The following is a 99135-nucleotide window of genomic DNA, read 5'->3' as shown; positions in this document are numbered from 1 at the left end:
CGGCTATGCTTCAGCCTAAGATGATCACGCTCTAACGCGTGGGGGTCGCCGTGGCTCTCGGCGGCGGGATCACGCGTGGCAGCGGCGTGATGCGCGGCACCGGGCTCGCCCGCGGCGCGACGGGAGAGCCCAGCCCCTGCCCCGGTCGCAGGCCCGGGTCCTCGCGGCTGCGCCCCGTGGCGCGATCGAGGAAGTCCTCGTTGGCGGCGGCCGGCGGCGGGGGGCCGTTGCCCTGCGGGCCATAGTCCGGCGGGACGGGGCCGCCCGGCCCGATCCCGCCATCCTCCGCGCCCGGCTCGCCGTCCTGCGGCCCTTCCGGGCGCACCAGATTGCCGTTCTCGTCGACGTAGAAGTAGTCCTCGGGATTGCCCTGGAGCTGTTCGTCGTCGGGCTCGAGCTGCCATTCCGGCAGCTTGAGCTCGGTATCGAACATCTCGACCGGGCGCTTGGCGACGGCATAGCGCATGTACGAGGCGAAGGCGCGCGCCGGGGCGTGGCCGCCCGACAGGCCGCCCACCGGCCGCGCATCGTCGCGTCCCATCCACACGCCGGTGGTGATCCCGCTGGAGAAGCCGAGGAACCAGCCGTCCTTGTTCGAGCTGGTCGTGCCGGTCTTGCCCGCGACCGGCCGCCCGATCTGCGCCGCGCGCCCGGTGCCCGTGGCGACGGCGGTCTGCAGCAGGTCGGTGATGCCGGCGGCGACGTGGTGCGGCACCAGCACCTGTCCGCGCACCGACTTGTGCTCGTAGAGCAACTCGCCCGAGGTCGTGGTGACCTTGACGATGCCATAGGGCTCGATCGAGGTGCCGCCGGCCGAAACCGCAGCGAAGGCACGAGTCATGTCGATCACGCGCACCTCGGACGTGCCCAGCACCATCGCCGGCTTGGTGTTGATGGGCGTGGTGATGCCGAAGCGGCGCGCCATGCTGGCGACGGTGCCGAAGCCCACCTCGTTGCCGAGCTGCGCGGCGATGGTGTTCTTGGAATAGGCGAAGGCGGTGCGCACGTCGATCTCGCCCGCGAAGTTGCGGCCGTCGTTCTTGGGGCTCCAACCGTCGATCGTCACCGGCTCGTCGACGACGCGGTCCTCGGGCGTGTAGCCCGCCTCCAGTGCAGCAAGGTAGACGAACAGCTTCCACGCCGAGCCGGGCTGGCGCAGCGCGCTGGTGGCGCGGTTGTAGTTCGAGTTCACGTAGTCGGTGCCGCCGACCATCGCCAGCACGGCGCCGTCGCGGTCGAGGCTGACGAGGGCGCCCTGTGCGCCCTTGGGCACGCTGGCGTCGATCGCCTTGGTGGCGGCGTCCTGCATGCCGGTGTCGAGCGTGGTCCAGACCTCGATCGGCTCGTTGTTCTCGGGCAGCAGCATGTCGAGCTGCGGCAGGGCCCAGTCGGTGAAGTAGCGGACCGAGTTCTGCCCCTTCTCCTTGGCGATCTTGATCGACGCGAAGTCCACCGAATCCGCCTCGGACGCAGAGATCACGCCTTCGCGCGCCATCAGGCCGAGCACGACCCGGCCGCGCCCCTTGGCCGCCTCGACGTCGGCGGTGGGCGAGTAGTTCGAGGGTGCCTTGACGAGGCCGGCGATGATCGCCGCCTCCGCCGTCGAGAGATCCGTGCCTGGATGGCCGAAGAACTTGCGGCTGGCGGCATCGATGCCGTAGGCGCCGCCGCCGAAGTAGACCTTGTTGAGGTAAAGTTCGAGGATCTGGTCCTTCGAGAACTTGGCTTCGAGCGCCAGGGCCAGCACCCCTTCGCGCATCTTGCGCGTGAACGAGCGCGAGTTGTTGAGGAAGATGTTGCGCGCGAGCTGCTGCGTGATCGTCGAGGTCGCCCGGGCTCGCCCGCCCGTGGTGAACGAGACGTAGACCGCGCGGGCGAGGCCGATCGGGTCCACGCCCGGGTGCTCGCGGAAACGCCGGTCCTCGACCGAGACGAGCGCGTCGCGCATGATCTGCGGGATCTGCGCGTAGGGCAGCCACTTGCCGTAGCTGGGCCCGAGCGAGACCAGCTCGCGGCCGTCGCGGGCGCGAACGACGATCATCTGCCCGTTCTGGCTGCTCTTGAGCGCGTCGTAGTCGGGCAGCTCGCGCATGGTGAAGAACACCGCGGTGCCCAGGAACACCGCGCCCAGCAGCGTCAGGGCAAAGCCCCAGACCAGGACGCCGCGCACGAGGCGGCGCCAGAGCGGCTTGGGTTCGATCTGCGCAGATGCGCCGCGGGGCGCGCGGCTGCGGCCGGAATTCTTGGCCATGGGTGGAATGCATACCCCGATGTAGGACGGACGTGTCCGGTCGCTCCTACACCTTGCACGGGCTTTTGTAACCCGAGGTGAACACGGCCCCGCGCGTGGGCGGGGCCGGGCCCGTCATTCCTTGGGCTGGAAGTCCAGCGAGGCGCTGTTGATGCAGTAGCGCAGGCCCGTCGGCCCCGGACCGTCGGGGAACACATGGCCCAGGTGCCCGGCGCAAGTGGCGCAGGTCACCTCGGTGCGGACCATGCCGTGCGACACGTCCCGGTGCTCGTCCACCGCCGCGCCGTCGACCGGAGCGGTGTAGCTCGGCCAGCCGGAGCCGGAATTGTACTTGGTGTCCGAGGCGAAGAGCGGCGTCCCGCAGCCCGCGCAGGTGTACAGGCCTTCCTGCTTGTTCTTCTCGTACTTGCCGGTGAAGGCCCGCTCGGTGCCCGCCTCGCGCAGGACGTGGTACTGCTCGGGCGTCAGGCGGTCCCGCCACTCGGCATCGGTGAGATGGATCTTGTCGGTCATCGCAAAAGGCTCCTTCGGCCGCGGATATGGGTTCGCCCGGAGGCGGATTCCAGAGCGGCGTCAGCGCATCCGCTCGGCCGGATAGCGGGTACCGTCCTTGTGGTAGTAGCCATCGCCGTCGAACCGCATGTCGATGTCGGAATAGGCGCCGCTGCCCTCGCGGTTGCCGGCGCTGACGGCGATGAAGCTGCAGTCCCGGTCGCTCTCGTTGACGAGGTGGTGGCCGTTGGCGACCCCTTTCGCCCAGGCGCAGACGTCCCCCGGGCGCAGCAGCGTGCGCGATCCGTCCTCCACCAGCACCGCTTCCCCGGTGAGCATCACCAGCAGCTCGTCCTCGTCGTCATGCCAGTGGCGCTGGCTGGACCACGCGCCCGGCTTCAGCACGACGTGGCTGGCGCCCATTTCGGTCAGCCCACCCGCGGGCGCGAGGCGGCGCCACCAGCGCCCCTGCACCGCCGCATCGAACGGCGGCGGGTACCCCGTCCGGTTGGATGGTTCGATCGCTTCGATGTCGAGCCTGGGCATGCCCTGCCGTCCTCCCTATGGCCTTCGCCGCCCGCTTGTGCGATGGCGCGCGCGATATGTCTCAGAGCCCCCCTTCTCCTGCAAGTGTCGTCGAGCTCGCCGAGGCGCTGATCGCCTGCCCGAGCGTGACGCCGGCCACCGGCGCGGTGTTCGATTGCCTGGAGAGCCAGCTCGCGCCGCTCGGCTTCGCGGTGACGCGCTTCCTGGCAGGAGACGCGCCGGACGGGCCGGTCGAGAACCTCCTGGCGGTGCGCCGCGGGCCCGAAGGAACGCGCCACTTCGCGTTCGCCGGCCATCTCGACGTGGTCCCGCCGGGCGAGGGATGGACCAGCGCGCCGTTCCAGCCGGAGCGCCGCGGTGAGCTCCTCTACGGGCGCGGCGCCGTCGACATGAAGGGTGCGATCGCCGCGATGGTGGCGGCCTGCGGGCAGATCCCTGCCGAGGCGGGCACCCTCAGCTTCGTCATCACCGGGGACGAGGAAGGCCCTGCGCGCCACGGCACGCTCGCCCTCATCGACCTCATGCGCGCACGCGGCGTCGCACCGGACCTGTGCCTCGTGGGCGAACCGACCTCGGTGAGCCGGCTGGGCGACATGATGAAGGTCGGCCGCCGCGGCTCGGTCAACATCTGGCTTGAGGTGGAAGGGGTCCAGGGCCACGTCGCCTACCCGCACCTCGCCGACAACCCGATCACCCGGCTGGTGGCCATGCTCGCCGAACTGGATGCGCTGGTCCTCGACGAAGGCACCGACTGGTTCCAGGCCAGCAACCTCGAAGTCACCGACCTCGCCTGCGGCAACCCGGCCACCAACGTCATCCCGGCCAGGGCGAGCGCACGCATCTCCATCCGCTTCAACGACCTGCACACCGGGCAGGAGCTGGCGCGGCGCGTCGCCGCGATCGCCGAGGCGCACGGCGGCACGGCGCAGGCGGTCATCTCCGGAGAGGCGTTCCTGACCCAGCCCGGGGCCTTCTCCGGCATCCTCGCAGACGTGATCCGCGCCGAGACGGGCATCGAGGCGGAGCTTTCGACCAGCGGCGGCACCTCCGACGCTCGCTTCCTCAAGGACCTGTGCCCGGTCATCGAGTTCGGCCTGTGCAACGCCACCATGCACAAGCGCGACGAGGCCGTGGCCGTGGCAGACCTCGAGGCACTGGCCCGCATCTACCGCCGCGTGGCGCTCGCCGCGCTGGACACTGGACATTAAGCGCCACGCTTGCGACGCTGCGGACCCGCGTCGCACCCAAGGAACCCTTCACGCATGAACCAGACGGCGGAACCCGCCCGCGATGACCGCCATGGCCACGAGGCGGCCGGGCACAAGCGCCTGCAATGGCGCATCCTGCTCGGCTTCGTGCTGGGCCTCGCCGCCGGCCTGCTGACCTATACCTTCGCGCGCGACGCAAGCTGGCTCTCTCCGCTCATCACCTACGTGACGATGCCGGTGGGGCAGATCTTCCTGCGCCTGCTCTTCATGCTGGTGCTGCCGCTGCTGTTCTCGGCGCTGGTGATCGGCATCGCCGAGATGGGCGAGATCCGGGCGCTGCGCAAGGTCGGCCTGGCAACGCTGATCTACACCCTGATCGTCTCGGGCATCGCCGTCGCCATCAGCCTGGCAGTAGTCAACACATTGCGCCCCGGCGACGGGGTCGAGCGGCAGGCGGCGCGCGAACTGCTCGCCCGGGGGGCCGACAGCGCCGGCAGCATCCTGCAGACGTCCACCAAGTCCCCGTCGGGCGTCGATGCCGTGCTGAACCTCGTTCCCTCGAACGTGGTCACAGCGATGAGCAACAACGACATCCTGGCGGTGATGTTCTTCGCGCTCTTCTTCGGGATCGGCCTGCTGCTGGTGAACACGCCGCGCACCCAGACCCTGAAGGGCGCGATCGAGGGCGTGTTCGAAGTGGCGATGAAGCTGATCGGCCTCGTCATCCAGCTCGCGCCCTTCGCCATCTTCTGCTTCATGTTCAACCTTTCGGCGCAGTTCGGATGGGACCTGCTGGGCAAGCTGGCGGCCTTCGTCGGCGTGGTGCTGCTGGCGCTGGGCCTGCAGATGTTCGGCGTCTATCCGGCCTTGCTCGCCTTCGTGGCGCGCAAGAGCCCGCTGGCCTTCTTCCGCCAGACGCGGGAGGTCAGCGTGCTGGCCTTCTCCACCGCCAGCTCCAACGCCACCCTGCCCACCTCGCTGCGTGTGGCGGACGAGGAGCTCGCGCTGCCGAACCGGATCGCCCGCTTCGTGCTGACCATCGGCGCCACCGCCAACCAGAACGGCACCGCCATGTTCGAAGGTGTGACGGTGATCTTCCTCGCCCAGTTCTTCGGGGTGGAACTCGATCTGGGCCAGCAGCTCTACGTGATGGTGATCTGCATCCTGGCGGGGATCGGCACCGCGGGCGTGCCGGCGGGCTCGCTGCCCGTGGTGGCGCTCATCCTCGGCAGCGTGGGCGTCCCGCCCGAGGGGATCGGCCTCATCATCGGGGTCGATCGCTTCCTCGACATGTGCCGCACCACGCTCAACGTGATCGGCGACCTCGTCTGCGCGACGGTGATCTCCGCCGTCAGCACGGCGGAGATCGAGCCGGCACCGCTTACTTCGCCAGCTTGACCGGCACGAACGGACCCATCCCGCAGCCGGCCATGCGCTGCCACGAACCGCCGAACTGCTGCAGTGGATAGACGATGTCCTGCCGGCACAGCTGCGAGAGCGACGTCTCGTAGGTGAAGGTGTTGGCGGACTTGAGCCCGCTGCAGCGATTGGGCAGCATCACGCGCCAGACCCTGTTGCCGGCACCGCCGATGAAGTCGATCGTGCGGTCGTCCCGGATGCGCGTGGTGCTGAACTGCGTGATGGGCAGGCAATCGACGGCGGGGCCGATCGCTTCGGCCGCGGGCGCAGGGGCCGGCATCGTACCGGGTCCTTCCTCGCTGCAGGCGCCCAGCAGCGACGGGGCAAGCAGGATGAAGGCGGCAGCAGGCTTTCTCATGGTCGTCTCCTCTCGCGCAGACCAACAGCCCGGGCGCGCGATTGGCTCCCGCAACCCTGGCCTTGTCAACAAGACGGAGACCTCGCGCTCTACCCTTGTCGCGCGCCCCTACCGCGAGGCCCTCGTCAGGCAGCCTTGCGCGCGCCCTTCTCCAGCACCTTGGGCTTGTAGGCGCACAGGTCGATCACCGGGCAGTGCCAGCACTCGGGCGTGCGCGCCTTGCAGATGTAACGGCCGTGCAGGATGAGCCAGTGGTGGGCGCCGACCCGGAACGGCTGCGGCACCTTCTTCTCGAGCTGCTTCTCGACCGCCAGCGGCGTCTTGCCTTTCGCAAGGCCGGTGCGGTTGCCGACGCGGAAGATATGGGTGTCGACCGCGAAGGTCTCCGCGCCGAACGCGCAGTTCATCACCACGTTGGCGGTCTTGCGGCCGACGCCGGGCAGCTCCACGAGGGCGTCCCGGTCGGCCGGAACCTCTCCGCCGTGTCGCTCGACCAGGATGCGCGAGAGCGCGATGACGTTCTTCGCCTTGGAATTGAACAGGCCGATGGTCTTGATGTGCGCCTTCAGGCCTTCCTCGCCCAGCTCCAGCATCTGCGCGGGCGTCTGCACCGCGCGGAACAGCGCCCGCGTGGCCTTGTTGACGCCCACGTCGGTCGACTGCGCCGAGAGCGTCACGGCCACGAGGAGCTGGTAGGTGTTGCCGAATTCCAGCTCGGTTTCCGGCGCCGGGTTGGCTTCGGCGAGACGGCGGAAGAATTCGAAGACCTGGTCCTTCTTCAAAGACCCAGCACCTCCGGCATCGTGTAGCGCCCTGCCTCCCGGCCCAGCAGCCACTGCGCCGCGCGCACCGCACCCTTGGCGAAGATGCCGCGGTTCTCGGCGAGGTGCGAGAGCGAGAGGCGCTCGTTGTCGGCCAGGAAGTGGACGGTGTGGTCGCCGGCCACGGTGCCTCCGCGCAGCGCGGCGAAGCCGATGGTGCCCGCCTCGCGCTGGCCCGTGATCCCGTCGCGCCCACGCACCGCGTGCTGCGCCAGCGTGATCTCCCGGCCCTGCGCCGCCGCCTCGCCCAGCAGCAGCGCCGTGCCCGAAGGCGCGTCGACCTTCATGCGGTGGTGCGTCTCGACGATCTCGATGTCCCAGTCCTCGCCCAGCCGGGCCGCCGCCTCGCGCACCAGGTGGGCAAGCAGCGTGACCCCCAGCGAAGTGTTGCCGGTCTGGAGCACCGGGATCGATTCGGCGGCGGCGTCCACCAGCCAGTGGTGCCGCTCCTCCAGCCCGGTGGTGCCGATCACGATCGGCCGCGCGGCGGCGATGGCCGCATCCAGATTGGCTTCCAGCGCCGCCGGGCTGGAGAAGTCGATCAGGACGTCAGCGGCGGCCGCCAGCGTGGCGACGTCTCCGCCCTTGTCCACGCCGCCCGCCAGGTCCTCGCCGGCATCGGCAATGGCAGCGGCGATGGCCTGCCCCATGCGGCCCTGGCTTCCGATGATCCCGATCCGTGCCACTTCGCTTCTCCGCAGCTTCACGCCGACCTTGTCGCAACGTGCTTGATGCCCCAATCTGAGCGCGCGAATGGCGCACAATCCGCCCTGAAACAAGATCGGGCCGATGAGAAAGGTTCACGCGTGGCATCGCTCCGCAACATCGTCATCCTCACCGGCGCCGGCGTTTCGGCCGAGAGCGGGATCGACACCTTCCGCTCCGAGGGCGGCCTCTGGGAACAGCACCGGGTCCAGGGGCGGTGGAGGGTAGTAGGCACAAGAAAATCGTCGTGAGACGGCTGCCATGCGGGTACTTGTTGCAAGAGCCGTCGTTCCGGACCTGACAACAAATCGGGCGCTACGATCCAGCCAGATAATCGCTGATTGCCATGACGGTTTGCGCAGCCCGTTCCTTGGCGTCAGGTGAGTGCTCAAGCCCCATGTGCTCTACTTCGATGCCAACAAGATACTCAACAACTCCGCTTTCCACCTCGCCCCTTTGCAGACGGCCTGCTGCGGCAAGAAGATAGTCGTCGTACTCGTCAGCGCAGTCCTCAGGCCAACTACCATCTGCGCCTGCGAGACCGATGGGATCCCAGAAGCGCCATCCAAGGTCGCGGAGGGTTGATACTCTGAGCGGCGCGGCGCGGGGGCTAGGCATGGCGGAGACTTATCATGTGAATGGCCGCTTTCCACCACCTCGCCTCAACAAGCCCTCTGACGCCAGTCGCCAACGTTGCGGACATGGCCTCGACCGGCCATCTTTTGAGGCATGGTGACCATCCGAAACATCGTGATTCTGACCGGGGCAGGCGTTTCCGCCGAAAGTGGGATCGACACTTTCCGTAGTGCAGGTGGTCTATGGGAAAACCATGCCGTCGAGGATGTCGCCACGCCCGAAGCCTTCGCCCGCGATCCCGATCTCGTCCTGCGCTTCTACGACATGCGCCGGGCGGCGATCCAGACAAAGCAGCCCAACGCCGCGCACCTGGCGCTGGCGCGGCTCGACCGCGCGTGGGACGGCGAGCTGCTGATCGTCACCCAGAACGTCGACGACCTGCACGAGCGTGCTGGCGCGAGCCGCGTGCTCCACATGCACGGCGAGCACCTCAACGCCTGGTGCACCGCCTGCGACGTGCGTTCGCCCTGGACCGGGCCGCTGATCGACCGTCCCCCCTGCCCCGCCTGCGGGGAGGCCTCGCTGCGTCCTGACGTGGTGTGGTTCGGGGAGATGCCCTATCGGATGGACGCGATCTTCGCGGCGCTGCGCGAGGCGGACCTGTTCGTCTCCATCGGCACCTCGGGCGCGGTCTATCCCGCCGCCGGCTTCGTGCGCAACGCGCGCGAGCTGGGCGCGGCGACGCTGGAGCTCAACCTGGAACCCAGCCAGGGCACGCGTTGGTTCGACGAGGCGCGCCATGGCCCGGCGACCGAGCTGGTGCCGGCCTGGGTGGACGAGATGCTGGCACGGCCGGCGTGATCGGCCGCGCTCAGGCCTCAGGGCCGCAGCCCTTGCAGGCGGGGTCCTTGGCGATCCTGAGCGGCCGCATCGAGGGTGCCAGCCCGTCGATAAGGTGGAGCGTGCCGAACTGCGGCTCTCCAAAGGCGGCGTGACCCGCCAGCAGCACGCGCATGGCATGCATCGCCGCAAAGGTGCCGACCATCCCCACCATCGCGCCCAGCACGCCGTCGGCGGCGCAGGTGTCGCAATCCACCGCGTCGAACGCATCGCCCACGAAGCAGCGGTAGCACGCCTGCCCAGGCAGGTGACCGGCGAAGTTCGCCACCTGGCCCTGGAACCGGCCGATCGCCGCAGTGGTGAGCGGCGTCTCCAGTTTTACGCAGGTATCCGACACCAGCAGCCGAGTCGCGAAGTTGTCACAGCCGTCCACTACGAGGTCCGCGCCGGAAAGGACGTCGCGCGCGTTGCCTTCCCCCAGCCGCGCCACGATGGGATCGACCTTCAGGCCAACATCAAACCGCCGCACCCATTCGGCTGCCGCTTCCGCCTTGGGCCTGCCGACATCCGACGGCGTGTAAATCGTCTGCCGCTGGAGGTTGCTGACGTCCACCCCGTCATCGTCGACCAGCGTCAGGCGGCCTATGCCGGCTGCGGCGAGGTACTGCAGGGACGGACTGCCGATCCCGCCGCAGCCGACAAGCACCACGTGCGCGTCCGACAGGGCCACCTGTCCGGTGCCCCCCACCTCGGGCAGCACGATGTGCCGCGCGAAGCGGCCCAGCCGGTCCGCGGACAGGCTCATGAACCGGCGCTGTCCTCGGGAAGGCGCTCCTTGACGAAGCCGTGCATGCCGAACCACCACTGCGTGGCGATGATACCGCCCTTGGCGGGCTGCAGCATCCCCAGCATCATCACCAGGGCCAGCGGCACCAGGATCGCCATCATCGCCAGCGGCCCCAGCGCATAGTCGAGCGAAAGCGCGATGATGAGCGGCGCCAGCAAGTGCCCGGTGACGAGCATCGCCACGTAGGCCGGGAAGTCGTCGGCGCGCTGCGGGGTAAGGTCGAGCGCGCAGGCGGGGCAGCGCTCGCGCGGCTTCAGCCACTTGCGGAACAGGCCGCCTTCCTCGCAGCGCGGGCATCGGCCACGCACGCCGCGGAGGAGAGCCTGTGAGAAGATCGCGGGAATCATGCCCTGGCGCCTACAGCATGCGGGGCGGGGGGTGAAGCGCGTTCCTCGGCTGCAGCACGGACGGCCACGGGCGCCCGTCCCGCAGCGGAGCTTGTGGATAAGCCTGTGCGAAACCCGGTACGAGGCCGGGACAGCGTCAGCTCTCGAGCTGGCGCAGCAGCGAGCGCACGTCGCCGTCCATGTCGGCGTCGCGCGTGCGCAGCTCCTCGATCAGCCGCACGGCGTGGATCACCGTCGAGTGGTCGCGGCCGCCGAACTTGCGCCCGATCTCCGGGTAGGAGCGCGGCGTCAGCACCTTGGCGAGGTACATCGCCACCTGACGCGGGCGCACCACGGCGCGGGCGCGACGCTTGGAGCTCATTTCGGTGCGGTCGATGCGGTAGAACTGGCAGACCGTGCGCTGGATCTCGTCGATGGTGATCCGGCGGCGATTCGCGGAGAGGATGTCGGTAAGCTGCTCTTCCGCCAGCTGGAGCGAGACGGCCTGGCCGGTCAGCTGCGCATAGGCGATCAGCTTGTTGAGGCCGCCGACGAGCTCGCGCACGTTGCGGTTGATCGTCCGCGCCAGGAATTCCACGACGTCGGCCGGGACGTCGATCGAGGCGAAGCGCTGCAGGCGATTCTCGAGGATCGAGCGGCGCAGTTCGATGTCGGCGGGCAGGATGTCGGCGACGAGGCCCATCGACAGCCGGCTGAGCAGGCGCGGCTCCACCCCGTCGAGCGCCTGCGGCGCGCGGTCGGCGGCGAAGACCAGGCGCTTGCCTTCCTGCAGCAGCGCGTCGATCGTGTAGAGCAGCTCCTCCTGCGCGGAGGCCTTGCCGATGATGAACTGGATGTCGTCGACCAGCAGCAGGTCGAACCCGCGTAGCCGCGACTTGAACTCGATCATCTGGTTCTGGCGCAGCGCCTGGACGAACTCGACCATGAAGCGCTCGGCCGAGCAGTAGAAGATCCGCGCATGCGGGTGCGCCGCCAGGTAGGCGTGGCCGATCGCGTGCAGCAGGTGCGTCTTGCCCTGGCCGGTCGCGGCCTTGAGGTAGAGCGGCGAGAACTGCGGCGTCTCGGTGGCGGCCATGCGCTGCGCGGCATTGCAGGCGAGCACGTTGGAGGCGCCGGTCACGAAGCTGGTGAAGGTCTGCGAGGCGTCGATGCCCGCCGGGCCCTGGCCGAGCGCCGCGAACGATTCGCCGGCGAGCGCGACCGACAGCGGATCGACGGCGCCGGCCGCCGAATCGTTGGCCGGCGCGCTAGCCGGGCGGCCGCCGTTGCCGAGGCGCAGCTCGGGCAGCTGGCGGCGGCCGGGATGGACCAGGATGCGCACGTGCCGCACGTCGGGCCGGGCGATCTTCCACGCCAGCGACAGGCGGTCGGCGAAGCGGTCGTTCACCCAGTTGGCCGAGAATTCCGTCGGCAGGTAGAGGTCCAGCGTGCCGGTCTCCTTGCACCAGTTGCCCGGCTGGATCGGCTTGATCCACTGGCTGTGCGCCTGGTGGCCCAGGTCCTTGCGGAGCCCTTGGCTGATGTCAGCCCAGTCCGCCGCCAAGTTCACGGCTTCCTGATCCTCTTCCATCGCTACTCGCACCGCCTTCGACTTCCTGTTCACACCGTTCGTACCTTGATCGACCGCGTGACTGACCGAGGGCTGACCTGCTGACGTATTCGACACCGCGGAAACTCCCCTCTGCTCGCGTGATCACCCACGGCTTTGCGGAACGCGAACGCCAGCATCAGCAGGGTAAAACCTTCCCAAGCCGCAAACGCATGTTCGCGGCCCTCGTTTCACTGCTTTCGCTGTTTTCCCCGGCACGTTCCGCAACGGCCGGGACCCTTTTAGGTAGCGCTTCGCACCGCAGGCAAGACGCGCCTCCCCAAATAAAAAAAATTATGAAGGTTGACTCAACGAGGAGTGCCGCATTTGCGTCGCCGAACTGTAATGTGCTTAAAAATCAAAATGTTCCGCGACGCAGCGCGCCGAATCGCAGCAATTCCCACGTTTTGCGTTCAGTCATGGTGCACTGCAGCAAAAACAAGAACGGAGCCGGGATCGTCGATCCCGGCTCCGTTCATGTTTCGTCCTTGAGACGGTTGCCGCGTGCAACCATCCCCGGTCCGCGACTCGGTTCGACTCAGAGCGCCGCGACGCGCTTGGTCAGACGCGAGAGCTTGCGAGCAGCGGTGTTCTTGTGGAGCACGCCGCGTGCCACGCCGCGGGCCAGCTCGGGCTGTGCTTCCTTGAGGGCAGCCGCCGCCGCGTCCTTGTCGCCACCGGCCAGGGCGCTCTCGACCTTCTTCACGAAGGTGCGGATGCGGCTGACGCGGTTGGTGTTGATCTCTGCACGGCGCTCGTTGCGACGGATGCGCTTGCGGGCTTGCGGCGTATTGGCCATCGAATTTCCTCTGTATGGCCGCCGGGCGGCCCCTTGCCTAACGAATCTGCTGCTGGCGAGCGGACTCGCCGGAAAGCGCGCCCCTTAGCGTTCAAGGGCGATTGCGTCAACCCGCGCAGGGTGCCGCAAACCGCCTATTTCTGGCACTTGCGGCACCAGAACGTGCTGCGACCGCCTTGGACCCGGCGCAACACCGGGGCACCGCAGGAGCAGGCCTCGCCCTCGCGCCCATAGACCTGCCACGAGGCGGCGAAGTAGCCGAGTTCGCCGTTGGGCTGCGCGTAGTCGCGGATGGTCGATCCGCCGGCCGCGATCGATTCGCCGAGCACATCCTGGATCGCCGGCACCAGCCGGGCCAGCGCCGCGCGCGAGACCCGCCCGGCGGGCTTGTCGGGCCTGATGCCGGACCGGAACAGCGCCTCGCACACATAGATGTTGCCGAGCCCCGCCACGATCGTCTGGTCCAGCAGCAGTTGCTTGATCGGTGCGAGGCGCCCTGCGAAGGCGCGGTGCAGGTGTCCCGGCGTCAGCCCGTCGCCCAAAGGCTCGGGGCCGAGAGCGGCGAAGGCGTTCCAGGTATCGAGCGCCGCCGTGGGCACCAGATCGACCGAGCCGAAGCGCCGCGCGTCGTTGAGCGCAAGGACGTACCCGCTTCCCGTCTCCAGCACCAGGTGGTCGTGCCGGTCAGGCGCCTCGGGCTCGATCCGCCACCGCCCCGACATGCCGAGGTGGAACACCATGGTCTGCTCGCGATCGCTATGGATGAGCCCGTACTTGGCCCGCCGCCCCAGCCCGGTGACGCGCGCGCCTGTGAGGACCTGGACCAGGTCGGGGGGAAACGGGCGCCGCAGGTCGGCCCGGTTCAACGTCACGCGGGCGATTCGTTCGCCCTCCAGGTAGCGGGCAAGGCCGCGGACGGTGGTTTCGACTTCGGGAAGCTCGGGCATACGACCTCAGATAGGGTCCCTGAGCGCCCGCGCCAATCGGAGAGCCCGGCTGCGCAGCGTCACAGCAGATGTCCGGTCCGGTCCCGCTTGGTGTCGAGGTATCGCGCGTTGTGGGGGTTGGGCGGCAGCCGATGCGGCACGCGCTCGATCACCGGCACGCCCACGCCTTCCAGCGCCGCGACCTTGGCCGGGTTGTTGGTCATGAGCCGGATGGCATGGACTCCCAGCAGCGCCAGCATGCGCGCCGCGACCGGAAAGTCCCGCGCCTCGGTCGGCAGGCCGAGCCGGTTGTTGGCGTCGACCGTATCGTAGCCGAGGTCCTGCAGGCTGTAGGCGCGCAGCTTGTTGACCAGGCCGATGCCCCTGCCCTCCTGCCGCAAGTAGAGGAGCACGCCCCAGCCGCCCGCACGCGCTTCGGCGTCCATAGCGGCCAGCGCGGCGTGCAGCTGCGGCCCGCAGTCGCACTTGAGGCTGCCCAGGATGTCGCCCGTCAGGCACTCGGAATGAAGCCGCACGAGCGGCGGCCGCGCGCCGTCCTGCATCCCGATCACCAGCGCCACGTGCTCGCGCAGGTCGTCGCGGGCGCGGAACGCCACGATCTCGGCATTCTCGGCAGCCGCGACCGGGAGCCGGGCGCGCGAGGCGATCCGCAGGTGCCCGGTGTCCTTCCACGCCGCGAGGTCGGAGGTGGTGACGTCCTGCACCTCGTCCCCGATGGCGGGCGCGACGAGGAAGGCGGGAAGGATGCCGGCCAGCCTCGCAAGCTCCATCGCGGTGCGCGCCGCCTGCGTGTCGTCGATCGGCTCGGCCGCGAAGGGCCCTTTCATGGGATGCGCGAGGTCCAGCGCCGGGTCGGCCACGGCGCGCGCCGCCTCGAGGTCGAACGGCTCGGCCGCGCGGATCAGCACCGGCGCTTCGGGCACCGCCGCCTCGCGCTGGTTGGCGAGCTTGAGCGTGGCCGCCCGTGCCGCCGAGATCAGCATGCGCTGCGCGCTCACGCCCTCGGCAAAGCCGGTCTCGGCCGGCAGCAGGACATCGCCGCCGTCGACCCGCACCGCCCAGCCATGGCGCAGCGCATCGAGCGCGAGCGCGACGCGGCGCGCGCGGGGCGAAGGCGTGGCGCCGCTCAGAGCGCGAATTCCGTAATCAGCGGCACATGGTCGCTCGGCTGCTCCCAGCGCCGGGTCTCCTCCACAAAGTGGTGCGCGCGCGCCTGGGGCGCCAGCTCGGGCGAGGCCCACATGTGGTCGAGCCGGCGGCCCTGGTCCTTCTGCCGCCAGTAGCTGCGATAGGACCACCAGGAGTAGTTGCGCTCGGGCGCCGGGATGAAGGTGCGGCCCATGTCCACCCACCCATGCGCGTCCTGGAAGCGCTGGAGCGTCTCGACCTCGACCGGGGTGTGGCTGACCACCTTCAGCAGCGCCTTGTGATCGTAGACGTCGCATTCGAGCGGGGCGATGTTGAAATCGCCCACGATCAGCGTGGGCCGGTCGATCCGGTCGGCCCAGCGCGTCATGCGTTCCAGGAAGTCGAGCTTCTGGCCGAACTTGGGATTGACCTCCCGGTCCGGCACGTCGCCGCCGGCGGGAATGTAGACGTTCTCGAGGATCAGCCCCTGCCCGGCCCCGAGCAGCTCCACGCCCACATGGCGCGCCTCGCCGTTGTCCTGCCAGTCATGCCGCGAGAAGTCCCGGAAAGGCACCTTGGAGACGGTGGCGACGCCGTGATAGCCCTTCTGCCCGTGGATGGCGCGGTGGGTGTAGCCCAGCCGTTCGAACATCTCGTGGGGGAACAGGTGCTCGGCCACCTTGATCTCCTGCAGGCATAGCACGTCGGGCGCCTGCTCGGTGAGCAGCCGCTCCACCTGGTCGATGCGCAGGCGGACGGAGTTGATGTTCCAGGTGGCGATCTTCATGGCGCGGGCTTTAGGCACGGGTCGCGGGAAACGCCAGAGGGTGGCCCCAATCGCCGCATGCAGAGGGGGATGCGCAAACACGAGCGCGCATACAAAAACCCTCGAGCCGGGGGCAGAGGCTCGAGGGTTCCTGTAAGCGTTCGTCACGCTAGTATCAGAACGACCACTCAGGAGGCGCGGGCAACAGGGGGGAAAACCCGCCTCAAGCCGTTCTGACAAACCCTATGTAGGACGCTTCGCCTTGCTGCCAAGTGAACGAGGTACAGAAAACTGTCGCTGTTTGTCGCTACCAGCGAACGACCTGCGACCAGCCGTTCGGCGTCATCGACGGTTGCGCGGGCGCGGGTCGGTCCAGCGAAAATCGTTGTCGGTGACCGGCACGCCGTAGCGCTGGTTGGACAGGCTGATGGTGGTGCGCTTGTTCTGCGAATCGAGCGCGACCCAGTAGCTGAGCTCGAGCCCGCCGGGCGCCGAGGGCTTGCGCGTGAAGATCAGCGTGATGACGCCGTATTCCGGGTGCGAGCGGTCACGCACCTCGATGCTGATGACGTTGGGATTGCCCGTCGCAAGGACCTTGCCGTACTTGGCGACGTCGCGCTTGGGATCGAGCAGCGCCCCGAGGGGGCTGTTGCTGATCGGCCAGCGCTGCACCTGGCGCACGTCGTAGTCGATGAGCGTCAGCGCCTTGCCGTCGCTCACGATCAGCATATTGGCGCTCTTCTCGTACTGGAAGCGGATCCGTCCCGGGCGCTTGAGCGTCAGCGTGCCGCGCACCGTCCCGCCCGAGCGGTCGGTCTGGACGAAGTCCGCCTTCATCGTGGAGATGGCGCGCAGCGCTTCCACGGCCTGGTCCAGCTGCCGCGCGTCGGCCGGCGAGGCGGCGGGCGCAGCGACCGGAAGCAGGAGGGCCGGAACGGAAAGCGCGGCCAAAGCGGCCGCGCTGACACAGGATCGAAAGGTCTTCTTGGTGCGGTTCATGGCTTTCCCGTTGGGTCCACGGGGTTGAACCGCCCGTGAACCTTACTTGATCTTGGCTTCCTTGAACTCGACGTGCTTGCGCGCGACGGGATCGTACTTGCGAAAGCTGAACTTCTCGGTCGTGTTCCGGGGATTCTTCTTGGTCACGTAGAAAAAGCCGGTGTCGGCGGTCGAGACCAGACGGATCTTGACGGTTGCGGGCTTCGCCATGGCGGGTTCCTGTACTCTCTAAGTTTCAGCCGCCCTGGCAGGCCGGCGTTTCGACAATACCACAAGGGGCGGCGCACGGGCACCGCCCTCTCAAGGCTGCGGCCCATGCGAGATCGCAGGCGCAAAGTCAAGCGCGGGCGCGCGCATCACGGCAGCGGGAGAGGCGGGATCGGCTGAACAACGCCGAATTTCTCGTGCCCGAGCGTCCCCTCCAGAGGCGGCAGATCGAGTTCGGGTGCCTCGCAGCGGGTGTCCGGCAGCCGGTCCAGCAGATCGCGAATCAGCGTCAGCCGGCCGCGGCGCTGGTCGTTGAAATCGACCAGCGTCCAGGGAGCATGGGCGGTATGGGTGGCCGCCAGCATGGCCTCGCGCGCCGCGGTATAGGCCTGGTACTTGTCGCGCGCGGCGACATCGACGGGGGAGAGCTTCCAGCGCTTGAGCGGGTCCTCGAGCCGCTCCGCCAGCCGCTCCTCCTGCTGCGCCTGGTCGGTGGCGAGCCAGTACTTGAAGAGCAGAATGCCGTCGTCCACCAGCAGCTTCTCGAACACCGGGGCCTGGCGCAGGAAGGCGTCGACCTCCGCCTCGCCCGCATAGCCCATGACCTTTTCGACACCCGCCCGGTTGTACCACGAGCGATCGAACAGCACGATCTCGCCCCGCGCGGGCAGGTGCGGCACGTAGCGCTGGAAGTACCACTGCCCCTGCTCGCGCTCGCTCGGTGCGGCGAGCGCGACGACGTGGCACTGGCGGGGATTGAGCTGGCCGGAGAGCGCCTTGATCGCGCCGCCCTTGCCGGCGGTGTCGCGCCCCTCGAACAGCACCAGGATCCGCGCGCCGGTCACCTGCGCCCAGCGCGCCATGCCGACGAGCTCCTGCTCCATCGGTTCCAGCAGCGTCTCGTAGGTCTTGCGGCCGAGCGTGTCGGGGTGGCCCTTCCCCATGGTTCAGGCCCTGGCGAGCAGGACCAGGGCGAGCGCCCCGGCAGCGATGCGATACCAGGCGAAGGGCGCGAAGCCCGAGCGGCTGACGAAGGCCATGAACGCCTTGATGACCACGAGCGCCACCACGAACGAGACGAAGAAGCCGACCGCGATCTCGCTCCAGCCGACCGGCCCGGCGCCCGCCATCAACTCGTCGCGGTGGTCCAGCAGTTCGAGCGTGGTGGCGCCGATCATCGTCGGCACGGCGAGGAAGAAGCTGAACTCGGCCGCGGTGCGCCGCTCGATTCCCATCGCTAGTGCGCCCATGATCGTTGCGCCCGAGCGGCTGACCCCCGGCACCATCGCCAGGCACTGCGCCAGGCCGACACCCAGGCACTGCCTGGCCGGCAGTTCCGCGACGCCGGTGAGTGGCCCGGGGCGGGCGACCTTCTCGACGCCCAGGATGGCGATGCCGCCGATAATCAGCGCCCAGGCGACGACCGCCGGCTCTCCCAGCAGCCCCTCGATCTGGTCCTTGAGCAGCAGGCCCAGCGCTGCAGAGGGGATGAAGGCCAGCAGCACGTTGCGCACGAAGCGGACCGAGGTGGGGTTGAGCCTGAGCAGGCCCATGCCCACCGCCCAGAAGGTGCGCCAGAACTGCACGATCACCGCCAGGATCGCACCGAGCTGGATGACGATGTTGAACGTCGCCCACTGGCTCGCATCGTAGCCGAACAGCCGCGTCGCCAGGATGAGGTGCCCGGTCGAGGAGACCGGCAGGAACTCGGTGAGGCCCTCGACAATGCCGAGGAGGATCGCGGTGAAGGTCAGGTCCATGGAGCCGAGGTCATGCCGGACCGGGCGGGCAAGTCAAGCGGTCGATGCTGCGCTGCGGAATTATGGCGCTGGCCGATGCTGGCCATGGATGCTGGCGCGGATGCCGGCTGCGCAAGGAGGTCGAAGGAACCCCCTCCCTCAGCGCCGCGCGCGGCCCCCTCCCCGAGCCTGTCCCAGGGAGGGGATCGCCCGCTTCGCGGGCGGTGGAGGGGCATCCGCAATCCCGGCCGAGGCCCGCAACGTCACCAGATCCGCACGCGGTCCTTGGGCGCGAGATAGAGCGCGTCGCCGGGCTTGACGCCGAACGCCTTGTACCACTCGTCGAAGTTCCGGACGATGCCGTTGACGCGGTACTGCGGCGGGGCATGCGGGTCGATCACCAGGAACTGGCGCGCCTGCTCCTCGCGGACCTTGGAGCGCCAGACCTGCGCCCAGCCCATGAAGAAGCGCTGGTCGCCGGTGAAGCCGTCGATCACCGGCGCTTCCTTGCCGTTCAGCGAGAGCTTGTAGGCGCGATAGGCCAGGCTGAGGCCGCCGAGGTCGCCGATGTTCTCGCCCATGGTGAGGCGGCCGTTCACGCAGGTCTTGCCGTCGTCGAACGGGCAGAAGGCGTCGTACTGCGCGGCCAGCTTGTCCTGCAGCTTCTCGAACGCGGCCTTGTCGGACGGGGTCCACCAGTCGCGCAGGTTGCCGGTACCGTCCGACTTGGCGCCCTGGTCGTCGAAGCCGTGGCCCATCTCGTGGCCGATCACCGCGCCGATGCCGCCATAGTTCACCGCCGGGTCCGCGGAGAGGTTGAAGAACGGCGGCTGCAGGATCGCGGCGGGAAACACGATCTCGTTCAGAGTCGGGTTGTAGTAGGCGTTCACCGTCTCCGGCAGCATGCCCCATTCGCTGCGGTCGACCTTCTGGCCGATGCGGTTCATCTGGAAGTCGGTCTCCCACCGCGTCGCCGCCGTCGCGTTGCCCAGCGGATCGGTGGCGGAGAAGGTGAGCCCCTCATACGTCTTGAAGGTCTCCGGAGCGCCGATCTTGGGCGTGAACGCGTCCAGCTTGGCTTTCGCCTCCACGCGGGTGGCGGGGCTCATCCAGGCGAGGTCCTCGAGGTTCGCCGCCATCGCCTTGCGCAAGTTGGCGACGAGGTCGGCCATCGCCGCCTTCCGCTCGGGCGGGAAGTACTGTTCGGCGTAGATCTTGCCGACGAGCTCACCGGCCATCCCCTCGACCGCCGCGATGGCGCGTTTCCAGCGGGCCCGCTGCTCCGGCTGACCCGAAAGCGTGCGGCCGTAGAACTCGAACGAGGCCTGGTCGATGTCGGAGGGGAGCACCGCCGCGTGATCGCTCAGGAAATGGGCGGCGAGGTAAGCCTGCCAGGTTGCGACGGGCACGGCGTCGATCAGCGTGACCAGCCCCGGCATGCCCGGGCCGAACAGCGCCTGCGCCTTCGCCGCGTCGATCCGCGCAGCCTTCAACTCGCCGGCCGTCGGCGGGATCTCGGCGACCAGCACGTAGCTCGCCTTGGCGGCGCCCGAGGCTTCCAGGAAGGTCCTCACCACGCCCGGTGCGCCCATCGCCTCGAACTCGGCGACCGAGAGCTTGTTGTAGGTGAGATCGCGGTTGCGGGCACCGGCGCGGTCCCAGTCCGCCTGCGCGATCCGGGTTTCGAGCGCTAGCACCGCCTCCGCTGCGGCCTGGGGATCGGCATAGCCGGCCTTGCCCAGCAGGAATGCCAGATAGGCCTTGTACTTGTCGCGCAGCTCGACCGACCGGGCGTCGGTCTTCAGGTAGTAGTCGCGGTCCGGAAGCCCCAGCCCGGCGATCTCGGCGTTCACGGCGTAGACGTCGCTCTGCCGTTCGTCCGCGTCGACTTCGAGGCCGATCGGCGAGGCGAAGCCCGGCGCCGCGAAAAGCCGCGCGAGGTCGGCCGGCGTCTTCGCCGCATTGATCCGGTCGAGGTAGGGCCGGGCCGGCGCGAGCCCGGCGGCGTTGATGGCATCGACGTCCATGAAGGCGGTGTAGGCGGCGGCGATCCGCCCGCCATCGCTGCCGGTCGCTGGCTTGGAGGCGACGAGCGCGTCCATGATCGCGTGGACGCGCTGCTCCGACATGTCGTCGAGCTCGATGAAGGAGCCCCAGCGGGTGCGGTCCGCCGGCAGCTCCACGGTCTTGTTCCAGACCCCGCTGACGAAGGCGTCGAAGTCGTCGCCCGGCTTCACCGAGCGGTCGATCCACTGCGTCTGCACGCCGAACGCGCCCCAGTCGGCCGAAGGCGAGAGCGAAGGCGCCGCCGCGGGTTGGCCGGTGGCGGAAGTGGTCGCGGGGGCGGCGTCCTGCGCCAGGGCGGGGACGGCCAGAGCGAGAACGGAAAGTGCGACGCTCGATGCGAGCGCCTTGCCATGGATTCGGGACATGTCCTGACCTTATGGTAAGAGGGACGGCAGGAGATCGGGTCGGGAAGGGACCTGCGATGGACGCAACTTAATTGCTCCTCCGCGCAACGCCAGTCGAAAATGCCACCGGTCCGGCGGCACTTCGCCCCGGCTCCCGCCCGCGCCCTGCCGAGGCTGCCGCGCTCTCCCGCGCCGTTACGGAAAGGGCTATCCTAGCCCAGCGGCAGGACCGGGGGATGGTCGAACTGCAGCGAGGCCAGGCGCGCGTAGAGGCCGCCGGCCCGGCTCAGGCTCTCATGCGTGCCTTGCTCGACGATCCGCCCCCCGTCCATGACGACGATACGATCGGCCTGCCGCACGGTGGCGAGGCGATGGGCGATGACGAGCGTGGTCCGGTCCGCCATCAGCCGTTCGAGCGCATCCTGCACCAGCCGCTCGCTTTCGGCGTCGAGCGCGCTGGTCGCCTCGTCCAGCAGCAGGATCGGCGCATCGCGCAGCAGCGCGCGGGCGATCGCGACGCGCTGGCGCTGCCCGCCCGAGAGCCGGCCGCCGTCTTCGCCCAGGAAGGTGTCGAGGCCTTGCGGCAACGCCTGGAGGAAGGCCTCGGCGTTGGCGGCGCGCGCGGCCTGCCAGATCGCCGCGTCGTCCGCCTGCCAGTTGCCGTAGCGCAAGTTGTCCCGCGCCGATGCGGCGAACAGCACGCCCTCCTGCGGCACCAGCGCGATGCGCGCGCGAATCTCGGCCGGGTCCGCCGAGACGAGCGGCACGCCGTCGATCTTGATGGCGCCGCTCTGGGGGTCGTAGAACCGCTCGGCCAGCTGGAACAGCGTCGACTTGCCCGCGCCCGAGGGGCCGACGATCGCCACCGTCTCGCCCGGCTCGACCGTGAGGCTGAAATCGTGCAGCGCCGGCAGCTCGGGCCGCGCTGGATAGCGGAAGGTGACCCGCTCGAACGCGAGCTTGCCGCGGGCGGGTTCGGGCATGCGCTGCGGCCGTGCGGGCACCGCGATGGCCGGGCGCTCCCCCAGCAGCTCCGCGAGGCGGCTGGCGGCGCCGGCGCCGCGGACGAGGTCGCCATAGACTTCGGTGAGCGAGCCGAAGGCGCCCGCCACGATCCCGGCGGTGACCACGAAGGCGGCGATCGTGCCGCCGGTGATGGTACCTTCCGCCACGCCGATCGCCCCGCGCCACATGATGACGGTGATCGCGCCGAAGATCAGGAACATGATCACCGCGGTCATGATCGCGCGGATCAGGATGCGTCGGCGCGCAGTGTCGAAGGTGCGCTCCACCGCAAGGGCGAAGCGCTCCTGCTCGCGCCGTTCCTGGTTGAAGGCCTGCACCACGCGCAGCGCCCCCAGCACTTCGGCGGTGAGCGCGCCGATGTCGGCGACGCGGTCCTGGCTGGAGCGCGAGACCGCGCGCAGCTTGCGCCCGAAGGCGGCGATCGGAAGGATCACCAGCGGAATGGCCACGATCAGCCCGGCGGTCAGGCCCGGCGCCAGCGCGAAGAGATAGATCACCCCGCCCACCGCCATGATCGCGTTGCGCAGCGCCACGGAGACGGTCGTGCCGACGATCTGCTCGATGATCGCGGTGTCCGCCGTCATCCTCGAGGAGATTTCCTTGGGGCTGTTCTCCTCGAAGAAGCTGGGCGCCAGGGTCAGCAGGTGGCCCTGCACGCGCCGGCGGATGTCGCCCACGACGCGCTCGCCGAGCCACGAGACCGAGTAGAAGCGGATCGCCGTCGCCACCGCGAGCACCGTGACGACGCCCAGCAGCATGAGGAACCACCAGCGGATCGCGTGCGGATCTGCGCCTTGCGCGAAGCCCTGGTCGATGATCTGGCGAAAGCCGTAAGGGATCGCGAGCGTGGAGGTCGCGGTGACGATCAGCGCGATTCCCGCGCTTGCCATGCGGCCCGGATAGGTGAGCATCTCGCGCCACACCATGCGCAGCGGGCCCAGGCTGCGCCGCCGCGCCTTGCCTTCTGTCGTGCTCTCCGCCTCCGGGGAATTGCCTTGCGTCCCATCCATGCGGCGGGCCTTACAAGGTCGCGCCGCTCAGGAAAAGGCCCCGCTCCGGTCCCGTCGCCAGATGACGGGCCGGATGACGGGCCAGATGACGGGGCGCGGCATCGTGCCGGCAAAGACCCGCGAAAACACGCATGCCGCATTGCAACATTGCCGTCCCCCTCCCTATTTAGGGCATAACATGTCGATGGAGGCCGGATTCGGCCAGGAGACTGATCTTGCTTTACAATGCCTACGAGTTGCAGCGCACCATCCTGAGCAGCGCGGCCGCCTGGGCCTCGGCCGGTGCCGAGATGCTGACCAATCCGTCGCTGCCCTTCGGCTATTCGGGGGTGGGCCCGGTCATGGCCTCGGCGCTGGAGGTCTTCGCCCACGCCGCCGCCCCGCGCGGCAAGCCCGACTTCGACATCCAGACGGTGACGGTGGACGGCCGGTCGCATCCGGTCACCGAATCGATCGTCCTGCATCGCCCCTTCGGCAACCTGCTGCGCTTCGACCACCCCGGGCTGGCGGAGGACGCGCCGCGCCTGCTGATCGTCGCCCCGATGAGCGGCCACTACGCCACCTTGCTGCGCGGCACGGTCGCCCGCATGGTGGAGCGCTGCGTGGTCTACATCACCGACTGGGCCGACGCGAAGATGGTGCCGCCCAGCGCCGGCCGCTTCGACCTCGACGACTACATCGACTACCTGATCGGCTTTCTGGAGCATATCGGCCCCGGCACGCACGTGCTCGCGGTGTGCCAGCCTTCGGTGCCCGCCTATGCGGCGACCGCGATCATGGGCGCCAAGGAGCACCCCTGCCGGCCGGCCACGCTCACCATGATGGGTGGGCCGATCGACACGCGCGAGGCCCCCACCAGCGTCAACGACGTGGCCATCCAGCAGCCGCTCTCGTGGTTCGAGCAGAACGTCGTCGCCACGGTGCCGATGACCTATCCGGGCGCCGGCCGCCGGGTCTACCCGGGCTTCCTGCAGCTCGCCGGGTTCATGGCGATGAACCTGAACGCGCACATGATGAGCCACTACGCAATGTTCAAGCACCTCGTCGAAGGCGACGGGGAAAGCGCGGATTCGACCAAGGCCTTCTACGACGAATACCGCTCGGTCTGCGACATGACCGCCGATTTCTACCTGCAGACGGTCGAGCACGTCTTCCAGCGCCATTCGCTGCCCAAGGGCGAGTTCGTCCACCGGGGCGAGCGCATCGACCTGTCGGGAATCCGCGACACCGCGCTCCTGGCGATCGAGGGCGAGAAGGACGACATCTCGGGCATCGGCCAGACCCGCGCGGCGCTGCACCTGGCCAGCCACCTGCCCGAAGCCCGCAAGAAGTACTACCTGGCGCAGGATGTCGGCCACTACGGCATCTTCAACGGCAGCAAGTGGCGCCAGCGCATCGCGCCGGTGCTGGAGGACTGGATCGCGCAGCACCAGCGCAAGCCGCTCGAGGCCGGTGCCTGAGCCGGTGGGCCGGTGAGGCGCCGGGGCCAAACTCCGGTTGCGTCGGATCGCTCCTGGGATGCGCCGGCCGAACGACGGGGCGGTGGAACCCTGCGGCCGGGCGTGTTATTCCTGCAACTATGAATCGGGCGCAGAGCAGGCGGAAGGTCCTCAAGGGTGGTTTGGTCGCGGGCGTGGGGCTTGCGCTGCCCTCGCGCGTCTTCGCGGCTGACAGCACGGGGCTGCTGGACCCGTCCGGCGCGGCCGCACCGGGCGAAGGCCCCGCGGCGACGCTTGCCAGCACGTTCCCCGCGGGAATGTCCGCGCCGGCGCTGGCCTCCGGCCTCTCTTCGTACGAGCGCCGCGTGCTGGAAACGGCGGCCCGGCAGGCGTCCCGCGTCCGGCCCAAGCTCTGGCGGGCAGACCTCGTCGGCATCGTCGATTTCGCCCAGCCCTCATGGAAGCCGCGCCTCCACTTCGCCAACCTGGAGAACGGCACGCTGCGCTCCTTCCTCGTCGCGCACGGCCGCGGCTCGGACCCGGCGCATAGCGGCTGGCTGCAGAGCTTCTCGAACGTGCCGGGTTCGGAGGCCAGCTCGCGCGGGGCCTATCTCACTTGCGAGTGGTACCAGGGCAAGTACGGCACCTCGATCCGCCTGATCGGGCTCGATGCCGACAACTCGATGGCGCTGCCTCGTGCCATCGTCATGCACCCGGCCTGGTACGTGGACGCGACCATGATCGACAAGTGGGGCAAGCTCGGCCGCAGCGAAGGCTGCTTCGCCATGAGTAACGGCGATTTCAACGAGGCGCTCTGGCACCTTTCAGGGGGCCGCCTGCTGTTCGCCGATCGCATCGGCGAAGGCTGACCGTCCGGCGGGGACCTGGCCGTAGGGCGGAGATGGCCCGGTTAGACAGACGGCCGTCGCGATGATACGGGACGGAACATGGACACCAGCCTGACCGGCCTCAAGCGCGACGCCCCTACCGATGCCCGCCAGGTGCGCTCGCGCAATGCGCTGACCACCGCCCTGCTCGCCCTGCTGGAAGAAAAGTCCTTCGACCAGCTCACCATCCGCGAGATCACGGCACGGGCAGGAACCGGCTACGCCACGTTCTTCCGTCACTATCCTACCAAGGAGGCGTTGCTGGCGGACATCGCCGCGCACGAAATCGCCGATCTGCTGGAACGCACGATCCCGATCCTGCACCAGGCGAACAGCTACGAGTCGACGGTGGCGCTGTGCCAGCACGTCGCCGAGAACGCAGTCCTGTGGTCGGCGCTGCTCAACGGCGGTGCCGCCGGGCTCGTGCGCGACGAGTTCATCCGGCAGGCCCGCGGCCTCGTCGACCAGACGGTGGCGCGTCCCGAATGGCCGGCGGACCTGGGCGTCATGCACGGCACCGGCTCCACCTTCGACATCCTTGCGTGGTGGCTGGCGCAGGACGGCGCACAGCGCCTGCCCGCGGGCGAGGTGGCAGACATCCTCCATCGCCTGGTGATCGCGCCGCTGGTCGGCGACCGGGTCGAGCGCAAGGCGGCGGTCTCGTGACCACGCTGGCGGCTGGCGAGGATCTGCCGCTCGGGGGCGAGATCGCGCATGCCGACTGGCCCGAGTTCGGCTGGATCGACGATGTGCGCCCCTCGCTCGCCGATGCGATGGCCGCGGGTCGGCCCGCCGCACTGGCGACGCTGTTCAAGGTGGAAGGGAGCGCTCCCCGCGGCCCGGGCGCGCAGATGCTGTTCACCGCCGGCGCGAACGGCACCGTCGCGGCCAGCGGCTACTTCTCGGGCGACTGCATCGAGGGTGACGTCGCCCATCACGCGGCGCAAGTGCTCGCCGTTGGGCAGCCGCGCCGGTTGCACTACGGCATGGGCAGTCCCTGGATCGACCTGCGCCTGCGCTGCGGCGGCGCCCTGCACGTGCTGCTCGAGCGGGTGCTGCCCGAAAGCCCGGCCGTCCAGGCCTTGCTGCGCCATGCCGCCGAGCGCCGTTCCTGCACCTGGATCAGCGATGGCGAAAGCCAGGAGACCAGCGAGTCTGCCGGCCCCCTGCTCGCGCTGACCGCCGAGCCGTTCCGGATCGCGCGCCGCTACGACCCGCCGCGGCGCCTGATCGTCTCCGGCGGCGATCCTGGCGCTCTCGCCGCCGCCCGGCTCGGGGCCATGGCGCAGTTCGAGACCATCCTCCTGCGGCCCGGCGGCCCCCACGCTCCGCCGCCCTTTCCGGTCGCGCAGTACGTGCGCGAGGAGCCGGCCGAGGCGCTCGCGCGGCTCAAGGTCGATCGCTGGACCGCATACCTGGGCGCGACGCACGAGGACCACCACGATCTCGGCGGCTGCCTCGCGGCCCTGCGGGGCGGTGCGGGATACGTCGGCATGATCGGCGCCCGCTCGCGCGCGCCCGCCCGCCGGGCGGCGCTGGAAGCGGCCGGAGCGAGCCCCGAGGAGCTTGCCCGCCTGCAACTCTCGCCCGGTGTCCCCGGCCTGGGCAAGTCGCCCTGGGAAGTCGCCACCGGGATCATCGCCGAGATCATGCAGGCCCTGAACCCGGCGCACGAGCGCGCCTGAGGGTGGAGCGCCCACGCACCGTCGCAATCGTGCTCGCCGCCGGCAAGGCCACCCGGTTCGGGAGCGACAAGCTCTCGGCCCTGCTCGATGGCGAGCCGCTGCTGTTCCATGCGATCCGCGCCGCGCGCGCTGCCCCGGTGGCACGGGTGGTCGTGGTGGCGCGGCCCGGGCTGGCAACGGGCGACTGGGCCGGCGCCCCACCGGTCGAGGTGGTGCGGCTCGCCAGCACGGCGCTTTCGGACACGTTGAAGGCGGCCATCGCTGCCGCCGCGGACGCGGACCGCGCCTTCGTCTTCCTCGGCGACATGCCGCGTATCCCGCAAGGTGTCGCGGCGCGCCTGGCCGCCATCATCGGCACCGGCTACGCCGCCATGCCGCGCCACCAGGGCAAGCCTGGGCATCCCGTCCTGCTCTCCTCCCGCGCCTTCCCCGACATCGCCACGCTCACCGGCGACGAGGGCGCCGGCCGGCTGCTGCGCCGCCGGGGCGATGTCGTATTTGACGACTGTCCAGATCCGGCCATACATTTCGATGTGGACCGGCCCGAGGACCTGGACAGGGCGTAGACGGGCGCGGCTTCGGGAGAGCCGACATGACCGATCTGAGCGCGCTGTTCACACCGTTCCGGCTCGGCCGGCACACCCTTCCCAACCGCATCGTCTTTCCGCCGATGGGCCTGCAGGTCTGCGAAGGCGGTGTCCCGGGCGAGGACGCGGCGCGCTACTACGCGCGGCGGGCGCAGGGCGGCGCCAGCCTGGTGGTGACCGAGGGCGTCTACATCGACCACCCCTCATCCGGCGACAACCCGCTGCTCGGGCGGTTCCACGGCGAGGATGCCTTCGCGGGCTGGCGCAACGTGGCGGCACAAGTGCGCGCGGCCGGTGCGCTCTGCGTGCCCGAGCTGTGGCACGTCGGCCTGATCTATCGCGGCCCGGACGTGCTGACGGGTGGGCCTCTCGCCTATCGGCCGGAACTGGGACAAGTCAGTCCCTCGGGCTGGATCGATCCGGCGAACCGGGTCTGCGACGGCATGACCCAGGCCGAGATCGACGACGTGATCTCCGCCTACGCGCGCGGTGCCCGCAAGGCGGTGGAGCTCGGCTTCGACGGCGTCGAGCTTCACGGGGCCCACGGCTACCTCATCGACCAGTTCCTGTGGAAGGCGCTCAACCGGCGGGAGGATCGCTACGGCGGCAGCGCGCGCGCCCGCGGCCGCTTCGCAGCCGAAGTGATCCGCGCCTGCCGTGAGGAGCTGGAGCCCGGCATGCCGCTGATCCTGCGCCTGTCGCAGTGGAAGATGGTGGACTACGCGGCGCGGCTCGCCGACACCCCGCAGGAACTGGAGGAACTGCTCGCCCCCGTGGTCGAGGCTGGCGTCGACCTCTTCGACTGCTCGCAGCGCCGCTTCTGGGAGCCGGCATTCGACGATGGCGGGGACCTGAACCTGGCCGGCTGGGTGAAGAAGGTCACTGGCGTGCCCACCTGCACGATCGGCTCGATCGGGCTCGACAGCGACTTCTTCGCCAATCTGGCCGACGGGCGGGATTCCGCGCTCGACCTGCACCGCCTGGACGACCTGATGCGACGGTTCGACCGCGGCGACTTCGACCTCGTGGCGGTCGGGCGCGCCATGATCGCGGAGCCGGACTGGCCCGCGCTGGTCCGGGCCGGTCGGCTCGACCGGCTCAAGCCGTTCAGCCCCAAGGCGCTGGACGAGGCCTTGATGGCGCATGTGACCACCGACCGCTGACAGGCGCGGAGCCGCTCAGCCACCTGACGCGGTCGATACAGGACCTCCGGCGCGCTCGCCTCACTCGCGCACCAGCCGCCCGGCCTGCTCGACCCGCTGCCGGGCGAGCTGCAGCCCCTCCTCCGCTTCGCGCAACAGGCGGCGCAATTCACCGGGGCCCTCGCGCGGCGCCCGGTCGAGCGCGCCGTGGAGAAAGAGGTGGACCGAATAGCGCACGTGGCGCTCGACGTGCGAGGGGTCCAGCCGCATGCCCCAGGCGGCGTTGCTGGCCGGCCCTCCGACCACCAGGCTGAGGAAGGCCTGAGCGGCGTCCTCCGCCTCGGGGAAATCGCCATTCGGTCCGCCCAGGTGCCGCCGGAACAGGTCCGCCAGATAGTGCAGCGTCGGCTCGGTGCCGAGGCGCACGTTCTCCAGCGCGATCTCGGGCATCGTCACCGATTCCGCATTGGTCAGGCGCAGCAGCCGCAGGCCGGCAGGCCCCAGCACGTTTTCCACCAGCAGCGTGCCGATGCGCAGCAGGGTCGCTTCGAAGTCTTCGCTCTCCTGCGCGCGCAGGGCCGCGGGCGGGACGATCCAGTCCGCGATGGCGCGGTCGAGCGCGGCCTTGAACAGCGCCTCCTTGTCGCCGTAGCGGGCATAGACCGTCCGCTTGGCCATGCCGGCCGCGGCGCAGATCGCGTCGATGCTGGTGCCGGCAAAGCCCTTCTCCACGAAGAGATCGAGCGCCTTGTCGAGCAGTTCCTCGTTGCTGAGCGAGGGTCGCCCCGGGCGGCGCCGGAGCGCTTCGGATGAATCGCCGTCAGGCACTGGGCACCATGGTTCGCCTCGATCTCTCGTCTCGCTTGCGACCCTAGCGGGGCAGTGGAGGCCACGCAACGACGATATAAAACGTCCAGCGGAACATATCCCACTATAACGCACGTGACGTCACCGCGAATCGGTGCTAATGAAACGATTAAGGTAACATACGTGAGGATCGACCTTTTGAGGCCGACCCGCGGAAGTGGAGAGGATGCCATGGCCTTGCCGTCGCGAGACCTGACGCCGTCGATCGGGTCCGAGATCCTGCTGGACAAGGCCGGCCTGCTGAGCGGGGACTATGCCGGCGAACTGCGCGAGCTGCTCGTCCGGCGCGGCGCGCTCGTCATCCGCGACCTCCACCTCAGCGACGAGGAGCTGCGCCAGGTCGCTCGCTCGCTGGGCGACCTGCGGATCGGTTCGGCCAAGCGCGCCGCCGACGGCAAGGTGCTGAACGAAGGCGACGAAGGGGTGCTCAAGGTCAGCCTCGACCCCAAGGTGAACCCCGATTACGCTCGTTTCCTGTTCGGCAACCTGCTGTGGCACATGGACGGTACGTACGAGCCGGTGCCGCCTTTCGCGACGCTGTTCGCTCCTTATCGCCTTTCTAATGAGGGTGGCGACACCATGTTCGCCACCACTTACGCCGCCTACGAGGACCTGCCCCGCGCCGAGCAGGAGCGGCTCTCCAGCCTGAAAGTGGTTCACACGATGCAGGCGGCCCTGTTTCCCGCCAAGCGCGACTGCACGCCCGAGGAGTTCGCCTTGTGGTCCTCCTATCCCCAGCGTTCGCACCCGCTCGTGTGGCAGCACAAGTCCGGCCGGCGCTCGCTCGTGCTCAGCACCTCGGCCGCCTGGATCGAAGGCATGCACCCGGCCGAGAGCCACGACCTGCTGCAGCGGCTGATGATCCACGCGACGCAAGAGAAGTACACCTACCGCCACCAGTGGCGGCTCGGCGACCTGGCGATCTGGGACAACACCGGCACCATGCACCGCGCCATGCCGTTCGAAGCGGGCAGCGCGCGGGAATTCCACCGCTGCACCCTCAACGGGGAGGAGCCGGTCACCGCACCTGGGCGGATCGCCGCGGCGGTCGCCTGACACGACACAAGGGAGAGGACACATGCAGGTCGGCGTACACCTGGGCTACCAGAACCTTCACGGGCTGCCCGACTACGAGTTCTTCCGCAAGGAGACCCAGCTCGCGGTCGAGGCCGAGGCGATGGGCTTCGACTTCGCGGCGATGGTCGAGCACCACTTCACCGACTACGCCGCCTGCCCCGACCCCTTGCAGGCGCTGAGCTGGGTGGCCGCGAAGACCAAGACGATCAAGCTGATGCCCGCGGCGGTCATCCTGCCCTGGAACGATCCGCTGCGGGTGGTGGAGAAGGTCGCGATGCTCGATGCGCTGTGCGAGGGGCGCCTCTACCTCGGCATGGGCCGGGGCGCGGCGCGGCGCGAGTTCGAGAAGTTCGGCCGCAGCCTGGCCGACAGCCGCGAGATGTTCGACGAGGCGGCGCTCATCATCATGGAGGGGTTGGAGACCGGCGTGGTCGAAGCCGACGGCAAGTGGTTCCAGCAGCCGCGCGCCGAGATCCGGCCGCGTCCGCAGGGCTGGACGCGCGACCGCTGCGTCATGGTCTCGATGTCGCCGGGGTCGTGCGAAGTCGCGGCGGAATACGGACTCAAGGCCTTGCGCTTCAGCCAGGGCGACTGGTCGAAGGCCATGCCCGAGATCGACAAGTACCGCACGACGTTCAAGGCCCTGCACGGAAAGGCCGCGCCGCCCTTCATCATCTCGGACTTCATGGTCTGCTTCGCCGACCGGGCCAAGGTGACGGACTATACCGACAAGTACTTCGCTGCCCAGTTCCTGCAGGTGGCGAACCACTACGAGTTCATGAGCCCGCACTTCAAGGACCTGCCGAGCTACGCGACCTACGCCTACATGGGCGATATGGCCGCCGCGCGGGGCGGACCGGACAAGGCCTACAAGGACTACGTCGGCGGGAATCTCATCGGCACGCCCGAGGAGCTCTACGACAAGCACCTGGAGCGCAAGTCGATGGTCGGCGACTACGAGATCATCGCCAATTTCAGCTTCGGCGGCATGCCCTACGAAGACGTGTACGAGCAGATGAAACTCTTTGCCGACAAGGTCATGCCGCTGCTGAAGGCGGAAGAGCCGGTCCTGGCGTAAGCTGGTCCCGGCACGGCTGACAAGGGAGAGGAACATGACCGAGATCGAGGGCCGCAGCGCCGTCGTCACCGGCGGAGGCAGCGGCATCGGCATGGGGCTGGCCCAGGAACTCGCCCGCCAGGGCGCGCGCGTCGCCGTGGCCGACATCATGCCCGGCAATGCCGAGGCGGTGGCCGAAGCCATCCGCGCCGAGGGGGGCGAGGCGATCGCGGTGGCGTGCGACGTGTGCGACCGCGCCTCGATCCGGGCGATGAAGCAGGCGGTGGACGCGGCGTTCGGCCCGGTCCAGCTGCTCTTCGCCAATGCCGGGGCGACCTCCTTCGATCCGCTGGTCGAGATGACGGACGACGACGTCGACTGGATTCTCCAGGTCAATCTCCACGGTGTGATGAACACGACGCGGGCCTTCCTGCCGGACATGATCGCGCAGCGCGAAGGCCACATCTGCGCCACGGCCTCGATGGCCGGGCTGCTGCCGGGATGGATTCCCGTCCACGCGCCCTACTCCGCCGCCAAGGCGGGCATCATCGGGCTGATGATGAACCTGGGCCTGGAGCTGGCCGAGCACAACGTCCACACCACCAGCTATTGTCCCGGCGGGGTCGCCACGGGGATGAAGGACAACAACGCCCGCTACCGTCCGGCACGCTTCGGCGGCCCGGCGAAGGGCCAGCTCGAAGTGACCGAAGCGTCCAGCGTTGCCCACAGCCACGACTTCTACACGCCCGACGCCATCGCTCCCATGGTCTTGGATGCGGTGCGGCACGATCGCGCCTTCGTTTTCGACCATCCGGACCAGCGGGCGCACTTCCGGCGTACCTATTCGGGGATTGTGGAGGCCTGCTACGATGCGGCAGATGCATGGCATGCGACCCACGGTACGCCGCAGGCGAACCCCGACGGGGCCCGGCTGGTCCAGCCCGCACAGGCTGGCTGACGACAAGAGGAGAGAAGCCTTGGCTGAGTTGAATGTCCGTCCGCTCGTCGAAGGCCGGGATTTCGGCATCCGCATCCTCGGCCTGACCGAACCGGACACGCACGATCCCCGGGTCCGGGACCAAGTGAACGCCCTCTTCACCCGCCACGGCATGATCGTGTTCGAAGACGTCGAGCCCTCGGGCGCCATGCACGTGGCGCTGTCCAACATCTTCGGCCCGATGAAGGACCACCCGAGCAAGGCCGTCCCGCGGGTCGATCAGGACACGATGCCCGGCGTCATCGACATGACCTGCAAGCCCTGGCCGGAAGGGCGCATCCACGTGGAAGGGCGTGAGGTCACGCAGTGGCTGCCCTGGCACTTCGACCATGCCTACAACAACGAGCTCAACCGCGCCGGCGTGCTGCGCGCGATCGACATCCCGCCGCAGGACGGCCTCACCGGCTTCGTCGACGGCATCGAGCTGTACGAGCGGCTCTCGCCCGACCTGCGCGCGAGGATCGAGGGCCGCAACGTGCTCTATCGCATGAACGTCATCATGCAGAACTTCCACTTCGGCGCCCCGGATGACTACCTCTGCCTGGCCGAGAACCCGCATGCCGACGCGGTGATGGAAGCGGCCAAGGACACGCCCCGCGCCGTCCACCCGGCCGTCTGGACGCGGGAGACGGGCGAAAAGGTGCTCCACGTCTCGCCCTGGATGGCCGAGGGGATCGAAGGCGACGAGACGCCGGAGGGAGACGCCCTGCTCGACGCCGTCAGCCGCGAGATCTTCACGCTCGCCAGGGACTTGTCCTATTGGCACCGCTGGAAGCCCACCGACATGCTGATCTGGGACAACTGGCGCGTCCTGCATGCCGTCAGCGGCCACGACCCCCAGTACGGCCGGCGCATGCAACGCACGACCATCAAGGGCGACTACGGGCTCGGCTACTTCGAAAACGGCGCCTCGAGCGACAACAAGATCCTGGAGCGGACGTACTGACCTTCGGCGCACGGCCTTCGACAGGCTCAGGCTGAACGGTCCCCGGCGGTCTGCGCTGGGGCGGATCTCCCCGCCCCCCCCTCACCGCCCGTGCCGAGCCTGTCGAAGCATGCGAGCCTCGCGCCATCCTCCGGTCCTTCGATAGGTGCCCGGCTAGGCGCGCCCCGTCTCGGTCGAGAGCACCGCCGGATCGATGCCTTCGGCCCGCCACGTGGCGGACCAGCGCGCTTCGGGAGGGGTTTCGAACAGGACCTCTCGGTGGCCCGCGGCGGCGTACCAGCCATGGTGGCGCATCTCGGCCTCCAGCTGGCCGGCGCCCCAGCCGGCATAGCCCAGCGCCATGATCCAGTGCTCCGGCCCGCGCCCCTCCGCGATCGCGCGCAGCACGTCCATCGAGGCGGAGAGCGCGCAGAGCGGCTGCACTGCGATGGTGTCGGCCCCGCCCCAGTCGGTCGAATGGAGGATGAACCCGCGGCCCGGCTCCACCGGCCCGCCGTTCATGATCTCGCGATTGGGCGAGACGCCGGGGTCGACGTCCAGTTCCTCCAGCACGTCGTGGAAGCGCACGCCGTCCCGCACCTGGCCGATCCCGATGCCGAGCGCGCCGTTCTCGTCATGCACGCACATCACGTTGACCGACCGCTCGAAGCGCGGGTCGAACATGCCGGGCATGGCGAGCAGGATCCGGCCCGAGAGGTACTGTTCAGCAGTCACGCCTGGCAATGTAGGCGCGCCGCCCGGCACCGCAAGCGGCAAGGCGGTGGGCCGCCGCCCTTTCCCTTCCTCGCAGGTGCCCTTAAGGAGGCGGAATGACGCTGCTGTTCGACCTGCCCGCCGCCTCCGCCGTCCCCGTGCTCGGTGCGGAGGCACGCTATCCGGTGCGCCGCGTGTTCTGCGTCGGCCGCAACTATGCCGCGCACGCTTTGGAACTGGGCAATGCCGTGGACCGGGAGGCTCCGATCTGGTTCACCAAGGCGCCGGCCGCGCTCTGCCTGTCGGGCGAAACGATCCCCTACCCGCCGGGAACCGCCAGCTGCCACTACGAGATGGAGCTGGTCGTCGCCATCGGCGCGCCGGCTTTCCGCATCGGGCCCGAGGCCGCGCTTGATGTCGTCTTCGGCTATGCCTGCGGGCTCGACATGACCCGGCGCGACCTGCAGAACGCGGCCAAGGCCAAGGGCTATCCCTGGGACACCGGCAAGGACTTCGAGAATGGCGCGGTGATCGCGCCCATCACGCCCGCAGCGCGCTTCGGCGAAGTGGCGGGGCAGCGCATCGCGCTGGCGCAGAACGGCGAGGCACGCCAGGACGGCACGCTCGCCGACATGATCTGGTCGATCCCCGAGCTGATCGCCGACCTTTCGCGCCTCTACCACCTTGCGCCGGGCGACCTTGTCTACACCGGCACGCCGGCAGGGGTCGGTCCCGTCGCGGCCGGCGACGTGCTGGAAGGCACGATCGAGGGCCTGGAGCCGGTCCGGCTGGAGATCGGCCCGGCGGAGTGACGCCGGTTCAGTAGTTGTAGGTCAGCTGCACCGCGACCGAGCGCGGTTGCGCGACGGTTCCGATGATGTCCGCCAGCGCAACGCAGCCCGCCGGCGTGCCGACCGCGGTGCAACTCGCGCCGCTGGTTCCCTTGGCGCCGCCGGTGCCGGTCCGGTCGATGCCGCTGATGAGGTTGCGCTCGTTGGTGAGATTGCGGCCGATCACCGCCAGCTCCCACTTGCGGTCGGCGGTGAACAGGCGCCAGCTGGCGTCCAGCTTCCAGAAGGCGTCCTGCTGCGCCAGCGGCTGGAGCTGGGTGCCGGCGTTGTATTTGCCCGAATAGTTGGCGTCGGCCGACACGCTCGTCGTCAGCGCGCCCAGCCCGGCCTCGAAGTAGCCGCCGAGGTTGGCGGTGAAGACCGGCGCCTTGCGCAGTCGCCGCCCGGACAGGTCCTGCGCGGTGTAGCGGCCCAGCACCGTATCGAACTGCTGGTTGCAGCCGAGCGCCGCGGTCTGGCCGGCGTAGCAGTCGGCCAGGTAGTCGCGGAACTTCGAATCGTTGTAGGCCACGGCGGCATGGAGCGAGAGCCCGGGCGCTGCGGAGGGGGAGAAGCTGGTCTCCGCCTCGATCCCCTTGATCCGCGCCTTGGCGGCGTTCTGCAGGCGGAAGGCGCGGCTGGTGGTGTCGAAGACCGAGACCTGCAGGCCCGAGTAGTCGTACCAGTAGGCGGTGAGGTTGAACGTGACCTGCCGGTCGGCGAAGCGTGACTTGAGGCCGGCCTCGAAGCCTTCGACCTCCTCGGGATCGAAGCTCTGGTCGCGCGACGGGTCGAGCGCGATGGCGCCGTTGGTGAACCCCGCATCGAAGCCGCCGGACTTGAACCCCTGCTTGTACGAGGCGAAGAGCATCACATCGTCCGCAGGCGTAAACTTGACCGTGACTTCGGGCGAGAAGTCGTCGAACTTCAGCCGGGTGCCGGGATAGCGCGGGCTCGTCGTCACGTCGAAGGGCGTGCCGCCGTAAGGGGTGACCGTGAAGTCGCGCAGATCCTTCACTTCGTGGGTGTAGCGGCCGCCGGCGGTGACCTGGATCTGCTCGGTCGGGTTGAACAGCAGCTGGCCGAAGGCCGAGGCCGAGGTCTGCTTCTGGTGCGTCGATTCGGTGGGCAGCGGCAGGTTGATGCCGGGCACCGCGATGAACGTCGAGGTGTAGAGCCGGCGGTCTTCGTAGAAACCGCCGATCACGACGTCGAACATGCCGTCGAAATCGGACGCGAGGCGCAGTTCCTGGGAATACTGGTCGTTGCTGAAGCCCACGACGAAGGCGTTGTTGCTGGTGGGGCCATAGCCGCCGTTCGAGGAGATATCCTCCCGCACGCCGTAGTAGCCCGAGACCGAGGTCAGCGTCAGCGCCTCCGACAGGTCCCAGTCGACCTGCCCGGTGAGGAGGTACTGGCGGTTGAGACGGCCGCCGTAAGGACCGGCGAAGGACGGGCTAAGGGCCAGATAGGACGGCGGAAGCGCCGCGGTATAGACGACGCCGTCGTTCTCGCAGTTGCTGGCATCCTCGAACGGGCGCTGGCCTACGCCATAGGGGCAGGCGACGATGTCCGAGTAGAAGGACGGCCCGCCGACCACCTCGGTTTCCGTGTACGTGCCCTTGAGCCGGACCTTGATCCGGTCGCTCGGCTGCCAGGCCAGCGTGGCGCGCAAGAACATCTCGTCCTGCTTGGGGAAGCGGTGGAGATCGGTGGGGATGACCCCCGGAGGAGGGGTGCTTGTGCCGGGGGCATCGGGGGTGACCAGGCGGATGTAGCCCTCCATCCGTGAGCCGTGCGCGGCGAGGCGCAGGCCCAGTGTGTCGGTGAGCGGGGCCGAGCCGGTGACGTCCACGTACTTCTCGCGTGCCTTGAACTCGTAGCCGGCGCGGACCATCAGCTCGGGCGCGTCGCCGGGATCGGCGGTGAGAATGGAGATGATGCCGCCGGGGCTGTTCTTGCCGAAGAACAGCGACTGCGGACCGCGCAGGATCTCGATCTGCTGGAGGTCCATCTGCGCCGCGCGCAGGATCTGGGCGCTGGAGATCGGCACGCCGTCGACATTGGTGGAGACCGCCTGGTCCACGAAGGCCATCGATTCGCCCGAGCCGATCCCGCGCAGCGAGATCGACCCGCCCATCGCGCCGGAAGCCTCTCCGGTGAACAGGCCCGGGGTGAACTGCGCGATCGAATCGATGCCGGTGACACCATAGCGGTCGAGCAGCGCGTCGGAGAGCACGGTCATCGGCACCGGCGTCTCCTGCGCCGTCTCGGCGCGGCGGCGGGCGGTGACGATGATGTCGGCGCCGGTGACGTCCTCGCGGGCGGAGGGAGACCCGTCGGCGGCCCTGGGTCCGGACGGGGCGGGCGCTTCGTCCTGCGCCGCAGCGGGGGTGCCCGTAAACGCCAGCGCACCGGATACGCAGGCGAGCAGCCATGCCTGGGTTGCCATCGTGTCATCCTCCTCAAAGCTCCCGCCCACCGGGGACGGGCACGACGCGCGGGCCCTTCCTGGACCCGTCTTCGCCGCTTCGGGGACCCTTGTACCATCGACAGGCGTCCTTGGCAGACTGCACAGTTGTCCAAACAGGCAAACTCCGCGCCTGCGATCCGTCCACCGCGCCGCGCCTTGCCACCCCGGCTGCTTGCCGTAGAAGGCGCGGCATGACCTCGACGCGATGCCGCGCGGCACGAACCCTGTCGCTCCTGACCCTTCCCCTGCTGCTGGCGCCTCTTTCCGCCCGGGCCGGGGAGTCCACTGCGGAGAGCGAGGACGGCGAGGCCCTGCCCCGGGCCCCGATCGTCGTCACCGGCCGCGGACTGCGCGAAGGCCCCGCCACCCCCGCCTACGACGTGCGCAGGCTGGAGCGCGACACGCTGACCTCCAGCGCTTCGGGCCGGATCGAGGACGTGCTCGCCTCGGTGGCCGGGTTCCAGCAGTTCCGCCGCTCGGACAGCCGCGCCTCCAATCCCTCGAACCAGGGCGTGACGCTGCGCGCGCTGGGCGGCAACGCCTCCAGCCGGGCGCAGGTGCTGCTGGACGGGGTGCCGGTGGGCAACCCGTTCTTCGGCTATATCCCGCTGAGCGCGCTGGCGCCCGAACGCCTGGGCGCGGTGCGGGTCACGCGCGGCGGCGGCATGGGCGCGTTCGGCGCCGGCGCCGTGTCCGGCACGATCGAGCTGGAGAGCGCCGGGCCCGACGAGCTCGGCCCGCTTTCCGCACAGGCGCTCGTCAACGACCGCGGCGAGACCCAGAGCGCGCTCACGCTGGCGCCGCGCCTGGGCGAAGGCTTCGTCGTGGCCGGCGTGCAGTGGGACCGCGGCCAGGGCTTCCAGACCACCCCGCGCGACCAGCGCGTCGCCGCCACCGCCCGCGCCGGCTACGAGAGCTGGTCGGGATCGCTGCGCGGCGTCGCACCGCTCACCGACGCGGTCGAGGTGCAGGCCTCCGGCCTCGTCTACGACGACGCCCGGACCCTGCGCTTCGATGGCGCGGATTCGACGTCGTCGGGGCAGCAGGGCGCGCTGCGCCTGGTCGGCCGGGGAGCATGGCAGTTCGACGTGCTCGGCTACGTCCAGGCGCAGGATTTCTCGAACGTCGTCATCAGCTCCACCAGCTTCCGCAAGACGCTGGACCAGAAGAAGACCCCGACGCTGGCGGTCGGCGGCAAGGCCGAGCTGCGGCCGCCGGTCGGCGCCGACCACGTGCTGCGGCTGGGTGCCGACATCCGGCTTTCGCGCGGCCACCTGGTGGAAGTGCCCTTAAACGCGACCACCGGCCTGGCCACGGCGTTCCGCCGTGCCGGGGGCAAGCAGTCCGACCTCGGGCTCTACGTCGAGGACGACTGGACGCTGGGCAGCCTGGTGGTGACGGCCGGTGCCCGCGCCGATCGCTGGACGATCCGCGATGGCTTCTACCGCGAGCTGAACGCGGCCGGGGCGGTGAGCCGCGACACCCGCTTCGCAAACCGTGACGGGTGGAGCGGCAACGCCCGCGGCGGCCTGGTCTGGAACGCGGGCCGCGCGGTCTCGCTGCGCGCCGCCGCCTATACCGGCCTGCGCCTGCCGACGCTGAACGAGCTCTACCGCCCCTTCGTGGTCTTCCCCGTGACCACGCAGGCCAACGCCGCGCTCAAGCCGGAACGGCTGCGCGGGTACGAGGCGGGCGTGGACCTCCATCCCTCGCCGGCGCTGTCGATCGCGCTGACCGCCTTCGACAACCGCCTGAAGGACGCGGTCGCCAACGTGACGCTCGATGCCACCACGCGCCAGCGACAGAACGTCAATGCGATCCGCGCCCGCGGGCTGGAGGCGAGCGCGGAGCTTGCGCTCGGGCGCGTCGATCTGTCCGGGTCGCTGGCCTGGACCGACGCCGAAGTGGAGGCGAGCGGGAGCCAGCAGGCGCTCGACGGGCTGCGCCCGGCGCAGGTGCCCCGCCTCTTCGCCAGCGGCACCCTGGCCTGGACCCCGCGCGAGGGCTGGCGCCTCGCGGCCACGGTGCGCCACACCGGCGCCCAGTTCGAGGACGACCTGGAGACCGACGTCCTGCCCGCCGCGACCACGCTCGACCTCTTCGCGCAAGTCCCGCTCGGCCGCTTCGCCACGCTGGTCCTGCGCGGCGAGAACCTTACCGACGAGACGATCGTGACGCGCAATCAAGGCGGCTCGATCGACCTGGGCCAGCCGCGCACGCTGTGGGCGGGGATCAAGCTGGGCTTGCGCTAGGGCCGCGTCTCGGGCACCGCCGCGGCATATGAGCTGGCTGGACATGCCGTGACCCGTCTCACCGTCAACGAACGGCCCGTCGAGTTCGCGATGGACCCGCGCACGCCGCTGCTCTGGGCGCTGCGCGACGCCGCCAACCTGACCGGCACCAAGTACGGCTGCGGCGTGGGCGACTGCCACGCCTGCACGGTCCACGTGGACGGCGCGGCGCTGCGCGCGTGCCTCATCTCGCTGGCCGAGTGCGAGGGCCGCTTCGTGGTCACCGTCGAGGGCCTGGCGCGCGACCGGCCGCACCCGGTGCAGCAGGCCCTGGTCGCCGAGCAGGCGATCCAGTGCGGCTTCTGCACCCCCGGCATCGTCATGGCCGCGGCCGCGCTGCTGGCGCGCAACGCCCGCCCGAGCGAGGCCGAGATCAAGGCGGCGATCCCCAACTTGTGCCGCTGCGGCGTCCACCCGCGCCTGGTGCGCGCCGTCCAGCGCGCCGCCGCGCTCGCCCGCGGGGAAGAACAGACCATCGGCGAGGGGCCGGCACCCGCGCCGCCAACACGAGAAGGAGACCGGCAATGAAGGCCACCATCTGGCACAACCCCGCCTGCGGCACCTCGCGCAAGACGCTCGCGATCCTCGAGGAGACCCCCGGCATCGCGCTGGAGGTGGTCGAGTACCTCAAGACCCCGCCGTCCGCCGACAAGCTGGCGCAGCTCTACCGCGATGCCGGCATCACCCCGCAGCAGGGCCTGCGCACCCGCGGGACCGATGCCGTCGAGCGCGGCCTGCCCGATGCCGACGATGCCACCGTTCTGGCCGCGATGGCCGCCGAACCGATGCTGATCGAGCGTCCTCTGGTGGAAACCGAAAGGGGCGTCAGGCTTTGTCGCCCGCAGGAGACGGTTCGCGAGATACTCTAGGAGTCCATCCCCAAGGCCCGACCCCATCGCCTTGCAATGGCAGCGACAATCTGCCACCGCATGGCAGATTTCTGACACCGCACAACGCGAGAGCTTGCCCCAGCATGACCAGTACCGAGCTTGCCCGAGAGGCACTGCCCCAGCGGATCAAGCGGAAAATCAAGCAAGGCATGGGGCCATGGGGCGTGTTCCTGGAAGGGTTCCTGCGCCACCCCGTGATGGTGGGCTCGGTGGTGCCGTCCTCCCGCTTCGTCATCAACCGGATGCTCTCGCGGGTCGACTGGTCGCGCTGCAAGCTGTTCGTCGAGTATGGCCCCGGCGTCGGCACCTTCTGCCGCCCGGTGCTCGACCGCCTGCCGCGCGACGGCATGATGCTGGTGATCGACACCAACCCGCTTTTCATCGACTACCTGCGGCGCACGGTCAACGACAGCCGCTTCGTGGCAGTGCTGGGCTCGGCCGCCGACGTCGAGGAGATCGTGCGCGCCCACGGCCACGAAAAGGCGGACTACGTGCTTTCGGGCCTGCCCTTCTCCACCCTGCCGGACGGCGTCGCCCCGGCCATCGCCGCTGCCACCCATCGCGTCATCCGCAAGGGCGGGGCCTTCCTGGTGTACCAGTTCCGCCCCAAGGCGCGCAGCTACATGGCGCGCCACTTCAAGCACATCGACCAGGACTTCGAGGCGGTGAACGTGCCGCCCTGCTTCCTGTGGTGGGCCTGGAAGGAAGAGGACGAGGCCTGACGAGGGCCGGCGAAGGCTGACCCCGGGGGCGGCCGGAGGTCGAGGCGCGGCTTGCTCTAAGGCGCCGCTTACTCGAACGGGCTGGCGGCGAACTCGGGCGTGGGACCGGCAAGCTGGCGGTGCGTCTGCGCCACCACGGCCGCCAGCACCACGCTCGCCGCCGCGGAGATCGCGCCCGAGACCACGCCCATGATCATGAGGGCGAAGCCGCCCTGCCCCAGCAGCAGCATGACCGGCCCCGCCAGCACCAGCGTCAGCGTGATGGCGAGCACGAAGTAGCCCAGCGTCAGCAGCAGGTAGAAGCCGAATAGCCGGGCGCTGTTGCGCCGCGTCAGCCGCCAGGAGCGCGCCATGGCGCCGACGGGATTGCGCACCCCCTCGTTGACGATCACCGGCACCACCAGCGACAGCTTGATCGCGGCGTAGGCCAGCGCCATCATCAGCAGCACGACGGCCACCATCGAACCCGCGCGCGGTGCCCCGATCAGCGCGAACAGGCCGGCCACCAGCATCGTGATCGCCACCGTCGCCAGCATGACCCCGAGGAAGACGATCACCGCGACCGCGAAGAGCGAGGGCAGCGCGCGCAGTCCGGCGCGGATCGATTCGCCCACGGTCGGGCGCTGCCGGTCGCTGATGAGGGAAGTGACGGCCAGGTAGCCGATCATCTGCGCCACTCCGCCGCCGACGCCGAAGGCGAGCATCATGCCGAGGTTTTCCCGCATCACCTGCTTCAGGACCTCGGGCTGCGCCATGGTGGCCATGATCCGCGTCTGCACATCCGTGAGGAAGACGGTGGAGAGGAGCGTGGGGAGCAGGAAGAACACGCCGCCCAGTGCCAGCAGCACCTCGCGGTTGGCGCGCACGGCGGCCATCGCGTCAGTCCAGGCCCGGTTGCTGTCGAACTTCATCTCGTACTCCACGGTGGGCCGGATCCGCGCATTCGCCCCGGGGGCGGGCGGGCCTCGCCTGAAGGCTCTTGATAACCGCAGGAAATGGCGCCACGCAACGCGGCATGACGATTCCCGCCACTCTTCCGGGTGATATCGAGCTCCGGGTGTCCACCGATCCCGTCCCCTACCGCGCGGCGCTGGAGGAGATGACCGCCCGCAACGCGGCGATCGCGGCGGGCGAGGCGCGCGAACTGGTGTGGCTGCTCGAACATCCGCCGGTCTACACCGCCGGGACCAGCGCCGCCTCGGCCGAGCTGCTCGACCCGCGCTTCGAGGTGGTCGAGGCCGGGCGCGGCGGGCGCTACACCTACCACGGGCCCGGCCAGCGCGTGGGCTATGTCCTGCTGGACCTCAGGACGCACGCCCGCGACGCCCGCGGCTTCGTGCACGGCCTCGAAGGCTGGGTGATCGAGACCCTGCGCGATTTCGGGGTGGAGGGCTTTCGCTCCGAGGGCCGGATCGGCATCTGGACCCGCGACATCGACGGGCGCGAGGCCAAGGTCGGCGCCATCGGCGTGCGCATCCGCAAGTGGGTGACGATGCACGGCTTCGCGGTGAACATCCGCCCGGACCTGTCGCACTTCACCGGCATCGTGCCCTGCGGGATCGACGAATTCGGCGTCACCAGCCTGGAGCGGCTCGGCAAGCCGGTGGACTTCGCCGCCTGGGACGCAGCGCTCCTCGCCCGCGCGCCCGCCTTCCTCGCCGCGCTCGATCGCCCCTGCCCGCCGGAGACCGCCGCATGAAGTTCCGCCTGACCGGTGCCGTCGTCTGCGCCACGCTGGCGCTCGCCGCGTGCAAGAACTCCGACGACCAGCCCAAGGCGGCCGCCGGCGGCGAGCTGCTGCCCCGCTCGGTGGGCGACGACATGCTGCCTTACGACACGGTCCGCTCGCAAGCCTCGCTGTCGGACCCCGACGCGGGGCTCTACGAAGGGCCAACGACGCGCGGCCCCTCGGTGTCAGCGTCCGCAGCGCCCGAGGACGAGGGCGTCACCGACCCGCTCGAGGCCGGGCCGGTCGTGGACACGCCCCCGCCGGCAGCGGACCCGCAGCCCTGATCCGGCGCTGGCGGGACAGCATCGCCTAGCGGCGGGCACCGCTCCAACATGCGGGCGCCGCGCCTCGCCTCGGGGCCTTCGACAGGCTCAGGCTGAGCGGGCGGGAGGCCTGGCCGGGCGGAAACACGACTGCCGGCGAGCGCGGCCACCGCGCTCACCGGCGGCGGCGTCACAGCGCCTTGTCGTAGATCGCGTATTCGCGGTTGACCTTGCTGTCGATGGCCTGCGCGATGGCGACCATGCCCTGGTTGTCCTCGAGGATCCAGCCGATCTCGCCGCGCTTCGCCGCGAACTTCGAGGCCGCAGCGCGGCGGATGTACTCGATCATCATGAAGGCGAGCTGGCTGGCGAGGCGCGAGGACTGCAGCTTCTTGCGCACCCCCATCAGCGGCACGCGCATGTCCGCCGGGCGAGGCTTGCGCAGCCACAGCAGCAGCTTGAGCAGGCCGAAGATGGACGGCTTGCCGTTGCGCTTGTTCACCGTCCTCTGCACGCCGTTGAGGTCCGGCAGCGTCATCATGAAGGCGACCGCCTCGCCGTCGTACTCGGCGATGCGGATCAGCGAGGGCTGCACCAGCGGCTTGAGCGCCTTGCCGGTATAGGCGATCTCCTCGGGCGTGAAGGGCACGAAGCCCCAGTTGTCCGACCACGCGTCGTTGAGGATGTCGCAGATGATCGCGGCATCGCGGTCGAAGTGCTTGAGGTCGGCCTCGCGGATGACGATCCGCGCGTTCTTCTCGCCCGAGGCGACGATGCGCTGGATCAGCGGCGGGAACTGGTTGCGCACGTCGAGCTCGTAGGTGTGGAGCGTCTTCACCCGCACGTAGCCGGCACTTTCGACCCAGCCCTGGTAGGCGGGGTTGTGATGCGCCATCATCACCATCGGCGGATGATCGTGGCCGAGCACCTGCAGCCCGGGCTCCTCCCAGATCGAGAGGTTCATCGGCGCCAGCACGCGGGTCATGCCCTGGCCCCGCAGCCAGTCCTCGGCCGCGGCGATGAGCGCCTGCGCGGTCTCCGCGTCCTCGGCCTCGATCGCGCCCCAGTTGCCCGTGCCCGGCCCCATGCCCTGCTCGGGCGGCTGTTTCAGCGCCAGTTCATCGATGTGGGCGGAAATGCGCCCGACCACCCGGTCGCCGCGCCGGGCGAGGAACAGCTGGACGCGGGCGTGGGCGAAGAACGGGTTCTTGCCGCGCGTGAACTTGGAGACCTCCTCCGAGCGCAGGTTCGCGACCCAGTTTTGATCTGACGCATTGAGCCGATAAGCGACATCGACAAAAGCGGCGATGTCGGCCTTGCTGGAGACGGGTGTGATGACTAGTTCGGCCATGGCCACGATGCTGCCTTTGTTCTGGCGTAACAGGGAAGTGCGCGCGAGGTGCTGCCGCGGACGGCGTCTTGTCAAGCCCGGCTTCCCGCCGGGGCGCAAGGCGGCCGGCCGTGAACTCCGGTCCGGGTCGGCTGACACCCGGAAGCATTTTGGAAATCTCGAACGATGAATGCCCACAAAGCGATAGACCTGCCCTCTTCCCCGGTGCGCGACGCGGCGCAGGGCGCGACGTGGCATTCGCAGATCCCCGACGACAAGGCGATGCTGCGCGCCGCGGTGGAGCTGACGCGCGATATCTCGCAGGCGCGGCCCGGCATCTACTGGCCGGACCTGCTGGCCAGCGCGCTGGTCGGCTATGGCGCCCTGGCCGGCGCGATCCTGGTGGCCCAGCCGGTGCTGGCGGTGGTGCTCGCCGTGGTGTCCTCGCTGGCGCTCTACCGCGCGCTGCTGTTCATCCACGAGCTCAGCCACATCCACAAGGATGCGCTGCCGGGCTTCCGCTTCGGCTGGAACCTGCTGGTGGGCATCCCGCTGCTGATCCCCTCCTTCATGTACGAGGGGGTGCACACCCAGCACCATGCCCGCACCCGCTACGGCACCGTGGAGGACCCGGAGTACCTGCCGCTGGCGCTGATGAAGCCGTGGAGCCTGCCGGTCTTCGCGCTGACCGCGATCCTGCTGCCGCCGGCGCTGCTCATCCGGTCGGCCGTGCTGGTGCCGCTGGGCACGGTGATCCCGCCGCTGCGCACGCTGGTGTGGGAACGTGCCTCCGCGCTTGCCATCAATCCGCAGTACCGCCGCCGCAAGCCCGAGGGCGATTTCGCCCACATGGTGTTCTGGCAGGAACTGGGCTGCTCGGCCTGGGCGATCGCGGCGATCGGTGCAAGCCTCGCCTGGGGCTGGCGCCCGCTGCTGATCGGCTTGTGCGTGGTCTCGTTCACGGCGCTGCTCAACCAGGTCCGCACCCTCGTGGCGCACCTGTGGGAGAACGACGGCGAGGCGATGACCGTCACCGCGCAGTACCTCGATTCGGTGAACGTGCCGCCTCCGGCCCGGTTCTCGGGCCTGTGGGCGCCCGTGGGGCTGCGCTACCATGCGCTGCACCACCTGCTGCCCTCGATGCCCTATCACTCGCTGGCGGAGGCGCACCGCCGGCTGGGCGCGCATCTGGGTGCCGGTTCGACTTACGAGCGGGCGAGCTATCCCGGGCTGACGCCGCTGCTGGCGCGGCTGGCGCGCAGCACCATGCGGACGCGCTAAGGCCGCGCTAACGCCGTGCTAAGGCCGCGTTAGCGACAGCGCAGCGGGACCACCGGGCGGCGCGCCCCCGCTCACTCCTCGGTGCGGATGAGCACGGTCTCGCCGATGAGCGCGAACAGCAGGAACGGCGCCCAGGCCGCGACGAGCGGCGGGTAGCCGCCGAAGTTGCCCATGGCGAGCGCGGCATTGTCGAACACGAAGTAGGCGAAGCCCAGCGCCATGCCGATCACCGCGCGGATCAGCAGCGCGCCCGAACGCGCCAGGCCGAAGGCCGCGACCGCGCCCAGCAGCGGCATCAGCGCCGACGACAGCGGGCCCGAGAGCTTGTGCCACCAGGCGGCGTCGAGCTCGCTGGTGCGCCGTCCCGCCTCGCGCACCGCGGCGATCGAGCCGCCCAGCGCGGCGATGTCCTGCGCATCGGGGTCGACCTTGGAGATGAAGATCTTGGCCGGCGTAATGCCCGGCGCCACCCGGGCCGAGGCGAGCTGGCTGGTGGTGGTGCTGGCGACGTCGAACTTGACCGGCCGCTCCAGCGTCCAGCCGGGATTGGCGTACGTCGCCCGCGCCGCGCGCATCTGCTCGACGATCATGTCGTTGGCGTCGCGGCGATAGTAGGTGACCCCGTTCAGCGTCATCGCCCGGCCCTCTCCGGACAGCGACTGCGCCAGCAGCAGTTCCGGGCCATCGGCCAGGTAGAGGTTGGCCTTGGGACTCGCGTCCTCGGGGATGGCGCCGTAGTCCACCGCCTCCCAGGCGTCGAGCGTGGAGGTCGCGCGCGTCACCACGCGCTCGTTGAACGCGAAGCTGGCGACCGAGATCACCAGCGCCGACAGGATCAGCGGCGCCAGCACCTGGTGCGCCGAGAGGCCCGCGGCCTTCATCGAGATCACCTCGCTGTTCTGGTTGAGCGTGGCGAGCGTGATGATCGTCGCCAGCAGCACCGAATAGGGCAGGAAGCGGGCCACGAGCTGCGGGATACGCAGGCTGACGTAGTAGAGCAGCTGCATCTGCCCGTTGCCAGGATGCGCCAGGATGTCGCCGCTTTCGCCGAGCAGGTCCAGCACCTGCAGCACCAGCACCAGCATGAACAGCACGGCCAGGATGCGGGTGACGAAAAGCCGCGCCAGATACAGCGTCAGCGTGCGCGACGGGAAGAATTCGAGGTGCATGTCAGGTCTGGTCCGCTGGGGCCGGCAGGATCGGGCCGCGGCGCTGGCGGCGCAGCAGCGACTTCACGCGCTTGACCACCTTGTCGGAGGCGGTCTCGAGCCAGCCGATCGCCTGCCCGCCGGGCACGTAGGCGACGCGCCAGTACATCCACAGGATGAGCGCGGCGAAGACCAGGAACGGGCCCCAGAGGCCGAGGATGGGATTGATCCGCCCCAGCGAGGCGACGTCGTTCGCGTACTGGTTGACCTTGTGGTAGGCCACCACCATCACGATCGAGACGAACAGGCCGAGCGCGGAGGTCGAGCGCTTGGGCGGGATCGCGAGCGCCACGCCGAGCAGCGGCAGCAGCAGCATCATGATGACCTCGACCACGCGGTAGTTGAAGTTGGCCTGGCTGGAGACGCGGTTCTCCTTGGGCACTTCGTTGTTCCAGCCCATCTTCATGAGCTCGGGCAGCAGGTACTCGCGCTCCTGGCCGCCGCGTTCGCGGAACTTCTCGATGGCGGGAAGCTCGATCGGCAGGTCGTGGCGCGTGAAGGTGAGCACGCGCGAGGGCTGGCCCGGCTGGTCCTGGATGATCTGGCCCTGCTCGAGCCGGAAGATGATCGTGTCGGGGCTGTTCTTCAGCGCCAGGAACCGCCCCTCGCGCGCGGAGATGGAAAGCACCTGGCCCTTGTCGTTGGCGACGCGCGCGAAGATGCCCATCAGGCGGCGTCCGTCGTCGCGGCTCTCGTCGATGCGCAGCGCGATCCGGTCCTTGAGCGCGGTGAACTCGCCCACCTTGATCGAGGCGCCCAGCGCACCGGACTTGAGCTCGTAGTTGAGCTCCTCGTAGTAGTAGCGGGCGAGCGGCTGGAGATAGCCGACGATCGCGAAGTTGCAGCCCACCAGAACCAGCGTGATGATGTAGGGCACCCGGAGCATGCGCGTATAGCTGAGGCCGACCGCGCGCATCACGTCCAGTTCGCTGCTGGTGGCCAGCTTGCGGAAGGCGAGCAGAATGCCGATCATCAGCCCCAGCGGGATCGCGAGGCTGGCGTATTCGGGCAGCATGTTCGCCAGCATCTTGAAGACGACGCCGATCGGGCCGCCCTCGGTGGCGACAAAATCGAACAGGCGCAACATCTTGTCCAGGACGAGCAGCGATGCGGCGAGCAGGAATATGCCCAGCATCGGCATCAGCACGAGGCGGAAGATGTACCGGTCTATGGCGTTGAAGAACTTCACTTAGCCGTCGTCACTCAACCGTTCTCCCCGCCCTTAACGGCTCGCACCGGGAGGGCAAAGCGATTTGTCGCAGGTCCGGCGGGACGCCGCAGCCGCCACCAGGCGGGCGAGCCGTACAACCTTGCGCGGAGCGGGAAGTTCCGGCCGACGCAAAATCGCCGGGCGGGGACGAGGCTCAGGCCTTCTCCAGCGTGCACTGGAGCGGATGCTGGTTCTGCCGGGCGAAATCCATCACCTGGTTCACCTTGGTTTCCGCGATCTCGTAGGGGAAGATGCCGCAGACGCCGACGCCCTTCTGGTGGACGTGGAGCATCACCCGCGTCGCCTGCTCCAGGTCCATGTGGAAGAAGCGCTTGAGGACCATCACCACGAACTCCATCGGGGTGTAGTCGTCGTTCAGCATCAGCACCTTGAACTGGCTGGGCTTCTTGGGCTTGGCGCGCGCCTTGGTGGCGATGCCCACCTGGTGGTCGTCGCCCGTGCCGCGATCGGAATCACCGTCGTCCCCCGCCATCGTCCACAGGGACGCAGCGAGGGGGCGCAAAAGGTCGGAATCGGCGATCGGGGGAATCATGGTGCCCAGAATATCGTACCGGAGCCCCCGATAACAAGATGCCCGCGCGAACATTCTCGCGCAGGGGAGGCGTCCGGCCGGGCGCGTGGTGCGCGCCCGGCCGGCTGCGCCGGGCTCAGACCACCGCGGCCGAGCGGGCCTTCTCGATGGCGATGCTCATGCGGCCCGACAGCGGCGCGAAAGTGTCGCTGAACAGCTTGAGCATGGCTTCGCTGTTCTTCGAACCGTACGCGACTGCGGTGTCGAGGTTCTTGCGCACGAGATCGCTCTGGATCTTGAAGAAGTCGGTCGGCGACTTGGCGGCGGCGAGTTCCTTGATGTCACCCGAGAACGCCTCGAAGGCGGTGCGGCTCTCGGCCACGATCTCGGAGCCGAGGCCCTGCACGCCCTCGGCGAAGATCTTGCTCGATTCGACCATGGCCTCGACGTTGCCCTTGGCGAACTCGCTCGCCTCGCCCAACGCGCTGGTGCTCTTGTCGAAAGCGGCGCGGGCCTTGGCCTGCGCCTGGGTGATGGCGTCCTGGAAACCGGTGAAGTTCGCGCTCATGTCCATTGTTGTATCCTCGAGCATGAAGTTGCTGAATAGTCCTGCGAAGACGGGCTTTTCGTTGGATGCGGTCTTGGGCGCCGCAATGGGAGTGGCCGCCTTCGGAACAGGCGCGGCCGCAGCCGCGCTCCCCACGTCCTTGACGACCTTGGTGGCCGGAAGGGTCGGAGCGACCCTGGCCGGAACAACAGCCTCGACCGGCTTCGGTTTCACCGCAGCGGCCGGGTTCATCTTGATCTTGGGCTTGCGCCCGGGCTTGGCCACCGGCGCATCGGCGAGCGGCGCCTTCGCCACCCTCTTCGCCGGCCCCTTCAGCGGAGCTCCCGAATCCTTCAGCGGAGCGGCGACGGGCGTCTTGAGCGGCGCGGCGAGCGCCGCCGCCGAAGCGGCCGTCGACGCAGGCTTTGCAGCCTCGGGCTTGGGAGCCTGCGGCGCGGCAGCCAGCGGCGGCGTCGGCTTGGCCGGCATTTCTACCGCCGACGCCTGCGGCTCGGCAGCGGGAATGGTGATCTTCGGGTCTTCATTGTCGGCCATCGGTTCCATCCAGCCCCAGTGAAAACGTGTGCGCCGAAGTCCGCTCCGGCTCCCTTCGGCGCGCCGTCCGAGTCGCACCAAGTCCTTGCTGCGATGCAAAATAGGATTTTGCATGCGCGAAGTCAACCGCTGTTATGTTGCACTGCACAATGGGAATGCTGCAACGCACACCAGAGCCGCTTAGCGCGTCGAGACGTAGCGCCCCGGCGCATCCTCGATCACCGGGTCGCCGCGGCCTCCGGGGCGCCGCTTGCCGCGGGCCGGGACCTCGCGGGCGTCCAGCGCCTTCAGCCACTGCGCCCAGTGCGGCCACCAACTGCCCGGATGCTCCTGCGCGCCGGCGATGAACTGGTCCAGCGTCTCGGCACCGGTGTCGTTGGTCCAGTACTGGTACTTGCCCGAGGACGGCGGATTGACCACGCCGGCGATGTGCCCGGAGCCGGCGAGCAGGAAGGTCCAGGGCCCTGCCAGGTAGCGCGTCAGCTTCCAGACGCTGGCGGGCGGGGCGATGTGGTCCTCGCGCCCGGCCTGGATGTAAACCGGCGTCGCGATCCGGCGCAGATCGATCGGCATGCCGCAGGCCTGCAGCGAGTCGGGCACCACCATCCGGTTGTCGCGATAGAGATCGCGCAGGTAATCACGGTGCCAGCGCGCGGGCAGGTTGGTGACGTCGCCGTTCCAGTGGAGCAGGTCGAACGCCGGATAATCCTCGCCCTTGAGGTAATTGCGCTCGACGTAGTTCCAGATGAGGTCGTTGCCGCGCAGGATGTTGAACGTGGCCGCCAGGTAGCGGCCGTCGAGGTAGCCCTCGGGCGAGAGATGGCCGAGCGTCTCGATCTGCTGGTCGTCGACGAAGTGCTTGAGGTCGCCCGCCTCCGCGAAGTCGACCTGGGCGGTGAAGAAGGTGGCGCTGGCGACCTTCCCGGCCTCTCCCCGGCGCGCCAGCAGCGCCAGGGTGGCGGCCAGCGTGGTGCCCGCCACGCAGTAGCCGATGGCATGGACCGCGGGGACCCTCAGGCGCTCGCGCACGACGTCGATCGCCTCCATCTGCGCGCCGATGTAGTCGTCCCAGGCGATCCCCGCCATCGACGCGTCGGCCGACTTCCACGAGACCATGAAGACGGTGATCCCCTGCTCCACCGCCCAGCGCACGAAGCTCTTCTTGGCGTTGAGGTCGAGGATATAGAAGCGGTTGATCCACGGCGGGAAGATCACCAGCGGCGTGGCGAGCACCGTCTCGGTCGTGGGGGTGTACTGGATGAGCTGGAACAGCGGCGTCTCGTACACCACCTTGCCCGGGGTGACGGCGATGTTCTCGCCCAGCACGAAAGCGTCGGCGCGGGTGTGCGTCAACTGGCCCTTGCGCACGTCCTCGAGCAGGTTCTCGAACCCGCGCACCAGGCTCTCGCCCCGGGTTTCCGCGGCCCGTGCCAGCGCGACCGGGTTGGTCAGGGGAAAGTTCGCCGGGCTCAGCGCGTCCACCAGGGCGCGAGTGGCGAACAGAAGCTGCGCCTTGCGCGCCGGCTCCAGGCCCTCCATCGCCTCCGCCATGCCGACGACCTGCTCGCTCAGCAGCAGGTAGGTCTGGTGGAGCGCGGCGAAGAACGGCTGGCGCCGCCATTCGGGATCCGCGAAACGGCGGTCACTGCGCGGGAACTGCGGCTCGTCCGCAGCCTCGCCCGCCCTCGGGCCGAGGCCGAACTGGCCGAACACCGCGTTGACCAGGTTCAGCCCCTCGTTCCAGAGCCCCTGCTGGACCTCGGGATTCGCCAGAGGCAGCTGCCGCAGCACGCTCTCGGCGGTGGCGATCCACTTCGCCGGATCGACGAAGTGCGAGGGCGCCTCCGTCGCCACCTTGCTCAGCTGCTCGACCTGAAACTGGGTCCATGTCGCCTGCAGCCGACCGAAGATCTCGCCCCACTGCACGGCCGCTTCGGCCTGCGGCGATCCCTCTGCCGGAAGCAGCGGCGAAAACAGCGCGGCCAGGGCCTGCGTCTGGGCGCGCGTGGCGTCGCTGACAGGGTCGGCGGCGTCGGTGGCCATCGGCAATCACTCTCCAAGGAAACCCGGCAAGCTTCGATGTGGCGATCCCGCCGCGTCCTGTCGAGTCCGTTCCGCGCGCTTTGCGGGCAATGATCTTTGCGAAGATCAGCCATTTGCGCAACGAGCGTAATCCCCTACAGGGACGCTGCGGCGATCCTGCCGCGACGCTACTGGATACAAGAGGTCATGGAAGACGAGTTCTACCGCATCAAGCGACTGCCGCCCTATGTCATCGCCGAAGTGAACGCGATGCGGCATGCAGCACGCCAGGCGGGCAAGGACATCATCGACCTCGGCATGGGCAACCCCGACCTGCCGCCGCCCCAGCACGTGCTCGACAAGCTGTGCGAGGTGGCCCAGAAGCCCGACGCGCACGGCTATTCACAGTCCAAGGGCATCCCCGGATTGCGCCGCGCCCAAGCCAACTACTACGCCAACCGGTTCAACGTCGAGCTCGATCCCGAGACCGAGGTCGTGGTGACGATGGGCTCGAAGGAAGGCCTCGCCAGCCTGGCGACCGCGATCACCGCGCCCGGCGACGTGGTGCTGGCGCCCAATCCCAGCTATCCGATCCACACCTTCGGCTTCATCATCGCCGGCGCCACCATCCGCTCGGTGCCGACCACCCCGGACGAGGACTACTGGCGCTCGCTCGACCGCGCGATGGCCTTCACGGTGCCGCGCCCGTCGATCCTGATCGTCAACTATCCCTCCAATCCGACCGCCGAGACGGTGGATCTCGCCTTCTACGAGCGCCTCGTCGCCTGGGCGAAGGAGAACAAGGTCTGGATCCTCTCCGACCTCGCCTATTCCGAACTCTACTACGACGGCAATCCCACGCGCTCGATCCTGGAGGTGCCCGGCGCCAAGGACGTCGCAGTGGAATTCACCTCGATGAGCAAGACCTACTCGATGGCGGGCTGGCGTATCGGCTTCGCGGTGGGCAACCCGAAGCTGATCGCCGCCCTCACCCGCGTGAAGTCCTACCTCGACTACGGCGCCTTCACGCCGATCCAGGCCGCCGCCTGCGCCGCGCTCAATGGCCCGCAGGACATCGTCGAGCGCAACCGCCAGCTCTATCAGAAGCGCCGCGACGTCATGGTCGAGGCGTTCGGCCGTGCCGGTTGGGACATCCCGGCACCCAAGGCGTCGATGTTCGCCTGGGCCCCGCTGCCGCCCGCACTGAAGGAAATGGGCAGCCTGGAGTTCTCCAAGCAGCTTCTGACCCATGCCGAAGTCGCGGTGGCCCCGGGCGTGGGCTACGGCGAGGACGGCGAGGGCTACGTGCGAATCGCCATGGTCGAGAACGAGCAGCGCCTTCGCCAGGCGGCGCGCAACGTGAAGCGCTACCTGACATCGATGGGAGTCAACACGCCCGCGGCCTCGTAAACCACGATTTTTGCCAGGTGACAGGCGCTTACAGGCCGGAAATCCGCCAGCCTGTAAGAATATATGTGTTGTTCCCTAGACCTGCAGCGGCATGGTGCCCCTTCAACGGCAAGCCGGGCAGTGAGGGGCAAATGGCGACACCAGATGGCAGGGATCCGACGTTCCGTTTCCGATGGCTGGAGGGCTGCCCGATGGCCTTCCAGTTCGACCTGAGGCGCCGGGGCTGGACGCTGGAGGGGGCGGGGGCGCCCTCCAGCGGATGCATCGGCATCTACTGCACCGGCACGCTCGACGAGGCGGCCTGGGCCCGCGTCCTGGCCTTGCCGGAGAAGAGCCGCAGGTTCGTCCTGGTGCTCGCGCCGGCAACGGCCAGGGAGCGCACGATGCTGATCGAGGCGGGATTCGGCGACGCCCTGACCGACGCGGTCGAGCTGGAAGAACTCGCCGCTCGCGCCGGCCGGCTCGCGGAGGTTACGCAGTGGATTCCGCGCAGGCGCCACCTCGGCGACCTCGAACTCGACCTCCTCGCCCGTGAGGCTTACGGCCAGGGCAAGGCGCTCAATCTCAACCCGCGCGAGTTCGCGCTGATCTGGCGCCTCGCGGACGTGCCAGGCACGCCGGTCAGCAAGCCGGAACTGATCCACGATGTCTGGCGCATGGGCTTCGTGCCCGAGACCAACAGCATCGCCGTCCACATGTCGCGCCTGCGCCGCAAGCTGGGCTTCGTCGGCATGGCGGGGATCATCGTCACCACCAGCACCGGCTACGTGCTTACGGCAAGGCGCTCGGGGCCGGTCTCCGAGGCGCCCACCGCCGTTGCCCTGGCTTCCGCGCGGCGCCCGCTGGCCGGTCCGACATCGCTCGGCGTCGCCTGCTGAGGATCAGCCGCCGGGCCGCAGGCGCTGGCGCAGCGCGGCGAGATCGCCGGGCGTGTTGATGTTCGGAACAGGCGTCTCCAATGCCACCCGCCGGGCGCCAACGCTGTCGGCAAAGCGGTACATCGCGTGGGGCTCGGGGCCGTGCAGCAGGCTGTCGAGCAGCGGGCTTGCCGCGGCGGGCCAGAGGCCGATCACCGGTTGTGCCTCCAGGCAAGCGGGCGCCGCGCCGAGAAGAGCGAGCAGGTTGCGCGGCATCAGGCCCGCATCGACGCCGCAGCTGAGCACGGCATCGTAGCCCTCGTCGTAGGCGAGGTGCAGCGCCGCCGCCAGGCCGCCCAGCGGACCCATGCCCGCCCGCGGCCAGTCCGGGATGGTGGGCGCAGGCGCGGTTTCGCGGCCGGCCACGACGACATGCTCGCACCACCCCGCCAGCCCATCGACGGCGCGCGCGAGCAGCGTATGCCCGTCCAGCTCGGCGAGCGCCTTGTCGCTCCCGAACCGGCTCGACAGCCCTCCGGCCAACACAACTCCCAAGATCATAGGTGCAGCCTCCGCAGCGCTCCCCGACGGCTGCCGAACCCTCGATAGCGGCAACCCGGGTCGACAAGGAAGTCCCCGCAGCACGGCCCGGTTCCGCCGCCGGGCGCCCTCCCCCGCCCCCCGTGCGAAATGCCCCGCAGATCGCGCGAATCCCATTGCACTCGCCGCGATCGGTTGCTAGGCGCGCATTCCTCCACACGGCGGCCCGATGGCGGAGTGGTTACGCAGAGGACTGCAAATCCTTGCACGCCGGTTCGATTCCGGCTCGGGCCTCCAAAATCCTGTTTGGCGAGAGCCGCCGACAGCTGGAAAAAACCCTGATTTCTGACAAGTGGAACCCCGACGGCATCGAACGCGCGTGGGCGCACATGGTGGCGGGCAGCGTCCGGCGCATTTACAACCTGTCGGCCTATGGGGCGCGGCGGTCGGGTTCCACATGATGGCTTCTAAGGTTGGTGTCGCAAGCCTTCGGAAATCTATCGAAGCTCGGCCGTCCACCGGCACGTCAGCGTTCTGACACAGCCCCTGAGATTTGCGGTCTGCGCAGGTCGTTCTCCGGGTTCTCCCCGATAGTGCCCGCTGATCCTCGAACTAGCGTCATGGATGAATCCACCGAGTCCCGTCGTGGGGCTTGGCGGGCTCTTGTCGCGCGAAAATGGCGCGGCAGCGCATGTGAGTGATCGGAGAGCATGGATGACCCAGACGATCCTTCCCTATCCGCAAACGGACACGCATTTTTCCGGAAGGATCGGACGGACCTATACCGACTCCGAGGCCGTCGTCCCCGATGTCCCGCGTGCTCCGGACGGGGCGCCCAATGTCCTGCTGGTGCTGCTGGACGATGTGGGATTCGGTCATGCCTCCACCTTCGGCGGGCCGGTGAACACACCCACGCTGGAGAAGCTGGCAACGCAGGGTATCCGCTACAACCGCTTCCACACCACCGCGCTTTGCTCGCCCACGCGGGCTGCAATCCTGTCGGGGCGCAATCACCATTCGATGCACACCGGCATCATCATGGAACTGGCGACGGGCTTTCCAGGCTATGACGGTCGCTGGCCGGAGAATGCGGCTTGCGTGGCGCAGACGCTGCGGCTGAACAACTACAACACCGCGGCATTCGGCAAGTGGCACAACACCCCGGATTTCGAGACCAGTCCAGCCGGGCCGTTCGACCGCTGGCCGACGGGCCACGGGTTCGAATACTTCTACGGCTTCATGGGCGGCGAGACCAACAACTGGGATCCCCCGCTGATCGAGAACACGCTGCCCATCGAGAAGCCGGAAGGCGATGATAGCTATCACCTGAGCTCCGCCATGGCGGACAAGGCCATCGCATGGATCGGCAGCCAGAAGGCCAGCGCGCCTGACAAGCCGTTCTTCGCCTACTGGGCACCGGGAGCGGCGCACGCGCCGCATCACAGCCCCAAGGAATTCGCCGACAAGTACAAGGGCCAGTTCGATCAGGGCTGGGACAAGGTGCGCGAGGAAACGCTGGAGCGCCAGATCAAGCTGGGCGTCGTCCCGGCAGGAACGCAGCTCACCCCGCGCCCGGATTCGATGCCCGCATGGGACGATTGCAGCGCGGATGAAAAGCGCCTCTACGCTCGCATGCAGGAGGTCTTCGCGGGCTTTCTCGAACATGTCGATCACCAGCTTGGTCGCGTGATCGACGCGCTGGAAACGATGGGCCTGCGCGAGGATACCCTCATCATCTACGTCGTGGGTGACAACGGCCCCAGCGCCGAAGGGACGCTGACCGGCACCGTCAACAACATGAAGAGCCAGCACGGCTATGCCGACAGCGTCGAGGAGATGCTCAAGGTCATCGACGAGCTGGGCAGCACCAGCCACGAGAACCACTACCCGGTGCCGTGGTGCTGGGCGGGTTCCTCGCCCTTCCAGTGGTGCAAGCAGGTGGCCTCGCATTTTGGCGGCACCCGCAACGGCATGGTCATGAGCTGGCCGGGCCGGATCACCGATGCGGGCGGCCTTCGCAACCAGTTCCACCATGCGATCGACATCGTGCCCACCATCCTGGAGGCTGCCGGCGTCACCGAGCCGATAACGATCAACGGCGTGCCGCAAAAGCCGATCGAGGGTGTCAGCATGGCCTATACCTGGGCGGACGAGAGCGCGCCTTCGAGCCGCCGCACGCAGTATTTCGAGATGTTCGGCAACCGCGCGCTCTATCATGACGGATGGGTGGCAGGCGCCCGCCACGGCAAGCTGCCGTGGCAGACATCGGGTTCATCGCCCGATTTCGACAACGATACCTGGGAACTCTACAACATCGAGGAGGACTTCAGCCAGGCCAACGACCTTGCGGACAAGGAACCGGCGAAGCTGCGCGAGCTGCAGGACATGTTCTGGGCCGAGGCGGCCAAGTACAACGTCCTGCCGCTGGACGATCGCTTCGTCGAGCGGGCCGACGTGAACCTCAAGCCCAGCTACCTGCGGGGCAAGAAGCAGTTCGTGTACCTGCCCGGCACCACCCGCATCCCGGAACCGGCATCGCCGCCCACCAAGAACATCGACCACACCATCGCCGCCGAAGTCGAGATTCCAGAAGGCGGCGGCGATGGCGTGCTGGCCTGCTGCGGCGGCGAGGCAGGCGGCTATTCCTTCTTCCTGAAGGATGGCACGCTCTACTGGGAGCACAACTGGTTCAACACCGAGCGCTACCGCGTGCAGTCGAAGGAGCCGATCCCGGCGGGCCACCACGTGCTGTCGGTCCAGATCGTCTGCGACAACGAGGGCGAATTCGCCACCGGCGGCAAGGCGACACTGCGTCAGGGCGAAGCCGTGATCGGCGAAGGCACGTTCGACCAGCAGGTGGGCGCCCGCTTTACCGTGGGGGAAAGCTTCGACATCGGCTGCGATCTGATCACGCCCGTCTCCAAGCTCTACAAGAGCCCGGCGAACTTCAACGGCACGATCAAGCGCGTGCTGGTCGACATCAGCGACGTCGAGTTCGACGACCTGGCCCATCAGGTGAAGATCGCCATCGCCACTCAGTAATCGCGTTGCCGCAGAGCCTTGTGCCGCCCTGCACGGTCACCCAACGGACGAGGAAACACGCATGACGATGCCAAAGGCCCATCCTGAACTGAACCGTTACGTCCTGCCGATCCCGGAGCGTGTGCCTCCGCACGACACCCCGATGAACGCCAAGGAGGCCCAACGGCCTGAACCCAAGGCATTCCTCCGCCCGCCAGCAGGCGCGCCCAACGTGCTGATCGTGCTGATCGACGACATGGGCTTCGGCGCCAGCAGCGCGTTCGGCGGTCCGTGCCTGATGCCCAATGCCGAACGGGTGGCAAAGGAGGGCATCCGCTTCACGCGCTTCCACACCACGGCGCTGTGCTCGCCTTCGCGGCAGGCCATGCTGTGCGGGCGCAACCATCATACGGTGAACATGGGCGGCATTACCGAAGTCGCCACCGCGATGCCGGGCAACACCGGGCTGCGCCCCGATACCTGCGCCACCATCGCGCAGATCCTGAAGTACAATGGCTACAACACCGGCGCCTTCGGCAAGATGCACCAGACGCCGACATGGGAGACCAGCCCCTCCGGACCGTTCGACCACTGGCCGATCGGGGATGGGTTCGAGAAGTTCTACGGCTTCCTGGGCGGCGATACCAACCAGTACGCCCCGCCGCTGATCGACGGTGTCACCCCCATCGAGCAGCCCAAGTCGATCGAGGACGGCTATCACCTGTCCGAGGATCTGGTCGATCAGGTCATCAACTGGACCGGCTCGCTGCAGACCTTCACGCCCGACAAGCCGTGGTTCGCCTATCTCTCGTTCGGTGCCACGCACGCGCCGCATCATGTGCCCAAGGAATGGATCGACCAGTACAAGGGCAAGTTCGACCACGGCTACGTCCGGCAGCGCGAGATCACCTTCGAGAAGCAGAAGGAACTGGGCGTCGTCCCCCAGGACGCCGAATTGACCGCGCCCACCGAATGGCTGCCCGAGTGGGACGAACTGACCGACGACGATCGCAAGGTGTCGTGCCGCCTCGCCGAAACCTATGCCGCCTTCGCCACGCACACCGACCATCAGGTGGGCCGCCTGCTCGACACGCTCGAAAGGCGCGGGGTGCTTGACGATACGCTGGTGATCTACATCCTGGGCGACAACGGCTCGTCAGCGGAAGCGGGTCCTTACGGCACCTTCAACGAGATGGCGTTCCAGAACAGCATCGGCATGACGACCGCGGATATCCTGCCGCGCCTCGACGAGATCGGCGGTCCCAACGCGTTCAACCACATGCCCTCGGGATGGGCGCACGCGATGAACACGCCCTACCAGTGGAGCAAGATCGTGGCGTCGCACTGGGGCGGCACGCGCGTGGGCATGACGATGCGGTGGCCCGAACGGATCAAGGCGAAGGGCGAGATGCGCCACCAGTTCCACCACCTGATCGACATCGCGCCGACCATCCTGGAACTGGCCGGAGTGCCCGAACCCGACTTCGTCAACGGGATCCAGCAGAAGCCGCTGGAAGGCACGAGCATGGCCTATCTGTTCGACGAGCCTGAGGCCGCGGATCGGCGCACGACCCAGTATTTCGAGATCGGGTGCAACCGGGGCATCTATCACGAAGGCTGGACCGCGATGACCATGCATCGCCTGCCGTGGCCGGATGAGCGGGAAAAGGTCGGCGAGATCGAGGATGATACCTGGGAACTCTATGGTCCGGATGACTGGACGCAGGCGCACAACATCGCGGCGGAAAACCCGGAAATGCTGCGCAAGCTGCAGGACCGCTTCCTGATCGAGGCAAGCAAGTACAACGTCCTGCCGCTCGACCCGCGCCAACGCGAGCGCTTCGATGCGCGCGTCGCCGGCCGCCCGGACCTGCTCAACGGGCGCACTTCGATGACCTTCCTGCCGGGCATGACGCGTATGAACGAGAATACCGTCCCCAACATCAAGAACACCAACTTCACCGTCACCGCCGAGGTCGAGCTTGGCGCAGAGCCCGCCAACGGGGCGATCATCGCGCAGGGCGGAAAGTTCGGAGGATGGTGTCTTTACGTGAAGGACGGCGTGCTCGCCTACGCTCATAACTGGGTGGGCCTGGAGACCTTCACCGTGCGGGCGGACGAGGCCATCGGCGAAGGCAAGCACGAGATCCTGCTCGAATTCGTCTACGATGGCGGCGGCGCAGGTAAGGGGGGCGAGGTCACCTTGAAGGCCGACGGCAAGGCCATCGGCAAGGGGCGCGTCGAGAAGACGGTGCCCGCCGTGTTCTCCTTCGACGATTTCATGGACATCGGTCAGGACGCGGGCGAACCCGTCGTGGAGGACTACGGTCCGACCGGAGGCACCTTCTCCGGCACGATCGAGACGGTGACGATCGACATCACCGGCGAATCCCACCACGACCACGACCTGTTGCTGAAGGCAAAGCACGCCAAGCAGTAGCGGCAGGCCAATCGGCAAGGTCACGCAGCCCGCGACGGACTGCGCGACCTTCCGTCGCGGTGCCGCACAGCAAATCCCCGCTAGCATCAAGCTCACCTGCAACGCAGAAATGGCTGCCGCAGGTGAGCCCGCGGCAGCCCTTTCGGTTACAGCAATCGGCCTGCGTCAGTCGCGCGCGGCCTGCTCCTTGAACTTGTCGATCAGCTTCGAGAAGTCGGCGGACATGGCTTCCTGCCGGGGCGGGAATTCCTGGAAGGTCATCACGTGCTTGGTCATGAAGTCTACGATCGGCAGCAGGACCCAGCCCTTGTGCTCGGCCAGCTTGCGATTGACGTCGCCCCATTGGCGCTCGAATGGGTCCATGAGGATGTTCGTGATCATCGGCCGCCCCAGGTGAACCAGCGGATTGTCCCACTTGCCCTCCATCTTCGCGGCGATCGTCACCTTCCACGGGCCATAGCGCACGCCGGTCAGTTCGGTCTCGTCGTAATAGAAATAGTGCTTGCGGGTGGAGGGGCCGGTACCCGTGAACAGCGCGGTCTGGTCGTAGCCGTCGAGGTGGACCTTGTAGGTCTTGCCTTCGTGCTCGACACCCTTCTTCAGCTTCTCGCCGATGTCGGGCATGCCGACCAGCGACGCGAAGGTCATGAAGAAGTCCTCCATGGCGACGATGTCCGAGCTGACCTGGCCCGCTGGGATCTTGCCCGGATAGCGCACCACGCAGGGCACGCGCACGCCGCCCTCCCAGGTCGTGCCCTTGTCGCCGCGGAACGGCGAGGTGCCGCCCTCGGGCCACATGTACTGATAGGCCCCATTATCTGTCGTGTAGACGACGATGGTGTCTTCGGTGATGCCCAGTTCATCCAGCTTGGCCAGCAGTTGGCCGACGTGCCCGTCATGCTCGGCAAGGCCGTCGCCATAGATGTCCGCCTCGGACGCGCGCGATACGCCGCGCCGCTCGTCGAGCATATGGGTGAACACGTGCATGCGACTGGCGCAGTGCCAGACGAAGAACGGTTTGTCGGCCTTGACCTGCCGTTCCATGAAATCGGAGGTCTTGGCGACGATCTCGTCGTCGATGGTCTTCATCCGCTCGGTATCGAGTGCGCCTTCGTCCTTCGTCTCGCCGTCAGCGGTTCCCGAGACCAGACCGCGGACCTGCCAGCGATCCTGGAATTCCTTGTTCTGAGGACGGTCAGGGTCTTCGGGGTCCTCGTTCGCATTCAGGTGATAGAGGTTGCCGAAGTACTCGTCGAAACCATGGCGGTGGGGCAGGTGCTCCTCGCGGTCGCCCAGATGGTTCTTGCCGAACTGGGCGGTGGCATAGCCGGCCATCTTGAGGATCTGGGCGATCGTAGGATCCTTGTCCGACAGGCCCTGCGGCGCGCCGGCGGCGCCCACTGTAGTCAGGCCCGTGCGCGCCGGCATCTGCCCGGTGATGAACGCTGCGCGCCCCGCCGTGCAGGACGGCTGCGCGTAGAACGAGGTCAGCTTGATCCCTTCCTTGCCGATGCGGTCGATGTTGGGCGTTTCGACGCCCATCGTATCTCCGCCAAAGGAACTGATGTTCCAATAGCCAATGTCGTCGCCGAAGATGACGAGGATATTCGGTTGCGACTTGGGCATGACGTTCTCCAGCTTGGCTATGCCATAGGGCCATCCGGAGCAGCCTAGAAGGGTAGCTCATACGCGCGCATCGGGATTAACCCTTGCATCAATCCGGGAAGTCACGGGGCTGGCATTGGTCCCGTAGCATCGAAAGAGGGCATACCTCACGATGCCGGTCAGAAGGAGCCGGACCTGTTCCGCCGCCCTCCTTCGCATCGTTCGCCAGTTCGTCAGCCGGTCCAAAGTACTCGTGTCGGAAGCGCTGGAACGACAATGTGTGCATGGCCAATCCGCCGCCGAATGCCCTGAGCCTTGAGCTCGCACGGGGAGATTTCCGCTTGAAGCAGCAGGATGTTTCCCAGCCACGAGAGGGAGATCAGTCTTCGCCATCTTGGGTTTAGACGAGCCCAAGACGCCACTGGTCAGCGGTTCGATGTGTTCCGTCGCTCAGGCGAACTTGATGTTCAACCCGCGTTCGAGGCCAGACTCCGCCCTCCCCGGGCTCTCCCGCTTCGGCTGACCGCTTTACGGCGCCGGCCGCTGGCTGCTGACGTTCTGGACGAAGGGCGCTATGGCGCGAGTCATGTCCGTGTCTCCTTGTGATCCTCGCCCGCCGCTCTGCGTGGCGGCCCTGTACCGTTTCGCTCGCTTTGCCGATCCCGCCGCGATGCAGGGGCCTCTGCAGGACCTGTGCGGCGCTCTGGGCCTGCGCGGGACCCTGCTGCTGGCCGCCGAAGGGATCAACGGCACGATCGCCGGCACGCCCGAGGCGATCGGCGATATCCTGAACTATATCCGCGGCCTGCCCGACTGCGCCGATCTCGACGTGAAGCTCTCATCCGCTTCGACGATGCCGTTCCATCGCATGAAGGTGCGCGTGAAGCGCGAGATCGTGACGATGGGCGAGCCCGCCATCGATCCGCGGGCCAGCGTCGGCACTTATGTCGAGCCGGGCGATTGGAACGCGCTCATCTCCGACCCCGACACGATCGTGATCGACACGCGCAACAGCTACGAAGTGGCCGTGGGCACCTTCCAGGGTGCGATCGATCCGCAGACGAGCAGCTTCCGTGACTTTCCGGAGTGGTTCCGCAGCCAGCGCGCGGCGCTGCTGGGCGCCGGACGCCAGCCGAAGGTGGCGATGTTCTGCACCGGCGGCATTCGCTGCGAAAAGTCCACGGCGTTCCTCAAGCAGGAGGGGGTCGAGGATGTTTTCCATCTGAAGGGCGGCATCCTCAAGTACCTGGAGACGGTTCCGCAGGACGAGAGCCTGTGGCGCGGCGAGTGCTTCGTGTTCGACCAGCGGGTGACGATCGGCCACGGCCTGGCCCAGGGCAACTACGAGCTCTGTCACGCGTGCCGTCGTCCCCTCGCCGGGGCGGACCTGGCCTCGCCGCTGTACGAAGCCGGCGTGAGCTGCCCCGCCTGCCATGGCGAGCGCAGCGAGGCGCAGCGCGCGTCCTATCGCGAGCGGCACCGGCAGGAGACGCTTGCCGCCCGCCGCGGCCAGGCGCACGTCGGAGCGGTTCACGGAGAGCATGGGCACGGCCATGAGCAGGCCGACTGACCCCGTCCTCTACAGCTTCCGTCGCTGCCCCTATGCGATGCGGGCGCGGTTGGCACTGGCGGTGAGCAGCACACGCCACGTGCTGCGCGAGGTCAAGCTGAGCGCCAAGCCCCCCTCCCTGCTGGACGCTTCGCCCAAGGGAACGGTCCCCGTGCTGGTCCTACCCGACGGCGCGGTGATCGACCAGAGCCTGGACATCATGCGCTGGGCTCTGGCCAAGAGCGACCCGGAAGGATGGCTGCCTCGCGCCGACGGGGAGCTGATCGCGCGGGCGGACACCGGCTTCAAGCACGACCTGGACCGGTACAAGTATCCGCAGCGCCACGGCGCCGATCCCACGGTGCATCGCGCGCTGGGCGCGGAGTTCCTGCGCGTCCTGGAACGGCGGCTCGAGGGCGCGGAGCAACTCGACGGACCGGCGCGCGGGATGACCGATGCGGCGATCATGCCGTTCGTGCGGCAGTTCGCCGCCGTGGAGCCGGACTGGTTCGTGGCGCAGCCGCTGCCGCGGGTGCGAGCCTGGCTGCAGGGACACGTGGGTTCCGAGCTGTTCGCCGCGGTGATGGTGCGCCACGCGCCCTGGATGCCGGAGAGCGAGCCGGTCGTCGTCGGCGGCCGCTAGCGCGCCGGCGGCTCCATCTCCATGGCGATGAAAGCCGTGCCGATGCGTGCCTTGCTCCCGGCGCAGGCGAAAGCCTCGTTGATGCTCAGCCGCCTTCGTCAGCTCTGCTCTTTCCAGCTGAGTAGCAGGGAATTGTTCGAGGGAACCCAGGTCTCGAAGCGCCCGTCGACCTGCTTGAATGTGAGCGGCGTCCGGTTCGCCGTCCACATCCTGGGCGCCAGCCCGGCAGCCTTCCCGTCCAGCGGCAGAAGCGCGAAGCGGGAGGGGGTCGTCTCGTGGCCGTCGACCCGCAAGTTGAGCGTATGCTCGTCCAGCCGGTGGATCGCGCGCACAAAGCTGTCGCAGAACAGCAGGAACGGAGCGTTCTCGATCCGATGCAGCACCCGCGTCGCGTAGATCATCGCCGCTCCCGCGCCGTAGATCTCCTGGCCCACCTGCCCCGCCTGCTGCCCGTCAGGGTAGAGGTCCTCCAGCGGGAAGCTGAGATCGCGATCGATGTGCCCGTTGCGGTTCTCCGTCGCCAGGGCCTCTTCGGGCAGGGCGTCCGGGTAATAGTACCAGGCTCGGTCCAGGGCATGACGGCAGAATTCGTTGACCAGCAGCTTCACGCCCGGAATGATGTCCGCGCCTACGTAGTCGAGGTAGCGCTCGAAGGCGGCGTAGCTGTCGAAGCACTCGTAGGCCGCCATGTAGGGCGCGTCCTGCAGGCAGGTGACGCCCAGGAAGTTCGTCCAGTGGCGCGAGAGGCCGATGTCGCTCTTCCAGACCTGGGAGTTGTGGAAGAAGCTGGCGAGATAGACGTAGCTCTGCTTCAGGTGATCGGCGCGGTTGGTGATCCGCCACAGCCGGATGCAGGCGGCGGCGCCCCAGGCGGTGAGGTTGGCCTGGTAGTTCAGGTCGAAGCGCATGCCCTGCGCCGCTTCGATCGCCTTCTCCGCCTCTGTCAGGAACCGGGTGTCGCGGGTGAGCTCGAAGGCCTGGAGCATGACCCAGGCGTAGATCCCGCCTACGTCGGTCTGCCCGCGGTCGTCGGCTTCGGCGATCTCGGTGATGACGCGAAAGTCGTCGATCTTGTACATGATCGGCCACTTGTACTCGAAGTGGTGCGCGGCGCGGATGCCGTAGTCGATCGAGGCCAGGAACAGTTCGCGCGCCTTCTCGTCGCCGCTGAGCGCCAGGTTGGAGAGGTTGAGCAGCGGGTGGTAAAGATACCAGCTGTCCACGGCGTCCGGGTCCTTGTCGTCCCCGACGTTGGGCAGGTAGCGGCGCAGGGTCTTGAGGGCGGGATCGTAGAACTTGCCCAGCCCGGCCATGATCTCCTTCACCAGCGGATGCTCTTCGCCGCGCCACCGGCCGTGGTCCTTCAAGGCGGACGCGATCGCCAGTTGCACCATCGAATCCGGGTACTCGGCGGCGGTGTAAGGGTGGAAGTAGGTGTGGCCATAGTGGCGCACGCGGGTATCCGGGGCCTTCACGAGGTCCGCCACCGTGCGATCGGCCCGCGCCGACCAGTCGTGGAAGGCCGGTTCGGGCGGGGACAGCCAGTGGTACAGGGACCCGAGCATGTCGAGGAACTGCCAGGCGGAATCCGCTTCTCCGTTCTGGGGATAGCCGCGGATCGAGAGGATCGTGTCGTAGAGCGTCAGTTCCCGCCCCTTCGCGAGCACCGCCTTGCCGGTTTCCGGATGACACGGAGGGCGGTATCCGATGTCCGGCCAATGCCCGCCCACCGCGGCCTCCGGCTTGCTGCCGGTGGCGTTGAAGTAGTCGTTCAGCGCGGTGAAGTTCTGCAGGTAGAGCACCTTGCCGAAGGCGGGGCGATTCAGCGAGAAGTAGAGCAGGCCGGTGTTCATCTTGCGCTGCTGCGCCTCGATGGTGCCCGCCGTCGCCGCCACGTCTCCTTCCGCGTCGAATGGGACCAGGTCGCGCGGGACCCACTCCAGGGCCAGGTCGCGCGCCGGCTTGAAGTCCAGCTTGGCGCGCAGCTGTTCCAGCCCGAAGGGCTCTCCGAAGACGGTGAGGCGCGCGGTGCCGAGGCTGCCCTTGCATTCCACCGCCGCCAGCGAATCGGCGACCTTCACCACGCGGCACTCGGCATCGGGGCTGAACACCGGCATGCGCAGCGCCAGCCCGCCGTTCCTGCCGCGCCGCAGGATGAGCCAGAGCGTCTCGCGGTCCTGCCGCACTTCGAGGTCGAGCCCGCCCTGCCGCGCGCGGACGACCGGTTCCTCTTTGGCGGTCAGCACCGCGCATGCGAAGGCGGTTTCCGGTGTGATGGCGTCCAGCAAAGCGTCCTGCGACATGGCCTGCCCCTTCCCTTTGACGAGCCTGGGCTGAACGCAATCCGGTTCCCGAATGTTTCCGCGGGTGCGAGCGGCCGAGGGTGCCGCTGATCCAGGTTAGGCGACCCGCAGCGCGTTTCGCGCCGGCGCGCCTCGGGTGCGGCAGACTTGCGCCCGGCCGCGAAACTTACTGCGGCCTCGCACCGTTGGGCCGGCATGAGACAGGAAAAGACACCGCACGAAAATCTCGCCGGCAAGCGCATCCTCGTCACGGGCGGCACCACCGGGATCGGCCGGGCGACGGTGCGGGCGCTCGCTGCGCGCGATGCAAGGCTGCTCACCTTCGGCCGCGAGGAGGCCCCGCTCGGAGAGGTACTGCGCGAGGCGGGACTGCCGCCGGAATGCGGCCTCACCGCGGATGCGAGCACGGCAGCCGATATCCGGACCGTCTTCGCCACGGTGGACGAGCGGTTGGGCGGGATCGATGTGCTGATCTGCTGCGCCGCCCTCGGCGCCCAGCCGATCCACGAGATGCGCGAGGAGGACTGGCGCTATGCGGTCGAGACCAATCTGCTCGGCTACATGGGCTGCACCCGCGCCGCGCTCGAGCGCATGATCGCGCAAGGGTCCGGGATCGTCGTGCTGGTCAGCTCGATCAGCCCCGAGATCATGGCTCCGGGGGAAAGCGTCTACGCAGCGACCAAGGGCGGCGTGAACAGCTTCGCGCTCACGCTGCGCAAGGAGGTGGGCGACAAGGGCGTGCGGGTGACGGTGATCGAGCCGGGCTCGGTCGGTAGCGACATGCAGCCCTGTACGGCGGAGGAGCAGCGCGCGGCGATCGCGCAGGGGGAGATGCTCTTCGCCGAGGAGATCGCCGAAGCCATCCTGTTCGTTCTGACGCGCTCCTCGCGCTGCGATGTCGCCATGCTCCGGGTCGAGCCCATCCGGCAGAAGACCGCCTGAGCCATGCGCCCCGGCCGGAACCGCGCCCCCGGGGCTGGTCGTGGCCAGACCCCAGGAGGCACCGCATGAGCCTGGCTCCCCAGACCGAGATCAGCAGCGCGGAACGGGAAAGCGGCCTGCGGCTGCTGGTGCTGGAAGCAGCCTTCTCGAGCGGCACCGGCGCGCTGACGAGCGGCGTCATCCTGACTGCGTTCGCCCTGCATCTGGGCGCCAGCAATCTGTGGGTCGGCGTCCTCGCCAGCGCGCCGTTCATCACCCAGCTGCTCCAGCTCCCCGCCATCTCGGTGGTGGAGCGCCTGCGGGCGCGCAAGCGCATCGCCGTGGTTACCAGCGCGATCGGGCGGGCGATGCTGCTCGTCATGGCGGCGACCGCCTTCTTCACCGGCGCCTTGCCGCTGCTCGTCTTCCTCCTCGCACAATATGTCCTGTGCGGGCTCAGCGCGTTCGGATCGTGCGCCTGGAACGCCTGGATCCGCGACCTGGCGCCGGAGGACCGCCTCGGCAACGTCTTCGCGCGCCGCACCACCTGGACCGCGGGGATCACCCTCGTCGCCGGGCTCGCGGCCGCCTTCATCCTGGAGCGCACGACCGAAGGCTCGGCCGACCGCAGCCTGGCGTTCGCCGCCATGTTCGTGGTGGGCTGCGTCACCGGGCTGCTGAGCGCGACGGTGGTCAGCCGCATCCCGGAGCCGGCGATGCCCCCGCCCAGCGGGCACATCTCGCTCCTTGAACTGCTGCGGGCCCCGCTGTCGGACGTGAACTTCCGCCGCCTGCTGATCTTCGTGGTCAGCTGGCAGGTGGCGGTGAACCTCGCAACCCCCTTCTTCACGGTGTTCATCGTCAAGCAGCTGGGCTTCGACGTCAGCATGGTCATGGTGCTGAGCGCCCTCAGCCAGCTCGCCAACCTGTTCGCGCTGCGCTTCTGGGGCGCGCTCACCGACCGGTTCTCCAACAAGTCGGTCCTGCTCGTCTCCGCCCCGGCCTACATCCTCAGCATCGTGGCGATGATCGGCGCCTCGCAATCGAGCAACGACATCTTCGTGATCGGCTGGCTGGCGTTCCTGCATTTGCTGATGGGCGCCTCGGTCGCCGGCGTGACGCTCGCCTCCACCAACATCGCGCTCAAGCTCTCCCCCAAGGGCGCGGCCACCGCCTATGTCGCCACCAACGCGATGGCGATCGCGCTGGCCGCGGGGCTGGCGCCGATCGTCGGCGGCTTGCTGGCGGACTTCTTCGCGGCGCGCCAGCTCGAACTCCTGCTCAGCTGGAGCAGCCCGGCGGGCACGCTGTCGTTCCCGTTCCGGCTGAGCCACTGGGATTTCTACTTCCTGCTCGCCGGCGTCTTCGGCCTCTATGCCGTGCATCGCCTGTCGATGGTGGCGGAGGAAGGCGAGATCGAACGGCGCGAGATGGTGGAGCAGGTGGTCGGCCGCACCTTGCGCGCCATCCGCAACGGCTCCAGCGTGGCGGGCCTGCGCATGATAACCGAGCTGCCGCCCTCGCTCCTGCGCGACGCGAAGCTGCGCTTCCGGCTGGCCAGGATGCGCAAGCGGCGTTCGCAGCGCCGGGCCGCCCTGCCCTGACGCCCCGCGCGGACAGCAGTGAGCCGGGTCGGGCTGGCATGGTCACGCCTTGCCGGGTCGCCTTCAGCGCATCGACAGCTCGGCGGCTTCGGCGCGGCAGGCTTCGGCCGAGGGGGCCAGGTCGGCCGCGAAGCCGGCCATCTCGGCGCGCGCCTTGTCGAGGTCGGCCCGGAAGGTCGGCTCGGCGTGGAGGCGTGCCACGGTGGCCGAAGCGATGACGCGGCCTGCGTCCACGTCGCTGGCCCAGTGGACGTTGCACACCATCCGGCTCTCTCCGAAGTCGCGCCCGCGCTGCAGGACGGCGTCGGCACGCGCGGGCGCCAGTTCCGCCAGGATCAGCGCCCAGCCCCAGCCCACCGCACTATGGCCGGACGGATAGGAGCCGTCGCTGCGCAGCGCCGCCTCTTGCTGGGGAAGGCAGGTGGCGCTGGCATGGGCGACGAAGGGGCGCACCCGCTGGTAGTGGGTCTTCGCCTTGTAGGTCGACAGCCCGATGTCGACCATCGACTTGCCGAGCAGCCGGTACAGGGTGGGCGTCCGCTCGGGATCGGGCCGGACCCCCAGCGCGCAGGCGAAAGTCTGCAGCGAATGCGCAGGCTGGAGATCGGCATCGCTGGCGGCGCGCGTGAAGCGCGGGCTGTCCGCCAGGCGAGCCATGGCCGCGCGCGCCTCCTCGTCCCCGGCGAAAGCCGCCGATCCCGGCGCCGGGGGCGGGGGAAGCAGGGCAAGGCTGTCGGGGCGCTGCTCGGGGGCCAGGTAGCCCTGCGGTATCCCCGGAGGCAGCTTCATTTCCGGAGCCGCCGCGGCGGCGGTCGGCGGGGGTGCTGAGGCTCCCGCCGGCCCGAGAGCGATTGCACCGCTCGTCGCCGCCAGCCCGGCGACGGCGAGGATCGAAGCGCCGCGAAGGCCCATGGTCAGCCTGCCCCGGCGGTGCCGTTCGTGAGCCGTGCGACGGAAGGCCGGGCGGTGAGCGGTCGCGAGGATATCCGGCTGTCCGTCAGGCATGGCGCTGGTCTCCAGGGTTGCGTGCCAAGGCTCCTCGCGCGCGCCGGTCACGGCCATCGGGGTTTCCCGGTAAATGCGGGCCGGACGCTTCCGCGAAAGGTGCTTGCGCTTCGGACGACGACCGAGCGCCGGCGCCTTGCGGTTCGGCACAAGAGCCTCTCGCCTTGACGGCTTCGGGCGCGTCCTCGGCGCGCTTCTGCGGGAAGAAGGCGCCGACGCAGGTTCCCTTCGCGCGCCGCTCGACGCTGAAGATGCCGCCGAGACCCTTCACCCGCTCCTGCATCCCCGACAGGCCCACGCCCACCGCATCGCGCATGCGGCCGGCGACGATGTCGTCCGAGATACCGATCCCGTCGTCCTCGATCTCCAGGACGAGGTGGCGCGCCGCCGTATGAAGCCGCACCTCCACGGTGCTGGCAAAGGCGTGCTTGCCGACATTGACCAGCGCTTCCTGCGCCACCCGATAGAGTGCGATCTCCAGGTCGGCGGAGGGCTTGATCCGTCCCACCTGGTTGTCGAAACGTACGTTCAGTCCGGTCCTGCGGGCGAAGCCCTTGAGGAACGCGGCCAATGCCTCGATGATGCCGCCCGCGGCGAGCTCGGGCGGGTGCAGCACGTAGCTCAAGGTGCGCATCTGGTGCTGCGCGGCGCTGAGCGCGGTCTCGATGGTCACGCAGGCGTCCTCGATCGCCTCGTAGGTCCGCGCCTTGCGCACCATCTCCAGCATGACCTGGGCCAGCGCGACGTGCTGCGAGGTGCCATCGTGGAGGTCACGGGCGATGCGGCGGCGCTCCTCGTCCTGCGCCCGCAGGATCCGGGCATGCCGCGCCCGCCGTTCGAGGCGCTTGGGCATGGTCTGACGGTCTTCGTCGAAGACCACCAGCGTCAGCCCCGGCCGAGCCGCCACGCGCATGCACTGGACCGTCAGCACATCCGGATCGGCAAGGAGCATCGGATAGCTACGCCGGCTGGAGAGCACCTCGCCTGCGAGCACGGCACCGATCTGGTGTTGCATCTGCCTTCGCATGTCGGCCTCGACAGGGAGGCGCTCCAGAGCCGCCGTGAACGCATGGCCGACCAGGGCTTGGTCGGATCCGGACTCCATGGAGGCTCGCGCGGTATGGGTGAGGTTGGCGGCCAGGACGGTGCCATCGCGCCCCAGCGACAGCAGGTCCATCGGCAGTTCGAGAACCAGGTCCCGCATCAGCGCGAAGATCGCGTCGTCCTCGCCAAGGTGGGGCTCCAGAGCCGGATCGCCGACCGGTAGGGCGGCCACCGCGCTTGCTCTCTTCTTCGCCATTGGCCCCTGCCCGTCTGCCACGCCGGAACTGAGAATTCTTACTAGGACAACTACGGATTGATATCCAGAGATAATCTTAGCGATACTTGAGACCATCGTAATAGTGGCAACATGGTTGAGCCGGTGATGCTCAACGACCACCGCACTCAACCTTGTTGCACAACGCGTTTAACCACGAGAATATTTGCAGCAGCCTTGTTAGACTCGCCGTCCCGCCTGCGGCATGGGCTGCCTCGCAAAAATGGCGTGTCCCCGCGCGCCGGCTGAAAGTCGGCCGGCGCCACGACCGGACCGGAATGGAACCCGAAGCGGTGGGGCTACGCGAGGAAGACGAGCGGCGGGCGCCCGCTCAGGCGGCGAGCACGGCGAGCGGCACGGCGCCGAGGCTGTTCGGCCCCGCGCTGGTGATCTCCACGCGCACGATCTGGCCCACCTGTGCCTCTCCGGTGAAGTGGACCGACTGGAGCCAGGGCGACTTGCCGAGCCATTGGCCCGGGTGCTTGCCCTTGCGCTCCACCAGCACGTCGCAGGTCTTGCCCACCGAGGCGGCGTTGAAGGCGTACTGGTCGCGGTTCAGCGCCGCCTGCAGCCGCGCGAGGCGTTCGTCCATCACCGCCATCGGAACCTGCTGCGCCATCGTCGCAGCGGGCGTGCCGGGGCGCGGCGAGTACTTGAAGCTGAAGCACTGGGCATAGCCGACGGCGTCGACGAGCTGGAGCGTATCCTCGAACTCGGCGTCCGTCTCGCCCGGGAAGCCGACGATGAAGTCGCCCGAGAGCGCGATGTCGGGCCGCACCGCGCGCACCCGCTCCAGGGTCGCGAGGTAGCTCTCCACCGTATGACTGCGGTTCATCGCCCTCAGCACGCGGTCGTTGCCCGCCTGCACCGGCAGGTGGAGGAACGGCATGAGCTTGTCGATCTCGCCATGCGCGTCGATCAGGCCCTGCGTCATGTCGTTGGGATGGCTGGTGGTGTAGCGGATGCGGGCGAGATCCGGGATCGCCGCCAGTTCGCGCGCCAACCCGTCGAGCCCGATCGCCTGGCCGCGGGCGTTCTCGCCGGTCCAGGCATTGACGTTCTGGCCCAGCAGCGTGATCTCGCGCGCGCCGGCGTCGACCAGGCGCAGGGCCTCGTCGATCAGCGCCGCGTGCGGGCGCGAGACTTCGGCGCCGCGGGTATAGGGCACCACGCAATACGTGCAGAACTTGTCGCAGCCTTCCTGCACCGTCAGGAACGCGGTGGGGCCCGAGCGCTTGCGGCGCGGCAAGGCGTCGAACTTGGTCTCGGCCGGCATGTCGGTATCGGTCACGCGGCGGCCCTCGCCGGCGGCGCGGATCATCTCGGGCAGGCGGTGGTAGGCCTGTGGGCCGACGACCATCTTCACCGCCGGCGCACGCGCCATGATCTCCTCGCCCTCGGCCTGGGCGACGCAGCCGGCGACCGCGATGAGGGGCGAGGAGCCGTCCTCCCGGCGGAGACGGCCGATGTCGGAATAGACCTTCTCGGCCGCCTTCTCGCGGATGTGGCAGGTGTTGAGCACGACGAGGTCGGCGTCCTCGCCTTCGGGCGCGGGCGCGATGCCCTGCTCGGCCAGAAGCTCTGCCATGCGGTCGCCATCGTAGACGTTCATCTGGCAGCCGAAGCTCTTGACGCGGTAGGTCCTGGGAGTCGCGGGGGATTGCATCGCGCGCCGTTAGCGGAAATCGGCGGCATTTTGAAGCGCGGGTTGGTTTGCGCCGCGATCCGGGCTAATCGCGCGCGTCATGAGCAAGACCGAGACCCTCTACGCCGCCTTCGCAGGGCACCTTTCCGCCGCGCTCGATGCGCTGGAAGCCGCGGGCACGCTGCCGGCGGGCCTCAAGCGAGCGGCCATCACGGTCGAGCCGCCGCGCGATCCCGCGCACGGGGACCTCTCCACCAACGCCGCGATGGTGCTCGCCAAGCCGGCCGGCCTCAAGCCCCGCGACCTGGCCGACGCGCTGGTGGCGCAGCTCGCTAAGCTCGAGTCGGTGACCTCCGCCGAGATCGCCGGACCGGGGTTCATCAACCTGCGCCTGGCGCCCGCGGCCTGGCTGGCCGAGCTGCGCGCCATCGCCGAGCTCGGCGCCGACTACGGCCGCTCCGCCATGGGCGGGGGAGCGACGGTCAACGTCGAATACGTCTCCGCCAACCCCACCGGCCCGATGCACATGGGCCACTGCCGCGGCGCGGTGGTGGGCGACGCGCTGGCGACGCTGCTCGAGTTCGCGGGCCACAAGGTAGTCCGGGAATACTACGTCAACGATGCCGGCGCGCAGGTGCAGGTGCTCGCCCGCTCGGCCCACGTCCGCTACCGCGAGGCGCTGGGCGAGGACGTCGGCGCCATCCCCGAGGGGCTCTATCCGGGCGACTACCTGATCCCCGTGGGCCAGCAGCTCGCCGCCGAGTTCGGCGACCGCTACGCCCAGGCGCCCGAGGCGGAATGGCTCACGCTGTTCCGCGAAAAGGCGGTGGCGGCGATGCTGGTGATGATCCGGGAAGACCTCGCGCTCCTCGGCATCCACCACGACCTGTTCTCGTCCGAGGCCGAGCTGCAGGCCAGCGGCAAGCCCGACGAGGCGGAAGCCTGGCTGCGCTCCAAGGGGCTGGTCTACGACGGCGTGCTGGAAGCGCCCAAGGGCAAGACGCCCGAGGACTGGGAACCGGTCGAGCTGCCGCTGTTCAAGTCCACCGCCTTCGGCGACGACCAGGATCGCCCGATCAAGAAGTCCGACGGCACCTGGACCTACTTCGGCGCCGACCTCGCCTACCACTTCCAGAAGGCGCAGGGCGCGGACGCGCTGGTCGACATCTGGGGCGCCGACCACGCCGGCACGGTCAAGCGGATCAAGGCTGCGGTCGCCGCCATGACCGGCGCGGACGGTGAACCCACGCCCTTCGAGATCAAGCTGGTGCAGATGGTTCAGCTCCTGCGCGACGGCGAGCCGGTGAAGATGTCCAAGCGCTCGGGCAACTTCGTCACCCTGGCGGAAGTGGTGACCGAGGTGGGCAAGGACGTCGTGCGCTTCACCATGCTGACCCGCAAGCCCGAGGCGCAGATGGACTTCGACTTCGCCAAGGTGGTCGAAGCCTCGAAGGACAACCCGGTGTTCTACGTCCAGTACGCCCATGCCCGGGTCCACTCCACGCTGCGCAAGGGTCTGGCCGAGGGCGGCTTCTCCCCGTCGGGCGAGCACGTCGAGTTGCTGGGCGAGGAGGAGCTCGAGCTGGTCAAGCTGGCGGCGCAGTTCCCGCGCATCGTCGAGGCCGCCGCCGCCGCGCGCGAGCCGCATCGCATCGCCTTCTTCCTCGGCGACCTTGCCGCCGCCTTCCACGGCTACTGGAACCTCGGCAACGATCGGGTGGAAAAGCGCTTCATCGTGGCGCAGGATGGTGCGCTGACCGGCGCGCGCCTTTTCCTGGCGGCGCAGATGGGGCAACTTGTCCGCAACGGCCTGGCGCTGCTGGGCGTCGAGGCGGTGGAGGAAATGTAGGGCATGGCAGGCGCTGACGAAGGCTACATTCCCCGTCCGGAACGCAAGAACCCGGTGTTCGGCCAGGGCAAGGCCGGGGATCCCTATTTCGAGGACCGGGGCGACGCCGCCGTCGATACCGGCTTCGAGCAACCGCGCCAGCTCGACCTGGCCGAGGAGGACGTGCGCCTTCCCTGGCTGGAAGGGGACGACGAGGACTACGAGGCGGAGAACCGCGGCGTCGGCCAGGGCGTCCTGCTGGCGCTGCTCGGCCTCGTAGCGCTCGCGGTGATCGCGGGCGGCGTGTTCTGGATGCTCGCGGGCCGCTCCGACCAGCCGCTCGTCGCCGACGGCGGCGTCATCAAGGCGCCCGCAGCGCCCTACAAGGTCCGTCCTGACGATCCGGGCGGCGAAGTCGTCGCGGGCACCGGCGACACCAGCTTCGCGGTCGCCGAAGGCCAGGCGCGCGCGCCGCAGATCGACAAGAGCGACGAGACGCCGGCGCCGAGCTCCCCGGCCATGGCCCCTGCCGCCGCGCCGAAGCCGCAGGCTTCCGCCACGCCTTCTGCGGCGCCGGTCAGCGGCGTCGGCGTGCAGGTCGGCGCCTATGCCTCGCGCGAGGCGGCGGAGGCGGGCTGGACCACCCTCAAGAGCCAGCACGAGCCGCTGGCCGGCGTCAGCCACCGCATCCTCCAGGGCAAGGCCGACATCGGCACCGTCTATCGCCTCCAGGCCGTCCCCGGCGATGCCGCTGCAGCGCGGGCGCTGTGCTCGGGCATGAAAGCGGCGGGCCTGAGCTGCCAGGTCAAGAACTGAATCGGCCTACGCCCGTGCTCACAGCGAGCGCGGCAGGATGTTGAAGGTGCGCGTACCACCGGCACGGGCGATCGCCGCCTGGACATCGGCGCGGGCAATGACGCGCTTGCGAGCCTCGTCGGAAGGGTCGGGTGGCAGGTTCGCGGGCCACTCGTTGTAGGTCGCCAGACCGATAAGGGCATCGGTCTGTTGATCGGAATCCGAGAGGCGCGCGATCATCGTGGCCGCTGCGCCGTCGGCATCGCCCATGCATACCTGCAGATCTTCCAGCAGCGAAAGGCCGTCCTTGGCATGGGCTGTAAGATAGGCAAGATCAGCCTTGGCCTCCGCCGTCTTGCCGATCCGATGGGCCGCGCAGCCCCTCGTTCGATAGAATACCATCTTACCAAAGGAGCTTGCCTTCTTTTCGGCAGTGATGTCGATCCGGCCAAGGGTTTCAAGCGCGTCCTGGGGATGGCCCATGCGGTTCTGCAAGGATGCCAGATTGAGCAGTTGGCTGACGTTGACGCCGCCGTTCTCGCCCGCCTTGATCGCGGACTTCAAAGCCGCCACGGTGTCATCATAACGGCCTAGCTGGGTGTAGGTCGATGCCAGTTCGTCCCACCACCAGTTGAGCTTGTCGTCCTTGTCCAGGAAATGCGCCGCCAGGACCCCTTCGGGTCGCGCCGATTCCAGCAGCGCCAACGCCTTGTCCGCTTCACCGACGGCACGATGGGCTTCCGCCTGGGCAATGACCAGGCTCAATAGATCAGAACGTTCGGCGCTCAGCCGGGCAAGCGCGAAAATTTCACGCCGCGTCGCTGCGGCCATGTCATAGTTCTGAGGGATCGCGGCCCGCAGGAGCGGATCGACGCTGGCTTCCACCAGAACGACATGGCTGTCGATGCGAGCGACCTGCGCCGCAGCGCCTGCCATGTCGCCCGAAGCCGCCAGCAGTCGCGCATGATCGAGGCGGAGCAGGTCGAAGCTCGGAGCATAGCGCCCCGGACCGAAAGCCGGATCACTGGCCAAAGCGAGCAGACGCGCACGCGGGCTCGCGCCGTCCGGCGCTTTCTTCAATGTGCGGTTGAGGTATACGAAGAAGTCGGGCTTCACCTGCAACAAGGCGCTGGGAGCAATGCGCTGCATTTCCTCCAGTGTAGTGACTGCGCCGGTCAGGTCGTGTGCTTGTGTTTCGAGGGAGAGGCGCAGCGTCCAGGCAAAGTCAGGCGCGATAGCGAAGGTCGTGACCGTGCGAATATGGGCTAGGGCTGGCACCAACTGGCCTGCCCGCCCTTCGCATACCGCCGTCATCGTCAGTGCCATGCCCCGAACCCTCTCGGGCAATTCAGCAAAGTCATCGTCGCCGATAATCGGGGCCATGCCCTGGAGGACGCTGGAACAGTTATTGCTGTTCAGTGCCTCTCTGGCCAGTTTCAACGCCGTCGCGGTTCTGGCAGGGAGATCGGCGCGCTGCGCGGCAGGCGCGGAGACCGGAATGGCCAGTATCACGCTGCCAGCCAGCAGCCACAAGTTCTTGGCAGTACGCCTCATTCGCCTAGCCCCCGCTTTGCGTTCACGAGGAACGCTACGCGAGGGCCGGGCCAATGTCAGCCCGGGAACCTCTCGTTAAATTGCGAGAGCCGGCCCTCAGATGTCGAGGTTCGCCACATTGAGCGCGTTTTCCTGGATGAAGTCGCGGCGCGGCTCCACCACGTCGCCCATCAGGCGGGTGAAGATCTCGTCGGTGACGTCGGCGTCCTCCACCTTGACCTGCAGCAGCGCACGGTTGTCCGGGTCCAGCGTGGTCTCCCAGAGCTGCTCCGCGTTCATCTCTCCCAGCCCCTTGTAGCGCTGGATGGAGAGGCCCTTACGGCCCGCGGCGAGCACCAGTTCGAGCAGCTGCGTCGGGCGAGTGATGGCGTCGCCGCCCTGCGCCGGACGGGCGGCCACCGGCTCGTCTTCGCCGGGCACCTCGATGGTGGCGAGCGTCTCCGGCTCGGCCGCGCCGGCGATGGCGCGCACCAGGCGGGCAGTGCCTTCGTAGACGTCGGCGTTCTCCGCCGCGAGGCGGGCGAGCTTGCGCGCCTCGGCGCTCGCCAGGAAGCTGCCTTCGATCTTGTGGTGGTCGGTGACGCCGCGCCACACGCGCTCGACCTCGACGGTCCCGTCCTCGGACAGGCGGGCGCTCCACCGCGCCTCGGCATCGCCGCGGTCGAGCCACTGCGCCGCGCGGGCGAGCGCGGCGTTGCGCGCCTCGGTGCCGAGGTCGGGCTCCAGCGCCCCGGACAGCGCCAGCGCCTCGATGATGACGGGATCGTAGCGGCGGGGCACGAAGGCCATCAGGTTGCGCAGGCGCACCGCATGGTCGACCAGGCTTTCCAGGTCCGGGCCGGAGCGGGCGCCGCCCGAAGTCTCCAGCACCCGGCCGCTGAGCCCGGCCTCGACCAGGTAGCGGTCGAGCGCGGCATTGTCCTTGAGGTAGACCTCGGAGCGGCCCTTGGCGACCTTGTAGAGCGGCGGCTGGGCGATGAAGAGGTGCCCGGCGCGGATGATGTCGGGCATCTGGCGGTGGAAGAACGTCAGCAGCAGCGTGCGGATGTGGGCGCCGTCGACGTCGGCGTCGGTCATGATGACGATCTTGTGGTAGCGCAGCTTCTCGAGGTTGAAGTCGTCGCGGATACCCGTGCCCATGGCCTGGATCAGCGTGCCGACTTCCTTGGACGAGATGATGCGGTCGAAGCGGGCGCGCTCGACGTTGAGGATCTTGCCCTTGAGCGGCAGGATCGCCTGCGTCTTGCGGTCGCGGCCCTGCTTGGCGGATCCGCCTGCAGAGTCACCCTCGACCAGGAACAGCTCGCACAGCCGGGGATCGCGCTCCTGGCAGTCGGCCAGCTTGCCCGGCAACGAGGCGATGTCCATCGCGCCCTTGCGGCGGGTGAGTTCGCGGGCGCGCTTGGCGGCCTCGCGCGCGGCGGCGGCGTCGATGATCTTCTGGACGATGGCCTTGGCGTGGGCGGGGTTCTCCTCCAGCCACTCGGTCATGCGGTCCGCCATCAGGCTTTCCAGCGGCTGGCGGACTTCGGAGGAGACCAGCTTGTCCTTGGTCTGCGACGAGAACTTGGGATCGGGCAGCTTGACCGAGACGATCGCGGTCAGCCCTTCGCGCATGTCGTCGCCGGTGAGGGCCACCTTCTCCTTCTTGAGGAGGCCCGACTTGTCGGCGTAGCCGTTGAGCGTGCGCGTCAGTGCGGCGCGGAACGCCGCGAGGTGGGTGCCGCCGTCACGCTGCGGGATGTTGTTGGTGAAGCACAGGACGTTCTCGTAGTACGAATCGTTCCACTCCAGCGCGACGTCGATGCCGATGCCATCGCGCTCCGAGGAGATCGCGATCGGTTCGGCCAGCAGCGCGTTCTTGTTGCGATCGAGGTACTGCACGAAGGCGGCGATCCCGCCCTCGTAGAACAGGTCGTGTTCCTTGACCTCCTCGTGCCGCTTGTCGCGCAGCACGATGCGCACGCCCGAATTGAGGAAGGCGAGCTCGCGGTAGCGGTGCTCCAGCTTGTCGAAGTCGAACTCGGTCACGTTCTTGAACGTGTCGGTCGAGGCCAGGAAGGTGACGCGGGTGCCCTTCTTGAAGCCCTGGTCGTCGGGGTTGCGGTCCGACTTGGGCGCCGGGCCCTTGACCTCGAGCGGCGCGACGGCATCGCCGTGCGCGAACTTCATCCAGTGCTCCTTGCCCTCGCGCCAGATGGTCAGCTCGAGCCATTCCGACAGGGCGTTGACCACCGAGACGCCGACGCCGTGGAGGCCGCCGGAGACCTTGTAGGCGTTGTCGTCCGAGGTGTTCTCGAACTTCCCGCCGGCGTGGAGCTGCGTCATGATGACTTCGGCGGCCGAGACGCCTTCCTCGGCGTGGATGCCGGTGGGGATGCCGCGGCCGTTGTCCTCGACCGAGACCGAGCCGTCGGGGTTGAGTTCGATGAGCACCAGGTCGCAGTGCCCGGCCAGCGCTTCGTCGATGGCGTTGTCCGAAACCTCGAACACCATGTGGTGGAGGCCCGAGCCGTCGTCGGTGTCGCCGATGTACATGCCGGGCCGCTTGCGCACCGCGTCGAGGCCCTTGAGGACCTTGATCGAATCCGCGCCGTAGGAATTCTGGTTCTTGCCGTTTTCGGGAGTGCTAGCCATGACCAGCATATAGGGTTTGCGTGGTCCGAACCCAAGCGAAACCGGCTTTCCGCGGGCTGTTTTCCACAAGGGTGCGGAGGCCGCGCGCAGGCGCAAAAAAGGCGACCTTGCGGTCGCCTCCTTTTTCTTCGGTATTCGGTCCGCGTTGCCCCGGGCCGGCCTTGTTCAGGCCAGCGTGAGGGCAAAGGCCAGGGCGCTGGTGCCCAGGGCCGCGGCGAAACCGACCGTGCGGTGCACGATGGTCATCGGTATTCTCCTGGTTCTGTCTTGATCGCAGGCAGGGCAAGCGTCGCTGCCCATGCCGCAGGTACCAAATAGGCGCTCTCATAACTTTCGCAAATTCCAAAGCAACAATATTACTTGCTCTTTGTGCAAGTGTGGACGCGGCGACAGCGTGGGCCTGCTCGGGTCTGGACAGGTCGGGCGCGCGCGATTAGGTGCCCGCCATGAGTATCCAGCCCACCGAATCCGTCCTGATCGTCGATTTCGGCAGCCAGGTGACCCAGCTGATTGCGCGCCGCGTGCGCGAGGCGGGCGTCTATTCCGAGATCGCGCCGTTCAACGCCGCCGAAGAAGCGTTCCGCCGGATGAACCCGGTGGGCGTGATCCTGTCGGGCTCGCCTGCCTCGGTGCTGGACGAGAACGGGCCGCGCATTCCCGAGGTGATCCTGGAGAGCGGCCGCCCGATGCTGGGCATCTGCTACGGCCAGCAGTCGCTGATGCACCAGATGGGCGGCGAAGTGCTGGCCGGAGATTCGGGAGAGTTCGGCCGCGCCTTCATCGAGATCGGCGACGAGTGCGCATTGTTCAACGGCCTGTGGAAGGTGGGCGAGACGCACCAGGTCTGGATGAGCCACGGCGACAAGGTGACCCACCTCGCCCCCGGCTTCCGCCCCGTCGCCTCCAGCCCGGGCGCCCCCTTCGCGGTCATCGCCAACGACGAGAAGCGCATCTATGCGATGCAGTTCCACCCCGAGGTGGTGCACACGCCCGACGGCGGCAAGCTGCTCAAGAACTTCGTGCGCCACGTCTGCGGGCTGGCCGGCGACTGGACGATGGCGGAGTTCCGCAAGACCAAGATCGAGGAGATCCGCGCCCAGGTCGGCTCGGGCCGGGTGATCTGCGGCCTGTCCGGCGGCGTCGATTCGGCGGTGGCGGCGGTGCTGATCCACGAGGCGATCGGCGACCAGCTCACCTGCGTCTTCGTCGACCACGGCCTCATGCGCATGGGCGAGGCCGACCAGGTCGTCAGCCTGTTCCGCGGCCACTACAACATCCCGCTGGTCCACGTCGACGCCTCGACGCTGTTCCTCAAGGGGCTTGAGGGGGTCACCGACCCCGAGGCCAAGCGCAAGTTCATCGGCAAGACCTTCATCGACGTGTTCGAGGACGAGGCGCGGAAGATCGGCGGCGCCGAGTTCCTGGCCCAGGGCACGCTCTACCCCGACGTGATCGAGAGCGTCTCGTTCACCGGCGGCCCCTCGGTGACGATCAAGAGCCACCACAACGTCGGCGGCCTGCCCGAGCGGATGAACATGAAGCTGGTCGAGCCGCTGCGCGAGCTGTTCAAGGACGAAGTGCGCGAACTCGGTCGCGAGCTGGGCCTGCCCGAGGTCTTCGTCGGCCGCCACCCCTTCCCCGGGCCTGGCCTCGCCATCCGCATCCCCGGCGAAGTCTCGCGCGAGCGCTGCGACATCCTGCGCAAGGCCGATGCGATCTACCTGGAGGAGATCCGCAACGCCGGGCTCTACGACGCGATCTGGCAGGCCTTCGCGGTGCTGCTGCCGGTCAAGACGGTCGGCGTCATGGGCGACGGGCGCACCTACGACAGCGTCTGCGGCCTGCGCGCAGTCACTTCGACCGACGGCATGACCGCGGACATCTACCCCTTCGACGCCGGCTTCCTCAGCCGCGTCGCGACCCGCATCATCAACGAGGTCAAGGGCATCAACCGCGTCGTCTACGACTACACCAGCAAGCCCCCCGGCACCATCGAGTGGGAGTGATCCCGCGGCCGGGGAACTGCCGGGCGCGCCTTCGCGTTTCGTGAACGAACGAAGAACGAAGGAGCCTTTCATGGCGGACGAACTGCACAATCCCAAGCTGGACGACCATCCCGGCTCGAACACCGAGAAGGACCCGCACGACTGGGTCTCGGGCGACGATCCGATGACCGGGGCGCAGGCCTCGTACCTCACCACCTTGTGCGAGGAGGCGGGCGTGGCGCCTCCGGCAGACGGCATGACCAAGGCCGAGGCCTCGGTGCAGATCGACGCGCTGCGGGCCAAGCTGGGGCGCTGACAAGGGCGAGTGCGGGTGGGTGCGAGTGGGCATTGCCCCTTCCCCACCCGCGCGCGCCGCCCAAGCGAAAGCGCCCGCTGGCGAATGCGGGGTTACGCCGTGGCAGGCAACGCAGCCGAGGGAATAACATCGGGCCGGCGTCGGGGCGCCCGTGCAGGGGCACGGGGCGGAGACCGTCTCGTGCGAACGGCCGGGTAGCAGTCGGCGCAGCCCGGCTCGGCCCTGGTCGAAGCGGTTCGGATCGGCGGTGCGGGCTCGCAAACTGGCGCCGTATCCGGCCCCCCGCGGCCGACCTTGCGAAGAAGGGACGACGGTTGCGGGAAACCTGGGGTGGGGAGGGCCGCAAGCCGCCCTGCCCGATGAACCGCTCCGGTCGGACGCTGCGGCGTGATCACGACTTGTACGCCGTACCCGGCCCGCGACGCCGACCCGAAACACCGCCCGCCCTTGTACCTCAGGCCTGCGGATGTCGGCGCTTAACCTAAATGGTTTGTTTTGTCAAGAGCGCTGCTTCCGTCCTTGCGGCCAATGCGTGATGCCGCTCGCCCGCAGCGGCCACCAGATCAGCACCGGCTGCAGCGCCAGCCGCGGGACGTGGTAGACCAGCCCCAGCCCGCCGTCCGCCCGGGCGAAATCGAGCAGCATGTGCTGCACGTTGGCCGGCCAGACGCAAAGCGCATAAGCCGCGAGCCCCCAGGCCGCGGCCCGCCGCAGCGGCGCAGACCACGGCTGCACCAGCCCTGCCGCCCCGGCGAGTTCCGCCACCCCGGTCAGCGCCACCACCGTCCCGGGCGCCGGCACGAAGCGCGGCACGATCCCCACGAAGGGGCCGGGCACCGCCAGATGCAGGACCCCCGCCGCCGCATAGGCCGTCGCGAGGACGGCGCGTGCGATCGCCGCTGCGCTCCTACTCCAGGACACTGACGTTCCGGCGCAACGCCACCATCTTCGCGAGAGCCGCGTCCACCACGCTCCGGCGGCCCTTGGCGGAAAGGCACAGGTAGTAGACCGGGAGACCCGCCGCCGGCTGGGGGGAGGCCTGGGCCAGCCCGAAGCCGAACGCCTTGAGCAGGCTCTTGCCTTGCGCGGTGGCCGCGAAGGCCACCAGCTCGATCGATCCGCCCTTCGGCAGGGCGCCGGTCTTGCGATGATTGGCGAAGAAGGAGGCGATCAGGAAGTGGATCACGTACTCCAGCACCGACCCGTGGAGGCCGCGGACCCGCTCCCCGCGGAAGATGTCGGCGATGTACCAGAAGGCGTGGGGCCGGTCGCGGTCCCGCGCGATGTGCTCGGGGGTGATGTCGTCCTCCAGCAGGGCGCCGCTGCGTATCGCTTCGAAGCACGCTTCGGTCACCGGCCAGGCCGACAGGAACCCCAGGACCCGCCCGCTCTTGTCCGATGCCTGGGTGATCCCGTGCCGATAGGTCCGGGCCCACTGGAGCAGGACCGCTTCCTCGGGATAGTGCTTGCCCTGCGCCTGGTACCGCGTCTTGCCCAGCAGCCACACGTTGCGGACCTCTCCGGGGGACGTGACGAAGCTCGCCTCCAGGGGGCTACCCTTCAAGATCGAAAGACGGCGCAGGCCGGGAAGCAGCAAGGGCGCCAGCACCGCGCCGCCGGCCACGGCGCCCGCGGTCGCCCTGACGAGCAGGCCATCGCCCAGCACGCCGAGCATGAGCCCGGTCACCACGCCGCTGGCGCTCAAGCTCTGCCACGTTATCGACCAGCGCATCCCTGCCCCCAGCTCGCCTGCGACGGTTGTACCGGCCGATCAGCGCAGTTCAACGTCCATGATGCGAGTGGGGGCGGAGAGCCGCCTCAGTAATCGAACTTGATCGTCACCCCGTAAGTGGCGGGAGCGGCGCGGTTGGTGGTGGCGCCCAGGCCGGTGGAGATCTTTTGCTGGAAGTACTTGGTGCCGGTGATGTTCTTGCCCCACAGTTCCACGCCCCAGTTCTCGTTCAGCCAGTAGGCCACCGAGCCATTGAGAAGCGCGTACTTCTTTTGCCGCAGCAGACCGTCGGATTCGAACGGGAAGCCGCTGTTGTAGTTGCCTAGCAGGTTGAAGCGCAGCTCGCCCGTGTCGCGCACCGGAACGGTCAGACTGGCGCCAAGGCTCGCGGTGAAGTCCGGAGCGCCGGGGGTCTGGAAGCCTGAGGCGTCGCCCAGACAGGTGGCGAAACCGCCTGCGTAGGAGCCGGTGGTGGTACCGGGATCGGCAGTGCCCGGGGCGTCGCAGACCGCCGGGTTGGGATAGATGAACGGCGCCTGGTAGTCCGAGCCGGGCTTGCCGAAATTGCTGAAGCGCGAATCGAGCCAGTTGAAGCCGCCGAAGATGCGCAGGTTGTCGGTGGGGGCGGCATCGAACTCGACGTCGAGGCCGTCCACCTTCACCGAGGCGGCGTTGAGCAGCACGGCGGCGCCCAGCGCGCCGGCGGCGGCGGAGCGGATCTGGTAGTTCGAGATGTCGTAGTGGAATACCGCCGCGTTGAGGCGCAGGCGGCGGTCGAACAGCTCGGACTTCACGCCCGCCTCGTAGGCGTTGATGTACTGCGGCTGGACGGGCGGATTGGTGGGGCTCTGCAGCGAGTAGGTGCCGGCCTTGAACCCGCGGTTGTACGAGGCATAGACGCTGACGTCGTCGTTCAGCTCCTGCCGGATCGCCGCGCGCCAAGTGAACTTGCCGTAGTCGATGCTGTCCTCGGTGGGCGTGAACGCCCCCAGCGCGTCGGCGACGACGACGTACTGCCCGCCGCCCAGCTTGCGCTTGTCCTTGGTATAGCGGATGCCTCCGGTGATCTGCGTGGTGGGGGTCAGCTTGTAGCTGAGCTCGCCGAAGGTGGCGTAGGAATCGGTGTCCAGCGTCGCGTCGATGAAGCTGCCGCCGCGCACGCCGCCGACGCCCAGGCCGCGAAAGCGCGAGGCATTGTCCACTTCCGAGCGGAGGTAGAAGGCGCCGATCTGCCAGCTGAGCGGGTCGGTCTCGGCCGAGGCGAGGCGCAGTTCCTGCTGGTACGCGCGCGAGCCGGATTCGAAGGTGATGCGCAGCCAGGGCACTTGCGTGGCGTCCACGTCGAAGTCCGAATTGTTGCGGCTGTCGCGGATCGAGCTGATGCTGGTCAGGTCCGCGAAGCCCAGATCCGCCTCGATCGTGGCGCTGGCGCCCCAGGACTTGAGCTTGGTAAGCGAGTAGTGGTCCGAGGCGGTGTCCATGCTGCCGATGGAGGTGATCGGGCCGGCCAGCCCGCGCGTGGGATAGTCCTCGTCGACCGACCAGCCGATCGCGGTGTTGTCGTCGTTGTCGTAGTAGTCGCCCGCCAGGGTGACCTTGACCGCGTCGCTTGCGCGCCAGACCAGCTTGGAACGGGCGCCCCAGTACTGCATCTTCTTGATGTCGCGGTTGAGCGTGACGTTGCGGCCCCACCCCTCGCCCTGGTCGTAGCCCGTGAGCGCGAGGTCCATCGACAGGTTCTCCGCCACCGGGCCGCCTAGGTAGAGGCGGCCTTGCACGGTCTGGTAGTTGCCGTAGCCGGCTTCGCCTTGCGCCTCAAAGACCTCGCCCGGCTCCTTGGTGATGATGTGGATCAGGCCGCCGAAGGCGTTGCGGCCGAACAGCGTGCCCTGCGGGCCCTTGAGCACCTCGATCCGGGCAATGTTGTTGAACTGGGTGACGGTGCCCGAGAGATCTGGGATGTAGACGCCGTCGACGTAGAAGGCGTTCGATCCCTCGTCGCCCACCGAAGCGTTGGTCGTGCCGACGCCGCGCACGAAGAACAGTCCGCTGGCGCCCGAGCGCTGGAAGTTCACCGAGGGAACCACCTGGCTCAGACTGTTGGTGTCGTTCACCCCGGCCCGGGACAGCGAATCGGCCGTGACCGCGGCGATGGCGATCGGCACTTCCTGCAGGTTCTCGGCCCGGCGCTGCGCGGTGACGACGATTTCCTCCAGCCCGTGGACCTCGGGCGGGGCGGAGGCGGCATCCTGGGCCGCGGCCGGCATGGCGAGCGCGCCCGTGGATATGGTGGCGGCGCAGGCAAGCAGGCGCAAGCGATCGGTGCGATAGGCCATCGGATTCTCTCCCTCTCCATGACGCCGCGGTATGTTCCGGGTCGTCGCATCACCGGCTGGAAAGGGCCTCGAAGCCTCTCTTCCGGGTACCGGCGTTGGATGTACACATTAGGCGCGACTGTACACCTGTCAAGTCGAGCCACCCTCACTGCCTGCCGCGGATTGTGGCGCAAGATCGGCCGCTTGTCCGCGTGGCGGCCAGCCTCTGTGTGCAACTGCGCGATGATCGCCCGGGCGATCCGGTCAGTCGGGTTCGTAGATCGCCAGCGTCGCCTCGACGAAGGCGCGCACTTGCGCGTGGCCCACGGTCATGGCGACGTTGCCCTCGATGATCATGGTGCGGGCGAGTGCGGAAATCAGCGTCGCCAGCGCCGGCGCGGGCATCGGCGGATCGGCCAGATCGCGGGCGGCGCAGACGCGCTCGATGGCCTCGATCTGCAGCTGGCGGAAGCTCTCGCCGCTGGCCTGCATGGCCTCGCGCAGGGCGGGGTAGATCTTGGCGAGCGCCATGTATTCCATCACCCGCCGCGCCTCGGGCAGGTTGCAGTTGAGCGCCCACAGCGCGTGCAGCGGCCGCGGCCCCGACAAGGCCTCGTCGTGCAGGCGGAAGTAGCTGGCGGAGGACCGCTGGAACACGGTCACCACCAGTTCCTCCATCGAGCGGAAGTAGTAGTGGACGAGTTGCGGCTTGACCTCCGCCCGGGCCGCGATGCGGCGCACCGTGAAGGCGGGATAGCCTTCCTCGTCGAGCAGGGCCGAAGCCGCCTCGATCAGCTTGAGCCGGGTTGCGGCGCTGGTCGAAGTGTATCCACGATTGCCAACCATCGCCAGCAGTCTAGGCCAGCGCGGCAGGAATGCAAACCAGCCGGGATGCCCCGGCCGGTCGTTCCTCGCCGCGCGCCCCGCCTCAGTCGGCGGAGCCGGGCTTGCGGTAGGGCACGAACTCGTTCAGCCCGAGGAAGCCGTTCCACATGTGGCCCGCGTTGCGGTCGTGCAGCTGGACGGTGTCGGATCGGCAGAGCTGCGACGTGTAGAGCTTGGTGACCAGCACGTCGTCGTCGTCCAGCCGGTCGGCATTGTCGGGACGGTTGACGTAGATCGTGCGGCCGACGCGATAGACCAGCGCGGTGCGATCGACCACGGTCAGGTTCTGGGTCTGGATATAGGGGATGCAGTTCACCGGCTCGCCGGGCTCGCGGCCCTCCAGCATCTTGGCGAGCTTCTGCTCCCCGGTCAGCTTGGGCTTGGCATCGGCGGAGGGCACCGCGACCAGCGCGGCGCTGGAGGCAAGGGCGGCGGCGATCGCAAGCATCTTCATGGCCATGGTCTTTTCCTTGTCTGGCTCACCCCACGTTGATCCCGCGTATGCCACGATTCATCTGAACCCGTGCTGACTGCACGCCCGGGTTTCCGCGACTTCAGGCTGTCCCGCCGACCGTCAGCCCCTCGATCAGCAAGGTCGGCTGGCCGACGCCGGCGGGCACGCTCTGGCCGCCCTTGCCGCACACGCCGACCCCGCGATCGAGCTCCAGGTCGTTGCCGATGCCCTTGACCCTGGTCAGCACCGAAGGCCCGTCGCCGATCAGCGTGGCCCCCTTGATCGGTGCGCCCAGCTGGCCGTCCTCGACCATGTAGGCCTCGGTGCAGGAGAACACGAACTTGCCCGAGACGATGTCCACCTGGCCGCCGCCAAAGTTCTTCGCAAAGATGCCCTTCTTCATGCCGGCGAGCAGTTCGGCCGGGTCGTCCCGGCCGGCCTTCATGAAGGTGTTGGTCATGCGCACCTGCGGGGCGTGGGCGTAGTTCTCGCGCCGGCCGTTGCCGGTCGGCTCCACGCCCATCAGGCGCGCGTTGAGGCGATCCTGCATGTAGCCCTTGAGCACGCCATCCTCGATCAGCACCGTCTCGCGCGTGGGGGTGCCCTCGTCGTCGATGGTGAGCGAGCCGCGCCGGCCCGGGATCGAGCCGTCGTCGACAATGGTGACGCCGGGCGCCGCCACCCGCTCGCCGATGCGGCCCGAGAAGGCGGAGGTGCCCTTGCGGTTGAAGTCGCCCTCCAGGCCGTGGCCGATGGCCTCGTGCAGGATCACGCCGGGCCAGCCCGGGGCCAGCAGCACCGGGAACTCGCCCGCCGGCGCGTCGATGCTTTCGAGGTTCACCAGCGCCGTGGCGAGCGCGCTGTCGATCGCCTCGTTCCAGTTCTCCGGCTTGAACAGGTCGTCGTAGAGGAAGCGGCCGCCCAGCCCGAACGAGCCGGTCTCGCGCCGGCCGTTGCTTTCCGCCACGATCGAGACGTTGAGGCGCACCAGCGGGCGCACGTCGGTGGCGACGTAGCCGTCGGGCCGCACGATCTCCACCACCGACCACGAGCCCGAGAGGCTGGCGCTGACCTGCGCCACGCGCGGATCGCGCGCCCGGGCCGCGGCGTCGATCGTCTCGAGCAGGCGTACCTTCTGCGCGAAGGGCACGAGGTCGAGCGGCGAGGCGTCGGTGTAGAGCCGGGCATTGGTCCGCGCCGGCGGCGCGGCGCGCGCGCCGGTGGCGGGGTCGAGCAGCCTCAGCGTCTCGCCGGCGCGGCGGATGGCAGCGGCGGAAATCTCGTTGGCATGGGCAAAGCCGGTCATCTCGCCCGAGACGCCGCGCAGGCCGAAGCCGGCATCGCGCGAATAGTCCGCGGTCTTGAGCCGGCCATCGTCGAAACCGAACGCCTCGCTGGCGACGAACTGCATGAACAGCTCGCCGTCCTCGCACGCCTTCAGCGTCTCGGCGGCGAGCGCCTGCGCCTCCTCGGGCGAGAGCTGGGCGTAGAGCAGCGAGCGCGGGTCGGTCATGGTCATGCCCCCGATATAGGAGGCATCACCCGCGCGCGAAAGGCCGGATCAGGCGGCCTGCTGGCCGGTGGCCTGATCCGCCGGGCCGCCCTTCAGCACGAAACGGCGGTCGCAGTAGCCGCACTCGACATAGCCCTTCTCGTCGATCTCGAGCCACACGCGCGGATGGCCGAGCACGGCGCCGGCGCTGATGTCGGTGGCCCCGTCGCAGAAGACGCGGTGGGATTCGGTGAGAACGGTTTCGGGCGGGTTCGTCATGAGCCGTGCCCCTAGCAGGCCGCACGCACGATTTCCAGCGGGGAGGCGCGGTGGGATTGGATCTGGTGGGAACGGGAGGCGGCGCCCGCCCCGGGGCCTTCGACAAGCTCAGGCCGAGCGGGACTGGCAGAGCGGGTGCGCCCTGAGCGGTCCGGATCACCCGCTTCGCTCATGCTGAGCTTGTCGAAGCATGCAGGGCGGGCGCGAAGTTGACGTGCAGTTCGGCCAGCCCGCGGATGATGAAGCTCGGCTCGTAGGCGATGGTGCGATCACCCGCCGGGCCGTGGTGGGCCTCGTCGAGCGTGATCGCGCTGGTATGCTCGAGGAAGCGGTCTAGGATCACCGCCACCTCGGCGCGGGCGAGCGGCGCGCCGGCGCAGGTGTGGGCCCCGCGCCCGAAGGCGACGTGCTCCTTGATCTTGGGCCGGCCGATGCGGAAGCTGTTGGGATCGTCCCAGCGGCGCGGGTCACGGTTGGCAGCCGAGAGCGAGACGACGACGCGCTTGCCGGCGGGCACCTCCATGTCGCCGATCCGGGTGGTGCGTGCGGCGATGCGGAAGGTGGCCTTGGTCGATCCCTCGATGCGCAGCACTTCCTCCAGGAACGGCCCGATCAGCTTGCGGTCCTCGCGCAGCGACTGCTGCAGGTCCTGGTCCTCGCACAGGCGGCGCAGCGCGTTGCCGATGAGCTTGGCGCTGGTGTCCTGCCCGGCGGCGAAGAGGAACATCGCCGACTTCACCACCTCCATCGCGTCCGGCGTCGAGCCGTCGGGATAGAGAGCCGCCGCCATCTCGGTCATCACGTCATCCTGCGGCTGGGCCCGCCGCTCGGCGATGTAGCGGGCGAAGTAGCCGGCCATGACCATCAGCGGATGAACGCTCTGGCCCTCGGGCGTGTCCATGTTGCCCGGCGGGGGCGCCGAATCGATGAGCTGGCGGAAGGCCTCGCGGTCGTCCGCCGGGACGCCGAGCAGGTCGGCGATCACCATCGTGACGAACGGCGTGGCAACCTTGTTCACCAGCTCGCAGCCGCCGGCGGCCACCACATCGCGCACCATGGCGTCGGCGTAGCTGCGCATGAAGGCCTCGTTCGCCTTGAGGCGCGAGGGGGTGAACAGCGGGTTGAGCAGCGAGCGCGCGGCGGCATGCTTGTCGCCGTCGTAGGAGACCATCAGCTCCATCTCGCCGCTGGGATGCGCTTCGAGCAGCGCGGAGATGTCGTCGCCCTCCACCGCGAAGGGCAGCCGCACCAGCGGGTCGGGGTTCAGCCACGAAGAGAAGTCGCGCTTGTTGAGCAGCACCTCCACCGCCTCCGCGAAGCCGGTCACCACCAGCACGTCGCGGCTCTGCATCTGGTAGACCGGACCGTGGACGCGGATCTGCTCGAAGTAGTCGTAGGGATCGAGGAGGACCGAGTGGTCGGTGAAGTAGTCCTTCTCGACCGCGGGTGCGGCAGTGGCCATGGATGCTCTCCCGTAGTTACGGCCGCTAAGTCCAGCCGATAATGATATATTGTGGATCATATCGGCACGAGCGGGTCCCGTCAACGCGAGGTCTGCGGTCTTTACGCCGGAGCGATCATGGCGCACATGCACGGCCATGAGCACGCCCAGCCCCGCCATCGCCATCCGTGACCTCGTGAAGCGCTACGCCCCGGCCGGGAGCGGGGAGGGCAAGCTGGCGCTGAAGGGCGTCTCGTTCGACGTTCCCGAGGGCGGGATCTTCGGCTTGCTGGGCCCCAACGGCGCGGGCAAGTCCACGCTCATCAACATTCTCGCGGGCATGGTGATGAAGACCTCGGGCACGGCCGAGATCTGGGGCTTCGACATCGACCGCGACAGCCGCAACGCCAAGCGCTCGATCGGCATCGTCCCGCAGGAGATCGTGTTCGATCCCTTCTTCACCCCCTTCGAGGTGCTGGAGATCCAGGCCGGGCTCTACGGCATTGCCAAGACACTGCGCCGCTCGGAGGCATTGCTGCGCGCGGTGCACCTGGCCGACAAGCGCGACGCCTATGCCCGGACCCTGTCGGGCGGCATGAAGCGGCGGCTGCTGATCGCCAAGGCGCTGGTCCATCAGCCGCCGGTGTTGGTGCTGGACGAGCCGACCGCCGGCGTCGACGTGGAGCTGCGGCGCCAGCTGTGGGAGCTCGTCACCGAGCTCAACCGCGAAGGCGCGACCATCGTGCTGACCACGCACTACCTCGAGGAGGCCGAGGAGCTGTGCGACCGCATTGCCATCATCAACCACGGCGAGTTGATCGCCAACAAGCCGACGCGCGAACTGGTCGGCATGGCGCGCGAGAAGATCATCGTCCTGACGCTCGACCGCGATGTCACCGAACTGCCCAGCCATCCCGGGTTCGTGAAGTGCGAGAGCCGGGGCGAGCGCGTGCTCGAGATCACCTACGACAAGGATCGCAGCAACGCCGGGGAGATCATGTCGGCGCTGCAGGCGCAGGGCTTCGCCATCGTCGATGTCACGACCCGCGAGGCCGACCTGGAGGATGTCTTCGTGACGCTGACCACCCAGGCGGGGTGAGCGCCCAGGCGGGGTGAGCGCCCAGGCGGCGCAGCACGTCATTTACCAAGCAATGCAGTTGCCATCTGCAATGGTGCGAGGCGAGCCATGAGCAGCCTCGAAGTCTTCTCGCGCAGGCCGCCCCTATTGGGGAACGCGATAGCTACCTCGCGGACTAAGTAACTTCACCTACTTGGCAGCACCGACCCCCTGCTCGAACTTCCAGACGCTCTTTTTCTTGCGACGAATTGGCTTTCCGCAATGACGGCAATTTCCGACGTAGCCGAAACCGTCCCATTTCACTTCCCGTCGGACAGGTTCATGCCTATTGGCGAAGCATAACGGGATTGAGATCGCCACGGAATCAACCTTTCGTTGGAATGCGGCAGTCGGGTAAACCAATCTTTGCTGATATCAAGGATATAAACTCGTCAAGTTACGACTCTTGTCATCCTTTTAACTGTAATAGGCGGATTTCTGCGGCACTGCAACATCGTCCGCGGCGTACCACGCAAACAGGCGCACCACGCAAACAGTTGCGGTGGTTCGGCCGGCAGGGCTAGGAGGCGTCATGCAGACGCCCACCCACTCGCCGCGTGTCTTCGATGCGCTCGTCATCGGTTCCGGCGCGGCGGGACTGACCGCGGCCCTCGCTCTGGCGGAGAAGCTCCAGGTCGCGGTTCTCGCCAAGGGCAGCCTCACCGGCGGCTCGACCGCCTGGGCGCAGGGGGGCATCGCCGCGGTGCTCGATGCCGGGGACACCTTCGAGGAGCACGTGCGCGACACCATGGTGGCCGGGGCCGGGCTCAACCGGCGCGAGACCGTCGAGTTCGTGATCGAACGCGCGCCCCATGCCATCGAGCGGCTGATGGGGCTGGGCGTGCCGTTCAACATGGACGGCAGCATGCCCCATCTGACGCGCGAGGGCGGGCACTCGCACCGGCGCATCGTCCACGTCAACGACGCCACCGGCTGGGCCGTGCAGCAGGCGCTGCTGCAGGCGGCCGAGGCCCATCCCAACATCACACTGCTGCCCGGCCGCTCCTGCATCGACCTCATCACCGGACGGCACGAGCAGCGCTACTCGGGCTCGGGGCGGGTCTGGGGCGTCTATGCGCTGGACGAGGAGAGCGGGCACGTGGAGGCGTTCACCGCGCGCGCCACGGTGCTGGCGACCGGCGGGGCGGGCCGCGTCTACCAGTTCAGCACGGCGCCCCGCGGTGCCACCGGTGACGGCATCGCCATGGCCTGGCGCGCCGGCGCCCGCGTCTCCAACATGGAGATGATGCAGTTCCACCCCACCTGCCTCTACAACCTGGAGGTCAAGAACTTCCTCATCACCGAGGCGGTTCGCGGCGAAGGCGGGCACCTCATCAACCCGCGCACCGGCAAGCGCTTCATGACCTTCTACGATCCCGAGCGGCTGGAACTGGCGCCTCGCGACATCGTGGCAAGGGCGATCGACTCCGAGATCAAGCGCTTCGGCCTCGACTGCGTCCACCTCGACATCAGCCACCAGCCGGCCGAGTTCGTGCGCGCGCATTTCCCGAACATCCACGAGAAGCTGCTCGGCCTCGGCATCGACATGACGCGCGAGCCGATCCCGGTCGTGCCCGCGCAGCACTACACCTGCGGCGGCGTGCTCATCGACCTCGACGGGCGCACCGACTTGCCGGGGCTCTACGCCGCCGGGGAATGCACCGAGAGCGGCCTGCATGGCGCCAACCGGCTGGCCTCCAACTCGCTGCTCGAATGCTTCGTCTTCGGCGAGGCCGCCGCGGCCGACATCCTTGCGCGGTGGGACAGCTTCGAGGCGCCGCCGCCGGTCCGACCCTGGGACGAGAGCCGCGTCACCGATTCGGACGAGGAAGTCGTCATCAAGCAGAACTGGACCGAGATCCGGCGCTTCATGTGGAACTACGTCGGCATCGTGCGCACCACCAAGCGGCTGGAGCGGGCCATGCACCGCATCCAGATGCTCAACGGCGAGATCGAGGAATACTATCGCCACTTCCGCGTCTCGACCGACCTGATCGAGCTGCGCAACCTGCTGCAGAGCGCGGAGCTGATCGTGCAGTCGGCGCTCAAGCGGCACGAAAGCCGCGGGCTGCACTACACGCTAGACTATCCCGGCACCGACGCCGCCCCGCTGGACACCGTCCTGGTCCCCTAGCCGGGGCTCCGGCGCCCCGCCTGCTCAGCCGATGCCGAGCACCCGGCCGAGGAAGATCAGCACGATGGCGCCGATCACCGAGGCGAGGCAGCCGGCGCGGCTGAAATCGCGGCTGCCCCGGCTGGTGACGAGCCCCGCCACCAGCGAGCCGCCGATGCCGAGCAGGATCGTGGCGATCCAGTTCATATGCACCGCGCCCGGATAGAAGAACCGGGCGAGGACGCCGATGATGAGGCCGCTGATGATGGCGCCGATGATGTTGAGCATGACTGGCGAAACTCCCCTTGCGCGCGAAGGCGCGTCGCAACCGAGCGCTATAAGACGCGAACAGCGCCGCGGTTGCATGCGGTTAGCACGGCTGACCGGTCGTATCGATGACGGTTCGTCCGCGGGGACATGCGAGCGCGGTTGACGACGGCAGCATGACACCGTTCGTCGCACGAGCGATTCGCCTCGCCGGTGATTCATGTGGAAAAATTTAGCGCCTCAAGGCCGGGTCCGGGGTCTTGCCATGCTGAAAGGCAACGGAAACTCCACGCGTCGCGGGGGGCGTCCGGTGCCCCGCGGGTCCGCCTTGGACCGACATGGATTGCGCCGCCCCTCTTGAACCTGGCGGCGGAAAGGGCACAATAGGTTGTGTCGCGCCGGTCGTCTGGCCTCAACACCTAGGGATGCCATGCAGGGGTGCGGACCCTGGTTGCAGGGCAGGATGCCCGGGGTTGGAACGGGCTTGTCGCAAGGGCGCGCCGACGGTCTGGCAGGGAATACCCGTTTTCGTTTCCGTGGCGGTGGGATGGACGATCGGTCCGTTCTGTCCGCCTGCCGGTCCGCGACAGCAGCGTGGGACGCCCCGGTGGCGTTCCGATGACAGATTCGAAGACACAGGGGCATCCATTGGATTTCAGGAACGGAAGCGAGAGTCAGGTGTCTGATCCCGATGCGGGCTACGAAGGTTCGGCGCAGGTCGACATGGAGGCGCTGCTCGCTGCCCACGGCAGCGTGCGCGGCCCCGCCCCCGCCGCAGCGAAGGCGACGGGCGAAGGCCCGGCAGGTGCCCTGGAGACCGGAACGCCCGCCGCGGCCGCGGCTGGGGCGCCCGCCGCGAAGAAGCAGAGCGATTCGCGCACCATCCACGATCGCCGCTTCGCGATCGCCCTCGATCCCGCGCGCGATGCCCTGCTGACCGATTTCGGCAAGGAGACGCTGGACGACCGCTACCTCCTCCCTGGCGAGAAGTACCAGGATCTCTTCGCCCGCGTGGCCGACGCCTATGCGGACGACCAGGAGCACGCCCAGCGCCTCTACGACTACATCTCGCGCCTGTGGTTCATGCCCGCCACGCCGGTGCTGTCGAACGGCGGCACCGGGCGCGGCCTGCCGATCTCGTGCTACCTCAACTCGGTGGAGGACAGCCTCGAGGGCATCGTCGCCACCTGGAACGAGAACGTCTGGCTCGCCTCGCGCGGGGGCGGCATCGGCACCTACTGGGGCAACGTGCGCGGCATCGGCGAGCCGGTCGGCCTGAACGGCAAGACCAGCGGCATCATCCCCTTCGTGCGCGTGATGGATTCGCTGACGCTGGCGATCTCGCAGGGCTCGCTGCGCCGCGGCTCGGCCGCCTGCTACCTCGACGTCTCGCACCCCGAGATCGAGGAGTTCCTGGAGATCCGCAAGACCTCCGGCGACTTCAACCGCAAGGCGCTGAACCTGCACCACGGCGTGCTCTTGACCGACGAGTTCATGGAAGCCGTGCGCGACGGCACCGACTTCGCCCTGCGCAGCCCCAAGGACGGCTCGGTGCGCGGCAAGGTCCACGCCCGCTCGCTGTTCCAGAAGCTGGTCGAAGTGCGCCTCGCCACCGGTGAACCCTACCTGGTGTTCTCCGACACCGTGAACCGCATGATGCCCAAGCATCACCGCGACCTCGGCCTCAAGGTCTCCACCTCGAACCTGTGCTCCGAGATCACGCTGCCCACCGGCCGCGACCACCTCGGCAACGACCGCACGGCGGTGTGCTGCCTCTCCTCGCTCAACCTGGAGACCTGGGAGGAGTGGAAGGGCGACAAGCGCTTCATCGAGGACGTGCTGCGCTTCCTCGACAACGTGCTGCAGGACTACATCGACCGCGCGCCCGACGAGATGGCCCGCGCCCGCTACTCGGCGGAGCGCGAGCGGTCGGTCGGCATGGGCGTGATGGGCTATCACTCCTACCTGCAGAAGAAGGGCATCGCCTTCGAGAGCGCGATGGCCAAGGCGCTCAACCTGCAGATGTTCCAGCACATCAACGCCCGCGCCAACGAAGCCTCGATGCTGCTCGCCAAGGAGCGCGGGCCGTGCCTCGACGCGGCCGACCAGGGCGTGATGGAGCGCTTCAGCTGCAAGATGGCGATCGCGCCCACCGCGTCGATCTCGATCATCTGCGGCGGCACCTCCGCGTGCATCGAGCCGATCCCGGCGAACATCTACACCCACAAGACGCTCTCGGGCTCGTTCGTGGTGAAGAACCCGTACCTGCAGAAGCTGCTGGCGGCGAAGTCGAAGGATTCCACGAACGTGTGGAACTCCATCCTCGAGCAGGGCGGCTCGGTCCAGCATCTCGACTTCCTCTCGCCCGAGGAGAAGGCCGTCTACAAGACCAGCTTCGAGATCGACCAGCGCTGGCTGCTCGAGTTCGCGGCCGATCGCACTCCCTACATCGACCAGGCGCAGTCGCTGAACCTGTTCATCCCGGCCGACGTCGACAAGTGGGACCTGATGATGCTGCACTTCCAGGCCTGGGAGAAGGGCATCAAGTCGCTCTACTACCTGCGCTCCAAGTCGGTGCAGCGCGCCGGCTTCGCCGGCGGCGTGGAAGCGGACAACACCAGCGAGCTGCCCAAGTTCGAACTGGCGGCGAGCACCACCGACTACGACGAGTGCCTGGCCTGCCAGTAAAGGGGCCTGCCAGTAAGGGGGCCTGCCAGTAAGGGGGCCTGCCAGTAAGGCGGACTCCCGAGTTCACCGAGTGCGGCCTTCCGGGCAACCGGAAGGCCGCTTTCGTTTTCGGATGAACGCCGCCGGCCTTCGTGCGATAGGTCCGTGCGATGCGCCTTCTCCTGCTCCTTTCCGCGGCCGCGCTCGGCCTCCCCTCGACTGCGTACGCGCAGGAGCCCGACGCCCTGGAGCGCGGGTTCGCGGGCGCGCTGAAGGCGTGCGAGCGCTGGGTCCTGCACCCCGACAGCTGGGCCCAGGGCCCCGAGGCATTCGTGCGCGAACTCGGGCTCGGCCCGATGATGGGACCGGTCGCGCAGGTGGATGAGACGGCTCTGCCGCCGCCGCCCTTCCAGCAGGGTAACCTGCTTGTGTGATTGCGGTCCCCGCCACAAGCGTAAATGTGCCTGACGGCATCCCTTGCAGCGGACATAGCGCTGGAATGTCGTTCAGTTTGCCCCGCGATCTGCTGACTTGCGCAAAGTGAGCTCTGTGACGCAGCCACTCTGGTCGACATTGCCCCCTGCGCTCGACCGCGCACGGCGTAAATCGGTTGTCGGGCTGGCCACCCCATCCATTGGAAGCTGAATGACTGTTTCCGCACGCCAGTGATTGCGCCGTGCAAAGCTAACGACGTCATCCATCTTGAGTACGCAGAGGTGGCTTTGGTTCGGGCGCAGTCTCGACAGCAAAGTCAGGCGAAAGGTCATCTCACCGCGTATGCGGGGGTTTGATAGTGTTGGCCGGGTACCCGCCCGGAAACGTGGCCGACGCGATGCGTCGAGGGGAAAGAATTGTTCACTGAACGCAATTTGAGCCTCCCATTGCCCGTCCCGACCCTTCAGCTGCACGATATAATCTGCTGAGCGCGAATGATCGTATAACGTTGCGAGTTGCGTCAGCGAAAATACGCGCTCAACCGCATCGATACCTAACTCGGCCTCAGGCAATGCAAACATCGACAGCAAGCGTCGGGCAAGTTGCCCCTCATCGTAATCACACGACAAGATCGATACTGGCCGAAGCTTTGTGTCTAATCGCTCATCACTGATTTTGACGCACTTTTTTGGAGAAGGGCCTTCTATCGCTGCGCTGCCGACGAGCAGATGAGCAATGGTTGCGATGGCGCCAGCTACCATGACCGTAGCCTAACATCTCCACGGTTGGCCGCAAGCAGGACGGGGCAGCCTTTTGACCGCGCTGGGCTCACAGGCGAGCGCGTCCGAAACCAGGTAACGACCTGATCTCATGAGCGCAGTTGAGCCTTTCCGAGATTCGAGCTTGTGTTCGAGGTCGGCGCTGGGCCGCCTCACCATGGGTCGTTCGATGCCTGATCGAGGGCTGCTATCTACCTTGGACGGGCTCTGGCGGCACTCCGGTTGAAGCGCAGTCGCCTCGACCTCGTTCTCTCGTGCTGCCCCCGCGTTGCGGCGGAGCTGGTACGGGTGGCGCGGAGATCAGGCTGTCATGCGACTGCTTCCTCACGCGTCCACCGGAACTCGGTGCCGTCGGCCAGGACTGACCGACTGCGACCCGGCGCATAAACGGCGCGCTTGGGTAGTTCCTGAGCCGCGCACCGGGAACCCGGGACCGGCTTCGTTCGTCAGGTGAGGCGAATCCCTTCCGCCCACCTGAGGATCCTGCCATGCCCGAGCCCGAGCCCCTTGCTGCCGGTCGTCCCCTTGCCGAGCCCGCCCGTACCGTCGACGTCGCGGTCGACCTGAGCCAGGGCGCCGCGGCCGGCGCGCTGGCGGGTTTCGCCGCCTCTGCGGTGATGAACGGCTTCCAGACGCTCGTCACGCCGCTGTTCCAGCCGACCGGCGCGGGCGGCCCGCCGGCCACGGAAGTGGCGGCGCAGCGCGTTTCGGTACTGGCCAGCGGCGCCCGGCTCGGTGACGGCGACCGCCAGGCGGGCGGGACGGCGGTGCATTACGTGGTCGGCACGCTCACGGGCTCGCTCTACGGGGCGCTGGCCGAGGTGCGGCCCGGCGTCACGCGGTGGCAGGGCTTCGCGCTCGGTCTCACCGCGGCGACGCTGGTGGACCAGCTC

General features: G+C 68.3%; 86 protein-coding genes, 1 tRNA gene and 1 pseudogene (1 of these 88 running past the window's edge). 41 read left to right on the top strand and 47 right to left on the bottom strand.

What is annotated here, in order from left to right; translation table 11 throughout:
- Positions 1-31: 31 nt before the first annotated feature.
- The 3 genes from ACFFJC_RS15685 to ACFFJC_RS15675 all read right to left on the bottom strand — a co-directional run bounded on the left by ACFFJC_RS15685 (position 32) and on the right by ACFFJC_RS15675 (position 3289).
- Positions 32-2251, bottom strand: coding sequence for a transglycosylase domain-containing protein (locus ACFFJC_RS15685; protein WP_379488419.1), 2220 nt, complete (start codon positions 2249-2251; stop codon positions 32-34).
- Positions 2252-2365: 114 nt separating this feature from the next.
- Positions 2366-2764, bottom strand: a complete 399-nt coding sequence (gene msrB / locus ACFFJC_RS15680; protein WP_379488418.1) for a peptide-methionine (R)-S-oxide reductase MsrB — start codon at positions 2762-2764, stop codon at positions 2366-2368.
- A 60-nt stretch (positions 2765-2824) separates the two neighbouring features.
- Positions 2825-3289 carry a cupin domain-containing protein gene (locus tag ACFFJC_RS15675; RefSeq protein ID WP_379488417.1) on the bottom strand — a complete coding sequence of 155 codons (465 nt, stop codon included), beginning with the start codon at positions 3287-3289 and terminating at the stop codon, positions 2825-2827.
- A gap of 56 nt (positions 3290-3345) precedes the next feature.
- Between ACFFJC_RS15675 and dapE the strand changes: the two genes are divergently transcribed.
- Both dapE and ACFFJC_RS15665 read left to right on the top strand, forming a co-directional pair.
- Positions 3346-4497 (top strand): succinyl-diaminopimelate desuccinylase, encoded by a 1152-nt coding sequence (gene dapE / locus ACFFJC_RS15670; RefSeq protein ID WP_379488416.1) that lies wholly within the window; start codon positions 3346-3348, stop codon positions 4495-4497.
- A 54-nt stretch (positions 4498-4551) separates the two neighbouring features.
- Positions 4552-5895: a dicarboxylate/amino acid:cation symporter gene (locus tag ACFFJC_RS15665; protein ID WP_379488415.1), complete on the top strand. Its 1344-nt coding sequence runs from the start codon at positions 4552-4554 to the stop codon at positions 5893-5895.
- Here ACFFJC_RS15665 and ACFFJC_RS15660 read toward each other — a convergent pair.
- The 3 genes from ACFFJC_RS15660 to dapB all read right to left on the bottom strand — a co-directional run bounded on the left by ACFFJC_RS15660 (position 5879) and on the right by dapB (position 7781).
- Complete coding sequence (locus ACFFJC_RS15660; RefSeq protein ID WP_379488414.1) at positions 5879-6274, bottom strand: hypothetical protein; 396 nt, start codon at positions 6272-6274, stop codon at positions 5879-5881. The genes ACFFJC_RS15665 and ACFFJC_RS15660 overlap by 17 nt on opposite strands.
- 125 nt (positions 6275-6399) lie before the next feature.
- Positions 6400-7056 carry an endonuclease III gene (nth, locus tag ACFFJC_RS15655; RefSeq protein ID WP_379488413.1) on the bottom strand — a complete coding sequence of 219 codons (657 nt, stop codon included), beginning with the start codon at positions 7054-7056 and terminating at the stop codon, positions 6400-6402.
- Entirely contained in the window at positions 7053-7781 is a 729-nt protein-coding gene (gene dapB / locus ACFFJC_RS15650) for a 4-hydroxy-tetrahydrodipicolinate reductase (RefSeq protein WP_379488427.1), read from the bottom strand. Before dapB ends, nth begins: the two co-directional genes overlap by 4 nt.
- A 120-nt stretch (positions 7782-7901) precedes the next feature.
- Between dapB and ACFFJC_RS15645 the strand changes: the two are divergent.
- Positions 7902-8012 (top strand): annotated as a pseudogene (locus ACFFJC_RS15645) (Sir2 family NAD-dependent protein deacetylase); the annotation flags it as partial.
- Positions 8013-8529: 517 nt separating this feature from the next.
- Positions 8530-9237, top strand: coding sequence for an NAD-dependent deacylase (locus ACFFJC_RS15640; RefSeq protein ID WP_379488412.1), 708 nt, complete (start codon positions 8530-8532; stop codon positions 9235-9237).
- A gap of 10 nt (positions 9238-9247) precedes the next feature.
- Here the strand turns inward: ACFFJC_RS15640 and ACFFJC_RS15635 are convergent, their stop codons facing one another.
- From ACFFJC_RS15635 to ACFFJC_RS15575, 13 genes are all read right to left on the bottom strand, one after another.
- On the bottom strand, positions 9248-10021 hold the full coding sequence (locus ACFFJC_RS15635; protein ID WP_379488411.1) for a HesA/MoeB/ThiF family protein: 774 nt from the start codon (positions 10019-10021) through the stop codon (positions 9248-9250).
- Entirely contained in the window at positions 10018-10410 is a 393-nt protein-coding gene (locus ACFFJC_RS15630) for a DUF983 domain-containing protein (protein ID WP_379488410.1), read from the bottom strand. Before ACFFJC_RS15630 ends, ACFFJC_RS15635 begins: the two co-directional genes overlap by 4 nt.
- A 136-nt stretch (positions 10411-10546) precedes the next feature.
- Positions 10547-11980 carry a chromosomal replication initiator protein DnaA gene (gene dnaA / locus ACFFJC_RS15625; protein ID WP_379488426.1) on the bottom strand — a complete coding sequence of 478 codons (1434 nt, stop codon included), beginning with the start codon at positions 11978-11980 and terminating at the stop codon, positions 10547-10549.
- Between the two features lie 556 nt (positions 11981-12536).
- Positions 12537-12797: a 30S ribosomal protein S20 gene (gene rpsT, locus ACFFJC_RS15620; RefSeq protein WP_379488409.1), complete on the bottom strand. Its 261-nt coding sequence runs from the start codon at positions 12795-12797 to the stop codon at positions 12537-12539.
- A 134-nt stretch (positions 12798-12931) separates the two neighbouring features.
- Complete coding sequence (gene mutM, locus ACFFJC_RS15615) at positions 12932-13744, bottom strand: bifunctional DNA-formamidopyrimidine glycosylase/DNA-(apurinic or apyrimidinic site) lyase (protein ID WP_379488408.1); 813 nt, start codon at positions 13742-13744, stop codon at positions 12932-12934.
- Between the two features lie 59 nt (positions 13745-13803).
- Positions 13804-14874, bottom strand: a complete 1071-nt coding sequence (gene ribA, locus ACFFJC_RS15610) for a GTP cyclohydrolase II (protein WP_379488425.1) — start codon at positions 14872-14874, stop codon at positions 13804-13806.
- Complete coding sequence (gene xth, locus ACFFJC_RS15605) at positions 14871-15659, bottom strand: exodeoxyribonuclease III (protein WP_379488407.1); 789 nt, start codon at positions 15657-15659, stop codon at positions 14871-14873. The genes ribA and xth overlap by 4 nt, the downstream gene beginning before the upstream one ends.
- A 321-nt stretch (positions 15660-15980) precedes the next feature.
- On the bottom strand, positions 15981-16637 hold the full coding sequence (locus ACFFJC_RS15600; protein WP_379488406.1) for a LolA family protein: 657 nt from the start codon (positions 16635-16637) through the stop codon (positions 15981-15983).
- 42 nt (positions 16638-16679) lie between these two features.
- Entirely contained in the window at positions 16680-16847 is a 168-nt protein-coding gene (gene rpmG, locus ACFFJC_RS15595; RefSeq protein WP_054531523.1) for a 50S ribosomal protein L33, read from the bottom strand.
- A gap of 146 nt (positions 16848-16993) precedes the next feature.
- Complete coding sequence (ppk2, locus tag ACFFJC_RS15590) at positions 16994-17788, bottom strand: polyphosphate kinase 2 (RefSeq protein WP_379488405.1); 795 nt, start codon at positions 17786-17788, stop codon at positions 16994-16996.
- Between the two features lie 3 nt (positions 17789-17791).
- Positions 17792-18604, bottom strand: coding sequence for an undecaprenyl-diphosphate phosphatase (locus ACFFJC_RS15585; protein WP_379488404.1), 813 nt, complete (start codon positions 18602-18604; stop codon positions 17792-17794).
- A 242-nt stretch (positions 18605-18846) separates the two neighbouring features.
- Positions 18847-21015, bottom strand: coding sequence for a M13 family metallopeptidase (locus ACFFJC_RS15580; RefSeq protein ID WP_379488403.1), 2169 nt, complete (start codon positions 21013-21015; stop codon positions 18847-18849).
- 191 nt (positions 21016-21206) lie between these two features.
- Positions 21207-23030 carry an ABC transporter transmembrane domain-containing protein gene (locus tag ACFFJC_RS15575; RefSeq protein ID WP_379488402.1) on the bottom strand — a complete coding sequence of 608 codons (1824 nt, stop codon included), beginning with the start codon at positions 23028-23030 and terminating at the stop codon, positions 21207-21209.
- 215 nt (positions 23031-23245) lie between these two features.
- On the opposite strand from ACFFJC_RS15575, the gene ACFFJC_RS15570 reads away from it, so the two are divergent.
- The 6 genes from ACFFJC_RS15570 to ACFFJC_RS15545 all read left to right on the top strand — a co-directional run bounded on the left by ACFFJC_RS15570 (position 23246) and on the right by ACFFJC_RS15545 (position 28791).
- The gene (locus tag ACFFJC_RS15570) at positions 23246-24490 is read left to right on the top strand and encodes a polyhydroxyalkanoate depolymerase (protein WP_379488401.1); all 1245 of its coding nucleotides are present in this window, start codon (positions 23246-23248) and stop codon (positions 24488-24490) included.
- Between the two features lie 119 nt (positions 24491-24609).
- Positions 24610-25338 (top strand): murein L,D-transpeptidase catalytic domain-containing protein, encoded by a 729-nt coding sequence (locus ACFFJC_RS15565; RefSeq protein ID WP_379488400.1) that lies wholly within the window; start codon positions 24610-24612, stop codon positions 25336-25338.
- 78 nt (positions 25339-25416) lie between these two features.
- Positions 25417-26022, top strand: a complete 606-nt coding sequence (locus tag ACFFJC_RS15560) for a TetR/AcrR family transcriptional regulator (RefSeq protein WP_379488399.1) — start codon at positions 25417-25419, stop codon at positions 26020-26022.
- Positions 26019-27041 (top strand): XdhC family protein, encoded by a 1023-nt coding sequence (locus ACFFJC_RS15555; protein WP_379488398.1) that lies wholly within the window; start codon positions 26019-26021, stop codon positions 27039-27041. Before ACFFJC_RS15560 ends, ACFFJC_RS15555 begins: the two co-directional genes overlap by 4 nt.
- Positions 27042-27043: 2 nt before the next feature.
- Entirely contained in the window at positions 27044-27607 is a 564-nt protein-coding gene (locus tag ACFFJC_RS15550) for a nucleotidyltransferase family protein (protein ID WP_379488397.1), read from the top strand.
- A 26-nt stretch (positions 27608-27633) separates the two neighbouring features.
- Entirely contained in the window at positions 27634-28791 is a 1158-nt protein-coding gene (locus ACFFJC_RS15545; RefSeq protein WP_379488396.1) for an oxidoreductase, read from the top strand.
- A gap of 60 nt (positions 28792-28851) precedes the next feature.
- On the opposite strand, the gene ACFFJC_RS15540 is transcribed toward ACFFJC_RS15545, so the two are convergent.
- Positions 28852-29598 carry a TetR/AcrR family transcriptional regulator gene (locus tag ACFFJC_RS15540; protein WP_379488395.1) on the bottom strand — a complete coding sequence of 249 codons (747 nt, stop codon included), beginning with the start codon at positions 29596-29598 and terminating at the stop codon, positions 28852-28854.
- A 210-nt stretch (positions 29599-29808) separates the two neighbouring features.
- Between ACFFJC_RS15540 and ACFFJC_RS15535 the strand changes: the two genes are divergently transcribed.
- From ACFFJC_RS15535 to ACFFJC_RS15520, 4 genes are read left to right on the top strand one after another with little or no spacing between them, the layout of a single operon-like run.
- Positions 29809-30693, top strand: coding sequence for a TauD/TfdA dioxygenase family protein (locus ACFFJC_RS15535; protein ID WP_379488394.1), 885 nt, complete (start codon positions 29809-29811; stop codon positions 30691-30693).
- Between the two features lie 22 nt (positions 30694-30715).
- Positions 30716-31792, top strand: coding sequence for an LLM class flavin-dependent oxidoreductase (locus ACFFJC_RS15530; protein WP_379488393.1), 1077 nt, complete (start codon positions 30716-30718; stop codon positions 31790-31792).
- A gap of 34 nt (positions 31793-31826) precedes the next feature.
- Complete coding sequence (locus ACFFJC_RS15525) at positions 31827-32729, top strand: SDR family NAD(P)-dependent oxidoreductase (protein ID WP_379488392.1); 903 nt, start codon at positions 31827-31829, stop codon at positions 32727-32729.
- 19 nt (positions 32730-32748) lie between these two features.
- Positions 32749-33714, top strand: coding sequence for a TauD/TfdA dioxygenase family protein (locus ACFFJC_RS15520; protein WP_379488391.1), 966 nt, complete (start codon positions 32749-32751; stop codon positions 33712-33714).
- Between the two features lie 153 nt (positions 33715-33867).
- Here the strand turns inward: ACFFJC_RS15520 and ACFFJC_RS15515 are convergent, their stop codons facing one another.
- A complete protein-coding gene (locus ACFFJC_RS15515; RefSeq protein ID WP_379488390.1) occupies positions 33868-34428 on the bottom strand; it encodes a YqgE/AlgH family protein in 561 nt (186 codons plus the stop codon).
- Between the two features lie 95 nt (positions 34429-34523).
- Here ACFFJC_RS15515 and ACFFJC_RS15510 point away from each other — a divergent pair, with 95 nt between their 5' ends.
- Entirely contained in the window at positions 34524-35219 is a 696-nt protein-coding gene (locus ACFFJC_RS15510) for a fumarylacetoacetate hydrolase family protein (protein ID WP_379488389.1), read from the top strand.
- A 7-nt stretch (positions 35220-35226) separates the two neighbouring features.
- Here the strand turns inward: ACFFJC_RS15510 and ACFFJC_RS15505 are convergent, their stop codons facing one another.
- Positions 35227-37689, bottom strand: a complete 2463-nt coding sequence (locus ACFFJC_RS15505; RefSeq protein WP_379488388.1) for a TonB-dependent receptor — start codon at positions 37687-37689, stop codon at positions 35227-35229.
- A gap of 212 nt (positions 37690-37901) precedes the next feature.
- On the opposite strand from ACFFJC_RS15505, the gene ACFFJC_RS15500 reads away from it, so the two are divergent.
- The 4 genes from ACFFJC_RS15500 (at position 37902) to ACFFJC_RS15485 (ending at position 41613) form a co-directional block, all read left to right on the top strand.
- Positions 37902-39962, top strand: a complete 2061-nt coding sequence (locus ACFFJC_RS15500) for a TonB-dependent receptor (RefSeq protein ID WP_379488387.1) — start codon at positions 37902-37904, stop codon at positions 39960-39962.
- Between the two features lie 48 nt (positions 39963-40010).
- Positions 40011-40529 carry a (2Fe-2S)-binding protein gene (locus ACFFJC_RS15495; protein WP_379488386.1) on the top strand — a complete coding sequence of 173 codons (519 nt, stop codon included), beginning with the start codon at positions 40011-40013 and terminating at the stop codon, positions 40527-40529.
- Positions 40526-40870, top strand: a complete 345-nt coding sequence (gene arsC, locus ACFFJC_RS15490) for an arsenate reductase (glutaredoxin) (protein ID WP_379488385.1) — start codon at positions 40526-40528, stop codon at positions 40868-40870. Before ACFFJC_RS15495 ends, arsC begins: the two co-directional genes overlap by 4 nt.
- Before the next feature lie 104 nt (positions 40871-40974).
- The gene (locus tag ACFFJC_RS15485) at positions 40975-41613 is read left to right on the top strand and encodes a class I SAM-dependent methyltransferase (RefSeq protein WP_379488384.1); all 639 of its coding nucleotides are present in this window, start codon (positions 40975-40977) and stop codon (positions 41611-41613) included.
- A 68-nt stretch (positions 41614-41681) separates the two neighbouring features.
- On the opposite strand, the gene ACFFJC_RS15480 is transcribed toward ACFFJC_RS15485, so the two are convergent.
- Positions 41682-42524, bottom strand: coding sequence for a glycerophosphoryl diester phosphodiesterase membrane domain-containing protein (locus tag ACFFJC_RS15480; protein WP_379488383.1), 843 nt, complete (start codon positions 42522-42524; stop codon positions 41682-41684).
- Between the two features lie 104 nt (positions 42525-42628).
- Here ACFFJC_RS15480 and lipB point away from each other — a divergent pair, with 104 nt between their 5' ends.
- Together lipB and ACFFJC_RS15470 are read left to right on the top strand one after the other, a co-directional pair.
- On the top strand, positions 42629-43312 hold the full coding sequence (lipB, locus tag ACFFJC_RS15475; protein WP_379488382.1) for a lipoyl(octanoyl) transferase LipB: 684 nt from the start codon (positions 42629-42631) through the stop codon (positions 43310-43312).
- Positions 43309-43626, top strand: a complete 318-nt coding sequence (locus tag ACFFJC_RS15470) for a hypothetical protein (protein WP_379488381.1) — start codon at positions 43309-43311, stop codon at positions 43624-43626. Before lipB ends, ACFFJC_RS15470 begins: the two co-directional genes overlap by 4 nt.
- Positions 43627-43795: 169 nt before the next feature.
- On the opposite strand, the gene ACFFJC_RS15465 is transcribed toward ACFFJC_RS15470, so the two are convergent.
- Positions 43796-44956, bottom strand: a complete 1161-nt coding sequence (locus ACFFJC_RS15465) for an N-acetyltransferase (RefSeq protein ID WP_379488380.1) — start codon at positions 44954-44956, stop codon at positions 43796-43798.
- 165 nt (positions 44957-45121) lie between these two features.
- Between ACFFJC_RS15465 and ACFFJC_RS15460 the strand changes: the two genes are divergently transcribed.
- Entirely contained in the window at positions 45122-46216 is a 1095-nt protein-coding gene (locus ACFFJC_RS15460) for a fatty acid desaturase family protein (protein WP_379488379.1), read from the top strand.
- 71 nt (positions 46217-46287) lie between these two features.
- Here ACFFJC_RS15460 and lptG read toward each other — a convergent pair whose 3' ends face one another.
- The 5 genes from lptG to ACFFJC_RS15435 form a co-directional block, all read right to left on the bottom strand.
- Entirely contained in the window at positions 46288-47385 is a 1098-nt protein-coding gene (lptG, locus tag ACFFJC_RS15455; RefSeq protein ID WP_379488378.1) for an LPS export ABC transporter permease LptG, read from the bottom strand.
- Position 47386: 1 nt separating this feature from the next.
- Positions 47387-48613, bottom strand: a complete 1227-nt coding sequence (gene lptF / locus ACFFJC_RS15450; protein WP_379488377.1) for an LPS export ABC transporter permease LptF — start codon at positions 48611-48613, stop codon at positions 47387-47389.
- Positions 48614-48788: 175 nt separating this feature from the next.
- Positions 48789-49127, bottom strand: coding sequence for an ATP-dependent Clp protease adapter ClpS (gene clpS / locus ACFFJC_RS15445; RefSeq protein ID WP_379488424.1), 339 nt, complete (start codon positions 49125-49127; stop codon positions 48789-48791).
- Positions 49128-49302: 175 nt separating this feature from the next.
- A complete protein-coding gene (locus tag ACFFJC_RS15440; protein ID WP_379488376.1) occupies positions 49303-50268 on the bottom strand; it encodes a phasin family protein in 966 nt (321 codons plus the stop codon).
- Between the two features lie 180 nt (positions 50269-50448).
- Complete coding sequence (locus tag ACFFJC_RS15435; RefSeq protein WP_379488375.1) at positions 50449-52311, bottom strand: PHA/PHB synthase family protein; 1863 nt, start codon at positions 52309-52311, stop codon at positions 50449-50451.
- Positions 52312-52497: 186 nt separating this feature from the next.
- Here ACFFJC_RS15435 and ACFFJC_RS15430 point away from each other — a divergent pair, with 186 nt between their 5' ends.
- The gene (locus ACFFJC_RS15430) at positions 52498-53700 is read left to right on the top strand and encodes an LL-diaminopimelate aminotransferase (protein WP_379488374.1); all 1203 of its coding nucleotides are present in this window, start codon (positions 52498-52500) and stop codon (positions 53698-53700) included.
- 191 nt (positions 53701-53891) lie between these two features.
- On the top strand, positions 53892-54578 hold the full coding sequence (locus ACFFJC_RS15425; RefSeq protein ID WP_379488373.1) for a winged helix-turn-helix domain-containing protein: 687 nt from the start codon (positions 53892-53894) through the stop codon (positions 54576-54578).
- Between the two features lie 3 nt (positions 54579-54581).
- Here the strand turns inward: ACFFJC_RS15425 and mobA are convergent, their stop codons facing one another.
- Positions 54582-55118 (bottom strand): molybdenum cofactor guanylyltransferase, encoded by a 537-nt coding sequence (gene mobA, locus ACFFJC_RS15420; RefSeq protein ID WP_379488372.1) that lies wholly within the window; start codon positions 55116-55118, stop codon positions 54582-54584.
- Positions 55119-55320: 202 nt separating this feature from the next.
- Here mobA and ACFFJC_RS15415 point away from each other — a divergent pair.
- The 4 genes from ACFFJC_RS15415 (at position 55321) to ACFFJC_RS15400 (ending at position 60558) form a co-directional block, all read left to right on the top strand.
- A tRNA-Cys gene (locus tag ACFFJC_RS15415) sits at positions 55321-55394 on the top strand.
- Complete coding sequence (locus tag ACFFJC_RS15410; protein WP_379488371.1) at positions 55361-55558, top strand: hypothetical protein; 198 nt, start codon at positions 55361-55363, stop codon at positions 55556-55558. The genes ACFFJC_RS15415 and ACFFJC_RS15410 overlap by 34 nt, the downstream gene beginning before the upstream one ends.
- 253 nt (positions 55559-55811) lie before the next feature.
- Positions 55812-58139, top strand: coding sequence for an arylsulfatase (locus ACFFJC_RS15405; protein WP_379488370.1), 2328 nt, complete (start codon positions 55812-55814; stop codon positions 58137-58139).
- 61 nt (positions 58140-58200) lie between these two features.
- The gene (locus tag ACFFJC_RS15400; protein WP_379488369.1) at positions 58201-60558 is read left to right on the top strand and encodes an arylsulfatase; all 2358 of its coding nucleotides are present in this window, start codon (positions 58201-58203) and stop codon (positions 60556-60558) included.
- A 165-nt stretch (positions 60559-60723) separates the two neighbouring features.
- Here ACFFJC_RS15400 and ACFFJC_RS15395 read toward each other — a convergent pair whose 3' ends face one another.
- Positions 60724-62184, bottom strand: a complete 1461-nt coding sequence (locus ACFFJC_RS15395) for an arylsulfatase (protein ID WP_379488368.1) — start codon at positions 62182-62184, stop codon at positions 60724-60726.
- A gap of 565 nt (positions 62185-62749) precedes the next feature.
- Between ACFFJC_RS15395 and trhO the strand changes: the two genes are divergently transcribed.
- Complete coding sequence (gene trhO, locus ACFFJC_RS15390; RefSeq protein ID WP_379556227.1) at positions 62750-63733, top strand: oxygen-dependent tRNA uridine(34) hydroxylase TrhO; 984 nt, start codon at positions 62750-62752, stop codon at positions 63731-63733.
- Positions 63717-64355 carry a glutathione S-transferase gene (locus tag ACFFJC_RS15385; RefSeq protein ID WP_379488366.1) on the top strand — a complete coding sequence of 213 codons (639 nt, stop codon included), beginning with the start codon at positions 63717-63719 and terminating at the stop codon, positions 64353-64355. The genes trhO and ACFFJC_RS15385 overlap by 17 nt, the downstream gene beginning before the upstream one ends.
- Before the next feature lie 98 nt (positions 64356-64453).
- Here ACFFJC_RS15385 and ACFFJC_RS15380 read toward each other — a convergent pair whose 3' ends face one another.
- A complete protein-coding gene (locus tag ACFFJC_RS15380) occupies positions 64454-66658 on the bottom strand; it encodes a hypothetical protein (protein WP_379488365.1) in 2205 nt (734 codons plus the stop codon).
- 195 nt (positions 66659-66853) lie between these two features.
- Here ACFFJC_RS15380 and ACFFJC_RS15375 point away from each other — a divergent pair, with 195 nt between their 5' ends.
- Together ACFFJC_RS15375 and ACFFJC_RS15370 are read left to right on the top strand one after the other, a co-directional pair.
- A complete protein-coding gene (locus tag ACFFJC_RS15375; protein WP_379488364.1) occupies positions 66854-67600 on the top strand; it encodes an SDR family oxidoreductase in 747 nt (248 codons plus the stop codon).
- 65 nt (positions 67601-67665) lie between these two features.
- Positions 67666-69183, top strand: a complete 1518-nt coding sequence (locus ACFFJC_RS15370) for an MFS transporter (RefSeq protein ID WP_379488363.1) — start codon at positions 67666-67668, stop codon at positions 69181-69183.
- A 63-nt stretch (positions 69184-69246) separates the two neighbouring features.
- Here the strand turns inward: ACFFJC_RS15370 and ACFFJC_RS15365 are convergent, their stop codons facing one another.
- The 3 genes from ACFFJC_RS15365 to miaB form a co-directional block, all read right to left on the bottom strand.
- Positions 69247-70188: an acid phosphatase gene (locus tag ACFFJC_RS15365; RefSeq protein ID WP_379488362.1), complete on the bottom strand. Its 942-nt coding sequence runs from the start codon at positions 70186-70188 to the stop codon at positions 69247-69249.
- The gene (locus tag ACFFJC_RS15360) at positions 70181-71488 is read right to left on the bottom strand and encodes a sensor histidine kinase (RefSeq protein WP_379488361.1); all 1308 of its coding nucleotides are present in this window, start codon (positions 71486-71488) and stop codon (positions 70181-70183) included. The genes ACFFJC_RS15365 and ACFFJC_RS15360 overlap by 8 nt, the downstream gene beginning before the upstream one ends.
- A gap of 349 nt (positions 71489-71837) precedes the next feature.
- The gene (gene miaB, locus ACFFJC_RS15355; protein ID WP_379488360.1) at positions 71838-73172 is read right to left on the bottom strand and encodes a tRNA (N6-isopentenyl adenosine(37)-C2)-methylthiotransferase MiaB; all 1335 of its coding nucleotides are present in this window, start codon (positions 73170-73172) and stop codon (positions 71838-71840) included.
- Between the two features lie 79 nt (positions 73173-73251).
- Between miaB and argS the strand changes: the two genes are divergently transcribed.
- Positions 73252-75000, top strand: coding sequence for an arginine--tRNA ligase (gene argS, locus ACFFJC_RS15350; protein ID WP_379488359.1), 1749 nt, complete (start codon positions 73252-73254; stop codon positions 74998-75000).
- 3 nt (positions 75001-75003) lie between these two features.
- Positions 75004-75795 carry an SPOR domain-containing protein gene (locus ACFFJC_RS15345; RefSeq protein WP_379488358.1) on the top strand — a complete coding sequence of 264 codons (792 nt, stop codon included), beginning with the start codon at positions 75004-75006 and terminating at the stop codon, positions 75793-75795.
- Between the two features lie 18 nt (positions 75796-75813).
- Here ACFFJC_RS15345 and ACFFJC_RS15340 read toward each other — a convergent pair whose 3' ends face one another.
- Both ACFFJC_RS15340 and gyrB read right to left on the bottom strand, forming a co-directional pair.
- The gene (locus ACFFJC_RS15340) at positions 75814-77328 is read right to left on the bottom strand and encodes a tetratricopeptide repeat protein (protein ID WP_379488357.1); all 1515 of its coding nucleotides are present in this window, start codon (positions 77326-77328) and stop codon (positions 75814-75816) included.
- Positions 77329-77424: 96 nt separating this feature from the next.
- A complete protein-coding gene (gyrB, locus tag ACFFJC_RS15335; RefSeq protein WP_379488356.1) occupies positions 77425-79965 on the bottom strand; it encodes a DNA topoisomerase (ATP-hydrolyzing) subunit B in 2541 nt (846 codons plus the stop codon).
- Positions 79966-80411: 446 nt separating this feature from the next.
- Here gyrB and guaA point away from each other — a divergent pair, with 446 nt between their 5' ends.
- On the top strand, positions 80412-81971 hold the full coding sequence (guaA, locus tag ACFFJC_RS15330; RefSeq protein WP_379488355.1) for a glutamine-hydrolyzing GMP synthase: 1560 nt from the start codon (positions 80412-80414) through the stop codon (positions 81969-81971).
- A 70-nt stretch (positions 81972-82041) separates the two neighbouring features.
- Entirely contained in the window at positions 82042-82266 is a 225-nt protein-coding gene (locus ACFFJC_RS15325) for a DUF3072 domain-containing protein (protein WP_379488354.1), read from the top strand.
- A 498-nt stretch (positions 82267-82764) separates the two neighbouring features.
- On the opposite strand, the gene ACFFJC_RS15320 is transcribed toward ACFFJC_RS15325, so the two are convergent.
- The 8 genes from ACFFJC_RS15320 to ACFFJC_RS15285 all read right to left on the bottom strand — a co-directional run bounded on the left by ACFFJC_RS15320 (position 82765) and on the right by ACFFJC_RS15285 (position 90885).
- Complete coding sequence (locus tag ACFFJC_RS15320; protein WP_379488353.1) at positions 82765-83187, bottom strand: DoxX family protein; 423 nt, start codon at positions 83185-83187, stop codon at positions 82765-82767.
- Positions 83174-83971, bottom strand: coding sequence for a hypothetical protein (locus tag ACFFJC_RS15315; RefSeq protein WP_379488352.1), 798 nt, complete (start codon positions 83969-83971; stop codon positions 83174-83176). The genes ACFFJC_RS15320 and ACFFJC_RS15315 overlap by 14 nt, the downstream gene beginning before the upstream one ends.
- Before the next feature lie 113 nt (positions 83972-84084).
- On the bottom strand, positions 84085-86334 hold the full coding sequence (locus ACFFJC_RS15310; RefSeq protein WP_379488351.1) for a TonB-dependent receptor: 2250 nt from the start codon (positions 86332-86334) through the stop codon (positions 84085-84087).
- Positions 86335-86577: 243 nt separating this feature from the next.
- Entirely contained in the window at positions 86578-87159 is a 582-nt protein-coding gene (locus tag ACFFJC_RS15305) for a TetR/AcrR family transcriptional regulator (RefSeq protein WP_379488350.1), read from the bottom strand.
- Between the two features lie 82 nt (positions 87160-87241).
- Positions 87242-87652: a hypothetical protein gene (locus ACFFJC_RS15300; RefSeq protein WP_379488423.1), complete on the bottom strand. Its 411-nt coding sequence runs from the start codon at positions 87650-87652 to the stop codon at positions 87242-87244.
- 100 nt (positions 87653-87752) lie between these two features.
- On the bottom strand, positions 87753-89171 hold the full coding sequence (gene tldD / locus ACFFJC_RS15295; RefSeq protein WP_379488349.1) for a metalloprotease TldD: 1419 nt from the start codon (positions 89169-89171) through the stop codon (positions 87753-87755).
- A 42-nt stretch (positions 89172-89213) separates the two neighbouring features.
- Positions 89214-89423 (bottom strand): zinc-finger domain-containing protein, encoded by a 210-nt coding sequence (locus ACFFJC_RS15290; protein ID WP_379488348.1) that lies wholly within the window; start codon positions 89421-89423, stop codon positions 89214-89216.
- 169 nt (positions 89424-89592) lie between these two features.
- The gene (locus tag ACFFJC_RS15285) at positions 89593-90885 is read right to left on the bottom strand and encodes a cytochrome P450 (protein ID WP_379488347.1); all 1293 of its coding nucleotides are present in this window, start codon (positions 90883-90885) and stop codon (positions 89593-89595) included.
- Positions 90886-91021: 136 nt separating this feature from the next.
- On the opposite strand from ACFFJC_RS15285, the gene ACFFJC_RS15280 reads away from it, so the two are divergent.
- Entirely contained in the window at positions 91022-91963 is a 942-nt protein-coding gene (locus tag ACFFJC_RS15280; protein WP_379488346.1) for an ABC transporter ATP-binding protein, read from the top strand.
- Positions 91964-92513: 550 nt separating this feature from the next.
- Positions 92514-94115, top strand: coding sequence for an L-aspartate oxidase (gene nadB / locus ACFFJC_RS15275; RefSeq protein WP_379488345.1), 1602 nt, complete (start codon positions 92514-92516; stop codon positions 94113-94115).
- A 24-nt stretch (positions 94116-94139) separates the two neighbouring features.
- On the opposite strand, the gene ACFFJC_RS15270 is transcribed toward nadB, so the two are convergent.
- A complete protein-coding gene (locus ACFFJC_RS15270; protein WP_379488344.1) occupies positions 94140-94382 on the bottom strand; it encodes a GlsB/YeaQ/YmgE family stress response membrane protein in 243 nt (80 codons plus the stop codon).
- Positions 94383-95009: 627 nt separating this feature from the next.
- Here ACFFJC_RS15270 and ACFFJC_RS15265 point away from each other — a divergent pair.
- Positions 95010-97049 (top strand): ribonucleoside-diphosphate reductase subunit alpha, encoded by a 2040-nt coding sequence (locus ACFFJC_RS15265; protein ID WP_379488343.1) that lies wholly within the window; start codon positions 95010-95012, stop codon positions 97047-97049.
- A gap of 149 nt (positions 97050-97198) precedes the next feature.
- Positions 97199-97462 carry a hypothetical protein gene (locus tag ACFFJC_RS15260; protein WP_379488342.1) on the top strand — a complete coding sequence of 88 codons (264 nt, stop codon included), beginning with the start codon at positions 97199-97201 and terminating at the stop codon, positions 97460-97462.
- Between the two features lie 72 nt (positions 97463-97534).
- Here the strand turns inward: ACFFJC_RS15260 and ACFFJC_RS15255 are convergent, their stop codons facing one another.
- A complete protein-coding gene (locus ACFFJC_RS15255; protein WP_379488341.1) occupies positions 97535-98224 on the bottom strand; it encodes a hypothetical protein in 690 nt (229 codons plus the stop codon).
- A 506-nt stretch (positions 98225-98730) separates the two neighbouring features.
- Here ACFFJC_RS15255 and ACFFJC_RS15250 point away from each other — a divergent pair.
- Positions 98731-99135, top strand: the beginning of a protein-coding gene (locus tag ACFFJC_RS15250) for a DUF1440 domain-containing protein (RefSeq protein WP_379488340.1). The gene runs 681 nt beyond the window's last position; only the first 405 of its 1086 coding nucleotides appear in the window; its start codon is at positions 98731-98733; its stop codon lies beyond the right edge, outside the window.

The organism is Novosphingobium soli (genome assembly GCF_042432915.1).
Taxonomy (GTDB): Bacteria; Pseudomonadota; Alphaproteobacteria; order Sphingomonadales; family Sphingomonadaceae; genus Novosphingobium; species Novosphingobium soli.
This window is presented reverse-complemented; position numbering and strand designations above follow the sequence as displayed.

What these genes read in the sequence shown, in the direction of transcription:
- ACFFJC_RS15685 (WP_379488419.1), bottom strand. Translation starts at nt 2,251, where the DNA reads ATGGCCAAGAATTCCGGCCGCAGCCGCGCGCCCCGCGGCGCATCTGCG.
- msrB (WP_379488418.1), bottom strand. Translation starts at nt 2,764, where the DNA reads ATGACCGACAAGATCCATCTCACCGATGCCGAGTGGCGGGACCGCCTG.
- ACFFJC_RS15675 (WP_379488417.1), bottom strand. Translation starts at nt 3,289, where the DNA reads ATGCCCAGGCTCGACATCGAAGCGATCGAACCATCCAACCGGACGGGG.
- dapE (WP_379488416.1), top strand. Translation starts at nt 3,346, where the DNA reads ATGTCTCAGAGCCCCCCTTCTCCTGCAAGTGTCGTCGAGCTCGCCGAG.
- ACFFJC_RS15665 (WP_379488415.1), top strand. Translation starts at nt 4,552, where the DNA reads ATGAACCAGACGGCGGAACCCGCCCGCGATGACCGCCATGGCCACGAG.
- ACFFJC_RS15660 (WP_379488414.1), bottom strand. Translation starts at nt 6,274, where the DNA reads ATGAGAAAGCCTGCTGCCGCCTTCATCCTGCTTGCCCCGTCGCTGCTG.
- ACFFJC_RS15640 (WP_379488412.1), top strand. Translation starts at nt 8,530, where the DNA reads ATGGTGACCATCCGAAACATCGTGATTCTGACCGGGGCAGGCGTTTCC.
- ACFFJC_RS15635 (WP_379488411.1), bottom strand. Translation starts at nt 10,021, where the DNA reads ATGAGCCTGTCCGCGGACCGGCTGGGCCGCTTCGCGCGGCACATCGTG.
- ACFFJC_RS15630 (WP_379488410.1), bottom strand. Translation starts at nt 10,410, where the DNA reads ATGATTCCCGCGATCTTCTCACAGGCTCTCCTCCGCGGCGTGCGTGGC.
- dnaA (WP_379488426.1), bottom strand. Translation starts at nt 11,980, where the DNA reads ATGGAAGAGGATCAGGAAGCCGTGAACTTGGCGGCGGACTGGGCTGAC.
- rpsT (WP_379488409.1), bottom strand. Translation starts at nt 12,797, where the DNA reads ATGGCCAATACGCCGCAAGCCCGCAAGCGCATCCGTCGCAACGAGCGC.
- mutM (WP_379488408.1), bottom strand. Translation starts at nt 13,744, where the DNA reads ATGCCCGAGCTTCCCGAAGTCGAAACCACCGTCCGCGGCCTTGCCCGC.
- xth (WP_379488407.1), bottom strand. Translation starts at nt 15,659, where the DNA reads ATGAAGATCGCCACCTGGAACATCAACTCCGTCCGCCTGCGCATCGAC.
- ACFFJC_RS15600 (WP_379488406.1), bottom strand. Translation starts at nt 16,637, where the DNA reads ATGAACCGCACCAAGAAGACCTTTCGATCCTGTGTCAGCGCGGCCGCT.
- rpmG (WP_054531523.1), bottom strand. Translation starts at nt 16,847, where the DNA reads ATGGCGAAGCCCGCAACCGTCAAGATCCGTCTGGTCTCGACCGCCGAC.
- ppk2 (WP_379488405.1), bottom strand. Translation starts at nt 17,788, where the DNA reads ATGGGGAAGGGCCACCCCGACACGCTCGGCCGCAAGACCTACGAGACG.
- ACFFJC_RS15585 (WP_379488404.1), bottom strand. Translation starts at nt 18,604, where the DNA reads ATGGACCTGACCTTCACCGCGATCCTCCTCGGCATTGTCGAGGGCCTC.
- ACFFJC_RS15580 (WP_379488403.1), bottom strand. Translation starts at nt 21,015, where the DNA reads ATGTCCCGAATCCATGGCAAGGCGCTCGCATCGAGCGTCGCACTTTCC.
- ACFFJC_RS15575 (WP_379488402.1), bottom strand. Translation starts at nt 23,030, where the DNA reads ATGGATGGGACGCAAGGCAATTCCCCGGAGGCGGAGAGCACGACAGAA.
- ACFFJC_RS15565 (WP_379488400.1), top strand. Translation starts at nt 24,610, where the DNA reads ATGAATCGGGCGCAGAGCAGGCGGAAGGTCCTCAAGGGTGGTTTGGTC.
- ACFFJC_RS15560 (WP_379488399.1), top strand. Translation starts at nt 25,417, where the DNA reads ATGGACACCAGCCTGACCGGCCTCAAGCGCGACGCCCCTACCGATGCC.
- ACFFJC_RS15545 (WP_379488396.1), top strand. Translation starts at nt 27,634, where the DNA reads ATGACCGATCTGAGCGCGCTGTTCACACCGTTCCGGCTCGGCCGGCAC.
- ACFFJC_RS15535 (WP_379488394.1), top strand. Translation starts at nt 29,809, where the DNA reads ATGGCCTTGCCGTCGCGAGACCTGACGCCGTCGATCGGGTCCGAGATC.
- ACFFJC_RS15530 (WP_379488393.1), top strand. Translation starts at nt 30,716, where the DNA reads ATGCAGGTCGGCGTACACCTGGGCTACCAGAACCTTCACGGGCTGCCC.
- ACFFJC_RS15525 (WP_379488392.1), top strand. Translation starts at nt 31,827, where the DNA reads ATGACCGAGATCGAGGGCCGCAGCGCCGTCGTCACCGGCGGAGGCAGC.
- ACFFJC_RS15510 (WP_379488389.1), top strand. Translation starts at nt 34,524, where the DNA reads ATGACGCTGCTGTTCGACCTGCCCGCCGCCTCCGCCGTCCCCGTGCTC.
- ACFFJC_RS15505 (WP_379488388.1), bottom strand. Translation starts at nt 37,689, where the DNA reads ATGGCAACCCAGGCATGGCTGCTCGCCTGCGTATCCGGTGCGCTGGCG.
- ACFFJC_RS15500 (WP_379488387.1), top strand. Translation starts at nt 37,902, where the DNA reads ATGACCTCGACGCGATGCCGCGCGGCACGAACCCTGTCGCTCCTGACC.
- arsC (WP_379488385.1), top strand. Translation starts at nt 40,526, where the DNA reads ATGAAGGCCACCATCTGGCACAACCCCGCCTGCGGCACCTCGCGCAAG.
- ACFFJC_RS15485 (WP_379488384.1), top strand. Translation starts at nt 40,975, where the DNA reads ATGACCAGTACCGAGCTTGCCCGAGAGGCACTGCCCCAGCGGATCAAG.
- ACFFJC_RS15480 (WP_379488383.1), bottom strand. Translation starts at nt 42,524, where the DNA reads ATGAAGTTCGACAGCAACCGGGCCTGGACTGACGCGATGGCCGCCGTG.
- lipB (WP_379488382.1), top strand. Translation starts at nt 42,629, where the DNA reads ATGACGATTCCCGCCACTCTTCCGGGTGATATCGAGCTCCGGGTGTCC.
- ACFFJC_RS15470 (WP_379488381.1), top strand. Translation starts at nt 43,309, where the DNA reads ATGAAGTTCCGCCTGACCGGTGCCGTCGTCTGCGCCACGCTGGCGCTC.
- ACFFJC_RS15465 (WP_379488380.1), bottom strand. Translation starts at nt 44,956, where the DNA reads ATGGCCGAACTAGTCATCACACCCGTCTCCAGCAAGGCCGACATCGCC.
- ACFFJC_RS15460 (WP_379488379.1), top strand. Translation starts at nt 45,122, where the DNA reads ATGAATGCCCACAAAGCGATAGACCTGCCCTCTTCCCCGGTGCGCGAC.
- lptG (WP_379488378.1), bottom strand. Translation starts at nt 47,385, where the DNA reads ATGCACCTCGAATTCTTCCCGTCGCGCACGCTGACGCTGTATCTGGCG.
- clpS (WP_379488424.1), bottom strand. Translation starts at nt 49,127, where the DNA reads ATGGCGGGGGACGACGGTGATTCCGATCGCGGCACGGGCGACGACCAC.
- ACFFJC_RS15440 (WP_379488376.1), bottom strand. Translation starts at nt 50,268, where the DNA reads ATGGCCGACAATGAAGACCCGAAGATCACCATTCCCGCTGCCGAGCCG.
- ACFFJC_RS15435 (WP_379488375.1), bottom strand. Translation starts at nt 52,311, where the DNA reads ATGGCCACCGACGCCGCCGACCCTGTCAGCGACGCCACGCGCGCCCAG.
- ACFFJC_RS15430 (WP_379488374.1), top strand. Translation starts at nt 52,498, where the DNA reads ATGGAAGACGAGTTCTACCGCATCAAGCGACTGCCGCCCTATGTCATC.
- ACFFJC_RS15425 (WP_379488373.1), top strand. Translation starts at nt 53,892, where the DNA reads ATGGCCTTCCAGTTCGACCTGAGGCGCCGGGGCTGGACGCTGGAGGGG.
- mobA (WP_379488372.1), bottom strand. Translation starts at nt 55,118, where the DNA reads ATGATCTTGGGAGTTGTGTTGGCCGGAGGGCTGTCGAGCCGGTTCGGG.
- ACFFJC_RS15405 (WP_379488370.1), top strand. Translation starts at nt 55,812, where the DNA reads ATGACCCAGACGATCCTTCCCTATCCGCAAACGGACACGCATTTTTCC.
- ACFFJC_RS15400 (WP_379488369.1), top strand. Translation starts at nt 58,201, where the DNA reads ATGACGATGCCAAAGGCCCATCCTGAACTGAACCGTTACGTCCTGCCG.
- ACFFJC_RS15395 (WP_379488368.1), bottom strand. Translation starts at nt 62,184, where the DNA reads ATGCCCAAGTCGCAACCGAATATCCTCGTCATCTTCGGCGACGACATT.
- trhO (WP_379556227.1), top strand. Translation starts at nt 62,750, where the DNA reads ATGTCCGTGTCTCCTTGTGATCCTCGCCCGCCGCTCTGCGTGGCGGCC.
- ACFFJC_RS15385 (WP_379488366.1), top strand. Translation starts at nt 63,717, where the DNA reads ATGAGCAGGCCGACTGACCCCGTCCTCTACAGCTTCCGTCGCTGCCCC.
- ACFFJC_RS15380 (WP_379488365.1), bottom strand. Translation starts at nt 66,658, where the DNA reads ATGTCGCAGGACGCTTTGCTGGACGCCATCACACCGGAAACCGCCTTC.
- ACFFJC_RS15375 (WP_379488364.1), top strand. Translation starts at nt 66,854, where the DNA reads ATGAGACAGGAAAAGACACCGCACGAAAATCTCGCCGGCAAGCGCATC.
- ACFFJC_RS15370 (WP_379488363.1), top strand. Translation starts at nt 67,666, where the DNA reads ATGAGCCTGGCTCCCCAGACCGAGATCAGCAGCGCGGAACGGGAAAGC.
- ACFFJC_RS15365 (WP_379488362.1), bottom strand. Translation starts at nt 70,188, where the DNA reads ATGCCTGACGGACAGCCGGATATCCTCGCGACCGCTCACCGCCCGGCC.
- ACFFJC_RS15360 (WP_379488361.1), bottom strand. Translation starts at nt 71,488, where the DNA reads ATGGCGAAGAAGAGAGCAAGCGCGGTGGCCGCCCTACCGGTCGGCGAT.
- miaB (WP_379488360.1), bottom strand. Translation starts at nt 73,172, where the DNA reads ATGCAATCCCCCGCGACTCCCAGGACCTACCGCGTCAAGAGCTTCGGC.
- argS (WP_379488359.1), top strand. Translation starts at nt 73,252, where the DNA reads ATGAGCAAGACCGAGACCCTCTACGCCGCCTTCGCAGGGCACCTTTCC.
- ACFFJC_RS15345 (WP_379488358.1), top strand. Translation starts at nt 75,004, where the DNA reads ATGGCAGGCGCTGACGAAGGCTACATTCCCCGTCCGGAACGCAAGAAC.
- ACFFJC_RS15340 (WP_379488357.1), bottom strand. Translation starts at nt 77,328, where the DNA reads ATGAGGCGTACTGCCAAGAACTTGTGGCTGCTGGCTGGCAGCGTGATA.
- gyrB (WP_379488356.1), bottom strand. Translation starts at nt 79,965, where the DNA reads ATGGCTAGCACTCCCGAAAACGGCAAGAACCAGAATTCCTACGGCGCG.
- guaA (WP_379488355.1), top strand. Translation starts at nt 80,412, where the DNA reads ATGAGTATCCAGCCCACCGAATCCGTCCTGATCGTCGATTTCGGCAGC.
- ACFFJC_RS15325 (WP_379488354.1), top strand. Translation starts at nt 82,042, where the DNA reads ATGGCGGACGAACTGCACAATCCCAAGCTGGACGACCATCCCGGCTCG.
- ACFFJC_RS15310 (WP_379488351.1), bottom strand. Translation starts at nt 86,334, where the DNA reads ATGGCCTATCGCACCGATCGCTTGCGCCTGCTTGCCTGCGCCGCCACC.
- ACFFJC_RS15305 (WP_379488350.1), bottom strand. Translation starts at nt 87,159, where the DNA reads ATGGTTGGCAATCGTGGATACACTTCGACCAGCGCCGCAACCCGGCTC.
- ACFFJC_RS15300 (WP_379488423.1), bottom strand. Translation starts at nt 87,652, where the DNA reads ATGAAGATGCTTGCGATCGCCGCCGCCCTTGCCTCCAGCGCCGCGCTG.
- tldD (WP_379488349.1), bottom strand. Translation starts at nt 89,171, where the DNA reads ATGACCATGACCGACCCGCGCTCGCTGCTCTACGCCCAGCTCTCGCCC.
- ACFFJC_RS15290 (WP_379488348.1), bottom strand. Translation starts at nt 89,423, where the DNA reads ATGACGAACCCGCCCGAAACCGTTCTCACCGAATCCCACCGCGTCTTC.
- ACFFJC_RS15285 (WP_379488347.1), bottom strand. Translation starts at nt 90,885, where the DNA reads ATGGCCACTGCCGCACCCGCGGTCGAGAAGGACTACTTCACCGACCAC.
- ACFFJC_RS15280 (WP_379488346.1), top strand. Translation starts at nt 91,022, where the DNA reads ATGAGCACGCCCAGCCCCGCCATCGCCATCCGTGACCTCGTGAAGCGC.
- nadB (WP_379488345.1), top strand. Translation starts at nt 92,514, where the DNA reads ATGCAGACGCCCACCCACTCGCCGCGTGTCTTCGATGCGCTCGTCATC.
- ACFFJC_RS15270 (WP_379488344.1), bottom strand. Translation starts at nt 94,382, where the DNA reads ATGCTCAACATCATCGGCGCCATCATCAGCGGCCTCATCATCGGCGTC.
- ACFFJC_RS15260 (WP_379488342.1), top strand. Translation starts at nt 97,199, where the DNA reads ATGCGCCTTCTCCTGCTCCTTTCCGCGGCCGCGCTCGGCCTCCCCTCG.
- ACFFJC_RS15255 (WP_379488341.1), bottom strand. Translation starts at nt 98,224, where the DNA reads ATGGTAGCTGGCGCCATCGCAACCATTGCTCATCTGCTCGTCGGCAGC.